This window comes from Candidatus Wallbacteria bacterium (genome assembly GCA_028687545.1).
Lineage (GTDB): Bacteria > Muiribacteriota > JAQTZZ01 > JAQTZZ01 > JAQTZZ01 > JAQTZZ01.
In genome coordinates, this window is record JAQTZZ010000004.1 from 1 (window position 1) to 115,343 (window position 115,343).

The window sequence follows — 115,343 nt, forward strand, 5'->3', positions numbered from 1 at the left end:
AAATAGGCATTCCCAAGATTGTAATAGACATCAGGGTCGCGGAGTCTATCCGCTATTCCCTGGAACGCCTTGGCTGCTTCCGGATATTTTTTGTCTCTGTAGAGGCTGACTCCGTCCTGGAATTGTTTTTCCGATTCCGATTCAAGGCAATCAGCCGTGGTGCAGAGGAGTGCGAGCAGCAGCAGGATGAATTTCATCGTCAGACCCTCATTTTACTGATTGCATTTCAAAAGCAGTTCCCTGGTTTCAGAAAGCAGCTTGAGCTGGTTCTGGTTGCGGGTTTCAGGGGCATAGGCAGACTGGCATAACTCCTCATACAGTTTCAGAGCTTTTTTTCTGGTTTCCGAGGGGATCGAGACCCCTGATAACAATTGCTCCAGCTGGTCCTTGCCTGCCCAGTTCGGGAAAGAAAATCTTTCTCTGAAGAAAGTTCCGAAAATTTCATTCAGACCTGAATAGAGTTCCTTCCGGTTGCCTGAGGAGCTTTTCTCCAGAATCGCGATTTCCTGCAGGGCTTTTTCAAGTGCCTTATGACGCGCGACCCAGTCGCGGTTCCCGTAATATCTGAAAAATATCCGATGGCAGAAGGAGGACAGAAACGGCAACAGCAGGAAAAAAACCAGGGCAACTCGTGCCAGGGAAGCATACGCAGGGACATGATTCCGGAGCTCGCTTTTTTCCCTGATCCAGGCGATGTCGTGTTCGAGCACTTTGATTTCATTCCTGGGAGCTTCAGAGGTCATCGGTACGCTTGAAACAAGAGCACTCTGGGCAATTTTGCCTGACACATTCAGATAAAGTGTTCCGGTTTTTACAGTCTCATACTTCGCCTGATAGGGGTTGAAAAAAGAGATTGAGAGGGGAGGCACTTCCTGGCTTCCGGATTTCTGGGGAATCAGGACATATTCATACTTGAGCCTGGAATAGACTTCACCGTCGATGATTTCAGTTTCAAGCTTGTTTTTTGAATCATAGGTCTGAAAATCCGGGCCGAAATCTGCAGGCAGCTTGAATCCTTTCAGATTCCCTTTTCCTTTCAGGGTCACTGACAGGTTGATCGCGTCTCCGGCTTTGACTTCTGCACGGTCCAGTTCGGCACTGATCTGAAATTCCCCTACGAGATTGGAAAAATCCGAGGGGCGGCCTTCGTCAGGAAGCGGCAGTACTTCAATGTTGACCGGGGCACTCGAGAGCCTTCTCGGCACAAGTTGAGTCCAGGGTGAGAAGAAGCTGTCGTTGAACATTTTGTCCAGGTCTTCAAAGATATCATCGAAACCCGAAGGTCCGGACTGTCTGCGCTGTGCGACCACGCTTACCTGAAGCTGAGCCGGGGTCAGTGCGAAAGTTCCGGGCGAGATCGGATAGATGATCCTGCGGCCCAGTTCGATTTCCCAGTACTCCGAATTATTGATCGAGACTCTGGCTTTGGTTCCTGTCTGTTCGAAATTCTCCGAAACGACTTTGGAAAAGTCCGGTTCGGATAGCAGCTGCGGATTCTGGAAATTCACCCTGCTGTATACCAGGTATCTGAGTATTACCGGTTGATTGGGAAAAACCTTGCTTTTCGCAGGCATGACCTGAAAATTGATGTTTTCTTCCGTTTGAGCCCCGGCAGTAGCGGAGGCTGCCTGCGCTGCAGGGGTCATGTTGCTGACTACTTCGATTTCAACCGTGGAGGTGGAATATGTGCCTGAGTCGCCATTGATCTGGAATGACGGTATGCTCATCAGTCCCTGGACTTTCGGATAGAGGTAGAAATTGTAGCTGAAGCTGTTGGAAGTCACACCGTTGACGATGGTGATGTTGGAAGAAGTGCCCAGACTGGCAAGTTCGAAATTATCTCCTTTCGGAGGAATTACAGTTCGGATGCGCTCGTTTCCCTTGATCTCCACCTGCAGCAGAACAGGTTCGCCGAGTTTGACGATTTTTTTCCCGACTTTCAGATCTACCGCCAGTTCGGCATGAGCTGCTAGGCAGAGAATCATCAGCAGAGTAAAAACACTACCAGTCTTTGTCATTATAATAACCTTCGGCTTTTTTCTGATCCATTTTATCTTTGACTTCTTTTTCCTTATTCTTCAGGCTTTCCAGAAACTGCTCCTTGATCTGTTCAGACATCTTCTGCTCACCTGATTTTTCCTGCTCGTCTTTATTCTGCTCCTTTTTGTCTTCATTTTCCTTGTTCTGAGCATCGTTCTGCTTCTGATCCTGTTTTTGATCCTGATTCTGATCCTGCTTCTGGTCCTGTTTATCCTGTTTCTGGTCTTTATCCTGATTTTTGTCGTCCTGCTTTTGTTGCTGCTGCTCTGTGATCTTCTCCAGAGCCCGCTGCAGATTATACTGGAAATCGCGATCCTGGTAATTCTTAAGGGCTTCAATATAGCATTTCTTTGCTTTTTCAAAATCTTTCTGCTGAAAAAAAACATTTCCCGTGTTGTAGAGTGAGTCTGCCTTCAACTTCTGATTAGCGCTTTCATGGGATTTTGCGAACTCTGTGGCGGCATTCTGAAAATCCCCTTTTTTATAAAAAGTGTCCCCCAGGTTAAAGTGCCATTTCCAAGAATCGCCTGGTTTGGATTCCCGCAGGTAACATTTCAGGGCTTCATCGAAATTCCCTTTCCTGTATTCCAGGTTGCCGGCCTTGACATCAGGACTTTCGAAAAGCGAGAAAGCCTGCAGCGGTAATGCAATCAACAGTGTCAGAGCCAAACAGGCTTTAAATCCAGGCATTTTTTCTTTCTCCCAGCATGAACTCAGCCAGAATCAAGAGCAGGGCTAACCAGAGAGGCCAGTAATATCGCTCCTCTTTCCTGATCTTTACAGTGTTCTTGAGTTCCCGTTTCTGCAATTGAGAAATTTCCCGCGCCAGTTCGTCCACATCTTCATCCTGAGCGGAGGACAGGAAAAATCTTCCATCAGTACTTTCAACCAGTTCCTTCATTTCTTCCCAGTCAGGTTTGGAAATGACCAGATTCCCATCCTTATCCTTCTGGTACCCGTCAATTTCACCTTGCTTCAATACCGGGACAGGAGCGCCGTCCTGGCTGGCCGTAACCAGAATAAATACCCTGATCCCTTCGTTCTTGGCCATGGAAATCTGGGTTTTCAACGATTCACTATGATCCTCGCCGTCAGTTATGATCACCAGGTTTTTATAACCTTCACCGCTGTTTTTAAACAGCACTCTCGATTTTTCGAGCACAGCGGAGAGATTGGTGCCTGGCGGACTGATTTCTCCGGAGCTGGCGCCGTCCAGGATCAGTTCGAGGGCGGAATAATCTACAGTCAGAGGACATTCGATGATTGCGGAGCCTGAAAAATCAATCAATGCGACACGGTCGGCCAGCAATCTCCCAAGCAGATTCTTGATTTTGTGCCTGGCGGTCTGGAAACGGTCGGGTTTGAGGTCTTTGCAAAGCATCGACCTGGAGCAGTCCAGCGCGAAGGCGATGTCTGTTCCCTTCTGCTTCAAGGTCACCATGATCTGTCCCCATTGCGGGCGGGCCAGAGCCAGAATCAGAAGCAGAAATGCGGTGATCCTGAAAATCCTCCTGGCAGTTCTGCGCTCAGCGGATAGATGTGAAATGAGTGGAACATCGCCTGTGAACTGCTGCAGAAGTTCTTTTTTCTTTTTTCCGCAGAGATAGATCGCAACCAGGAAAACCGGCACCAGCAGAAGGAAAAATAAAATTTCCGGCGAATCGAATCTCATGGTATTCTCAGCATGATCTCCTCGTGATAGAAAATCAGAGCCCAGATCAGCAGCATCCCCCAGATCAGCCAGGGAAAAAGCTCATTATAATTATAATAAATTTTGGTAGTGACAGTGGTTTTTTCGAGCTGGTCAATTTCCTGGTAGATCGCAGCCAGACTGCGATTGTCTGTAGCGTGGTAATATTTTCCGTCAGTGGTTTCCGCGATCTTCCTGAGCAGTTCCTCGTCCAGCTTGGTGACAGCCTGTCCCACTACTCGACCATATTGATCGGTAACCGCTATGGTAGCGCCTGCCTCACTGCCTACTCCAATCGTGTAAACTTTGATCTTATCGTCGCGTGCCCAGTCCGCGGCCATGGCAGGAGTGATTGAACCTGCGTTATTTTCCCCGTCTGTGAGAAGGATGGCGACTTTGGTTTTTCCAGGCGCTTTGCGGATGTGGCTGATCGCTGTCCCGAGCGCGTCACCGATCGCCGTGCCGTCGGCGATTTTACCTTGCACTGTGGCGTCCAGGAAATCGAGCAGGATGTCGTAGTCTATGGTCAGCGGGCAGGCAGTGTATGATTCACCTGAGAATACCACCAGACCGATCCTGTCATTTTTCCGGCCGGAGATGAATTGCTTGAGTACACTCCTGGCGGCTTCGAAACGATTCGGGGAGAAGTCCTTGGCCTGCATCGAGCCTGATACGTCAAGCAGCAGCATGATATTGATTCCTTCAGAGCTGAAGCTTTTGTTGACATCCACCAGTTGCGGCCGCATCAGCGCCAGCATGCCAAGCAGGAGCAGGAGAATTCTTGCGGATTGTGGAAATCGTCTTAAAAATTTCGAATAAGATTCCGAAATCCGGAAGAGAAGATTGAATCGCAGCCCCCGATTCTGATTGCCCCGTTTGATTTTCCAGTATACGAGGAACAGCATGGGCAGAAAAATAAAAATCAATTTCCAGTTAGACAGAATCATTTCTGTTCCTTGCTTCAACACTGGTCTGGTTCTTTTCGATCAACAGTTTTACCTGTTCGTAATCCGCTGCAGCCTGCGGTTTTTCCACCTCCGCCTTGGCATATTTGATCAAATCCCAGGAAGAGAGCGCCTGCTGCAGATCCTGCCTGATTTCGCCCGGGATATCTTCCGAGAGGGCTTCAACAGCTTCAGTGGTAGTCATTTCCATCAGATTCAGCCCGTAAGTACGGCCGAAATATCTGCGTAAAATCTCCGAGAGCTGGAAATAGAGCAGCGTATACTTCCCGAGGGTCAGCAGGTTGAAGGCCTTCTGAAGAGCCGCCCGGGCTTCGTCGTAAGGAGAGAGTCTTGAATCGCGCAGCGTTTCATAAGGATCATCCCCGCCGCGTCTGAATTTTCTTCCCAGCCAGTAAGCAGCAAATATGATCAGGAAAATCAACAGCAGGATCAGTAACATCCGCCAGATTCTTGAACTGTGAATCGGGACCTGAAGAGGAGGCTTGATGTCCATGATTTCAATGGTTTCATCAGGAGAAATCACACCTTTTACGGTGATTTCCTGGGTGGGTATGATAATCTCACGGCTCTCTGAGAATTCAAGCCTGATCGGGTAAAGTTCTAGTTTTCCCACGCCGAAAAACTGGATTGAAAACGGCCTTTTTTCCAGGACTATGTTGTTGATGGTTTGAGTTACCGGTTCCAGAGCTGTGGCAAAGACCTCCGGGGAACCCGAGATTTCAGGCGTGGCTGTCAGCACCTCGTCCCCGCTGTGCCTGATTTCGAGGATGAGTTCAAGAGGCTTACCCAGTTCTATCTCCTGGGTTGAAAAATAAAAATTGACCTCTGCGGCCATTGCGGCCAATGGAGCTGCAATCAGAAAAAAAAGAAAGTACATTTTCAATTTTTTCTAGCCTCGAAGAATTCCTGCATCCTGGAAACGATTTCTTCGTCATTCCTGATCACCAGGTGATTCTGGCCGATCTTCCTGAACTCTTCAAAAAGAGAACTTCGCTTCTGTTCGAAGGTCTGCCGCCAGAGACCATGAGCTGCAGGAAGAGACAGCTGGAAATTTTCTCCTGTTTCCAGGTCCTCGATTTCCAGGATGCCGCTGGGAGCAAGCGTCCCTTCTCTGATGTCTTCGATCACGACCGGGATCAGCTCATGGCGGCGCATCGTAGTCAGCCAGTTCTTGTCCGGGATGTAACCGAAAAAGTCCGAGATCACGAACACGATCTGCCGCCTGTGGTAAATGGATGAGATATATTCCAGACCAGGGGAGAGGTTTGTTCCGGGACTCTTGGGTTCAAAGAAAAGTGCTTCGCGGATGATCCTGAACAGATGCTGGTATCCTTTTCCGGGGGGGAGATAATACTCGACATTGTCACTGACGAGGACCAGGCCTGCTTTGTCGTTGTTGCGGACTGCCGAAAAAGCGATCACGCCCGCGATTTCGGCGGCCAGTTCCCGTTTGGAATATTTGCCTGAGCCATAGTTCTGGCTGCCGCTGATGTCGATCATGATATTGATGCACAGCTCGCGCTCTTCCATGTACTTTTTCACATAGGGGTTACCCTGGCGGGCCGTGACATTCCAGTCGATGGTCTTGATGTCGTCCCCGTAATGATAGTCCGTAACTTCTGAAAACTCGATGCCCCGGCCTTTGAAACGGCTGTGATATGTACCCAGAAACGTCTCGCTCACCAGCTTCCTGGCTTTGATGTCGATTTTACGGATTTTCTTGAAGATCTCTTCTACCTGCAGCATTTACGGCACTTCCACTTTGTCGTAGATCATTTTGATCACATTGTCAGGAGTCAGTCCTTCGGCCTCCGCTTCATAGCTGAGGATGATCCTGTGCCTGAGTACATCGACTCCGATCTGGCGGATGTCGTCAGGAGTGACGAAACCCCTGCCTCTCATGAATGCCGTGGCTTTCGCCCCGCGAGTCAGATAGATGGAAGCCCTGGGGGATGCGCCGTAACGAATCATGCCCTTGAGCTTGAGCCCGTAATCCTCGGGTTTTCTGGTTGCGAAGACCAGGTCTGTGATATAATCCACCACCTTGTCGTCGATGTAGATCCCGTCAACCACCTTGCGGATTTTAAGGATGTCATCAGGACCGCTGATTTTCTTGATTTCCGGGGGATTCCATCCCGACATGCGGGCGATGATCTCTTTTTCTTCCTTCTTGGTAGGATATCCTACCAGGACTTTAAGCATGAAACGGTCCACTTGAGCTTCGGGCAGCGGATAGGTTCCTTCCTGCTCGATTGGGTTCTGAGTCGCCATCACCAGAAAGGGTTTCGGCAGAGGGTAGGTATTGTCCCCAAGGGTCACCTGCCGTTCCTGCATGGATTCAAGCAGCGCGCTCTGCACTTTGGCTGGTGCGCGGTTGATCTCGTCAGCCAGGATCAGGTTATGGAACACCGGCCCTTTTTTAGGGATAAACTCGCCTTTCTGCTGATGGTAGATCATTGTGCCTGTGATATCTGCCGGCAGCAGATCAGGAGTGAATTGAATCCTCTGGAAAGTAAATGACAGAGCCTGTGAAAGGCTGCTGATCGCGAGAGTCTTGGCCAGCCCCGGAACGCCTTCCACCAGGAGATGGCCGTCACAGACGAGAGCGATCATCATGCGTTCCAGCAGTTCCTGCTTTCCCACGATTACCCGGCCGACTTCGCTGATTACTGAAAGCAGTGGAACCTGCTCTTTTTTTACCATTTCATTCAGATAAGAGATATCCGGTTGCATTAGATCCCTCCAATGGATTAGAGATTGATGCTGATGAATTTTGTCAGTTCATCCCTGAAGACCACGAAAACAAGGTACTTCTTGTCTTTGAAATCTGCAAGAGCCTGCGAAACATCTTCCCTGGAAGTGACTTTCCGTCCACCGATCTGAAGAATTATATCATCCGGCTTGAGAAATTGAGCGCAGGGGCTGTTTTTCAGTACCCTGGTTACCAGTACCCCTTGCTCTCTGAATTTCAGGGACGATTTTTTTTCAGGAGAGAGATTTTCGACTTCAATGCCGAGAACATCAGCGATATTACCTTCCCCCGCCGGCTTTGGGTTGTGTTTTATCGAAGCGGGCGTGTTTTCCGGTTGCGCATTGGACCGTTCTTTCAAAATCAGGGACAGGGGCAGTTCTTTTCCGTTCCTGACAACCGCAAGCTCAACTTTGTCCCCGATCTTTGCGGTCTGGACGTAACCCTGGAGCGTAGCGGCGTCGTTGACCTGTTTGTCATTGTACCTGATCACTACGTCTCCGCGCTGGATTCCGGCCAGGTCGGCTGATTCATCCTTGACCACATCCGTGATCAGTGCCCCCTGGTCTACCCCGAAATCCTGTTTCAGCTGATCATCCAGGTCCTGCAGATAAACCCCGAGCCAGGGGTAGCGGACTTTTCCATACTTGGCGATTTCTTCGTGCGTTCGACGGGCGAGATTGATCGGAATGGCAAAACCCAGCCCCTGCCCGTAAGGTATGATCGCAGTATTGATGCCGATGACTTCGCCGGACATGCTGATCAGCGGACCTCCGCTGTTGCCTGGGTTGATCGAGGCATCTGTCTGGATCAGGTCCGAGTAAATCTTATCTTTGCTCAGAGCGAGATTGCGGCCCAGAGCGCTGACGACACCTACGGTCAGTGTCCGGTCCAATCCGAATGGATTGCCGATCGCCATCACCCACTCTCCAACTTCCACTTTATCTGAGTCGCCCATTCTGATAAAGGGAAGATCTTCTCCTGCATCTATTTTCAAAATGGCCAGATCGTATCTTGGTTCTTCGTGCAGCAGTTTTGCCTTGTATTTTTTTTTGTCCGAAAGAGTCACTGTAATTTCATCCGCTTGGCTGACTACATGCGAATTTGTCAATACATATCCATGGGGATCGAAAATGAAACCTGATCCCTGTCCTTTCCTGGGTATCACATTGTTATAGTCAGGCGACTGGAAAAATTCGTCAAAGTCCTCACCGAACATGTTTCCGAAGAATTTTTCAAAAAAAGGATCAGGGGAGATGAAGCGCTGGGTTTTGACATATCGTACACTGTCAATGTAAACAACCGCCTTGCCAGTATCTTTGTATAACTCCTTGATTAGGTTCGAGCCTACGGGGTTGTCTTGAGCGAATGCTCCAGCCATAAATGCGAGCACCAGAAGCAGAGACAGAATTTTTGGCATTTTCCCTCCTGCCAGGTCATCTTTGAAATTAAATTAGCAAAAAACATGCCAGGAGAAAAGGCGCCTGGATTCAGGTTTTTAAATCAGCGGGCTGAAAAAAATTACCACTGCACCGGAAAATTTTCCTGCCTTGATCAATTGCGCTTCGATGGACAATTCCTACGAATCTGAATTAGTATGAATATCAGAAAAGGAGACAGCTTGATAAACTTCCAAAAGAACATTTTCCGTCCCTTCGGGCAGGCCATCGCTGACTATCACCTGGTTTCAGAAAACGACAGGGTCCTAATCTGCCTCTCCGGAGGAGCTGACAGTTTCACCCTGGCAGAACTTTTTCTCCGCTGGCAGGTGAGGCTGCCTTTTTCAATCCTGTTATACGCTGTGCATGTAGATCTCTGGGAGAACGCGGAGTGCAGGAAAAGCGTTGAGGATTACGCCGGAGAGAGGAATCTCTCACTGAAAATCAGTCTCGCGCCCCGCTCTGAGATCGAGCAGAAGATCGCTGATTCCCCGGGATTTTCGCCTTGCTATATCTGCGCCAGGGAACGCAGATTAAAAATTTTCAAAGCCGCAGTAGAGTTTAACTGCAATAAAATCGCCTTTGCCCATAATCTCAATGATTTTTTCGAGACCACCCTCCTGAACATGTTTTACTCGGGTTCATTCGAAGCGCTGTCTGTAAAAAAACTCTTTTGCAGAGGAAAATTTCTCGTGATCAGGCCGCTGGTTTTCATTGAATCCGCTGCCATCCGTCGTTTTATAAACGTGAAAAGGGTGACAGTGCATAAAAATTCCTGTCCATACAGTGAGAGCACCAAGAGAGAGGTAGTCAGGAGAGTCATTGCCAGGCAGATGAAAACAAATCCCTATTGTCTAGGTAGTTTCAGGAATGGATTGAAGAAGTGGCTGGGTCGGAGTTGAGATTGACATTTTAGAGATTTGCAGGTACGCTTTTTTCACTAAAAAGAAGGCCTGAGATGATATGAAAAGGTCGATTATCATATTTTGCGCAGTGAGCGTAATAATTTACGCTAATTTCAGAGTTTACAGCCCGACCGGACTCGCAAAAAAATTTTCCACGATGTTCGATCGGGACATGATCACTCTTCAGGAATTCAAGAACAGCATCAACGACAAGGAAGATGTATGGACCGGCTTCGGCGACCAATACGCCACTATGCAGAATATTTACAGAAACCCGAAAGATATGGAGGTTTCTGAAGATGTTTCTGCTCCACTCAAGGGTAGATTCATCCAGAAAGTGGCCAGTCACCCTGATTTCGTCAGCTACATCGGCAGCAAGCTGGAGACTCCCAACAACCTGCTGGGAGTTTTACGGGACTATGGAAAGATGGCGGTGATCGTAAGCACTCTCAGTTTTATCCCGCTGCTGTATATTTTCCTGAATTCCAGCCTGATGGGCGGGATCATAATTTCGATTCTGTATTCGCTGGCTTTTGCCTTGATCATACTGAATTCCCAGGGACTGCTCTCTCCGCATGCGACCCTGATCGCGATTCTGAAGGCAGTCAGGCTCGGAGAAATACCCTTGTCGGAAATCTACGCAGCTCTGCAGGCCATTCTCGTCAAAGACGGCATTTTCAAGATTGTGTTTTTGCTGGTTTCAGGACCGCTGGTCGGTCTTGTGATGGAGCGGAAAAAAGGTGTTCTGCAGAAGGAATTCGAAAGGTTGAACTTGGAATTCAAGACCTTGCAGGCCACATACAGCCGGTCTGCAAATGCCGAGAAGCAATTGAAAAAGGATGTGGAGAAAATCCAGATATTTTCTTCGAGAACGATTGCCCTTCAGTCGCTTTCCAAAGTTCTGGGAAACATGCTGGAACCGGAAGCCATCTACCGCGAAGTCATAGATAAGACTCAGAATGTTTTCAAAGCCAAACGCTGCTCGCTCTGGCTTCTGGACGATCGCAAGCAGACATTGAGGATCAAGGAGGCTTTCGGCTGGAAGAGGGAAGAAGCCATCGGCCTTGAAATCCCGCTTGGGGAAGAGATACTGGGATATGTCGCACAAAATGGGGAATCAGTTTCTTTGATTGAAATCAAGAAGGATTTCAGACTTTCCGAACTGGCTAAAAATGCCAAGGTTCCCTCAATACTCTGCGCTGCTCTGAAACTCGGCAACAAGGTCAATGGAGTAATCAACATCGAGGATATGGACCAGGAAAAATCAACAGGCGAAGACATGAGAATGTTCGACCTGCTCGCAATCCTGTCGGGTCTCGCGCTCAATAATGCCGGGCTGCATGCGAAAACAGTGGAACTTGCCAACACCGACGGATTGACAAAGCTTTACAACAACCGTTTCTTCCAGCAGTTCTTCGAACGCGAGATCGAAAAATGCAAAAAGAGCAACACCAATGTCTCGATCTTCATGACCGATATCGATCATTTCAAGCGTTTCAACGATACATATGGACATCAGGTAGGCGACTTCGTGCTCGAGGAAACGGCAAAGGTGCTGAAAACTTCAATCAGATCGCAGGATCTGGCGGCCAGATACGGTGGAGAGGAATTCGTCGCTGTCCTCCCGGGCATTGATCTCAACAGCGCAATGCAGGCTGCTGAAGTTCTGCGAAAAAATGTGGAGATCAAGAAATATTCCTATAAAGGGGAAAATCTGGGAGTGACGATCTCCATAGGTGTGGCAACTTTTCCCTTACACGGCACCAGAACCCAGGAATTGATCAGGCATGCCGACAGTGGACTTTATGTCGCCAAGGAAGGCGGGCGCAACAGAGTCTGCTGCGCTCAAACAAAGTCGGATTAATGCAGGTGTTGAATCATTACTTTTCTTTGATCACTCAACAATTAGGCGGCCAGAGCATGCTGATGTCGCTGGTGATTTTATTTGCTTTCATTTGTGTACTGATGGCTTTTCTGGTAACCATGAAATTCGTGGAAAACCGGCATCTCCAGACGAAAATTTCCAGATTCAAACTGCTGGAAGAGGATATTTACGGTATCAAGCGCGATCTCGAGAAGTCCAAGAAGATCAATGAAACCCTGAACATTCAGAATGTGAATTTTTCGTCCAGACTGCTGATGATTGAAAAATACGCCCAGAATGTCAACTCACATCTGGAAAAACGCGCTATTTTGAATTCCCTGATGGAAAGCATGAAAAAGATCATCGGTGCTAAACGGGCTGAGATTTTTTTTCTGGAGCCAGGCAACGACCAGCTGATTTTCACGGCCGGTCTGGACTGGAGCAAGGAAGACATGGAAAAGACGAAGCTTTCCAAGGAAGCAGGGATTTTCGGATATGTCATTAACAGTCCCGGGGTTCTCAGCCCGGAAGAAATCAAGTCTAATTTCCATCTGCAGGAACTGGCTACCAAGTGCCCGGTCAACACTGTCCTGGTTGGAGCGCTCTCCAGCCCGGATGAGGCCAGAGTGATGGGCGTGGTGAACATCAGCGCCCTGGAAGATCGGCGTGAGCTCGAAAAAGAGGATATCAGGGCCTTTTCAATTTTGATCAACCTGACATCGCTGGCTTTGGAAAACGCGGAACTTTTCCAGAGAACGAAAATGCTCGCCAACCTGGATGGCCTGACCAAACTGCACAACCACAGATTTTTTCAGGATTTTCTCAAAGAGGAGCTTGACCGTCACATCCGTTACAAACATTCCCTGTCCCTGGTCATCTCTGATATCGATCATTTCAAGAAATTCAACGACACATACGGGCATCAGGCTGGAGATTTTGTGCTCAAGGAAGTGGCAAAGGTCTTCAGAGCCAATGTGCGGAAAAAGATCGACCTCGCTGCCAGGTACGGCGGCGAGGAATTCGTACTGGTCTTGCCTGAAACCAATGCTTCGGGAGCGCTTCTGCTGGCAGAGCGCATCCGCAAGCGGGTTGATGAAACGGAATTTTTTTATGAAGCCGCGAATCAGAAATTCCACGTCACTGTAAGTCTGGGAGTAGCCACCTATCCCCTGCATGGCTATAATCCAGCGGAGCTGATCAAGAGGGCTGATACCTCGATGTACGAAGCCAAGGAAAGCGGAAGGAACAAAGTTTGTCTGTCGCAGTAAAGATGTTTTTTCTGATATTTTCACTACTGCTCTGCAGGGACGTTTCTGCCGAATACACAAAGGAATTTTACAACGATATAGTCGACAATAATGGCCGCGATTACCTGGTGAAAATCACTGAATCCCTGAAGGAACACCTGCAGTCTCAAACTGTTGAAGTAACTGCAGATTTCGGGAAGGTCAGCGAAACCCTGGGGGGCAAACTGAAATCTGCCCGGATTGAAATGAAGAATGGACATTTCAACCTGCTGAAAATCGAACATGCTCTGTTCGTGATGTATAATCCAGTAATTGACGTGGACAAACTCTGGAATCAGAATGACCTGATCCTGAAAAAGTGTGAACAGATAGATTTCCTGATCGAAATCAGAGAACAGGATCTCAATGAATTCCTGACAACCAGGGAAGGCAAGCTGCACGTGGAGAGACCCACTGTTAAATTGACTGACAATGAAATTCAGCTGAAAGGGTATGGAGAAGTTCTCAAGGTCAAAGTAAAATTCATGATAAATGGGAAATTTGAACTTGCTGACAGGAAAAAAATAAATTTTATCCCCTGGAAAGTCAAGTTCAACTCCATCCCTTTGCCCAAGATGATGATCTCCAAGCTGGTGTCCCGAATCAACCCTGTGCTTGATCTGAACGACTTTCCCTTCGATCTCCAGTTGGAACAGATCATCTCAAAGCCGGAAAAGCTTATTTTCAAAAATGGAGATCCAAAGTGAAAACCCGGCATGCAGTTTTGATCATTTTTATTCTTGGTTTCTTTTTCAATATTTATTACCTGCTGCAGCGCATGACTATGGAACAGAATTACAATTTCGTCGAGACCGCATATTTCGTGAATGAACTTGAGGTGAAAGCCAGCAGGCAGGGCCTGGATCTAATCGAATTTCTGAAGAATTTTTCAGAAAAGGTGCCTGTCTCAACCCTGATTTTCACACCGAGCACGCTCAGGACTCTTGAGAACAAAGAAACACTCATGGTGTTCAAGGGCAGGGAAATCTTGAAGTCATTCACCATGGAAGGATTTTTCAATCCGCTGGTCTTCGAACTTTCCAGCAAGACCAGGATTTCCGAAATCTACCAGTATGTCTATTTCAAAAAGCGCGAAGATTTTGAAAAAATCCGGGTTATCCTGCAGGAGTATTTTCCACCAGATTCGCTCAGCGATTTGTCTGAAATTCTCCGCTCTTTCAACAATTCCCAGAAATACGGGTATCTTCTGGAAGTCAAGAGCGGCAATGATCTCCTGGATTTGCCTTTATTCTTTTCAGCCGAGGACTTTCAGGTCGCCAAGAAGATGGGATTCATGACTGCCGCCTGTCTGGATTTCAGGGCTTTTTCAGATCCCCATTCCAGTGTGCTGAAGGACCTGCTGCGGCTATCTCAGGACCTGGATGAAATCTATCTTCAGCCGGAGCCTGGGGAGCTGACTCCAGACCAGTTGAAAACACTGGAAGGAATCAAGGCCGCTAAAGTCAGACTGGCAGTGGAGGAATTCAGTTACCCAAAAGTCCAGAGAATCATTTTCAAACTTTTTGAAGCGCAGTTGATCAGGGCACACGAGGCTCCGATAGAGATCTTCTGCCCGGAAAAGGCTTCTGCGTTAGTGCATCGCTATTTCAGGGCTGCCTGGGAACGGAATGTCAGGGTAATGGTTTTTCATCTTTTTCCAGATAACGGAATTGAACAGGATCAGAGCTTTGCCGTTTTATTGAAGAAGACTCTTTCAAGGACACTTCTACCCCTGACAATCAGGAAAAACGAGCCTCTAGGACCAGTTCCGGAATCACCTTCCTGGTTCAAAATTCTGGTGATTTCCGTGCTGGCGATGATGTTTTTCCTGGTGATGATCGATCCTCTGATCGAACTCTCCCTGAACGGGAAACTGGTGATCATAGTTTTATCCTCAATGCTTCTAGCCTGCGGGACATTTTTTGCCGAAAAATATTATTTTGAAAAAATCCTGGCGCAATTCATCTCGTTCTTTTTCCCGATCTTCGGTTTTTTTCATTTTCAGAAAATTTATTCTCTTTCCAAGACCCATACGACCTGGGAGTATTACAAAACAGTCCTGGGGTACCTTCTTTTTTTCACCTTGATCACTGTCTATGGGTCACTTCTGATTGCCGGTCTTTTCAACAGCAGGGTTTTCATCATGAAAATCGAAGAGTTCAGGAGCGTGAAACTGGCACTGCTCGTTCCTGTGGCCATGCTGGCTCTGTTTCTGATCCTTCAATATTCATCCAAGGAAAAGATCCGCGAATTTTTTTACAGGCCGATCAATCTGCTGAACCTGTGCTTTCTGTGTGGGGTGACGCTGATCATAGGTCTCCTGATAATCAGAAGTGGAAACATTCCCCAGGCATATATTCCGGATTATGAGATGAGGATCCGCAATTTTCTGGAAAACTGCCTGTCCATCCGTCCCAGATTCAAAGAATTCATGCTGGGATATCCTGTTTTTCTGACTGCTTTCTGCTTCAAGGGATTCTGGCGCTATTTCCTGCTGATCCTATCTACTCTCGGCCAGATTTCCGTCCTCAATACTTTCGTTCATCTTCACACCCCGCTGGCAATTTCGCTGGTGAGGGTTTTCAATGGCCTGGCAATCGGGCTTCTGATCGGGTCTGCACTGTTTTTTCTGATCAATTTTCTACAGGAAAAACAGAAGCGATGAGGCGGAATTTACCTGATTGTGTAATTTATCTACAGTTTGCCGGTTCCCCGTCTGCATAAACCCGGGTGCCTGCCAGTTGGAATTCAATTTGCTAATACTCAGTTGAGAAAATAAAGGGACACGTCCCCTATCACAGGAGGTTCCCATGAGACTGGATAAATTGACCCTGAAAATGCAGGAATCAGTCGAAAAAGCGCAGAATACAGCTGAAGGCCTGGGGCACCAGGAGATATATTCTGCGCATGTCTTGAAAGCACTGCTGTCTGATCCGGAATCTGTTCTGCACACAATTTTCAAGAAAATCGGGACTCCTGAAGCAGAAGTCGAAAAAAGGCTTGATCTGTTTCTCGGGAAACTCCCCAAAGTGGAAGGATTGGGCAGCGTCTATCTTTCAAAGGAGCTGAACGACACTCTGAAACAAGCTTTTTCCGAAGCAGAGCGCCTTAATGATGAATATGTAAGCGTGGAACATTTCCTGCTCGCCTCTGTTTCCGAAAGCCAGCTTTCCGAGCAGTTTAAAGCTCTGGGCCTGAAGGAAGACGACATCTATAAAGTGCTTACCGAGATCAGGGGCTCTCAGAGAGTGACTTCTCAGAATCCCGAGAACACATATCAGGCTTTAACCAGGTACGGCATAGATCTTGTAGACAGGGCAAAAAAAGGAAAACTGGACCCTGTGATCGGACGTGAGGAAGAAACCCGGAGGCTCCTGCAGATACTTTGCCGCCGGACTAAAAACAATCCTGTGCTGATCGGGGAACCCGGAACCGGGAAAACAGCGATCGTAGAAGGAATAGCCCACAGAATCGTACGCGGTGATGTGCCTGAGGGATTGAAGGACAAACGGATCGTGGCTCTGGATATGGGTCAGCTGATCGCAGGCACCAAGTTCCGGGGTGAGTTTGAGGAAAGACTGAAGGCTGTGATCAAGGAGGTCACTGAATCCAATGGACAGGTGATACTTTTTATCGATGAAATACATACAATGGTCGGCGCCGGGGCTGCGCAGGGAGCCATGGATGCCTCGAACATGCTTAAGCCTGCGCTGGCCAGAGGTGACCTGCATTGCATCGGAGCGACTACCATCGATGAATACAGGAAAAACATTGAAAAAGATCCTGCTCTGGAACGCCGTTTTCAACCTCTGCTGGTGGATCAGCCGTCAGTGGAGGAAGCGATTTCGATCCTCCGAGGCCTCAAGGAGCGTTATGAAGTCCACCATGGAGTGAGAATCAGAGACTCAGCCCTGATTGCAGCCGTTTCACTGTCTTCCCGTTACATCAGCGACAGATTCCTGCCTGACAAGGCGATTGATCTGATCGATGAAGCCGCATCCAGATTGAGGATGGAGATCGACTCTCTTCCGATGGAACTTGACACGCTGCAACGCAAGATTCTGCAGCTGGAAATCGAGCGGCAGGCGCTTTCCAGGGAGCCGGACCCGGCTTCGGCAGACAGGCTTCAAAAGATCGCGAAAGATCTGGCAGATCTCACGGAAAACCTGAATCAGGGTAAATTGAAATGGCAGTCTGAAAAGGACAAACTGAAAGAAATCGGGGCAATCAAGGAAGAAATCGAGAAGAACAGGTTCCTGATGGAAGAGGCAGAGAGAAAGTATGATCTTTCCAAAGCCGCTGAGCTCAAGTACGGGAAGCTGACCCTGCTTGAAAAAAAGCTCTCCACCCTGGAGCGGGAGCTGTCTTCATTGCGGGAAGGCGGAAGCTTCCTGAACGAGGAAGTTACAGAAGAGGACATTGCCCTGGTGGTTTCCGAATGGACCAAAATTCCCGTCTCCAAAATGCTGGAAGGGGAAAAACAGAAACTTTTAAAAATCGAGGAAAACATCCGTAAAAGGGTGGTCGGCCAGGATCAGGCGATAGAAGCAGTGGGCAATGCCATCCGCCGGGCCAGGGCGGAAATCTCAGATCCGGAAAAACCCCTGGGAAGTTTCATATTTTTAGGCCCCACAGGAGTCGGGAAAACCGAGCTCGCCAAAGCTCTGGCAGAATTTCTTTTTGACGATGAAAATTACCTGATCAGGATCGACATGTCTGAATACATGGAGAAACACAGCGTTTCCAAGCTGATCGGAGCTCCCCCGGGTTATGTCGGATACGAGGAAGCCGGGCAGCTGACCGAAGCCGTGAGGCGCAAGCCATACTCGGTAGTGCTGTTCGACGAGATCGAAAAGGCGCACCCGGATGTTTTCAACGTCCTGCTGCAGATGCTGGACGACGGCAGACTCACCGATTCCAAGGGGAGGGTTGTCAGTTTCAAGAATACGGTGATCATCATGACTTCCAACCTGGGTTCTCAGATGCTCGAAAATTCCGGGGAAATCGATGCAGCCATGAAAGAAAAGCTTGAACAGGTGTTGAAGCAGAGCTTCAGGCCTGAGTTCCTGAATCGGGTCGACGATATCGTCTTTTTCAACAGGCTGGGCCGCGATCATCTGGCCGAGATTGTAAGCATCCAGCTTCAGCGGGTGATCGAGCGGCTCGCTCTCCGCAAAATCACTCTGGAAGTTACTGACAAGGCCCGCAAGCTGCTCGCGGAACAGGGTTTTAATCCGCAATTCGGTGCCAGGCCTCTCAAACGGTTGATCGAGCGGCTGGTGCAGAATCCCCTGGCTTACAAGGTGATCTCAGGAGAGATCCGGGAGGGGCAGAAAGTGAGTTGTGATGCGAGCGATACAGAACTGGTTTTCCACATCAGATGAACCGAAAAAACCTCCAGCTCCTGCTCGGCACGAGTATTTGCTGCGTTTTGATGCTGGAACTCCTGCTGCGCTGCTGGCCGCTTACGCTGCTCTGGAATAACTTTCAGATCGTCGAGATGGACCAGGGAATGTTCAGCAACCCGTCAATCCCACAGAAGCAGAACAAGGTGCCGCTCGTAAAAACCGACCCTGTCCTCGGATACATGAGAAATCTGGAGCATTCCTCTTTCAATGAACTTGGGATATATGGAAAGAATATCCTTCCTGTCAGAGACGATAATTCGTTCAGAATTTTACTGCTGGGTGATTCAGTCAGCGACCCGATCGGTGGTTCATCCAACCCGCCATCCGGTTATCCTTTCCTGCTTGAAGAAATTTTGAACAGGCGCGGGGGAAAGAAAATCGTGGTGATGAACGCCTCGGTCGTTGGCTACAACACCATGCAGGAAGTGGAGTATTTTAAAAGGTACGGAATCTGGAGTGCTCCGGATCTGGTGCTGCTTGCCTATGTGAACAATGACATGTGGCCGCCTGTGAGCCAGATTGACCTGAAAAAAGGCAGGAACGAAGCCTGGCAGATGAACAGCAAGCCTGTACCGGGTCTGTATGATTTGGGTCCGGCCAATGACTTCCTGCTCGAACACCTGATCTCTTTGCGGGTTCTTTTCCTGGAGTTATGGAAATTCCAATCCCTGAAAGGAAAACTTTACCGGAACAGGATAGAATTATACTATCCCGATAAAGCAGCAAACCTGAAGTCACTGGAAGAAATTATCGGGATCTGCAGGTCGAATCGGATCAAGTTCGCCATCATCCATTTTCCAGTTCTGGCTGACTTTGCAGATTATGAAAAAATACGTCCTGAATTTGAATATCATCGAATACTCAGGAACCTCACCACAGAATTGAAGGTTCCATATTTAGATCTGCTGGACCGGATCAGGAATCTACCCGAACGGGAGCTTGTGAAACCTGAAGATTACAAGACACAGCCTGAAGCCCCGACACATCTAAGTCCGGCCGGACATGCAGTCGTAGCTGCCGAGATCTCCGATTTTCTCTGTCAGGAAAAGTTAGTCCCCTGAGGCAGGAAGGATTTTTTGCTAACCTTAGCCTGCAGGATTATAATTGATCAATGCTCAAGCCTAAAAAGATGCTCTTTATTTTTGGAACCAGGCCTGAAGCGATCAAATTCGCGCCGCTGATCAGGAAATGCCGGGCAGTGCAGGATTTCGACGTCAGGATCGCAGTGACCGCCCAGCACAGGGAAATGCTGGACCAGGTCCTGTCGTTTTTCCAGATCAGGCCTGACCATGACCTGGACCTGATGAAGCCGGGCCAGGATCTTTTTGCTCTGACTGCAGGAGCACTGACAGGCCTGAAAAAAGTCCTGATACAGGAAAAACCGGACCTGACTTTTGTCCAGGGAGATACGACCACCGTATTTTCCGCAGCGCTGGCTTCTTTTTACCTGAAAATCCCGGTCGCGCACCTGGAAGCCGGGTTGAGAAGCCATCAGCCCTATTCCCCATTCCCTGAAGAGTTGAACCGCCGCCTGACCGGCCACCTCAGCACTTATCACTTCGCACCGACAGAGGGAGCCAGGTTGAACCTTGAGCGGGAAGGGATCATCGACAATGTCCACCTGACTGGAAATACAGTGATCGACGCGCTGCTGCTTGCGCTTGAAATCCTTGAAAAAACGCAGGACCAAGCAGCGATCCTGAAATACTACGAGTCGTTTTATCCAGGCTTTGGCCGGCTGGCAGCGGATAAATCCAGAATAGTGCTGATTACAGGGCACAGGCGGGAAAGTTTTGGAGATCCTTTTGAAAGCATCTGCCGTGCGATCAGAAGAGCGGCAGAAAAGTACCGGCAAGCCCTCTTTGTTTACCCTGTGCATCTTAATCCCAATGTGCAGAAGCCGGTCCGGCAGATCCTGTCCGGTCTTCCAAATCTGATCCTTACCCCACCTTTAGAATACCCTAAGCTCGTCTGGCTGATGAAGAAATCGTATTTCGTGCTGACTGATTCCGGGGGAATCCAGGAAGAAGCGCCGGCTCTGGGTAAACCGGTGCTGGTGATGAGGGATGTGACCGAGCGCATGGAAGGCGTCGAGGCCGGTACTGCCTGTCTGGTAGGTACAACTGAACAGAAAATTTATGACGGCATCTGCTGTCTTTTTGACGATTCGGCAACTTACGATAAAATGTCGAAGGCCGTCAATCCATATGGAGACGGCCATGCCAGCGAGAAAATCGTGGAAATCCTGAAGGGGATCCGAACAGATGCCTGACGATAAAACCACTTTCGAAGAAATCAAGCAGATCATCCGCTCTTTTGTCGCGGAACGGGACTGGGATAAGTATCACAGCCCAAAAAATCTGTCCATGTCGATTGCGATTGAAGCCGCTGAACTGATGGAGCATTTCCAGTGGTCAGATACGGAAGAATCGAAGAAGATCGCTGCTGACACTGAAAAATTCCTGGAAGTTCAGGCAGAACTTTCCGACATCATCGTCTATGCCCTTGGAATGGCCAATGTGCTCGGAATCGATATTTCAGAGGCCATGAAAGATAAGATCAGAAAGAACGCTGAAAAATATCCGGCCCGCATTGTCAGGGGTTCGAGCAGGAAGTATACGGAATACAGGAAGAAAGGTAAATCATAATGTCACGCTGGGGCGTGACCGATGAGATAGAGTTATGAAGTTAGCAGGTTGGTAAGCATCTTGGAAATGAGGAAATTATGAAGAACTTCGCATTGATCGGCGCGGCTGGATACATTGCTCCCCGGCATCTGAAAGCCATCAAGGAGACAGGCAACAACCTGGTGGCAAGCACAGATCCTCATGATGCGGTGGGAGTGATGGACAGCTATTTCGAAGAAGTGGAATATTTCAGGGAATTCGAGCGTTTCGACAGGCACGCCGAGAAGCTGAAGCGTAAAGGAGGTGAACAGAGAATCCATTATGTTTCGATCTGTTCCCCGAATTATCTGCACGACGCCCATATCCGCTTTGCGCTCCGGATCGGAGCCGATGCCATCTGCGAGAAACCGATTGTGCTCAATCCCTGGAATCTCGAAGCTCTGTCGGAACTGGAGCAGGAAAGCGGCAAGAGGATCAATACCATCCTGCAGTTGAGACTGCACCCCGCGATCCGCTCGTTCAAGAGCGAAATGGAAAACTATCGCGGGAACAAGAAAGAAATTGTGCTGACTTACATTACTTCGAGAGGCAAATGGTATCTGTATTCGTGGAAAGGTGAAATGGCAAAGTCCGGAGGCCTGCCCACAAATATCGGAATTCATTTTTTTGACATGCTGATCTGGATTTTCGGCGCAGTGGAGCATTCTGAGGTGCATCTTACTGAAGAGAGAAAAGCTGCCGGTTTCCTGGAACTTGAGCGGGCCAGGGTGAAATGGTTTTTGTCAATCGACAGTAGCGATCTGCCGCATGAAGCCGCTGGAAAGCCTACTTACCGCTCGCTGACCGTGGACGGACGGGAAATCGAATTTTCAGAAGGCTTTACAAATCTGCACACTGACAGTTACAGGGAGATCCTGAACGGAAACGGTTTCGGCGTCAGGGACGTCAAAGCCTCAGTGGACCTCGCTTATTCGATCAGGAAAGCTGTGGCGACCGGCCGTAATGACTGTTCCCATCCGTTCTATCGTCCATAATCGTCTTCGATCCGCTCGATGTCGTCTTCCTTCAGATAATCGCCGACCTGCACTTCTATGATCTGCAGGTCGATTTTTCCAGGGTTCTCCATTCTGTGAAAGGATGTGGCGGGAATATAAACGCTCTCGTTAGGGGAGAGCAGGAATTCTTCCGACCCTTTTGTGACTTTCGCTGATCCGCCGACTACCACCCAATGCTCTGAGCGGTGATAATGCCGCTGCAGGGAAAGTCTCTTACCCGGATAGACCACGATCCGTTTGAGCACGAATCCAGGGTTTTCAAACAATGTGGTGGAATAGCCCCACGGCCGGTAAATCGTCCTGTGCATGATCGATTCCACATCTCCCCGGGCTTTCAGGAGCTGGCAGAGGAGCTTGACGTCCTGGCTGCGGTTTCTGGGGCAGACCAGAGTGGCGTCCTCGGAATCGACAACGATCATACCGTCAAGACCGATTCCTCCGATCAATCTCCCGGAACTAAGGAGCAGGCTGTTTTTGCAGTCGAGCTGGGCGATCTTTCCCACTGCGACATTGCCGTGTTCGTCCTTATCCGCCGACAGTTCATGGATGGCATCGAAGTCGCCGATGTCGTTCCATTTGAATTCAACCGGAATCACCACGATCAGACGGGATTTTTCCATGATCCCGTAATCGATGGAAATGTTTTCGATGGCGTTATAAGCGTCAGTGACCTCTGAAAGGTCAGCCGGATTGATGCCGCAAAGTTTTCCGTACATGTCGGGCAGGAGTTTCTGGGCTTCGGAAAGCATTGTGCTGATCTTGAAGAAAAACATGCCGGCATTCCAGTAATAATCGCCTGAGGCTAGAAATCCTTCGGCTGTTTTCAGGTCAGGTTTTTCGCAGAAGCGCTCCACAGGGAATACGCCTTCTGCAAGCTGTGTCTGCCCGCCTTTTATATAGCCAAAGCCTGTGGCAGGGGAATCAGGGATCACCCCGAAAGTCACGATTTTTCCAGCCGCTGCAGTGCGTTCGGCGCGCTCTAAAAAGGAATTGAAGGCAGCTTCATCCCCAATCACATGATCAGCCGGCATCACAGCCACCACCTCATCCGGCCCGAATTTCGCCGAGAGATACAGGGCTGAGAGCAGGATGGCCGGAGCAGTATTCTTTCCCATCGGTTCGATGATCAGGTTGGAAGCGAGAGCCTTGTCGATCATTGAAAGCTGGTTGAGTATGCCGTCCCTGTGCTGATGGCTGGTGACAACATGGATTTTCGCGGCAGGTATGGAAGGCAGCAGCCTTTTTACAGTGCGCTGGATCAGGCTCAGTTCGTCGCCGAGGCTTAGCAGCTGCTTCGGATACAATTCCCGCGACAGCGGCCAGAGACGGCTGCCTGACCCTCCGGCTAAAATCAATCCGATCATGATTCCCCCTGGTTAGCATGCAATTTCGTAGAATTATACCCCTTCCGGACTGATTATTCACTATTGACAGTAAAACCAAGTTGGTGTCCACTATTGATAGATCTCTCGAACTTTGAAAGGTAATCCCGTGACAATTCAATCTCTATTCTGTTTTTCCCGGAGCAGACATGAAAATAGGAATTGACGCCTCCAACATCCGCACAGGCGGCTGTCTGACACATCTTGTGGAATTATTGAGGGCAGCGCAGCCTGAAAAATACGGTTTTGAAAAGGTAATTGTCTGGGGCGGCAGTTCAACGCTCGCCAAACTGGAAAAACGGCCCTGGCTTGAATGTCAGTACCAGCCGGAACTCGATCGCTTTAATCTTGTAAGAAGATATTGGCAAAAATTCAAGCTGACTAAACTGCTCAACCAAGGGAAATTCGACCTTCTTTTCGCACCTGGCTGCATCTACACCGGATCTTTCAGACCATATGCGGTAATGTCCCAGAACATGCTCCCTTTCGAATGGAAGGAATCCATGAGATATGGAATGTCTAAGGGATTGCTGCGACTCGTCATTTTTTACGTGCTGCAGCGACATACGTTCAGAAATGCTGACGGATTGATTTTCCTGACCAGCTATGCCAATGATGTAGTGATGAAATCCATAAAATCAGTTAACGGGAAGACTGTGATTATTCCTCACGGCATTGCAGCCAGGTTCATGATGAAACCGCGGGTTGCAAAACCGCGTGAATGTTACTCTTTTTCCACTCCATTTCGCATCCTGTATGTTTCCACAATCGATATTTACAAGCATCAGTGGTTAGTGGTCGAAGCAGTTGCAAAATTGAGAAAAGAGGGCCTGCCGGTGGTATTGGATCTTGTCGGCCCTGCCTATAAGCCGGCTTTACCCAGACTGATGAAGGCGCTCCGGACGAATGATCCGGAAAATACGATAATCCGATATCTTGGTGCCGTGAATTATGAGAATCTAGTAGAGTGTTACAAGGGGGCCGACCTGTTTGTTTTTGCCTCCACTTGTGAGAATCTGCCGATCATTCTGATGGAAGCCATGTCTGCAGGACTGCCGATTGCCTGTTCCAATCACGGGCCTATGCCTGAAGTACTGGGGGAAGCTGGAACGTATTTTGACCCCGATAATCCCTCAAGCATCGGGACAGCCATCAAGAATATGGTGGAGTCACCGGAATTGAGGATGAAAGCAGCACAGGCGGCTTATGCCAAGGCTCAAAAATTCTCCTGGGAACGCTGTGCTGCGGAAACGTTTGAATTTCTGGCAAAAGTAGCGATAGGAGGACAGCTAGAACTTCAAGCTGAACAGCGGCGCAAAAACAAAGAGACTTCACTGGACCCTATAGACTGAAACCCGCTTTCTGGGCATCGTTATAAAACAGTTTTACCGTATCCAGTGAATAATCGTTTAAATCCTTACCGATCAGCGGTAATTTCTTTAAAATATCGTTGGTGACTGTAATGATGTGGCAGCCGATTGCATCAGCCTGGAAAATGTTAAGCAGTTCGCGCGGGCTGGCCCAGATAAGTTCTGCATTAGGCAGATCCCTTAACATCTCCACTGCCGCAGCCATCAGTGAAACCGGGTCGCGTCCGGTGTCTGCAATCCGGCCGGCAAAAATTGAGACATTGGCCGGCGCGCCACCTGAAAGACACGGCACCAGATCACGCACCTGGGATAGCGGCATCATTGCAGTGACATTCAATTTGACACCGGCGTGGCTCAGACGGCGGACCAGGTCGTAAGATGGTTCCCTGCGCGTATTAGTGATCGGGATCTTGACATAGACGTTTTTCCCCCATCCTGCTATCTCTTTCGCCTGCCTTTCCATCTCGGAAAATTCGTCGGAAAACACTTCGAAAGAAATCGGCCGGTCTGGAATTGACTTCAGTATATCGAGGGCAAAGGCGCGATAATCCTTGATTCCGGCCTTGCACATCAAAGTCGGATTCGTGGTAAAGCCCTTGATGAACGGTTTAGCGTACATTTCCAGCATGCCGGCCTTGTCAGCGCCATCGGCAAAAATCTTTACTTTCAAATCCTCAATTTTCTTCATTCGATTCTCCTTTCTGCTTGAAAATCCATTCCACTGCGCTTGTGATATTACAGGCTCTGCAATCCGGCTCAACCTGTTTCAGTTCAGTATAATGATAATCAATCAAAATCGTCCTGCAGCCGGCGTTCCGCCCGGCTTCAATGTCACGCCAGCGGTCACCGATCATGAAACTTTCTTTCAGGCTGATTCCAAATTCCTGGGCTGACTTCACCAGCGACCCTGTTCTGGGTTTGCGGCATTGGCATTGATCAGAGTCATCGTGATAGCAGACCTTGAAATCATCAATCGGCAGACTTGACCGCAATTCGGCGTTTATTTTTTCCACCATCGCACGTGTCTGCGATCCTCTCGCCACATCAGGCTGATTAGTCACAACAATCAGTTTGAACCCGGCATCGTGCAGACTCTTCAGTGCCGCCTCAACGCCGGGCAGAATCTCAAGTTCCAGAAGGTCATGCGGAGGATATGGCTTGCCGTCACGCATCAGAGCGCGGTTGATGACACCGTCGCGGTCAAGAAAAACCGCCCGCCTCATCAGCGGACTGATTCCCATTTTGTAGCGGATTTTTTCAACGCAGGGTGGGACACCATCAGATGCCAGACCGCTGCTTGAAACGCTTCAGTATGAGGAGTCACTGTTTCCGGATTAACTGTTGGAATTACGACGCAGGCATCCGCAACTTTGGCAGTGTAACCACCATCGCGTCCGACAATGCCTATCACCTGCGCACCGATCTGCCTGGCATACTGTAGTGCAGTCACAAGATTCGGGCTTACATTTTTTTCCAGATTTCCGCCCCCTACGGACAGGATGCAGATCATGTCTTCTTTATCAAGATGACTTCCCTTGAGCCATTCCACAAAGATGCTTGCCCAGCCATCATCATTGGCCCTGGCAGTCAGTTCTGAGACATTGTCAGTCGGAGCATAGGCTTCAATCGCAGTGATTTTACGGAAATCATTCACAGCGTGCGAGCAGTTGGCCGCACTGCCGCCGATTCCCAGAAAAAACAGCCGTCCTCCGCGCTCGCGCAGAGCAGCCAGCAGAGATACCATCCGTTCAATCGAACCTGCATCCAGTTTTGCTGCAATAGCTGTCAGTTCCGTCAAGTGCTGCTCTGTATAATTCATGATGTTCCATGCTCCTTTTCTGAAATATGCCGGCGAGTCTCTTCCAGGCCGGCCGGCGAACCGATCTCATAAAACCTCTCGTATACTTCAAAACCGGCCAGCTGATTCTGGGACAGGAGATCCTGGTAGACTGTAACCAGATCAAACGGCTTGCCGGCAGGATAATCCGACAGAGTTGCAGCCTGCAGAACACTTACTCCATAATCAATGTGCTTCATTTCCGGAACCCGGTTGATTTTATTATAACTCACGATCCGTCCGTTCTCAAAAACAATATTGCTATTATCCCATTGATTCATGTTCTTGAACACTGTCATCAGCCCCAGTTTTCCTTTTTCATGAAACGCTTTTTCAATTGCCTGATAATCACACTCGAGATAACAATCGCCGTACAGCATGAAAAAAGCATTTCCCAGCGAAGGCAATGCTCTCCGCAGCGCTCCGCCTGTCCCGAGAAGCTCCGGGCCGTCGAAAATACAGGTTATCCGCATGCCCAGCCGCTGGCCGTCGCCTATTTCCGCCTGAATCTGCTCTCCCAGATAGCCCAGGCAGAGAACTGCCTCAGTCAGTCCGTTCTGACGCAGAAGCTTTAATTGATGGACAATGAACGGCAGACCTGCCACTTCGATCAATGACTTGGGCATCTGCCCTGTCAGAGGCCGCAGACGTGTCGCCAGCCCTCCTGCCAGAATTGCCACAGGCAGGCTCATGTAGTCAGCACCTTGGTTCCTTCAAAATCAAATCTGAAACGCACTTCCTCGAGCCCTGCATTGATCATGGCATGGCGCAGTTTGGCGGTGTCCTTGGCGTAGAACATCAGAAATCCGCCTCCGCCTGCGCCGATCAGCTTGCCGCCGATAGCTCCGTTCTGCAGGGCCAGAGCATACCAGTCGTTTATTTTTTGATTGGACATGGCGCCTGAGCGTTTTTTCTTGAATTCCCAGTGCACATTCATCAGCTCGGCAAAGTGCATCACATTACCGGTTTCAAGTGCGGATTTGCTCTCAAATCCAAGTTTTTTTACAAAGTGCAGGTTCTCGATCATGTCAGTGCTGGATTTTTTGCTCTGGTCGTCCTGTTCTTTCAGGATGGATGAGGCTGAGCGGGAATAACCTGTGAAAAAAAGCAGAAGGTTATCTTCAAGATCATAGAGTGTTTCCTTGCTGATGCCCAGTGGATATGACTTTACCGTACCGTCTTTCTCAAACTCAAAACAGGTAATGCCTCCGTATGAGGCTATATACTGATCCTGCTTGCCGATCGGCTCCTTGAGCAGGTCTATTTCCACATGGCAGGCCTGTTCGGCCAGCTCTTTGGGGTGGATCAGGTTCCTGCGGAAAGTGTGCAGCCCTTTAAGCAGCGCGGTTGTGAAGCTGCCTGAGGAACCAAGGCCTGTACCGGCAGGTATGTCGGCCATGCTGGTCAGCTCAAAATACTCTTTTTTGAAACCAAGCAGCTTGAGCGATTCACGGATAATGGGATGCTTGATCTCGTTTACGTCTTCAGTGTGTTCCATCTGGGAGTATTTGATTATATAGCCGGGAGGGAAGATCCTGTGCAGCGTTATGTAGACATATTTATCGATCGCGCCGGCGATCAGAAAGCCGCCGTGATTTTCATAGTAAGAGCGGAGGTCTGTACCACCTCCCCCGAAAGTTATCCGAAGCGGACTGCGGGTGATAATCATTTGAGCTTACTCCTGTATATTTCGCCAACGATAGACAGAGCCCGATAAGCGTCTTCCAGATCGCCGCAAAGCGGTTTCCCGTTAACAATCGCTGCCGTAAATGAAGCGAATTCAAGCTGCCAGGATTTATCCTCACCGGGATATTCCCAGATTGTCGTTTCCGGTGGTCCCATTTCAGGCAGCATTCTGTAAAACGACAGGCGTTCCATGCCATAGCTGCCTCCGAGGCCTTCGATCTGCAGTTTACCAGTCCTGCCATATATTTCAAGGCAGAACATGTTTTTCCATTCAGTGCAGGACACATGCAGCCAGGCCATTTTTCCGCCTGCAGTGCGCAGGGCCATGAAGCCGTTGTCATCAACCGGCATCTCCCAGAAATAGGTTGGGGCAAAGCCTGTCACATTCTCAAAATCGCCAAGATACCACCGTGCCAAGTCTATCAGGTGGACACCCTGGTCCAGAAGCTCCCCCCCGCCGGAAATTGCCTGGTCTGAACGCCATTCCTTCTGGTAGCCGATTCTCCCGCCGTGGCCATAGCGGCCACGGACAAACATCAGTTCCCCCAGGACTTTGCTGTCGATTATTTCACGTGCTTTCTGCATGGCCGGATGGCAGCGCAGGTTGAAACCAACTTTCACTCTGGAGTCAGACTTTCGGGACAGTTCCAGAAATGGCTTCAATTCCAGGGCTGAACGTGCGGCAGGTTTTTCAACCAGCACATGCTTATGGTGTTCCAGCGCATACTGCCCTATCGGAGTCAGCCAGTCGTTTGTTGTAGACACAATTACAAGTTCAACTTCAGGATGTGCTGCCGCCTTTCTCCAGTCAGCATAAAAAGTAGAACATTTACCAAGCTGTGCAACTTTTTCTGCCCGTTTCAGATCAGTGTCAGCAGTGGCCACGATGCGATGTCCCATCAGAGATCGAGCCCTTTTTTCGCCGATCAGCCCGCAGCCGATTATCGCAATATTCATGTTTTCAGCTCCATTTCAGATTGCGGTCGGTAGGCACAATCCTGCGCAGTGTATAAACATCAGTGCGTTGCAGATCAGCAGCATGTTCCTGCAGTGTTTCCCACGGATCCCAGACCGCACTGATCAATTTTCCCGTAATGCCGTTACTTTCGGCTGAAGCAAGATAGGCGCACAGGCTAGCCCCTTTTTCCAGGGGAATGCCTCCTGTTTCTTTCTGTTTCAGAGCTTTTTTGTAAAAAGGCTCTCCCACAGCTTGCGGCCCGGCTTCCAAGACTTCTTCCAGCAGGCGGGTGTTCAGAGCTCCAGGCGCCACAGCATTGATGTCTATCCCGAAATCGCGGTACTCTTCAGCCAGAGTTTCAGTCAGACGCACTACTGCGGCTTTGGAGGCAGCATAAGCACTGATCCTTGGCAGGGGATTGGTCGCACCTCCGCCTGACAGATTGATGATTTTGCCGGAATTATTATTTTTCAGATGAGGAAGGAAATGTTTACAGGTGAAAAATACGCCTAAAAGGTTTATTTCAATAGCCTTAACCCATTCACCGGTATCGATCTCCTCAAGCAACCCCTTGGGTCCGTATACACCCGCATTATTCACTAAAATATCAATGCGGCCCAATTCTTTCAGGCTTTTTTCGACGATTTTTTTGACATCCAATTCAAGGGAAACGTCTGCCTGCACAGCGATCACTTTCTGGTCAGGTCCGGCAATCGCCGATAGTTCCTTGGCAGCCTGTTTGAGCTTTGACAAATCCCGGCCACAGATCACCACTGAGGCGCCTTCCTGAATGAATTCTCTGGCAACAGCCAGCCCGAATCCCTGGCTGGCGCCTGTGATTACAGCATTGCGATTAAAAAGCCTCATTTCTGCCTCCCCACCCGCACGTAATTGATGCCGCTGCAGCCAATCAGTTGTTTTTCAATGAAACCATTCGGATCGATTACAACACACCCTGAAATTTCTCTGATCGTTTCCGGATCCAGTTCGCGGAACACAGGCCACTCTGTGGCTACTATCATGCAGTCTGCTCCCAGGACCGCATTTTTGATGCTGTCAGCTATTGACAGTACACCTTTTAAACTGCCGGGTAATTCTTTGATACTTGGATCAAATGCTTTGATCACAGCGCCCTGTTGATTCAGCCAGCAGCAAAGTTCGACTGAGAATGACCTTCTCAAGGTGTCGGTGCCTGGCTTATAAGTCAAACCCAGTACAGCCATCTGCCTGCCTGACAGCCCGCCGAAAATTTCCAGGCATTTTCTCTGAACCCAGCCTTTATGAAAGTCGTTGCTTTCCTTGACCGCTTTGATCAGATGCAGTGGAAGATCAAAGCTATTGCCTGTTTCAGACAAAAACACGATGTCCCTTGCCAGAGTGCCTCCTGAAAAAGCAACGCCAGGGCTGAGGTATGCCTTGGGTCCGATCCGGTCTTCCGTTTTCAGGCCGCGCTCCACATCCTTAGCGTCAGCACCCACGCTTTCGCAGAGCACTGCAATCTCATTGGCAAAAGAGACCGAGGCAGCCAGAAATGCATTGATGGCGTGTTTAGTCATTTCCGCGGATTCAATGCTCATCCACTCCAGCCTACTGCTGATTGCTGAAAATAAAGGCGTGAACAAGGCTTTCTCGTCAGGCAGGGAACCGATTATAATCCGGTCAGGTTCCAGAAACACCTTGATTGCCTTGCCTAGCCTTAAATTTTCAGGTGAATAGGCAAAAAAAAGTTCTCTGCCAGGGTCCATTTTATTGATTGCTGCTTTTAATTTTTTAGTGAAACCGGCTGGAACCTGCGAGGAAATAATTATTTTTACTCCGCTTTTCAATTTGGGTGCTATCGACATCAGCATATTTTCAATAAAGCCGGGATCAGCCACATCATTCTCGTTAACAGGAGTATCGAAAGTAACCCACAAGGCATCTATCCCGTTTAAAGCAGCAGATGCTTCGCTGCTGAAAGATAGTCTGCCGCTTTTCAGCCCTTCTTTGATTAAATCATCAAGCCCGGGTTCAGATAAAGGTGCTTTGCCCATCCGCAGATCAGCAATATTGGCCTGATCAAAATCAAGCCCGGTCACATTGAAACCAAGTTCAGCCAGACAGGCGGCTGTAACGCATCCCAGATGCCATAATCCAAAGACGCAGACTTTCATTTTACTTTCTCCAGCAGCCACTTGTTCCGCTCCAGATAACCAAGCGTTTTGAGGACTGAATCCCTGATTGTCAGCTTAGGCTGCCATCCCAATGATCTGATTTTACCTGTGTCTAAATAAATCAGCGGGCTGTCGCCGATCCAGCCCCGCTCCCCACCGGCATATTCCAGTTCCGGTTTCAGTCCCAGGCAGCCCGTGATCCAGGCAATGGAATCATTAAGCTCGCAGAATTCATCAGTCCCCAGATTGAAAATGTTGATTTTTTCTTTTGATTTTTCAATTGCCAGCAGCATGGCTTCAATGCAATCTTCGACGTATAGGTATGATTTTTTCTGATGTCCGTTGCCAAGCACGAATAATTTGCCGGGATCGGCAAGCAGTTTTCTGTAAAAATCAAAAACGTGCCCGTGACTGTATCTCTCTCCCAGGATCGAAACAAATCTGAAGATGAAGCCTTGAAACCCGAATCCTTCGCAATAGGCCTGGATCAGCCCCTCTCCTGCCAGTTTGGAAGCGCCATAGAGCGAAGTCTGAACTGGAAAGGGCGCGTTTTCAGGGGTCGGGAACTTATCCGGCTCTCCGTAAATGGAGCCTGTAGATGAAAATGCGATCCGCCGGACGCTGTTTTTCCGCATTGCCTCAAGCACGTTGAATGTGGCGACAGTATTCTGTTCAAGGTCTTTCCGGGGATGCTCCGTGCCGAAGCGGACATCCGCATTGGCGGCAAAATGGAAAACAAAATCAGCTCCGTTCATCGCCTTGATCAGTCCCTCAGGATCAAGTAAATCACCCTTGACCAGAGTGAATTTAGAAAAAGTCCGGCTGTTTTCCAGGAATCTGATCTGGCCTGTGGAGAAATTGTCGTACACGGTCACTGTGTGTCCGTCTTTCAGCAACCGGTCCACCAGATTGCTCCCGATAAAACCAGCTCCTCCGGTCACAAAATAATTCATGGCTCACCCATCCAAATCATCGATTCTGAGCGGAAACGATGCATTCTTTCAAGATGTTTTCAGGACTGCTGCCTGAAGACAGCCAGGGCTGCCTGCGGCAGGCAATCACTGAAGGCAGGCAGCGTTTAAGCCCTCCTAAAAAATACACGAGACTTGCAAATGATAAATGGATCCCTGATTTGATCAAAACATTCCAGAGCCACAGTCCATTTAAGGCATTGATGCCTTGTTCTCCAATGCTGTCAAGCCACTTTTCGATCTCCTGCTGAGTACACTTCAATCCATTCAAGCAGGAAATGTTGAGTAGAAGGGAGGAAACGGTGTAATACAGCGCATCTCTCCCTTGAGGTCGAATCCGAGATGTATGTGAACAGTCTCTTCCATAATGAATGATACCGACCTGTTCAGGCACGCTTGCCAATTTTCCATGCAGGCCAAAACGCAGGATGAGGTCATAATCCTCGGACTTCTCCATGGCCTCGCGATACCCGCCGATCTCCTGGAAGACACTTCTGCGGAAGGTGAAAATTGAATGCCCGATCGGGGTAAGCAGGGCACGCAGAAAGAGCATCAATTCATTGTGCCTGCAGGGATAGTGAAGCTTCTTGATTTTGCGGGAGCCTGTCTGCTTCCGGGAGGGGTCCTGCAGGAAAACCATCTTGAAGCCGCCACCCACAGCCACCAGATCCGGGTTCTTCTGCAGCAATTCGGTCTGCAATTGCAGGCGATTTGGCAGTGCCAGGTCGTCAGCATCCAGAATTGCACAGAATTCCCCCTCTGCTTTTTGGATGGCTATGTTCCGCGCCCTGGCTACAGCGCAAAAATCCTCATGGATAACCCGTAAGCATGGATGCATTAGTGATTTCAGCGTTTCCCGGGAATTATCAGTGGAGCCGCAATCAATGATTATGTGCTCCCATGAATCAATTGTCTGATTCAGAACCGACTTCACACAGCCCGGAAGGTAGCCAGCGCAATTATAATTACTCGTAATCACAGAAACCAGTGGACGATTCATCTGGATCCCCCTTGAAAATGCTGGTTATGCCTGATGACCCAGTTGGAATATTGAAATGTTTCCAGATCCTGACTGTATTTCAAGATGCGTTCAGGTCCTGCCGGGAATATTTTATAGAACGAATAATCAAGTGAACTGAAAAGCTCCCAGATATCTCCAAGCTGAATTCTTGCATCCAGATAGCTTCCACCATACTCGAACTGGATCACTTTCACCTGTCCTTTTTTGAGCATTTCCCGCATTCCTTTGAATACAGCCAGTTCATGGCCTTCAACATCAATCTTCAAGAAGTCGATTTGTTTGAGATTGTGGGTGGAGCAGTAATCATCCAAAGTCAAAACAGTTATCTTCTCTGCCTTGAACTTGATGTTATCGAGCACTCCCCGTCTCTGGTAAATAGAGTTTGCGCCTGAGCCTTCACCGGCAATCTGAAGTTCCAGTTCACCTGACGTGTCACCGAGGCCGACATTGTTTAAAAAAACATTCGGCGGGAATGAATTATTCTTTAAAATATCGAATGTGGCAGAGCTTGGCTCAAAGCAATGCAGGGAAATTTTACTGTTGATTTCCAGCGCCAGTTTAGCCCAGTCTCCCACATTAGCGCCCACATCGAACACAATCCCTGTATCAACGCTTAATTCCTGCTTTAGAAAGGCCAGTTCGCCATTGGACTGCATGTCGTCATTGTTGTCATTGTTGTATCTATCCAGATATTTTTTGCTGGCCCGATATAAAAGACAGCTTCTCTGCGGCAGCAGATTGAAAAATGATCTGGCGATCCGATTTATTAACTTTTGTTTTTTTGTCATTCCAGTCACCTAGCCTCATTATACCAGAGTGAAATATTCCGGGATCAGTCCGGGAAAGCCCCAGGAAGTGATTCCAGTCAACCGAAGGTCAGGAGCTATGATAATTTTGGAGTCGTGGCCGGAAAGCCACGCTCCCCACCAGCTGAATGTGCTGTTGGCTATGATGAAATGTTTGCACTGCGACATCAGCCAGAGGTCTGCTGATGCATTTTCATCACCCAGGTTATGCGAAACAATAGTGGTCCGGTCTCTAGGCAGAGTCAGTTTCGCCAGCGCAGGCTCAGGATCGTCTGAAAACAGAAAATAGCGGGGATCTGCAAGTTTCTGATCCATCAAGCCGATCGCCCGCTGATAATAACCGGCTGAAAGGTTAAGGGAAGAAATGCAGCCCGGCGCATCAAACCAGCGGACATGGACTGCCACGGCATTGCAACCCCTGATCTGCTCTGCGGCATCCCGGTTGGTTTTATCTTCAGGCTTTTTAATCATCAGATCTTTCCTGATGAACTGTTCCACATCCTTGAAATAGCCTTCGCTTTGCCAGTATCCATCCAGATAGACTGTATCGTTCACTTTGAAATCGAGCAGTCTCTGATCAAAATCATTCTGCTCCTGCTCGAGATATCTGCGCAACTCAAATGGTTTCAGCCTGGACAGTCTGATCATCAAAGCTCTGCGTAAACGTCCGCATGGTTCCAGCCGTTCCGCGGCCGTTGCCTTTCGTGCTGAAATACTGAATTTATCCAGGCTGTATTTCCGTCCGAACTGCTTTTCGCGCACAAATCCGGTCAGATCGTCGATCACAAGTTCCGCTTTGTTTACAAGGGCCAGGCGTCTGGCAGCGGCGTAGCCGAACAGCTGATTGCCGAGTCCTCCCTGGATGATGGCAATCACTTTATTCATGTGGCACAAACCCATCCACGCGAAAGCGGATATCGATATGCTTCACGTGGAGCGCTTGGTCAGACCTAAGCGTTTTCCAGCATAAACATAACATACCGTATCGTCATATCCCTTTTGCCAATGCACTTTTTCGATACTGAAACCACAATTTGAGATTAGGTTGATTAACTCTTTATAAGTAGGATGCCAAACATGATAGTCCTTGAATCTCTTTATTCCCCCAGCGACTAATGTGTCTTTGATAATTTTTTTTACAGAAAACTTAATGTCAGGTTTGCCTTGTTTTCCGCCGTGAACGAGTAATCCCACTATCAGAGCGCCGTCAGGTCTGAGCACCCTGTATGCTTCATTGAGCGCAAGTTCCGGGGAAAGGAAGTGGTCAATTACAGATCGCATGTGAACAGTCTGAAAAAAGGCCGATTTGAATGGTAAGAACTCAGCGTCGCAACAGACGAAGTTTACAGGATCAAGCAAAAATGGATAAGCCTTGAGCAAGTTCGGCTGTTTATCCAGATTATCAAACCCATTCATAAAAGGATCGCAGGTTATATAGTCCTGGTCAGGGGAGAGGAACTGTCTGAGCCTTCCCTGGAAGCCCCCAACATCCAAACAACAACCCTCTACAGATATATCTTCATAGACCTCTCGCACTCCTTCAATTTCTGCGAAGTAATCTTGCTCTTGGTCATGAGAAGCTAAACTTGTGGAAAATCTTTCATATTCACGTTGTCCCTCTTTCCATACTCTCTGATCTGTTGTGGTTTCATTATTAAGAAGTCTAAGATCGAATAATTCACCTTTGACAGGGTACTTTCGACCATAGGATGAAACAAGGAAATTATTCTCCTCGTCCATTGACAATGGTTCTTTGCTCAAAGGGTCAACAATAATTTTTTGTACCCAGCTATCTAGCTTGATTGGTTTTACAATCATGTTTCTCCTTCTGCCTGATGGAATAAAGCAGGTTCCCCAGTATTTTTTTTCATCGCGATTTTCCCTTCAAAAAAGTAAATATGCCAAGATTATAATGCTTTTTCCCAAGCATAGCCAGATTTTCACGCGTTGGTTCCAGCTCAATCAAGCCTCTTTCTTCAGAAAAAAATGTAAATTCGCGTAAAACAAGTCGGTTCTCTCCAACAATCTTCAGAATCGTAAGCGGATCGAAGACATGGTGAGCATTGAATACAACCCGTTCGCTGCCGATCGGGACAGACAGGTAAAGCACCCCGCCATCACGAAGGATCTGAGCCATGTTATGAATCCCGGATTCATAGCCCTTAGGGTCGATCGGATCGCCATACCGGCCAAGCCCGAAGTGTTCCAGGGCATGCAGACAGGAAAGCGAATCACAGTAATTTGAGAGATTGACAGGATTCATCAAATCAACCTGTCTAAAGGTTACACCCGGCACTTTCGCAGTAATAGGCCGGATATCAAAAACCTCGATTTCCCGAAAACTTGCTACATGGGCCACAAAACCGTCTACCCTGGAGCCTATGTCAACATGCTTATCAGGGGCTGCCGCGAATATTTTCCGGGCTACATATAAATCCTGCCAGAAATAATCGTCCTCTGTAGATCCGCTTTCTTCGAACCAGTCCAGCAGACAGGGCCGGATTTCCAGAGCGCCGGTGTAGTTCGATTTAAAACGATAGTAATCACGCAAAAAGCGGGGGAAACTGCAGATCGAATTCAGCATGCGCCTGGGATCAATCCCGAACTGGGATGAGAGAACCCGGTAGATTTTTTTTAAGTTATTTTTCATTTTTCCATCACAGACTGCGATAAAGTTGTTTCAAAAGGGAAATCAGCTGCCTGTAAAAGCGGGACAGCATGTCGATCCGCAACGAGCGTTTGAACTTTGGAGAGTCGCTCAGCAGGCATCCTGCAAAACGACAGGCATCTTCAACATTATTGATGGTTCCAGCCGGCGCTCTGAGTGTCAACCAGTCTTCATCAAACCCGCTGGGCAAGCTGTTTTTCCTGCTTGCAGCCGCATTCTTTGGAACAGATCCAGGGCATTTCAGATTCAACGCAGTCGCGGTATGCACTGCCGACTGCATGATCTGGAGAGACCACTGGGATGTCCTGGCTTCTTTGACAAGGGCTTTAATGTATGTGTTCCAGTCAGGCTCAGTAAATCCGAGACCCGGATTAAATTCTCTGGCCTGAAGGTATTCGCCCATTACGGTTGTAATCACTGTCGGTGCCAGTTTCAACCTCTGGTCGAACTGGATTTTGTTTTCCTGGATGAATTTTTGGGCCGGAGAATCTTTGAGATCAAGATTCGGGTTTGTGGAAGCAGTTCCGTTGCTGTGCCTGGAAGCTCCATTAACGGAAAACGGATAGCGGGACCACAGATATCTGTCGATCACCCGGCTTAACACGATTCCGGAGTGAGCATCAGGCGCGATTGAGTTGAAAAACCGCTTGTTTTTTGAAGCTTTTTTGATTTTTTCCACACACTCCCTGCGGATAATTGCGTTGTATAAGCAGGGCAGCCTGGTATAGCCCTCTCTGAAGTTCATGACTTTGCGGAGTTTCTGGCTGCTGCGCACGTAATAAACCGCATCGACCAGGCAGACTTTCAGCAGATTTCTGAATTCCGGATTTATGTGGTCAGGCCAGCAGTATTCGACTTTGTCCCAGACCAGAGCGCTGGCTCCGGTTTTACCCAGCAATGCCATTGCCTTGCTGATTGCGCCCGGGATAAAACCATCGTCATCGCCGATGATGGTGATAAAGTCACCTGCTGCCTGACTTAAAGCAAATTCCCAGTTGTCAGACATGCTGACTCTGGCCTGGGTGTTGAAATATCTGATTTTAGGGCTCTGGAACGACTCCACCACTTCTCTGGTGTTGTCGTTGCTGAAATTATCACTGACAATTATCTCGAATTGATCATAATCCTGATCCACGCATGTCTTCAGAGTGTAGAAGAGCGTATCTGCACGTTCCCTGGTCGGGATGATGATTGACAGGACCAGCTGCTTATCCTGAACCTTTTTTTCAGACATGGATCAATCTCCTTTTCAAGACATCCAGAATCAATTTCCGCAAATCCGTGGTGGCTAGAGTCGAGACTGCGGCAGTGGTGAGGGATGCAGCAGCCAGCCAGACAAATTCCAGAGGCTTGGACAAAGCTGCAGGAGTCATGAATCTGAAAGCTGTGACAGTGCCTGCTCCGCAGGCAAGCGGTAAAATCAGGTCCCACAGATACCAGCGCCATTTTTCTCCGCACAGCAGACGGCGGTGCATGATATGAACCGGGACGATCAGATAGCCTATGTTCAGCGCAACCCATGCCCCGGCTGCGCCGATTGCACCATAGCGGGAGGTGGCCCAGAATATGGCAGGGACAAGGATAATCATGGCTGCGATGTTGTTTTTTATGCCTAGACTCAGCCAGCCGTAAGCGACCTGGAGATTATAGGGGAAATGCAGCAGGCAGTTGATCATGGTGCCCAGGGCCAGCAGGGCAACCAGTGGCGCGATATCCAGCGCCAGCTTCGGGTTGCCTGTCCAGAGCGCCACCACCTGTTCCCCGAACACGATCAGGATCATTGCCGCTGAACCGACAAGCACGCTCACCATTTGAGCCCCGCAATGATAAACCCCGATCAGGCCTTTTTCGTTACCTGTCGTGATGAGGTCAGTCAGACGGGGAAAAAAGGCCTGGTCAATCGGGGATACTATATAGGTAAGGATGGAAACTACCGTGTTCGCGAGACAGTAGCAGCCGAATGCTTCCAGGCTCAGAAGCTTTGAGAGGATCACCTTGTCCACCTGAGTGAGCAGCAATGAGAGAAAGGTGATCGCAACCATTCCGGCAGCGAAGCGCCAGATGTTCAGGAGCGCAGATTTGGAAAATCTGGCCTGTAGAGGAGATTTGGGCAAGGCTCTGTACACTGCTGCCATGAAGATTGCGACTGTGGCGATGGAAATCAGCCCCTGCCAGATAAAAAAAGCTTTAATCGTCGGGGAAACCCAGACCAGGATCCCGACAGCTCCCAGCCCCCGGACTGTAGCCATGAAACTCATTACTGCATTAAGCATCACCTGCCGCTGCAGGCCGACTATGCTGCTGCGATAGATGCCTTCCACAAACCGCAGCGCAGTAACTATCCCCATCACGGCAAAGGCCTGTGCTACGGTTTCGACAGGAAGTTTTTCCGCCCGCAGCCAGCCTGAAGCCAGCCAGCCAGAGGCAGCCCAGATGGAGAGGGCGGTCACGCCTGCGATCGTGAATGCAATGACTTCAATGCTGCGCAGAAGATCGCGGATGGATTGAGAATCATGCCCACCTCCTTTGAAGCGAGCCATTTCCCGGCTGAGAGTCGGGGTCATCCCCATGTCGAGCAGGGTCAGCCAGGCCTGCAGCATGGCAAAGATCCCGATCAGGCCATATGACTCCATGCCCAGATACTTGATGTAGAGCGGGACAAACAGCAGTCCCATCAGGGCTGTCCAGCCCTGGCCGAAATAATTGGCGATAATGTTTTTTTTAAGCAGAGTCATCTGAAATTCCGATTATTCACTCCATCTTCTCAAGATCACACCATAACTTCAAATAGCCGTCTTCAGGGAAAAAATAATGATAGTGATGGGGATTTCCCCTGGTATCAGACCTCCACAAAGGAGAAGTCCCATATAGCTTTCTGATGGATTCGGCAGCCGCTTTTTTCTCTGATTCCGTCTCTGCATTCAAACTGGCCTGGAATTCCAATCCGGATTCGCCCAGTGACTCTAAAAAGACATGTGCCGGGGATACGGTTTTTCCTGCGTATCTGCCGGTCCATTCTCTTTTGGTTTTCGGAAGGTTCAGCACCTGATTGAAAGCGTCATCCCAGCTGTCCACCATCTTTTCCAGGGAAAATCTGCGCCTGGCAGCGGCTCTTGCATTGTCGGACAGTTTTCTGCGCAAATCAGGGTTCAGGTATAATTCTTCAATCGCAGCTGCGTATGATTCTTCGCCTGCCGCGACTATCCCGGTCACATGGTCGTCAACAATGTAGCGTTCAGTCATGTTCGAAAGAACTACAGGCGGTACGCCCGCTGCCATGCTTTCGCAGAGGGACTGCTCGCAAGTGCCGTAATGATACGGCGCAAGAGGATAGCCGAACACGTCAAATTCTGACAGATACTGATTGATGCTGCCGACATAGCCTGTAAAAGTAAAGCGCTTTCCCATTTCATACTGCAGGGATTCTTCCTGAATCTTCCGTTCACTCGGTCCGCCAACGATCACAAAATGAACATCAGGTATCTTCACCAGGCTGCTCATTTTTAAAAAGCCAGGGTGCATTTTGCTGTAATCGACTGTGCCGATATAACCGATTCTGTATCCTGAATGAGGTTTCGGCATGATTGAGGCGACATGCTCGATGCCGCCGGTTGACCAGATTACCCGCAAGGCCTTCTGCCGTGCGTCAGGCAGTTTTTTTACTTCCTGAGTGTCTCTGCTGAAAGGCGATGTGAACACGAAAAGATCAGGATAGTTGAGCGCAGGCCTGCTGAACACATACGGAGCGTGAAATCCTGAGATGTGGCTCCAGAAAATGATCCGTGCGGGAGGCAGGGATTCACGCACCAGAAATGCATTTAAAAGAGGATGATTCCACCAGTGAACCAGGACAATGTCCGCTTTTTCAACCTCAGCCATAATTCCATCGTGATTGGAGGACATCTTGTCTGACAGGGAAAATCCAGAGACCTGCGCAGCAAGAATCGCTTTTTCGTTCGCATATTCGAGGCAGATGACTTTGTGGGAAAAACCGGTTCCTTTAACTTTTTCGAGGTAATTCAGAAGAACTCTCCCCACACCTCCGCCTAGATGTGGAGTTATGTGCAGGATTTTTATCTCTTTCATTTCCGCCTGCGCCCAGTCCTCATATTTTCACCCGTTTCAGATATCCGTCCGGCGAACCGGTCAGGACCAGCTTGGAATCTATTGTTTTATCGATTACAAAATCATGATTTTCGGTTAAATATTGCCTGACTGCGGTTTTTGGGTTGTTGCCTTTTTTCCAGGGCCGGTTGGCAGTCATGTATTCAGGCGCGTCTTCAATCACAGTGTCTCCCACCATGCAGTAACTGCCGAGACTTACCAGAGGCGCATATGCCCTTAGTTCGGCCAGGACATGATCATGGGTATGGTTGCTGTCCAGGCAGACCAGCACTCTTTTTTTCTTAGCTGCAAACTCTTTCACTTTCGCGATGATCTGTCCATCGCTGCTTGACCCTTCCAGCATGGTGATCATCCTGCTGAGCGGGTGGGCTTTGAGAGCGGCCTTGTTATGGGCTCGGATCTCAATATCGATCCCCAGCACCTGCCCGTTCTCGATCAGACCGCACGCTTCAAGAATCGCCAGCATCGAAGCGCTGAAAACCAGAGACCCGCCCCAGGCGATCCCGGTTTCTATGATGAGGTCAGGCTTTGCTTCCCAGATGATTTCCTGCAGGGCCTGCAGATCCTGCGGGATTTGAATTATGGGTACGCCCAGCCAGAAAAAATTGAACACATAATTGGTCTTGCCGACGCCGATCTGCTCGAAAAATGCCCGGGATGCATCCTGAAGAGGTTTGTTGTCTTGATAAGTTGCGGTTCTCTCGATCGCTTCCTCACGAAACTGCTCAATCGGATTTTTCAATTTCACTTTCCTCCATCAGCTCTCTTTTGCTCAGCAATAACAGTACAGCACAAAATCGCCAAATATCGGCGCGTGCAGCCTTAGGCTGAATTTATACTCAGGCACCAGGCTCCGCACAAACTCGGCCACTTCGATCAGATCGCTCGGGTAATGGTACACGCAGATGGCCAGTTTAGGTTTGAAGCGGCTGATCGTCGCCTGCGCCCCTTTGAGAAGCTCCATTTCCATGCCTTCAACATCGGCTTTGATGAATGTGACAGGCTTGCCTTTTAAAAATGAATCCAGAGCATAGACTTCGATGCTGTCTGAATTGTGCTTATCAAGATCTTCTGCAGTCAATCCGTGCCTGAGCGGTGAATCATCTACGAAAGAAAACATCCGGCGTCCATTCTGATCTGCAAGTCCAGCCCTGACTGCGGTTATATAATCTTCCCCTATCGCCCACTCGGATTTAAGCCTGGAAATTCTCTGCTCCATTGCCTGGAACTGCCTGCTGCCCGGTTCAAAAGCGTAGAGATGCCTGAAAGTACCTAGATTCTCCCAGAAGAAGCGCTCAACCGTATCCCCGACAAAAGCGCCTGCGTCGACAAAAATTTCATCGAAGTTACCGCTGAATTCCGGCAGAGCGAAATACATGTCTTTTTCCATCACAGAGAGACAACTGTCCAGCGAACTTGTCAGCATTGCAGTCAGAATCGCGTTGTAAGTCTCAACTGATTTTCCGTCAGTGAAGAAGTTGTCCCGCACAAAGCTGAACTTATGATAATTCCTGACAACATAGTACCCATCGAAAGAGATCAGGTTGTAATTTTGACCGGCCATGGCGCTTTGAACGCTTTTCACCGCATGCCTGGCTGCGATGAAAATCGAGGGTGTTGAGGCTGCTGCCGGGTCAGTCGGCAGTATCACAGGGATTCCATGGATTTTAGTGCCGGTTTTCTTTTGATCTCTGTCAATGAAGTGAGTTACAGTCGCTCCAATGGATTGAAGATAAGAAACCGCCCAGGTTCCCACAAACCCGGCTCCATAGATTGCGACTCCGCGGCTGAAATCTTTTTCTACTTCCAGAGCGAGAGGCGTCATCCGCTTCACCAGCAAATCAACTGAAGCTGTTTTATACAATGTTTCAGGCAGCATCTGTCTCCTCCCTGTTACTCATCTCAAGCGAATAATTGCCTCTTTGGGCCAGCCAAGCAAAAGCGCAGCCTGTTCGATTTCAGCTCCGAACAGATAAGGAGCGACTATCAATGTCCCGTTTCTGGGAACTGCCGCAGGATCTACGACAGGAGTCCCTTTGTAAGTGCATTTCTGCTTGATCCTGCTTGAATCACATAATCTGAATTGCTGTAAATTCATCAAAGGCAGCAAGCTGAAAAGCTCAGCCGAACATCCCCAGAATGTCGGGAGCGAAATCCGTGAGCAGAATTTCTGAACTTTCAGCGCCTGGGTCTTCAATTCTTCTTTTGACCGGACAGTGAATGAGGCGATCTGCCTTTTGCATTTGCCCGTGCTTTTCTTCCGGCCTCCCTTGCGTGCCAGTATGATCAGCGAAGGATAGGAAAATTCAGGGGTTGGCAGCATGTTTCTGCTGATGCTGATGGTGTTGAAGCCATTCCTGCCTAACGCATTGCAGATAGAGTCAGGCGAATAATGATAAACATGTTCTCTGATGCTCAGCCAGAAAGCAGAACCGATCGGATAGTCTTTGTATTTTTCCGCATCAGGGACCTCGATCATCAGATAACCTGTCCTCGACAACACGCGGAAAGCTTCTTCCAGCACTTTATTTAAAGCTACTATGTGTTCCAGCACGTGAAAATAAGTTAAAAGAGACTGCGATCCGTCGGCAAAGGGGAGCGAGACTGCCTGGCCCTCTAAGAAATCAATCCGTTTGCCACGTGTTCCGGCAGATTCGTCTAAACCGGGAATGCTTTTAAGGTCAATGTCGACACCCTGGCAATGGCCTTGCCAGTTGTTTTTTTTCAGCCAGATCAGAAACCCGCCCCTGCCGCAGCCGATGTCTGTGACTGGGGTATCAGACAAGCCGGAATCTGAGAGGATCTCTGTATAGCATTTGAATTTTGTGATGTTTTCCGGAGCCAGGATGTTGAAATGGGTTTTTTCAAAATACGAGCATTCATTGGCATAAAAATGAGCCAGGTCCTGATCTTTAATGTTTGAATTATAGACCAGTCCGCAATCCGGGCATTCAAACAGTCGGGCCGTGTAATTGAAGATGGAATCATTCAATCCGCTGTATTCCCAGTCCAGGAGATAGCGGGAATTTCCTTCACAGGCCGGGCATTTCAGAATCAGCTCGCAAGCGCTCATGGCCGGCATTCCTTTTCATAACCGCCGAATTTCTGCAACAGCATCTCCCTGTAGGAATCAATGTTGTCCACCTGGCAGTAATGCAGATGCCCGCAACTGCTGCAGATGGCGTTATCGCAACGCTTGCCCTCAAGATGCTGCCTCCGCAGGGCATTGAATCTTTCCGAATGCCAGATGTTTTTCAGCGATTCTGATCCGGCATCGCCCACAATCAGTTTCTGCGCCCAGTCAGGGCAGCAGGCACTGATCGTGCCGTCCGCGTTCACAGCAGCAGCATAGAAAATATAGGAACAGGTATCTTTTTTCTGCAAGGCCTGCTTATATTGCCCTTCTGCTTCGGCTATTTTAATGCCTGAATGCTCCTCAATATCAAAAAAAGGCCAGATCGGTGCAATGTCTTCAATGAAAATGCGGTCGCAGAAATTCCCGAAAGTATTGAAGAATTCCTTCTTCTGATCTTCGCTCAGATAATTTCCCGGTATCTTGATCGTCACTTCGCAGTTTCCCCGATTCGGATAGAGCCACTGGATATTCTCCACCAGTTTTTCGAAGTCGATCTCGAATCCGGCATACTTGAGATACTGCTCCCTGTTCATGCCTTCCACAGAGATGTTCAACCTGTCCAGGCCTGCTTCAATCAGCCGGCTCATGTTTTCGTGCGTAAAAAGAGATCCGTTGGTAGCGAGATCAATGTGTTCCACAGTTCCGCTCTGTTTGGCGCAACAGATCATTTCAGAAAGATTCCTGTTGAGCAGCGGTTCCCCGATTTTATTCAGGCGCAGGACTTTGACAGGCTTCTCAAATTCGGCGAGATCGTGGATCACCTTTTTGAACAGTTCAAGGCTCATCACACTTCTTGGATAGCCTGATTTGCTGATCATGTCCTTATGCCCGGACGGACAGAACAGGCAATGGAAATTGCAGGCGCTGGACGGATCCAGGTAAAGCAGGAACGGGGTCTCTAGAGGAATCACATCCTGCAGAGGGACATGTTTTTCCAGATCCAGTTTTGATTTTAGCTGCGCTTTCATCAGTTTATTTCTCCTCTGATTTGTTGCTGCGCTCGACCGGAACAGCATAAAACACAGCCCCTGTCCCGCCCCATGAATGCAATCTGAAATAATATTCATAATCCATAGTGTTGCTCATCACAAACTGCGGTGTGGCAAGCACTCCGTCTGAATTATGATAAACAGTTGCTGCCACAATCGGGCGGTACCTCCGGATTGTATCTGTTGCGCCTTTCAATGCTGCCAGCTCTCCGCCTTCCAGATGCATTTTAATCAAAGTGGCACTGAGATTCAAACTGTCCAGTCTGACTGTCTCAACCAGATCAAGGCCATTTTTACTTAATTTCGATGCAAAATCAAATCCCTGGCAGAACTTTTCTCTGCCGTTCCTGTCGCTCAGGCCGCATTTGATGAAATTGAGATTTGCAACATGATTCAAGTTAGCCTTAAGCAGCTCGAAATTAATGCCGTCAGGTTCAATTGCAGAGATCTCTCTGTATTTATTGCGGACTGTTTTTAAGAATTTTTCCGTGACAGATCCCTGATGCGCCCCGCAATCCACAAAAACCTCGTCTTCCCTCAGTACACCGGTGATTTCCCGGATGAAAAAGCGATTGTCATTGTTTATTTCCAGATTAAATAATAATTCTATCCTTAGTTTCCTCCAGGCCAGAAATTGAAGATAATGCAGCCTGGAAGCATCATCAGCAAAAGCAGAAAAAACTGTTCTGACAGACTCCCGGTCACTCTGGTTTACTTTACCCAGAAACCAGCCATTGCTGATCGGGTAACGACAGGAATACGCTTCACTGACATCGTAAAATAAAGCAATGTCTTCCCAGCCTGTGGCTTTGAGTTCATCCCGCAGAGCGATCAGCGGGATTGTTACAATACAGATTACAAGCAATGAGTTTTTCTTATCTGCCGCACTTACCTGATCCGGATGGATCACACTGGTATCCTGCCAGAATTTGTCTGTTTTACAGGCGGCTGCATTTTTATCCACTACATATGAAAACTGCAGGTTCAAATGGTTAAAAAACTTTTTAGCCATTTTGCCAAGTTTCCCTGCACCATAAAGTACAACCGGCTTATCTACCTTCCGCGGTTTAAGCTCAGGATCTGCTGTCAGGATGCTTTCCAGGAGATTTTCAGTCCGGCAAAGAGCAGGGGTTACTGCGCTGTACGGCTTTAAACGCAGCGCATTCCTGCTCATTTATCTCTCAATTTATCAAGCAGCATCTCTGCAAATTCATCGATGTCATCCGGCTGGCCGTGCGAGAGCTGGCCGCATTCACAGCACACCTGATGGCTTTTCCGTTTTTTCGAGAGAAACATTCTCTGATATTCTCTCAGCCTCTCTCCTGACCAGATGCCTGTTACTCTTTCGGTTTTCGCGTTTCCGACAATCAATTTTCTGGACCAGTCCAGAAAGCAGATACTGGCAGTGCCGTCTGAATTGATTGAGAATGAATAGAAAACATAGGGACAGACCAGCACTTCCTTTATTTTCTGGCCATAGATCCCGTATTCCTGATTGACCTCCACACCTTTAAGCTCGAATTCAGGCCAGCAGGACATGATATGCTCGATGTAAACTCCGTCAGCGATATCCCCGAATATCTCATAAAACCTGGTTTTGTCATCTTCTGACAGGATGTCGCCGTTGATTTTGACGATGATCTCACAGTTTTTTTTATGCTCGTAAAGATGTCGGATGTTCTCCACCAGCTTTTCAAAATCGACTTTGCACTTGGAAAATTCCCTGTACTGCTCAGCATTGATGCCTTCAATGGAAATATTGATCCGATCAAGGCCTGCCTCGATGATTTCAATGTTTCTGGCTGGATTCAATAAGACCGCATTGGTGGTAGTGTCGATCCTGTCTGCGCATTTCGATCTTTTCGCATAACCGACCATTTCTGCAAATCTCGGATTGAGCAAGGGTTCGCCGTCTTTATAGAGGCGCAGCACTTTGATCGGTTTTTCAAACCCGCAGATATCGTCTATGATTTTTTGATAGAGTTTAAAATCCATTGCTCCGTGGTTCCGGCCCAGGGTCTTTTTCATCAGGTCCCTGTCGCCTGTCGGGCAGAATTTGCACTGGAAATTACAGGTGTCAGCAGGGTCGACATTGATGATAAAGGGAACGCTTAAAGGGATCACAGTCTCTAATTTCGTTCTGTTTACAAGATCGATCCGGGGTTTTATCTTTGCTTTCATTTATCGCGCTCAAATCCCAGCTGTAATTACTTCCAGACCTTCCAGGGTGCCTGGTTTTTCTGCCAGAGCTCTTCCAGGTGTACTTTATCCCGCAGTGTATCCATCGGCTGCCAGAACCCTGTATGCTGATAGGCGGACAGCTGGCCGTCAGCAGCCAGCCGTTCCAGCGGGTCCCTTTCCCAGACAGACAGATCGCCTTCGATATAGCGGAAAATATCCTGGTTTAAAACAAAAAAGCCGCCATTGATCCAGCTTCCATCACCCAGGGGCTTTTCCTTGAAACTGGTTATTTTATGCTGATTGATGGAGATTGAACCGAATCTGCCTGGAGGCTGCACTGAGGTCAGCGTGGCTGCAGTGCCCTGCTGTTTATGGAATTTCACCAGCTTGTCGATCTCGATATTCGCAACACCATCGCCGTAAGTGAAGCAGAAGCAGTCTTCATTTTTCAGATACTTCTGCACCCGTTTCAACCTCCCGCCTGTGTTCGTATTTTCCCCTGTATCGACCAGCGTGACCCGCCAGTCTTCAGAGTTGTTCTGATGCACTTCCACCTGGTCGGATTTCATGTCGAATGTCACGTCAGACATGTGCAGGCGGTAGTTGGCGAAATATTCCTTGATCAGATAGCCTTTGTATCCGCAGCAGATGATGAAGTCATTGATGCCGTAAAAGCCATAGATTTTCAGGATATGCCAGAGGATCGGCCTGTCCCCGATTTCGATCATCGGCTTGGGTTTGAGATGCGATTCCTCGCTGATTCTTGTGCCCAGTCCGCCTGCCAGGATGACTGCTTTCATTTGAATAAATCTCCTAATTTTCAACTTGTCAGTAGAGTTTTTATGATATCAGGGAGTGTTGGTTCTTTCAACCCGGCGTTTCAGAGGGCCACCCCACAAGGGGCTGAGAGATCGGCCAGGAACATTTACCGAAACCATGATTCAAATTAAAGCTGAAATCGGATACAATGATGCACATGAATCAAAACCTGGCGGCAATGATCGAAAACCTGGGCACTGACTCCCTGACAGTCTTCGCCTTTGCCCTGCTTTTCAATGCTGTGCTGATCCCGTTTCTGATCCTGCTTTCCAATAAAATGGGCCTGTTCGACCAGCCTGAATTCAGGAAAATCCACAAGCATCCTATCCCGCGCATGGGCGGCCTGGGAATTTTCACCACTTTTTTCATCATCTCCCTGATGTTCCTGCCCTCGCTTTTCACCAAACACTACCTGTTCCTGACCCTGATGTTCTTTCTGATCGGTTTCAGCGATGACCTGCACACCATCAATTACAAGACCAGGCTCGGCCTGACTATTGTCAGCTCCCTTTTGTTCATAGTGATTTTCAAGGTCTGGATCAGCCATGTCGGCATCTTCCTGCCGGTCCTGATCGCAATCCCGTTCACTGTCTTTGCCATCTCAGGCTTTATCAATGCCTTCAACATGATCGACGGCCTGAATGGCCTCTCCTCAGGAGTAGCCCTGATTTCATTCGGATCACTTTTCTACCTGAGCAGCCTGACCCATGAAACCCTGTTCCAGACCATGCTCGCCATCATCGCAGGCGCCACACTGTCTTTTTTCCTGATCAATTTTTTTTTGGGCAGCATCTTTATCGGAGACGGAGGCACCTATTCGCTGGGCTTCCTGATCGTGACCTTCTCGATCTTCTTCGGTTTCTATCACCCGGAAATCTCTTCCTGGTGCTATATCCTGATCAACATCTATCCTGTCTATGAAATCCTGCTCACTATCTTCAGGCGGCGGGCCAAGGGCAGAAAGCCGTTCCTGCCCGACAAGGTGCATTTCCATCATCTTCTTTTAAAACATTTCAAGAACCAGAAGCAGACCACTGCCTGCATCCTGTTCTGGGAATTCAGCTTTGCGCTGTTCGCCTGCACTTTTTATTACAGCACAACTATCCTGTTCACAAGCTTCCTGTTTTTCTTACTAGTCTATTATTTCCTGTACAGGTTTCTGCTGCGGAAAGCCGGGAATTTCAATGGGATTTAGGAAAGTGAATAGTGAATGGCGGATGGTGAATAGTGAATGGTGATTGGAAAAGATTTTCTTTACTATTCACTAATCACCAATCACTAATCACCAGTCACTGACATTTTGAAAGAGGTTCTATGACTAAACTTCTAAAAAAGATTTCCAATAAGCAAGCTAAAATTGGCATTGTGGGCCTGGGATACGTCGGCCTGCCCCTGGCCTGCGAATTCGCTGCAGCCGGATTCCAGGTGCTGGGAGTGGACATCAGCCACGAAAAAATCGCTTCGCTGAAAAAGAAGGTCTCATATGTGCTGGATGTTCCGACTGTACGGCTGAAAAAATTGATAGATACAGGCAGGATGGAATTTTCGAGCGATTATTCCTTGCTCAGGAAAGCTGACTGCATCTCGATTGCAGTGCCTACACCTTTACGCAAAACCAAGGAACCTGATGTCTCGTATATTGTGAATTCAATGGCTGAAATCAGGAAGATCCTGCATAAAGGGATGCTGATTGTGCTGGAAAGCACCACTTATCCTGGCACTACCAGGGAGCTGGTAGCCCAGGTAATTGAAAAGTCAGGCTTCAAGGTGGGAACCGAGATCCTGGTGGCTTTTTCGCCTGAGCGGGTGGACCCGGGTAATCCGAAATATCATACAAAAAATACGCCCAAAGTGATCGGCGGCATCACAGCTGCCTGCACTGAAGCAGCCTGTCAGCTCTATTCCTCAGTGATAGACACTGTTGTGAAAGTCGATTCCGCAGAGGAAGCCGAAATGGTGAAGCTGCTGGAGAATACGTACAGGGCAGTGAACATTGCTCTGGTGAACGAGATGGCACTGATGTGCGACAGAATGGGGATCAACATCTGGAACGTGATTTCTGCGGCAGCCACCAAGCCTTTCGGATTCATGAGCTTTTATCCTGGCCCGGGCATTGGCGGCCACTGCATACCGCTTGATCCGACATATCTTTCCTGGAAAGCCAAGATGTTCGATTTTTACAACAGATTCATAGAGCTGGCCACTGATATCAACGGCAATATGCCGCGCTTTGTGCTGCAGAAACTTGCCAGAATCATGAACAGGGAAAAAATCCTTTTGAATGGTTCGAAAATACTGCTGCTTGGCGTGGCCTACAAGCCGGACATTAATGACCTGCGGGAGTCTCCTGCGCTGGAAGTTTACAGGCTGCTGAGAGATGTGCAGGCGAGTGTGGATTATTTTGATCCATATGTGAAGACAATCAGGGAAGGCGGTAAAATCATCAAGAGCATCCAGCTGACTGCGGCAGCGATCTCGAAATATGATGCAGTGATAGTGACTACCAGACACAGGGAGCTGGATTACGAGCTGGTTCTGAAGCATGCCGGCCTGATTTTCGACACCAGGGATGCCTATCACGGGATTCAGGACAAAAAAATACACAGGCTGTGAACACTATTCACTTGCCAAGGGAGTACCAATGATCCTTCTGACAGGCGCTGCAGGCTTTATCGGAAATGTTGTGGCTGATCAGATGCTGACCCAGGGCCGCGATGTGCTCGGCCTGGATAATCTGAATGACTATTATGATGTCAGGATCAAAAATTGGCGCTGCCAGCAGCTTGAAAAGCGGAAAAATTATAGATTCAAGCGCCTGGATATTGAAAACTATCAGGAGCTGGAAAAGATTTTTCAGGACAACAGATTCGAAGCTGTGATCAACCTGGCTGCCAGAGCCGGAGTGCGTTACAGCATGGAAAACCCTTTTGTCTACATGACCACGAATGCGGACGGGACGCTGAATCTCCTGGAATTATGCAGGAAATACAAGGTGCCAAAATTCGTGCTTGCTTCCACTTCCTCGCTGTATGCGGGGCAGCCGATGCCTTTCGCGGAAACGCTTCCTGTGAACACGCCGATCTCTCCTTATGCAGCTACCAAAAAAGCCGCAGAAGCCATCTGCTATTCCTACCACTATCTCTACGGCATTGACGTCTCGATCCCCAGGTATTTTACAGTCTATGGCCCTGCAGGCAGGCCAGACATGAGCATTTTCCGCTTCAGCTGGTGGGCTCTGCACGACAAAAAAATCGAAGTGTTCGGCGATGGGACACAGACCAGGGATTTCACTTATGTGACAGACATTGCCAGGGGAACTGTCGCTGCCTTGAAAAACGTGGGCTATGAAGTGATCAATCTGGGCAACAATCACCCGCAGCAGCTGAATTATCTGATTGAACTGATCGCAAAGGAAACAGGCAGAAAAATGGACAGGAACAGCGCTGATTTTCACAAGGCTGACCTGACTGCCACCTGCGCAAACATTGAGAAAGCCGGCAGATTGTTGAATTGGAAACCTGAGGTTTCACTCCAGGAAGGCGTAGCCAGGACTGTTAAATGGATGAAAGACAACTGGGACTGGGTGAAAGATTTAAAGATCTGATTCACTTCCTCTTGAGATCTGAACCCTTTTAGGTTAAGATACTTCACATTACAGAATCTTTACTGATGGAGCAGACATGAAAAAAGCGCTGATTACCGGTATTACTGGGCAGGATGGGGCATATCTGGCTGAACTGCTGCTTGACAAGGGATATGTTGTGCATGGAGTCAAGCGCAGATCATCCTCGTTCAATACCCAGAGAATCGACCATTTGTATCAGGACCCGCATGACAATAAAGTAAAATTCAAGCTGCATTACGGCGATCTGACAGACTCTACAGCCCTGATCAGGATCATCCAGGAAGTGCAACCTGATGAAATCTACAATCTGGCAGCCCAGAGCCATGTGCAGGTCTCATTCGACAATCCCGAGTATACGGCAAATGCCGATGGGATAGGAACCTTGAGACTGCTGGAAGCGATCAGGATTTTGAAGCTTGAAAAGAAAACCAGATTCTATCAGGCATCAACTAGTGAACTATACGGCAAAGTCCAGGAAACTCCGCAGACTGAAAAGACTCCGTTTTATCCCAGAAGCCCGTATGCTGCTGCCAAGATCTATGCCTACTGGATTACTGTGAATTACAGGGAAGCTTATAACATCTTTGCCAGCAACGGCATACTCTTCAATCATGAATCCCCGATCAGAGGCGAGACTTTTGTCACCAGGAAGATCACTATGGCTGCAGCCAGGATCGCGCTAGGGCTGCAGCAGAAACTGTATCTGGGCAACCTGGATTCCAAGCGCGACTGGGGCCATGCCAGGGATTTCGTGAAAGCGATGTGGCTGATCCTGCAGCAGAAGGAGCCTGACGATTTCGTGATCGCCACAGGCGAAACCAGGACTGTGCGCGAATTCGTGGAAATCGCGTTCAAAAGACTCGGGATCGAGATCAGCTGGACCGGAAAAGGCGTGCAGGAAAAGGGAATCATCAAGAAAATTTCCGAACCTGAACTTCAGGAAGTGGCTGAAACAATCCATAAGGTATGTAAACAGCTGCCTCTGAAAAAAGGGCAGACCATTGTCGAGATCGACGAGCGCTATTTCAGGCCTACAGAAGTGGATTTTCTGCTTGGAGATCCGTCAAAAGCCAAAAAGAAACTGAAATGGATACCTGAAACTACATTCGCGGATCTGGTGAATGAAATGGTATTGTCAGATCTTCTGGAAGCCTCCAAAGTATCTCATCTGAATCTGAGCGGCTTTAAGATAGGCCACAGATACGAGGTGTAATGTTGGAAAAAGCTGCGAAAATTTACATAGCCGGACATGATGGCTTAGTAGGCAGCGCCTTTGTCAGGAAATTGAAAGAACAGGGCTACGAAAATCTGATTTTCGCGCATTACACTGAAGTGGATCTCAGAAGACAGGAAGACACTGAGCGTTTTTTTGAAAAACACAAACCTGAATATGTATTCCTGGCAGCAGCCAAAGTCGGCGGGATTCTAGCCAACAACACCTATAAGGCAGAATTCATTTACGACAATCTGATGATTGCCACAAATGTGATCCACAGTTCCTATAAATTCGGAGTGAAGAAGCTTTTGAATCTGGGTTCTTCCTGCATTTACCCCAAGCTCGCGCCTCAGCCGCTCAAGGAAGAATACCTGCTCACCGGCCCGCTGGAACCGACCAATGAGCCCTATGCGATTGCCAAGATCGCTGCGATCAAGCTCTGCCGCTATTACAACGAGCAATACGGCACAAATTTCATCTCAGTGATGCCTACCAACATGTATGGCCCGCACGACAACTTCAATCTGGAAACTTCGCATGTCCTGCCAGCCATGCTGCGCAAGTTCCAGCTGGCAAAACTGCTCTCTGAAGAAAAATATGATGCTGTGATTTCAGACTTGAAAAAATACGGCAATTTCCCGGCAGATTTGTCCACCGCTCTTTCCAATCACCATTCACTAACCACCAGTCACTTATCCCGTTTCGGCATCTACCCAGACCATGTCTCACTCTGGGGTTCAGGAACGCCATACCGTGAATTCCTGCATGTGGATGACATGGTTGATGCCTGCCTGATGCTGATGGAAAAATTCAGCTGCCAGGAAATCGGAGAACTGATCAATATCGGAACAGGAGAAGACACGACCATCAAGGATCTGGCGGAATTGATCAGAGGGATTGTAGGATTTAATGGTGAAATCAGATGGGATTCATCCAAGCCTGACGGCACGCCCAAGAAACAGCAGGATGTATCCAGGCTGAACGGTCTGAAATGGAAAGCAAAAATTGACATCAAGGAAGGAATCAAAAAATACTATCAGTGGTATTTGAATAATTGCATAGGAAAGTGAATGGTGAATAGCGGATAGCGGATGGTGAATAGTGAATGGTGAATGGCGGATGTTCTGATTTTCACAAGGCTGATCTGACTGCCACTTGCGCGAATATAGATAAAGCAGGCAGGCTGCTGGGCTGGAAACCCGAGATTTCACTCCAGGAAGGCGTGGCCAGGACAGTAAAATGGATGAAAGACAACTGGGACTGGGTCAAAGCTTTGAAAATCTGATATTTACCTTGTAAATTGTCCTGAATAAGAATATAATTGCCTTGTATAATGTCCATAAAAAGGATATTAATGGGGGCAATATGTACAGAAAAGCTTTGGAATATCTGCTGGAATGGAAGAAGCGCGGGAGCAGGAAACCGCTCGTGATCAGAGGTGCCAGGCAGGTGGGGAAGACCTACCTGGTGCGCGAACTGGGGAAAAAGTTCGCCAGTATCCTGGAAATCAATTTTGACAGGAATCCGGAAAAGGCTGAACTCTTTGCATCAAGGGACGCGGCCAAGATCGTTAGGCTCCTGGAAGTGGATGCAAACGCAGAGGTCATTCCAGGTAAAACGCTGATTTTTCTCGATGAGATTCAGGCTGTGCCTGATCTGCTGCCTGTTTTACGGTACTTCCATGAGGAACTCCCTGAAATCCATCTGATAGCCGCAGGCTCATTGCTGGATTTCGTGCTGTCTGACCATGATTTCCCGATGCCTGTCGGCAGGGTGGAATACCTGCATCTGGGTCCGCTGGATTTCGAGGAATTTCTGGCTGCCGTAGGTGAAGCCAGGCTGCTGGAATTTTTGCGTAACTATTCGCCTATTGAATCGATGCCTGCCCCTTTTCACGGCAAACTGCTTCAGCTGCTGAGGGATTTTTTTATCGTGGGAGGCATGCCGTCAGGCATCAGGGCTTATCTTGATTCCGGAAAGATCACGGAAGCCAACAGGGAGCAGCAATCGATAATCCAGACCTTTGAGGATGATTTCGGAAAATACTGCAGGCGCTGCGATCCGATTCTGCTGAGAAAGACCTTCCGCATGCTGCCAGCCCTGCTCGGTTGCAAGGTCAAATATTCGCGCATCGATCCCGGAGCAAAGGCCAAAGCAGTTTCAGACTGCATTCATCTGCTGGAGCTGGCGCGGATAGTCTTCAGGGTCAGCCACAGTTCGGGAAACGGCATCCCGCTCGGCGCTGAAGCAGACAGCAGGGATTTCAAGCTGCTTTTTCTGGACATCGGCCTTGCAGTCAGCATGCTTGGCTTGAATTCCAGGGTTCTCACAGGAAGCGAAAGCATCATGCTGATCAACAGCGGCGCAATTGCTGAGCAGTTCGTCGGACAACACCTCGCTTATTCAGGGGAAGCTTATGAAACTCCAGGGCTTCATTACTGGAACCGCGAGAAAAAAAGCTCTTCCGCGGAAGTGGATTTTCTGATCCAATCCGGGAACAAAGTGGTGCCTGTGGAAGTCAAGGCCGGCAAAACAGGCTCCCTGCGGTCTCTGCAGGTTTTCCTCCATGAGAAAAAAGCGGATTTCGCGGTCCGCTTCAATACTGACTTTCCCTCTACAGGTGAGTTCCGGACTTCGATCCCAGGCGCTGAACAGAGGTGTTACCGGCTCCTGTCACTGCCTCTTTACCTGATCTGCCAGGCGCAGAGGCTGATAGAGCGCGAGAATGCCACAGCCACTACCTGACCTCATTGTACATGCTTGTTGAGATGAAAATTCTGTATAAAAATGATAAAATTCAGATATTGATGATCTTTATCGAATGCAAAAGGAGCTGTTAGTGAGACTTAGTCCTGATGAAATCAGAGCGATCAAGGAAAGCGTAGCAGAAGCAGATCCGAAAGCCGTGATCTATCTGTACGGGTCCCGCTCCGACGACGGCAAGCGGGGCGGAGATATCGACCTGATGGTGCTTTCCGATAAAATAGACAGGCGGGCCAGGCGGAAGATAAAGCTCAAGATCTATGATCGAATTGGGGAACAGAAGATTGATCTTCTGGTGACCGCAGATCCTGTTACACCGCTTGAGAAAATTGCGTTCAACCAGGGGGTGCGGCTTTGACGCAGAAGGAATACAGGGAGTATCTGCTGCATGTCTTGAAAAAACTGAACGAGTCAACCGGATGGCTGCAGAGGTCTTATGACAAATGCCTGGAGCATGATTTATCGGCAGACCTGAGCGAAGATCAGTTTGACGATTTCGAGAATCTTACCAGCAGATTCGCGAGGACCAGCGACATCCTGATGCAGAAAGCTTTCCGCGCCCTGGATGAGGCTGAATTCGAAGGCGGCGGAACCATGATCGACACCTTCAACAGAGCCCACAAGCGCGGATTGATCGATTCCGTGGAATTCATGCGCGATCTCAGGGAACTGAGAAATGAAATCAGCCATGATTATAACGTAGAGGACTTGAAGCAGCTTTTCCGCGATGTGCTGGAGCAGACGCCTCTGATTTTACAGGTGATTGAAAGAATCAGGAAATACGCGGAAAAATTCAATGAGGAATAAAATACAACCGCAACCTGCTCCCATGGGTCGAGCACCGGATAGCATGACTCACGTGGTAAAATGAGTTATAATCTATAAATAAAGCAGGAGGAATCATGCCGGTTGCCATTAAGCTCGAATTCAATCAGTTGCGGGATTTGATCATGCAGTTGAATGAAGATGAATTGGAACAATTGACTGAGCAGATACGCAAAATGCAGAAAAATATGGCGAAAAAGCGTGAAAATTCTCCCAAGTTTAAATCACTGAAAATTAAAACCGGAAATTTCAAATTCAATCGGGAAGAAGCTAATGAGAGAAAAGCTAGAGCCGAAAAAAACCATCCTGAACAGGACATGATTTCAAGATTAATCCAAAAACCACTTAAAAAACCCGGTTTTGTCCCAATGAACAGGGATGAAATTTATGGGAAATAAATTTGCGGTTGCAGCATTTTATACACTGAAGACATGCAGGATGGGCAGATTATCGAAAAAAAGCTGAAGATTGTGAATCCGTTTAAATAATGGGAGAAATCGTGCAGGAGGCTAAATGAAGAATCTGGAAAAAGTGATTCGCGGGCTGGTCAGACCCCTGGTAGTGACCGGCGCGTTCAAGGACGAAAGTTCAGCTGTGAAAGAAATGGTGATGATGTTGATAGAAAAAAAACTGGCGTCGTTTCGTGAAGTGATTGAAAAAAATACCGGGAAATACGGTGAATTCACAAAGTTCTCAGCCGACATCCAAAACCGCGCCACTATTGATGACGAAGATATCTGGATGGAATGGAAAAGCGCGATCGAGATGAATCGAGCCTGGGAAGAAGCCAGGCGTGATCTGATCAGGTGCAATGCATAATTTTTTTGATAAACTTCTTTCCATACTGGAGGGAATTAAGGTGACATTGGAGCGAACTTGACTGACTGGATTGAATTGATCAGAGATTGTTTTGCTGAAGACAGAGTATTATACAGCAGTCATGCTTTATCTGAAATGAAAAACGAGGAATTTGGCTGCATCACTGACAAGGAGATTGAAGAATCAATAGGCAATGGCAGGATCATTGAGTTGTACCCAGCGGATGAACCGTATCCAAGTTGTCTGATATATGGGAAAACAGGTTGCGACAGGCCGATTCACGCTGTATGCGCCGTTTCCGAAAAAGAGCACTTGTGCATCATAGTGACTGCTTATCAGCCGGACCCGGAGCGGTGGGAGCAGTTTGAAAGGAGAAAGCCATGAATTGTGTGGTATGCAAAAACCCGGAAATCAACATGAAAAAGGTGGATGAAGAGATCAGAACCGGCAAGGATATTGTTCTTCTTTCACTTGATGTTCTGGTTTGCGATCATTGCGGCGAAAGATATTATGATCGTGCGACTGTCAGAAAAATCGAGGAAGTCAGGAACAGACTGTCTTCAAATAAATTGAAGTGTGAAGTGGAAGGTCGGGTGCTGAGGGCTAAGGTTGCATAATTCCGCAAATAGGAACTGGTGGAAAAATTCCACCGGTTCAAAAAATTAAAACACTTCGGCAGTTTTGAAATTCAAGCACACGATCAAGAAGAAAAACAGTAAAATTGAAAGATGCTCTATGGAGACACTTGCAAAACTTGATTTCAGGTATAAAATGATTTTGCAAGCTAACCCGATGCATGAGTTTTGTTAGTGCTCCAAGAGCCCCTAACAAAACATCACCCCGGTTATAGCAACAAAAATATTTTGTAAGGGGCTCTATGTATAAACTTGGAGTGATCGGAAGCGGTTATGTCGGGCTCGTCACAGCCGCCTGCTTCGCGGATGTGGGCAATACAGTGTTCTGCGTAGACATTGACGAGAGGAAGAGCAATTTTGCGGGTTTGAAATTTAAACCCACAATCAAGAAGAAGTAAAAAAGAAACAAAAAAGAAATATGAGTGATACACTGGAAAATAAAATAATTCATTCGGGTCAGTATAATATCGGGTACATTTGCAGCCGTTTGCAGTGTGAACAGGGACTAAGAGACAAGACTGCCATGAAATGGATTTCACCATCCATGGAGATGAGAGAGATTTCTTTTGGGGAATTGGAGATCGAGAGCAACCGTTTTGCCAATGCTCTAAACTCGTTGAATGTAGTTTCGGGCGAAAGGGTATTTATTTTCTTACCCAAAGTTCCTGAATTATTTTTTTCATTCCTCGGAATTCTAAAAAAGCGTGCAGTTGCAGGAACACTGTTTCCTAATTTTGGTGAGGACGCCTTAAAGGACCGGCTCTTTGACAGCGAGGCATCGATTTTGATTACGAAAAAGAGCCAGCTTAAGAAAATTGAAAAGATCTGGAAAATGTTGCCTACTTTGAGAACAATAATCCTTGTCGATGCAAACAGCCATGTTTCGGATACTGTTTTGAGTTACAAGTTGTTGACCGGCTCGGAAAAAAATGACTTTAATATTGAGATGACTGGTCCTGATACTCCTTCAGTTATGCACTATACATCCGGTTCCACAGGTAAACCAAAAGGAGTGATTCACGTTCATAAGAGTATACTTTCTCAGCATTTTACGACAAAATCAATTTTACAGTTAGAACCCGATGATATTTTTTGGTGTACTGCAGACCAGGGCTGGGTTACAGGGACATCATATGGAATAATCGGACCATGGAGCTGCGGAATTACCCAAATCCATTATGGTGGAGCATACAGCCCTGAAATCTGGATGAAGATAATTGAACAATTCAAAGTTAGTGTATGGTATACGGCACCTACTGCTTTAAGGATGTTAAAAAGAGAACCTGACGATCTGTTTTATGGATTCAACTTTTCAGAATTGAGAAGTATCTTCAGTGTTGGAGAGCCTCTTAACCCGGAGGTTTTTCTCTGGGGAAAGCGTGTTTTTAAAAAAGATATTTATGACACCTGGTTTCAAACCGAGACAGGAAGCATCATGGTTTCTAATCGTCCGGGTTTGATTGCCAAACCTGGATCTATGGGGAAACCAGTTGAAGGTATTGATGCCAGAGTTTTATCTGATGAAGGAGTTGAATGCCTTATCGGCAGTAAAGGTAACCTTTGCATGAAGCCTGGATGGTCATCAATGTTTGCTGGATATAACAAAGCGGACGAAGTTTATCAGAACAAATTCAAGAACGGATTCTATTTTTCAGGAGACCTGGCTCATATTGATGAGGAAGGATATTTCTGGTTCAGCAGCCGCTCAGATGACGTAATCAACACTGCCGGACATCTGATCAGCCCATTTGAAGTGGAAAGTGCATTGTTGGAAATTCCTGATGTGGCAGACACCGCAGTGATCGGAGCTCCGGATGATCTGCTCTGGGAAAAAGTAGTTGCCTATCTGGTGCTGAAACCTGGAATTGAATGGAATAACGAACTGGAATTAAAGATCCGTCTGCATGTTTCCAATCGAGTTTCATCAATTGCTACGCCTCAGGACATTAAAATTATCAGCAAAATACCTAAAAATAAAAGCGGAAAAATCATGCGGAGAGTCCTTAAATCCATGTATCTTGGTAATGATCTCGGTGATCTCTCCACAATGGAGGACGAGGCATGAATGTTGCAGAAAAACTGAATGATGTTTTCAGACAAGTATTTGACAATGAAGAAATCGTAATTTCACCTGTTATGACTGCAAATGATGTGGACGGCTGGGATTCACTCTCGCATGTCAACCTTATTTTAGCTATAGAAACAGCATTCAGGATCAGTTTTACCCAGCGTGAATTATTAACTTTTAGGAATGTCGGGGATTTGATTTCTTCGATTGAGAAGAAAATCGTGAAGCAAAGCAACTAATGGCTTTTCAATCTTTTGGTTTTGCCGGATTTTTATCGATACTGGTTTTACTTTATTCCATAACATCTAAGAAGAATCGATGGTTGTTACTTCTCTCATTCAGCCTGATTTTTTATGCTTCTCTTCTATCTTTATGGTTGATGTTCTCACTGACATTTGTAACGCTGATTTCCTTTGCATTTGGAAAACTATTGCATAGATACCAAGATCATAAATATCAGACGAGTTTGCTCTGGCTCGGCATTTTTCTAGCTTTATTGCCATTGATACTGTCCCGATATTCTTTATTAATTGCTTCTTCTTGCAACCGCATTTTTAGTCTATTCAACAGCAGTATGATCTTTTCAACGACTAGTACAATCGCCTCCATTGGAATTTCTTTTTTTGTTTTTCAAGCGATCGGATACTTGATAGATGTTTATTTAGCTAAAATACTTCCTGAATACAACCTAGGAATATTCTTTTTGTTTATCTGTTTCTTTCCGAAGATTCTGCAGGGACCAATTGAACGCGCAGATAAACTTATACCACAGTTAAAGCAGTGGAGCGATTTTAATTACGATAATTTACGACTAGGTGTGATGCAATTTACTAACGGGTTATTCAAAAAAATAGTGGTTGCCGATACACTGGCTTTGCCTGTAAACATGGTCTTCGCTGATGTTGGAAAATTTACCGGACTTCCACTTCTACTTGGGATTATTATGTATGCTTGGCAAATTTACTTTGATTTTTCTGGTTATACAGATATGGCTATGGGTGTAGCGAAAATGTTCAACATTGATCTGACAAACAACTTCAACTCACCCTATGCAGCTAAAAACATTGCTGAATTCTGGAGGAGATGGCATATTTCTTTTTCGCAATGGATTCTGGATTATATTTTCAAACCTTTGCAGATGACATTTAGAAAATATGGCAACTTGGGGAATGCGCTGGCTTTAATGATCACCTTTGTAGTTTGTGGAATCTGGCACGGACCCACGTTAGGGTTCTTTATCTGGGGGTGCTTGCATGGAATTTATATGGCCACATCAGTTCTCTTTCAGCCATTGAGTAAAAAACTTAATAAACGATACAGATTTGAGAATTCACGTACAGTTAGTTTTTTTTCAATGTTATTGACTTTTTCTATGGTTTGTTTTGCCTGGATTTTTTTCCGAGCTGCCAACATTCAAGACGCGTTCTACATAGTGAAAAATATTTGTAAAATTGATCCAGGATTGTCCATAAATACGATTCTCGCAAACATGGCATGGGGTAAAAAGGCTTCAGCAGCAGCGGCGGTAACAGTTGCAGTCTATTTTCTTCCTCTGTTTAAAGATTTCACTCGCAATAAGGTTGCTTTCTTTTCTCATGGCTTTTATCGACGCTGGTTTGTTTACTATTCGATGGCAATGTGCATATTGCTTTTGGGGCGGTGGGGAGAGTCTCAGTTTATTTATTTTAGATTCTGAAAAAAATGAAAAAATTCTTTTTAAAGTTTTTTTTATTACTGCCATTGTCTGTCATCATTATTGGTACAAATTATTATACTGACCCTGCTAATCTATTTAGTAATTCCAAAATTGAAAACAAGATATCCAAACTGATCATTGCTCATAAAAATTTTTCAGGTATAGATAGTTTCGATGAAAGAATCATGCAAAAAAATATAATTAATTCATTCGAAGAATCGCCTAAAATCATCTCACTTGGTTCAAGCAGAATTATGCAAATAGAGTCGAACCTTTTTAGCGACAATACTTTTTTCAATCATTTTGTTTCAGGGGCTTCACTTGAGGATTTTATTGCAATCATGGGAATGTATTTTGATAAAGGTATAAAACCTGAGATTGTTATCATAGGGCTGGATCCATGGTTACTAAATAAAAATAATGGCCAAACAAGATGGATTTCTTTAAAAGAAGAATATAACAATGGACTTTTAAGATTGGGAGGTAAAGCCAAATTTACATTTAATTTTCCTGGATGGAACAAATGGAGCCAACTGATTTCATTAGCCTATTTTCAAGAGTCTTTTACATATTTAATTAAAAGAAAGAAGAAGATGCTGGAAACTACTGATAAGCCTAATGAGACATCTTCAGTCATTCGTTTCGATGGATCAAGAGGACTATCGAAAATTGAAAGAGAACGAACCTCAGAAGAAGTAAGCAAGATGGCTAATGAATATGCTTCTGAGGAGCCTGTATATTCGTTAGGAGATTTTAATGAGTTGGATCAAGAACTAAAAACAAATTTTAATTTATTTATCCTTTTTCTGGTTGGGCAAAATGTAAAACCAATCTTTGTACTAGCGCCATATCATCCAAAAGCTTACAAAAAAATAATTAAAAAATATGCTGTTGTGGCTGAAGCGGAGGCATTTTATAAAAAATATGCTTTTGATAATGGCATTGACTTGGTTGGTTCATATAATCCTGACATTTCAAATACCGATTGTTCCCTTTTTTATGATGGGATGCACCTTAAAGTTGATTTTTACCGAACAATTTTACCCGATTTGATCTTGAAAAATTTAAAAAAGTAGAGAGCCTCTTAAGAGCACATCATGTAAATACTTGACCGGATAATTATCAAGATATATACTCAACGCTAAGGTTTGTGTATGTAAATCAATTCCCCTCGCATGCAGCAAAAAAATGTTTGGAGGATTTCGCTGAAATTAAAGAATCTAAGAATTTTAGTTACAGGCTCTGACGGCTTTATCGGCAGCCATCTAGTGGAAGCTCTTTTGGAGAAAGGTGCCAAAGTCCGGGCATTTGTGTATTACAATTCTTTCAACTCCTGGGGATGGCTGGATACATTTTCCAGGAAAAAACTTGATCAGATAGAGATCTTTGCCGGGGACGTGAGGGACCCGAATGGAGTGAGAGAAGCCATGAAGGGCTGTGATGTTGTTTTTCATCTTGCAGCCCTGATCGGGATCCCATTTTCCTATCATTCTCCTGATTCCTATGTGGACACTAACATTAAAGGCACTCTCAATGTGCTGCAGGCTGCCCGGGATCTCAGCACTAAAAGAATCCTTGTAACTTCCACATCTGAAGTATATGGCACAGCCCAATACGTGCCGATCGATGAAAAGCATCCTTATCAAGGGCAATCCCCGTATTCAGCCAGCAAGATCGGAGCAGATCGGATGGCTGAGTCCTTTTACCGCTCCTTTGATCTGCCTGTGACTATAGTCAGGCCTTTCAACACTTATGGTCCCAGACAGTCAGCCAGGGCAGTCATACCTACGATCATTACTCAGTTACTCAATGGATATAAAAAGATTAAACTGGGTGCTTTACACCCGACCAGGGATCTGACTTTTGTCAAAGATACCTGCAGGGGATTCATCGCGATTGCAGAATCAGATAAGACTGTCGGGAAAGAGATTAATATTGCCGGCAATTCAGAAATATCTATTGGCGAACTGGCCAAGAAATTAATCAGTATGATAAACCCTAAGGCAAAAATCGTCAGTGATCAGGCAAGGTTGAGACCAGGAAAAAGCGAAGTGGAGCGATTGTGCGGAGATAATACCCTGATCAGGAAATTGACAGGCTGGAAGCCTGAGTATTCGCTGGATAAGGGGTTTTCTGAGACAATCGAATGGTTAAGGGACCCGAAAAATCTGCAGGGCTATAAAGCAGGGATTTACAATGTCTGAAAAGCAGAATTTCATTCCTCTATCAGTTCCCAGTTTTCAGGGCAATGAGCTTAAATATGTGACTGAATGCATCAAAACAGAATGGGTTTCCACTGCAGGCGCTTATGTGGAAAAGTTTGAAAAGGAGATAGCTGATTATACAGGATCAAAATATGCCATAGCTTGTGCAAATGGAACTTCGGCTCTGCATGTATCGCTGCTCGTCGCAGGAGTGATGTCGGGCATGGAAGTGATTGTGCCTACACTGACTTTCATTGCTCCTGTAAATACAGTCAATTACGTCGGAGCACGCCCGATCTTCATGGATTGTGATGACTTTCTCAATATTAATGTGGATAAAACCATAGATTTCTGCGAGAAAGAATGCAGATTTGACGGGAAAAACCTGATCAATAAATCAAGCAGTGCTGTTGTTAAGGCAATCATCCCAGTGCACATCTTCGGCCATCCGGTTGATATCGAGCCACTGATGGAACTTGCCGCCAGGTTCAACTTGACTGTAATCGAGGATGCCACTGAATCTTTAGGCAGCTATTACAAAACTGGGAAATACAAGGGCAGGAAAGCTGGAACCATCGGGGAACTGGGCTGTCTGTCGTTTAACGGCAATAAGATCATTACTACCGGAGGCGGTGGGATGATACTGACCAGTGATGAGAAACTCGCTCAGAAAGCCAAGTATCTTACTACCCAGGCCAAGGACGATGATGTCTACTATGTACACAATGAAGTTGGTTATAATTACAGGATGACAAATATACAGGCAGCTTTAGGTGTGGCTCAGCTTGAGCAGCTTCCCAAGTATGTTGAGATCAAGAGGAAGAATTATCTGGTGTATAAAGAAAAAATCAGTGAAATTCCGGGTCTGGATCTGATAGATGAGCCTGCGTATAGCTTTTCGAATTACTGGATGTATTCTCTGCTGATTGGTGAAGAGTATCGATTATCCAGGGACGAGCTGCTGAAAAAGCTCTCCAAAGCGGGCATCCAGTCCAGGCCGGTCTGGAAGCTGAATCATGAACAGAAGCCATATGTCTATGCTTTAGCGCATAAAATAGAGAAGGCTGAGAAGCTTTATCAGAGAATTTTGAGTATTCCTTGCAGTGTATCGCTGTCTTCACAAGATGTATCGAGAGTATGCAAAACCATACATGATAATAAGTAGAACTCTGAAAGGGGAGAAATCATGGAAATGAAGAAAATCGGTGTGGTTGGTGCAGGCACAATGGGGCATGGTATCGCTTTGATCTGTGCAAAGGCAAAATTTTCCGTCACACTTCTGGATATTTCATTGGAACTGGTTGAGAAAGGTTACGGCATTATTGAAAAGTTCCTACAGAAGAGTGTGGAAAAAGAAAAGATCACTGCAACCGAAAAAACGGAAATATTGAGCAGAATTGAAAAGAGTACTGCCCTTGAATCCTTGAAAGATGCGGATTTTGTGGTTGAAGCTATACTGGAAGAAGCTAAAAGCAAATTCGAAATCTTTAATAAGCTGGACGGGATTGTTAAAACGGAAGCGATTCTTGCCACAAACACCTCATCCATTTCCATTACTGCAATAGCAGCTCAAACTCAGCGTCCGGACAAGGTGATAGGCATGCATTTCATGAATCCTGTCCCGGTCATGAAGCTGGTGGAAGTCATCAGGGGCATGGTTACCAGCGATGCAACTCTTACTGAAACCATGAACCTTACTGAGCTGCTTGGGAAGACACCGGTGGTAGTCAATGATTATCCCGGGTTCATTTCTAACCGACTGCTGATGCCGATGATCAATGAAGCGGCCTATGCTTTGATGGAAGGGGTAGCCACAGAAAAGGGGATTGATAAAGTGATGATGCTTGGAATGAATCACCCTATGGGTCCACTGGCTCTTGCCGACCTGATCGGTCTGGATACCTGTCTGTACATCATGGAAGTGCTGTATGAAGGCTTCAAAGATCCGAAATACAGACCATGTCCTCTTCTAAAGAAGATGGTGGCTGCCAGGTATCTGGGGAAGAAGACAAAAAAAGGCTTTTACGAATACGAATAAGGTATGTATAAATACTGACAGGAAGAGGTGTTCTGATGAATTTTATTTTTGGAGCTGCAGGGTTTGCGCGTGAAGTTGAATGGATGGCTAGAGATATTTATTCTGATTCCAAGGACGACTATCGACCTGACTATTTTGTCTGCGATGATAAAAACACCTTGGCTGGAGAAAAAATAAAGGGAATTAGTGTGATTAATGAATCTGAGTTTTTCAAAAAACACTCTACCACAAATAATAATTGCTTCATCGCAATTGGCAGCCCCACAATTAAAAATGCGATCTACGAAAAAATTGTAGCACAAGCAGCACCACAAAATTTCCCCAATTTGATTCACCCCAGTGTGTGTTATGATCGAGATTTCGTTGCGATGGGGCATGGAAATATTATCTGTGCAAATTCGATATTAACGACTGATATTAAAGTAGGAAATTTTGTCCATTTGAATTTGGCTTGCACTGTTGGGCATGATAGCATTATTGGGGATTACACAACCACCTCACCCGGTGTTCTTATTTCGGGTAATGTTAAGATAGATAAATTGGTTTTCATCGGCTCGGGAGCTGTGATTTTCCCAAATTTGTCGATTTCAACCGAAATAATGATTGGAGCCTCTGCCTTGGTAACAAAGGATCTCTTGGAGAAAGGGACATATGTCGGCTGCCCGGTCAAAAAAGTTAAGTAAGTTTATGAAAACGGGAGACATAATGGATGCATTTAAAAGAAAACCAGTATTTATTATAGCTGAGGCTGGTGTTAATCATAACGGTGATATCCTAATAGCCAAAAAAATGGTCGAAGTGGCAAAACAATCTGGTGCCGATGCAGTAAAATTTCAAACTTTCAAGGCAGAATCATGTATCACATATCGTGCTGAGAAGGCTGAGTATCAAAAAACGAACACAGGTGTTTGTGAAACACAGCTAGAGATGATCCGCAAATTGGAACTTGACAAAGATATGCACATTGAATTAATCAATGAATGCACTAAATCCAAGATTGAATTTCTTTCTACACCGTTTGATCCGGGAAGCGTCGAGTTGCTTGCAGAATTGAAGTTGAGTACGATAAAAATCCCTTCAGGTGAGATAACACATCTCCCTTATTTAAGAATGATTGGAAGGCTTAATAAGCAGATAATTTTGTCGACAGGTATGGCTACACTTGGAGAGATTGAAAAGGCACTCGAAGTTTTGTGTGAAAACGGAACTGAAAAGGGAAAAATCACAGTACTTCAATGCAATACAGAGTATCCAACGCCTTATGAAGATGTAAATCTTAACGCTATGATTACCATTAGAGATGCTTTTAAAGTCAGAGTTGGATATTCCGACCATACGCCAGGAATTGAAGTACCTATTGCGGCAGTAGCTTTAGGAGCAGAAATTATTGAAAAGCATTTTACCTTGGATAGGAACATGGTTGGACCTGATCACAAGGCTTCGCTGGAACCAAGTGAACTGAAGGTTATGGTTGACTGCATAAGAAACATAGAAAAGGCATTGGGTAATGGGGTGAAACAGCCGTCTTCTTCTGAAACCAAGAATATATTGATTGCTCGAAAAAGCATTGTGGCAAGAAAGCTAATAAAAAAGGGAGAACATTTTTCAGAAACTAATCTTTGTGCTAAACGACCGGGAACAGGGCTAAGTCCGATGCTCTGGGATGAACTGATCGGTAAAATAGCGGGTAAAGATTTTGAAACGGATGAGGCAATCACCAGGTGAAAAGAAAAATTTGTATTATTACAGATTCCAGGGCCGAGTATGGCATATTAAAGCCGCTTGTTAAAGAAATTGCATGTGATAATGAATTGCAGTTGCAGTTAGTGGTCACAGGCGCTCATCTTTCTCCTGAATTCGGATTGACTTACAAAGCTATTGAAGAAGATGGATTTAAAATTGATGAAAAGATAGAATCAACATTGAGCTCGGACACTCCTGTGGGCATTACCAAATCCATGGCTCTGACTTTAATGGGTTGCGGCGAGGTGTTTTTCAGACTAGCCCCTGATGTCATTGTAATTCTTGGCGACAGATATGAAATGGTTACTGCAGCAATGGCGGCACAAGTATTGAGAATTCCGATCGCACATTTATACGGTGGCGAGACTACTGTTGGAGCGGTTGATGAAGCATTTAGGCATGCGATAACCAAAATGAGCTGTCTGCACTTTGTTTCCACAGATCAGTATAGGAAGCGAGTGATTCAACTCGGTGAAGATCCTGCCAGAGTTTATAATGTAGGAGCAATGGGTATCGACAACATCAAAACATTGAAACTGCTCAGCAGGGAAGAATTGCAAAATGATCTGGGTGTCAGATTTTTAAAAAAGAACATCATCGTGACATTTCACCCAGTCACACTTGAGAATAATACAACGCAGCAGCAATTTTACAATCTTGTTTCCGTATTAGAAAAGCTTGATGATACTGCCATTGTTTTTACAAAAACAAATACCGATACTCATGGACGAGTCATCAATACTATGATAGATGAATTCGTGTCCCGGCACAAAGACAGGGCGTGGAGTTTTTTATCTTTAGGGCAGTTGCGATACTTATCAATGTTAAAGCATGTTGATGCTGTAGTGGGTAACTCATCCAGTGGAATAGTTGAAGCGCCTTCGTTTAAAATCGGGACGATCAACATTGGTGACAGGCAGAAAGGGAGATTGCGGGCTGACAGTATCATTGATTGTGAGCCGACTGTATGCAGTATACAGGCATCTGTTGAGAGGCTCTACACTGATGATTTCAAGAAGAAGCTTGGTATGACTGTGAATCTACATGGTGATGGTAATGCAGCCAAGGCAATCTGCAGGATTCTGAAAGAAGCTAAACTTGATGGAATAATTAAAAAGCACTTCTTTGACGTTGAATTCAAATGCTCTGGAGATGCTAAATGAATCTGGGTAAAGTAATAATTACTGCTGACGTCACGATCAGGGAAACTCTTAAGAAAATCGATCAAAGCGCTGAAAAGGTTTTGATTGTTGTTGATGAGCAGAAAAGGCTTGTTGGTACCATTACTGACGGTGATATCAGGCGCGCCATTTTAAAGGGTAAAAATATCAACTCCAAGATTAATGATATTTATAATCCTCACCCGTTTTTCTTAAGAGAGCAGGAATATTCAAAGGAACAGGCCAGAAGCATCATGTTGGCCAAGCGAATAGAATTAATTCCAGTAGTGGACAATATAGATCACTTAGTTAACTATGTAACATGGGATCAGATTCTTTCAGACCAAGAACCCCAAGCACCTCACTTCGAAAAAATTGATTTACCCGTTGTTATTATGGCGGGTGGAAAAGGTACAAGGCTCGAACCATTCACAAGGCTTTTTCCTAAGGCACTCGTTCCGATCAGTGAAACGACAGTTCTGGAAGCTATCATAAACCAGTTCCGAAAGTTTGGAATAGAAAAATATTTCATCACTTTGAATTTCAAAGGCGAAATGATCGAATCTTATCTTAAAAGCGTGGAAAAATCCTATTCGGTTGACTATGTATGGGAAAAAGACTTTCTTGGAACAGCCGGAAGTCTTAAACTTTTGGAAAAATTGATTAAGGGAAATTTCATTGTTTCCAACTGCGACATTCTTATCAGGGCGGATTTTGAAGATGCGGTTAAATTCCATGAAAAAGAACAGGCGGCTCTTACGATCATATCATCAATACGGCATTATAAAATTCCATATGGAGTAATCAAATTCAAAAAAGGCGGTAAAGTCATAAATATTGTGGAAAAACCAGAGTATACCTTTCCTGTAAATGCCGGGGTTTATATTGTGAATAGTAATGTATTGAAGTATATTCCTGAAGCCCAACCGTTTGATATGAATCAATTTATCAGCATTCTTCTAAAAAATGATGAAAGGGTTTTTACTTATCCAGTCAACGAAAATGACTATCTTGATTTAGGTGAATGGGAAGAGTATAAAAGAGCCACAGAAAAGCTTAATTTATTGAAATAGAGTATTGCAAATCAATGAAAAATGAAAATCGAATACTGGCCGTGATTCCGGCTCGCGGCGGTAGCATAGGACTCCCAGGGAAAAATATCAGGTTACTCTCAGGGAAGCCCCTGATAGTATGGACAATAGAGGCAGCTCTGGCAAGTAAAGTGATTACTAAACTGGTGGTGTCCACTGACGACAAAAAAATAGCTGATATCGGTAAGAAATATGGTGCAGAAATTCCTTTTTTGAGGCCAGCAAATTTAGCGACCGATGAAGCAACTACTGCTGATGTACTGATTCATGCCTATAAATATTTCAGCAACTGCGGAGAGAAGTACACCCACATTATGCTTTTACAGCCCACATCACCACTCCGTGCTTATGAAGATATTGTAGGTTCAGTTAACTGGCTGAACAAGAAAAATGCACAAGCTGTAGTTTCAGTTTGCGAAGCAGAGCACCACCCTTACTGGTCAAATACATTGCCCTCTGATTGGTCGATGATCAATTTTATAAAGCCAGAATGCCACAATCGAAATCGGCAGCAATTACCACCATGCTATAGAATTAATGGTGCTGTGTATATTGCAGAGTGGAATTATTTTTATGCGAACAGAGGCTTCTTTGGGGACAGCACTTTTGCCTATCTTATGCCTCGCGAAAGATCAGTTGATATTGACTCCTTAATAGATTTTCTGCTTGCAGAAACCATTCTGTCGAATAGTCCTCAAACGTATTAGAAGTAAATAGTTGAGTTATCTAGGTGGAAGTATTTATAAAAATGAGAAAAAAAGTAATTGATTATTTGCTGGGGAATTTAGGCACAAAAATATTTTCTTTTTTAGCTGTCATACTGGTTGGCGGGTTCCTGGCAAAAAAAGATATCGGTATTTTGACGCTGATATATTTCATCGCGGAAATTATTGCAATAATTGTCACATGCGGCTTGGATGCTTCACTGATAAAATTCTATCGCGATTATAAAATCGAGATAGTACTGAGCAATACTTTTTTTGTTGTATCTCTAAATTTATTGCTGTCGGTCCCTTTTTATTTAACAACGGCATATTTTCTCAATGATGATAAATATGGCTTTATGGCGAAGGATGTAGGAGTTATTTATTTACTTATATTTTCTATAGTGATCACAAATCTGGCCACAAATCATTTTGTGTCCCTAGGTGAATCGGGCAAAGTGAAAAAGTATTCGATCATAAGCTCCCTAGTTAATTTAACGTCTATAGTAATTTTCATTAAGTTTGGCCATCTTAACGAAATAACCATGACAGTAGCACGTATTTTCAGCATGGTTATTTTTATATTGGCATTCATTAGAATATTTGATGTGAGCTTCGACAAATTGCTTATAAGCAAAAGTAAAATTCTAGAAATATTAAAATATTCTCTTCCAATAGTCCTGTCCTCAATTATCGGAATGGTTAATCTTTATTATTCAAGGATTATTTTATCAAAGTATGTCAGTGTGGAAGATTTAGGAATTTACTCGTATTTTCTGATGATTATAACTAGTGCGAGTTTCCTGTTGCATTCTTTTAATCAAGCTTGGTCTCCGACATTGTTCGATAGGTACAAGGAGCAAGGCACTAAAACACTTGTTTTTGTTAATTCAGTATTTTTTAAGGCGTGCTTAGGCACTATCATCATGCTGATATTGACAGCGCTACTTGTTGTAGTCAGTAATTATTTTTCTTTCGACTTGAAGGGTTATTACATACACAGAGGAATATTTTTCATTTTACTGGACTCTTTTTTTATTGGCATATTGTACACACTGATCAATCCAATTATTTTTTTAAGTGCAAAGACAATTTATATTACTTATGTAAATTTATTTATGTTATCTTTTAATCTAATAGTAACCAGTATTTTAGTTAAATATTTTGAGTTGCAGGGTGCCTCTATCTCGACTTCTGTTGGATCCATTTTAATATTTTATCTTTATTTGTTCTTCTCTTCTAAAGCGATGAATAATAAATTGATTTTAACAAAGACTAATTTTATATTATCCTTGGTATTAACCATAGGAATGTTAATGAAGGATTTTGTTTTGTGGCAATGAATAGTGAACATCCAAACTGACTATGAAGAGATGATTTAATCATTGCAAGATAAAGGTAAGGATAGCTAATAATACGATTGACAGTTTGACTGACAAGACTAGGACTAATATTGTTATGAAGGTTAATCTTTTTTTTACGAATGGTGTAATGACAACACTCTGTGCATCCTTGTTGTGTGAAGCTTTATTTTTCGATGAAAAGGAATTTAAAAACATCATATGTCTCGAACAATTTGATGAACATGATGAATTCTATAATATAGTAATTAACGAGATTATATCAATTTCGGGAATTTGGGAAAATAAGTATTCAGTACAATCAAATTATCACAATTTTTCTCGGAAGAATCTGATACATTCAATGCAATTAACTGGGTATTATAAGTTTATTGCAGCTGCTCTCAAAAAGAAATTAAATAAAGACAAATATGATCACTTCGAAAATATTATATTTTCTTCTACCGCTAGGCTATGGCCATATTTTCGCACAAGCTCAAACAAAAAAATACTAATAGAACATGGATCTGGAGAATACATTTATGTAAAAAATCGATATAGAAAAAAAAGCAGCTATCTAAAACTATGGCTTACTAAAATTTGGAATATGATTTTTCAATATGAATGTTTATCAAATTATTCAAACTTAGATACTATCTATCTTTGCTCAGAATTAGTCAAATTTAATGAAGAGCTATCATTGGTTTGTCATGTTGATACTCAAAAGGCATTTTGTAAATTGGCTGACAATTTCTGGGAGAATTACAAAAAGAAATTTCCAGATGAGTATTCCGAACTGAACGTGATTAGAGAAGAACTCGGTAAAAACAAAGATAATTTTTACTATTTAGTTAGTAATGAAGTTGATCCGATGAAATATCCTGATTTTATTCAATATCAAAAAGAAAAAGCAGCTTTACCGGAAAAAGGGTATTACATTATCAAGAGTCATCCTTCTAATGATGAAAACTCCTATAATGAAATTTATTCTTGTTTAGGTACATCAGTAACAGTAAAACAAATAATTAACAAGTATATTCCGGCAGAATTTTTAATTTATTTTTTTGATAAAGTGACGGTAATTGGTTCTAATTCTTCAACTTTGTTATATGTGAAGACATGGATGCCACATATTCCAGTCATTAGAACTAAAATTCCAGATAAAATTATGATTTCAAAGGGCTTTGAAAATTTGCAGGATCAGATAGATATAATTTTTGATGGGATAAATTTCATTGAAATTTAAGCTGTTAGAGAATTGATATGATAATATAAGAGAGTATTATTCATGAGTTAATTACAGTGAGGGATAATTATGAAGGTAATTAATCAAATTCATAGCTTTATAAGAGCAATTAAGAAGATGATTTTTCAAGAGCACAGTTCAGAAGCACAAATGTTATTGTTGGGTAAGTTGTTATCAGAAAATGTGAAGTCTCGAAAGCATGTAAAGTCGATAAGTGAAGTTGAATTTAAAGTATTTTCCCAATTTGGGGATGATGGAATAATTCAGTGGTTAATTAGTAATCTGGAATTTTCTCATAATACTTTTATCGAGTTTGGAGTTGAAGATTACCGAGAATCCAACACACGTTTTTTGATGATGAATGATAATTGGTCTGGCTTTGTTTTGGATGGTTCTAAACAGAACGTGGTAAATATAGCTAACTCAGAGTATTTTTGGAGGTATGAGCTATTTGTTAAAGCTGCATTCATCGATTGCTCAAATATAAATGAACTTCTATCCACCTGCCCATTTGATAAAGAGGTAGGAATTCTACATATTGATTTAGATGGTAATGATTATTGGATCTGGAAAGAAATCTGCGTCATTTCCCCCATATTAGTTATCCTAGAATATAATAGTGTGTTTGGGTTAGACAGGGCCATTACAGTTCCTTATGATAAGAATTTTAATAGAACTAAGGCTCATTATAGCAACTTGTATGAAGGTGCATCACTCCGAGCTTTGCATCAATTGTCAGCAAAAAAAGGGTATTCTTTTATTGGCTGTAACACTGCGGGGAATAACGCGTATTTTGTGAGAAATGATAAACTCAATAGTGTAATTAGACCGATACCTATTGAAGAAGGATATGTGGTTTCTAAATTCAGAGAAAGCAGAGGCAGAAATGGGAAACTCACATACGTTGCAGGAGATAAGCGTAGTGGAATTATAAGTGGTATGCCTGTTTACAACACAATTACTGGCAAGGTTGAGAGATTTTAATCCGATAAAGTAGCAAGTGATCGAAGGATTGATATAATTTATAGTGTTTTGAGGTGGTTGACATGATGAATGTTATTAAGATAACTAAGGATGATTGTATTTTAGCGATTATCATTACTAATGATTTTTCTAGTGATGGGATCAGTTTTTTTACTCCGGATGAATTCTCTCAGCAACTAGCCTATATGAAAAGACCAGATGGTTATATTATACCTCCGCATGTACACAACCCAGTTCCTCGAGAAGTCAGTTTTACTAAAGAAGTCCTGTTTATCAAGAGTGGAAAGGTTAGAGTGGATTTTTATGATGATAACAAGGTATATATAGAGAGCAAAATTTTACACAAAGGAGATGTAATATTACTTGCCTTTGGTGGACATGGTTTTACCATGCTTGAAGAAAGTGAAATTATTGAAGTAAAGCAAGGTCCTTATGTTGGGGATAGAGATAAAACACGTTTTGAACCTGCAGCTCCAAATGAGATAGTTATCAAGGAGTTAATATGATTCCTGTTAATACCCCATTGTTAAATGGTAATGAAAAAAAATACTTAATTGAATGTATCGATACTGGTTGGATTTCATCGGAAGGGCCATTCATAAAGAAATTCGAGGAGCTCTTCGCAAAGAGAGTCGGGCGAAAATATGGCGTTGCTGTCTGTAATGGCTCTGCAGCACTTGAGGCGGCAGTTGTAGCATTGGGGATTGATAAAGGAGATGAAGTTATCATGCCGGCCTTTACCATCATTTCCTGTGCTGCCGCTATAGTGAAGGTTGGGGGTATTCCTGTACTCATTGATTGTGAGCCTGATACATGGAACATGAAGGTGGATCAGATAGAAGACAAAATCACTCAAAAGACTAAGGCGATTATGGTCGTTCATATTTATGGACTTCCTGTTGATATGGATCCCGTTATGAAAATCGCTGAAAAATATGGTTTGAAAATCATTGAAGATGCTGCTGAAATGCATGGGCAGACATACAAAGGACGACCTTGCGGAAGCTTTGGGGACATCAGCATTTTCAGTTTTTACCCCAATAAGCACGTGACAACCGGAGAAGGCGGGATGATTGTAACTGACGATGAAAAACTTGATGAAGAATCGCGATCTCTTCGCAATCTATGCTTCTTACCTAGAAAAAGATTTATACATGAAAAACTCGGCTGGAATTTAAGAATGACAAACCTTCAAGCAGCACTTGGCCTTGCTCAGTTGGAAAGACTCGATGAATTCGTGAAGATCAAGCGTAGTATTGGAGAAAAATATACTGAGTTACTAAAATCAATCAAGGGGTTACAACTTCCTGTTTTAAAAACTATTTATGCTGATAATATATATTGGGTCTACGGTATTGTTTTAAATGATGAAATTCCATTTGATGCAGAAGAAGCCATGAAAAAACTTGGAAATCGCAATATTGGAACTCGCCCCTTTTTTTGGCCGATGCACGAGCAGCCTGTGTTTCGAAAAATGGGGTTATTCAATGGCGAATCCTACCCTGTTGCTGAGAAAATTGCCAGACGGGGTTTTTATGTACCAAGTGGTCTTGGATTAAAGAGTGAGCAGATTGATGAAGTAGCGGCGGTTTTACAGGAGGTTTTCCGATGAGGGTGTTTGGAGACTATTCAAAATATTATGATTTACTTTATAAAGATAAAAATTACTCCGCTGAAACAGATTATATTTCCAAACTGTTAAAGAGACATTTTAATAATGCCACAGATTTGCTGGAGCTTGGTTGTGGTACAGGCAAACACGCAATATTATTGGCTAAGAAAGGATACAATGTCTCTGGGTTAGATTTCAGTAGTGAAATGCTTGAAAAAGCTGAGAAAAACAAGAAGTACTTACCTTCTAAAATCTCTTCAAAGCTTAATTTTTCTCATGGTGATATCCGAAATTTTAATATTTTAAAGAAGTATGATGCAGTAATTTCTTTGTTTCATGTGATCAGTTATCAAACCTCCAACGACTCTCTGATACAGACTTTCAAATGTGCCAAGAAACATTTGAAAAAAGAGGGTGTTTTAATTTTTGATTGCTGGTACGGGCCAGCAGTTCTCACAGACCGCCCAACTGTCAGGGTCAAACGCCTGGAAGACGATAAAACATCCATCTTAAGAATTGCTGAACCAGTCATGTTTCCAAATGATAATATAGTGATTGTAAATTATACGATAAACATCACAGATAAAAAAACCAAAAAAACAACAATTCTCAAGGAATCTCATCCAATGCGGTATCTTTTCAAAACCGAGATTGAGATGATCATGGAACAAACTGGATTAGAACTCCAAGAATGTGAAGAATGGCTTACCGGGAAGCCACCAGGTTGTGACACTTGGGGTGTTTGCTTTATCGCCAAGTTATGAAAAAACTCCGCGTTGGAGTTTATCTCAATGCTGTTCCCCATTCTGGTGGAGCATTTCAATACAATCTTTCAATTCTGGAAGCCGTATCCGGTCTATCAGAAGACCTTTATTCTAAAGTCGCTTGTTTTTCCAACCCCCAGTGGATGGAAGTAATTAAAAAATACAATGTTGAATGTAAATATGCCGGTAATTTCAATCTTGGTAACTTGGCTTACAAAGTTGTTAGAAAACTTGTCCCAATAACTGAATTTCAGCGCGCAATATCTCCTTTGCTGTTTCCAGTGGCGAGAACAGTGATGAAAGAAAATTGTGATATTTGGATATTCCCAACTGAAGACGAGCTTAGTTATCAAATCCCGGTGCCAGCTTTGACAACGATTTATGATTTGATGCACCGTTATGAACCACGCTTTCCAGAAGTTTCGGGGAAAAGAATTTACCATGAAAGAGAAATGCGTTATCAAAATATCTGTCGTTACTGCAAGGGAATTCTGGTGGATTCTGAAATAGGAAAAAATCAAGTTATTGAAACATATGGAATAAAAACGGAAAAAGTATTTTCTCTCCCCTTTATTGCGCCTGATTACATTTATTCAAGTGTCACTAACGAAGATTTTGATCGTAGACACCAATTGCCGAAGAAGTTTCTTTTTTATCCGGCCCAATTCTGGGAACACAAAAACCATAAAAATTTACTCAAAGCAATTGCTAAATTAACTAAAGATCTACCTGACTTGAAAATAGTATTTGTAGGATCGAAAAAGAATGTTTATGGATCTATAAAGAGATTAACAATGGAGTTGGACCTGTTGAAGCAAGTTGTTTTCCTGGGGTATGTATCAAATTCAGACTTGGCTGCACTCTATCGACGAGCTAGGGCACTCATAATGCCTACTTATTTTGGCCCAACCAATATACCACCGTTAGAGGCTTTTGTATCAGGCTGTCCAGCCGCGGTCTCTAAAATTTACGGAATGCCTGAGCAGGTTGGTGATGCAGCCTTGCTATTCAATCCGGATTCTATTGATGAAATATCAAAATGTATTGAGATGTTATGGAAGGACGATGACCTGTGTGCTAAATTGATAAGTTCCGGTCGTGAGAAAGGCAAGAAATGGGGACCATCCCAGTTCCGTGAAAGATTAAAAGAAATTATTGAAAAAGTATGCACTGCAACCACCTAAAATTTTATAGCGTTTGTAGCAGCAAATTATGATTAAGCTTTTGAAAATCTATTTTCCCACCTTTTTGTTAGGCTGGTATCCCATATTGATTCTGTATTCAAATAATGCCTCCCAACTTAAAATTTCCATGTTGGCATTGCCAATTATTATCTCCCTTATACTCATTGTCGGTATTAATTCCATTGCTTTCCGATTTTGCCAAAACCATCAAAAGGTAATTATTTTAACTTTGTTTGTAATCGTATGGAATTACTCCTATGGTCAATTTATCTCATTGATTCATAATCGGATTGTATTCAATGTTCTAATTTTCAAAAACAGATACATGTTACTGGCATACCTGATACTTACTTTAATATTGTTCTATCCACTAACCAGGATCAGAAAAATACCGCTATGGGTAAGCGATTTCATAAATATTTTTTCAATTGTTTTGTTTTCTTTTCCGTTAATTATTACTGTAATCAGTAAGTGTAGGTCGGCAGGCCCAACAAATTCAGGCAGCCCAACTGAGTTGTTTCCTATAACACCTAAAATTAACCAAGAAAACTTACCTGATATCTATCACATTATTCTGGACGGCTATGCAAATGCTAATACTCTTGTACAGATTTACAATTTTGATAATCATGAATTCATCGATTATTTAAAGTCAAAAGGTTTTTTCATTCTCGAACACAGTAAATCCAATTACACTTTCACACAGCTTTCAATTCCTTCCACAATGATGATGGATTATGCAAAAATTGAAGAATCAGATGAAAAGCCAAAACAGGCTCAAATTAATACGTTGAATAAACTTGAAAATAAAGTTAAAGCATATGTGATGAGCCGGGGATATAAATATGATGATTTAAATGTTAGTACTGGATCAAGTGTATTAAACGAAGCCAGTGAAGAATTTTATTTTATGGTATTAAACCTTACCATTGCTAAAGCTTTTTTAACAAGATTGTCATTGTTTCCAAATATTATTCGCAATACTGTTTTAAACCGATTTGAAGCCTTGAAAAAGTCCACTGAACTTCCTGGGCCTAAATTTGTTTTTGCAAGTATCCGTTCCCCTCACCCCCCGTTTGTTTTTACCCAAAACGGGGACCACTATAATCAATTTCTCCATAGTACAGCTGCTAATATTTGGAAAAGCGGATGGGACGATTATGAAGGTTATTTAAATCAATTAATCTATATTTCAAAATTAACTCAAGAATCAGTTGAGTACATACTTACGCATTCCAAAAAAGCTCCTGTTATACTAATTCACTCGGATCATGGTCCTCATTTTACCGTGCCTCTGAATGAAGCCATGGAGAATGCACAATCAAATTTTGCTGCGATTTATTCTCCAGATGGACAAAGACTTTTTTATGAAGGAATCACGCCTGTTAATTATTTCAAAGTCATATTTAACCATTACTTTAATGCAGGCTTAACTTTATCAAAGGATGAGAGTTTTTACTCGAAAGAGGACAACCCTTTTTCTATTAAAAAATGGGTCCCTAACCCATGACGATGATTAATAAAAGTAATCTTCTGGTCTTTCTATTTATCTTGATATATTGCGGCTGGAAAGCTACATACTGTGATGATTATTTTTACTATTGGAATTTATCAGAATCATTGAAAAATCATGGCCAATTATCAGTGGATGTTGAACCAGGAAATTTTCAACAGGTTATATCTCCGCAAGTTGGTATTTCCTATTTAATCTATTTATTGCGCATCATGTTTGGAAGTGAATGGGAAGTAATAATGCGTTTGATTATCGCAATTACTTACTTTTTCACTTACTACTTTCTTGTCAATCTCTTTAGCAAATTACAGCTAAGCAATCCTCGTTTGGTTTCATTGTTAATAATATTCAACCCTTATTTCATTAATAACCTAATACTAATTTATAATGATAACTTTTCTACATTATTTTGTTTTTGCTTTATTTTGTTTTACATCGAGTCAGAAATAGAGTTTTCACGTAAGGACTTTTTAGTCTTATTCATTATTACCTTGGCAGCTGCGTTTTTCAGGGTAAATATTTATTTATTAGTATTCTCTTCGTGCCTTTTTGAGTTGATTAATAGAAATTGGCGAAATTTGCTGAGGCTTATCTCTATTTTAGGCATTTGTTTTTTGTTTAATCATTGGTTTATTTCTGCCAACAATCAGGAAAACATTAAGAAAACAATAGATAATCAGTTTGTTGCTGGTGCAGCCCCTTTTTTCTTGAGTTTAGAAAAGAACGTATTTTTTCTTACAGATGGAATATTGCCTGTCAAAGAAGCAAAGCGGTTATCCAGAAGTTTCAGTGTGTTTTTAACGAATGCATATTATTGCCTTATTACAATTCTAATTCTGATAGGTGGGTATGTTTTTATTGCTTCAAAACAAAGCAGCAAGGCAAAGTGGTTTGTTGTTTTATCCATATTCAGCCATTTGATTTTCTTTTCTCTTTTTTATCATCACATGAACATTCCAAGATACTATTTCAGCATTTTACCATTAGTTTATTTTCTCATTTTATATCAATTTAATTGTTTTACCAGAAAAAACACTATCCTCATTTTACTTTTAGTCAGTTTTGTTTCTGCAGATTTATTTAAGAATTCATCCTTTGTATACCCTGGTGCCTATTACGCATTCACCTTGCCTGTTATTGATAAATTCTGGGATAATGTCAAATTAAGCCAGTTGAGAACTGACCAGACTATATTCATGTCGAATCAACAGTTTAAACTTTATTACTACTGTAACGTTAAAAGTTTTCCTGTTTCGAAATTAACGGAGGGAAATTTTGTAAAAGAACATCCCTTATTCTGTTGGGTTGGCACTATGCCTTTTAAAGCAATTGCAGCAGGTAATTTCAATGAAAAAATTGTGTTCCATAGCGCCCAGCAGTATTATTTTTCTGAAATCAGGTGCATGTCCTCTGAAGTGTTTCTAATTGAAAGGAAGCAGAACTAACTGGAATTTTCAGCGGAGAAGTTCTGCAGTCATGGAAAAAAACATTAAATCCAAGCCTATCCAGCTGCCTATGATTAGTGTGGTAACAGTAGTTTTTAATTCTGCATCAACTATTGAAAAGACAATAATAAGTATTATAAATCAGACCTATAAAAATTTCGAATACATTGTAATCGATGGTGGATCTAGCGATGGGACAATTAATGTAATAAATAAATATCGGGATAAAATTAATTGCATCATCAGTGAAAAAGACGAAGGTATAAGCGATGCATTTAACAAAGGGGTCAGAAACTCCTCTGGGGATTGGATAATTTTCATCAACTCAGGTGACACATTCATTGCTGATTCCATTTTAGATAAAGTTCATTCTCATCTATTGCAAACTGATTTTGATGTTATTTACGGGAAAATTAATTTAGTTAATACCTATAATTGCACACAGCTCATATGCGGAAAACCATTTGACAGGAAGACTTTTTTGAAAAGAATGAACATTCCGCATCAAGCCACATTTCATAATAAAAACCTGTATTTGAAATATGGATTTTATAGCACTGATTACCGCATAGCAATGGATTATGATTTACTTTTAAGAGTCAAAGACTTGAAAGTTTTGTTTATTAATGAAGTCATCTCCAACATGTCTGCAGGCGGGGTCAGTCAAATCTATCCGATTAAGACTTTCAGGGAGTTCACAAAAGCCAAGCTTACTAATTTAAAGAATAAATCCCATCTTATGATAAAATACGAGTATTGTTTTATGGTAATGAAGCAAGGTTTGAAACAAGTAATGGTTTGTTTAAAACTGATTAAAGGCTGACTATGAAAATTTCCATTCGAAAATTTATTTTCTGGTTAATACTATTTGGAATTGCTTTAACTCCATTTTTATCTATAGCTGAAGTTTATGCACTTTTACAAGGTCTGATGTCGGATACATCAAAAGCTCTTACACCTGTGTATTTAAAAGCAATGAAAGACATATTGTTTTTATTTATTTTATCTTTAGGAATAATTGTTTTTCTGAAGGAAACAAAAATTCATTATTTTGATAAATATTTCTTGGTGTTAATATTATTATCTATCGCATCGATGCTAATTTCATTTCCTATGACTACTCTTATGGCATGTGCATCTGGAATACGCTGGTTACTGCCATTACTGCTCATACCGGTAATTTATCGATCAGTTGATACGAATTTACAAAATAAAATTAACACTATTATGGTATTTATTTTAATAACCAGCTGCATACTTCAAGTGTTTCAGGCTATATACTTCCCATCGTTTTTCGGAAGAACATTTTTCGGTTTAAACAAAAGAAATCCTGGTATCTTTCTGATACCTACTAGTATGGCGGCATTTACAATGGTATCTATGTTCTATTGTTTCCATTTCAGTCCAAATGGATTAATAAAAAAAACAGTACTATATCTTATAGGACCTTTAAGCATATTTCTAACCGGTTCTGGAACTGGTGTTTTAATTCTGATGGCTTTTTATTTGTGCTTACTGTATTCCAAAATACTGCAAAAAGGGTTATTTGTAACTTTAACTCCTTTAATGTTGATTGTTATGATTGTAATAATGCCAATTCTAGTTGGAAGAAGCCATATTTATGTTTCATTATTAGCGCGAGTAAATATCTTTCTATCGAATGTATTAGATCCCAAAAATGCACTGATATCGATGAGATTTGGAGAAGCTACAAATACGATGGTTCTTGTAAATACCTCAAGTCTTTCTTTCAATGCAATGGGGCACAAAGGATTTATAGCAGACTCAACACTTACTTCAATTGCCTGCAATGTTGGCTTTGTTGCCTTAGTTGTCTTTGCTTTACTGATGATTAAATTTGTTAGACAAGAATTAATATTCATGCATTTTTTAGTAATTTTCGTTGGTTTTATGGTTTCTACAATTATATTTGAGATGTTTCCCATCAATTTATTGTTTGCGGTTAATCTGGCTTACCTAAGGAAAATTCAAAATGAAAATCAAGCCTATATTACTTAATACAAACGACTTTTCGGGCGGAGCTGCCAGAGCTGTGCAGAGATTGCATGCTGGTCTACAAAAAGTAGGTATAGATTCGACATTATTGGTTCAAAAAAAAAGCAGTGCTGTAAGCAATACTTATGGCCCGAGGCCTGGCATTGAAAGATTTATCAGCATACTCCGTCCATATATTGATATTTTACCCTTGGCATTTTATCCATCATCTTTAAAATATGTGTGGGATATTGGATGGCTTCCGTCATTACAATTTAAAAGAATTAAAAGCTTCAGACCCAATATTGTGAATCTACATTGGATTACCCGTGGATTTATTGCCATTAATGACTTGACGAGATTTAAACTTCCCATAGTATGGACATTGCATGATTCCTGGCCTTTTACTGGAGGATGCCATGTGCCAGGGGAATGCACAAATTACAGAGAATCCTGCGGACACTGCTTTCAACTTAATTCAAAGAAAGGCAGCGATCTGAGCAGGTTGATCTGGGAGCATAAAAATAGAGCCTGGAACAATTTGAAAATCTCTGTTGTTACACCCAGCAGATGGCTGGCGAATTGCGCGAAGGAAAGTTCACTGTTTCGAAACAGACAAATTGAAGTAATTGCAAACAGCCTTGATCTGGAAGTGTTTTATCCTGAGGACAGATTACTTTCCAGGTCTAAATTGAAACTTCCTGCTGATAAGACCATTTTGTTGTTTGGAGCTGTAAAGAGTCTTACGGATAAAAATAAAGGGTTCGACATATTTATAAAGGTAATTAACAGATTAGTTCATTCTGAACTGAAAGACAGCTTTGAAGTGGCAATTTTTGGGTCTAAACCAAACAGGACCATCAATGAGATAAAAGTTCCAGTACATGACTTCGGGTTAATTTCCAGTGATGAAACCTTGAGAATTCTTTATTCTGCTGCAGATGTGATGTGCATACCGTCAAGGCAGGAATCTTTTGGACAGACAGCTACTGAATCCATGGCTTGCGGTACACCAGTCGCATGCTTTGGCGGCACTGGTCTGCTGGATATAGTGGATCACCAGCAGAGCGGCTATCTTGCTGATCCTTATTCTGATGATAGCTTTTGCACTGGAATTAAATGGTTGTTAAGAGCAGAACGTAAGAAAATAGCCTTTAATGCAATTGAAAAGGTCAGAAAGGAATTTGAAGTAAAGGTAATCGCCAATAAATACAGAGGATTGTATGAAAAAATTCTGCTTTCAAGTAAAATAAGGCCAGAATGAAGATATCCATTATTACAGCCTGTTTTAACAGCCACGACTATATTCAACAGTGTTTGACCAGTGTTCAGAGTCAAAACCATCAGAATATTGAGCATATTATCATTGATGGTGGATCGACTGATGGGACTCTGAGAATAATTGAACAGAACAGGAGCAGAGACAGTATCGTAGTCTCGGAGAGGGATGATGGAATTTATCATGCACTGAACAAGGGAATTTCACTGGCAACTGGAGACATCATTGGTTTTCTGCATTCCGACGACCTGTACAATGATCAGAATGTAATAACTGATGTGTGTGATGAATTTGTTAAATCTGATCCAGACAGTTTATTTGGCGATCTGATTTATGTGTCGCGTCAGAATCATAATAAAGTGCTCAGATACTGGAAATCCGGTGAATTCAGGAAAGGTAGTTTTAAATGGGGCTGGATGCCGCCGCACCCGACCTTTTTTGTTAAAAAAGAAGTCTATAATAAATATGGCGATTTTGATACAAGACTGAGAATCGCTGCAGATTATGAGATTATGCTCAGATTCCTTGAAAAAATTAAGATTTCTACTTCCTATATCCCCAAGACATTAGTTAAAATGAGAATTGGCGGGGAAAGCAACAGAAATTTGAAAAATATTTTCTTAAAAAGCAGAGAAGATTTTCGAGCCTGGCGTATTAATGGACTTAGATGCAATTTTTATACGATATTTTTGAAAAATATATTAAAATTGGAGCAATTTATCCATTTTGGAGGGAACAATTATGAATCAGAATGATCAGCATGACATGATAGATTTAAAAATATTGTATAAGGTAGTAATTAATAAGAAAAAGATATTATTTACCACAGTTTTATTGTTTACAATAGTTGGTTTGATTTATATTTTTAACACAAAAAAAGTTTTTCAGGCAAGTGCTTCAATTTTGTTACCATCTAAACCTAAAGTTATGAATTCATTGGCTGCTAATGACAATTTTCTTTCTATTTTTAATAACACGAATGACTCGGGCAGCAGTAATTTCAAGGCTTTTTTATTATCGAGACCAGTTCTTGATAAGTTGGTTGAAGTTGTAGTGGAAGAGACGAAATCAAAGATGAAATGGCCTTTAGGTCCCTCTTTCAGATATAAAATCAAGGAATTTTTTGGCTGGCCAGAATATGATGTTGAAATGTTTCGAAGTAAAGTAAGAGAAAACCTGAAACTTTCACTAAATGTCGAAGAACGACAAGATGTCTCAAATGTGTTGGAGATTTCCTTTAACGACAATGATGGTGCAAGAGCGGAGAATTTTTTACAATTATTATTATCTGCTTCTTTTTCGAGGATGGAATTACTAAGATTAGGAAAAACACAGGGTAAAATTGATTTTATTGGTAAAAGGATCGAGGAATGGTATGAAAATCTTTTAAAGGCGGAAGAAAACTATCGAAAGTTTCAAGATAATTATGGTTATTTTATCCTGGATCGTGAAAGTAGTGGCCTTATCTCTACAATAGCTAAATATACAACTGAAATCCAGAGCTTAAAACTGAGTATTGAGCTGAATAATCTTAAAATAAAAGAGTACAAAGAGTCTTTACCAAAAATGGAGAAGGAAAGAATTTCCTCCCGAGAAGATGTAAAAAATCCGAGTATAGACACTTTAAGACAGCAACTTACAGACTCTCAATTAAACCTGAGTTCAATGTTAAATTCTGATTTCAAAGAAAATAATCCTAGGGTTACTGATTTGAAAGAGAAAATTAACCTACTGAAAGCACAGATGAAAAAGGAAGTGGAAAAAATCTATTCGAGCACAACAGTTGTGAATAATCCCATTTCACAAGGATTATTTGATGGCGTCATACAAGCTGAGTTGGACAACAGATTGTCTGAAGCTACGATTGGGGTATATCAGCGGATTCTGAATGAAACAGAAGAAAAAAATAAATCCTTACCTATGAGAAACCAGGAATTTTTTAGAATTTCCAGGGATCGCAAGACTGCGGAAGACCTTTACATGATGTTCAAGAAAAGTCTGGAAGAAGCAAAGATTGATCAACAAAACGACCTGAAAATCGAACAGGTGCTGGAAGAACCGTATTTAAATCCCAGTCCAATTAAACCAAATTTTACAAAGTACTTATTTGCTTTCACTGCTGTTGGTTGTCTATTTGGGTATATCATAGTATTTCTGCTTTATTTTTTTGAAGGTCATGTTTCTGAAGTAAATTTAAGATCTATACTCCCTAAGGCCAGATTTTTACAATCTACAGATTTCACAAAACTGTTTGGCAGTATCATGTGTGGTAGCAATGAAGGTCAACGGACTCTGATACTTCTATCGAACGATGAAATATCTCTAGACAAACTTAAATGCGGATTTAATGACAAATTTACAATAATATCTGATTCCTCAAAACCTGAAGATCTATCCAACAATTGTTTCATTGTAAGGAATGCTGTTGAGAATGTAAACTGGTATCCATTGATTAACGGATCAAACAAAATCGTCATTCCTTTCTCTGAGGATAAATCGAAGTTTAAAGATGCTGAGTTTCTTTCTCAAATTCTTGGGGAACTTGAAAATGTAACTGTGATACTTGAAACAATCTGATGTGCTTTAAAGTAAGTTAATGTATTTTCTTCCAGTATTACTATTATCGTAAGTACATGTTATAAATCAAGCACATTATCACTATTTCCATAGAAACAGCTTGAGTGCGGCTCTGGCCTTTTTCCAGAGTTCTCTGGCATTTTTGAGACGCAGCAGGCGACTTAGAATGTATGAGGGACGGAAATAGAATTTTTTATAGCCTTCGAGCACCAATTCTTTCAGTCGGCTTTCCCGGATTTCTGCATCCCAGAATCTGGGTGTGAATGAATCTCGGGGATCAGCTGCAAAAGCTTGGTAAAAGTCAGGGAATAGTCCTCTTTCAATCCCCATCCTGTAAATTTCTGTACCTGGGAACGGTGTGAGTATTGTCAGATGCATAAAATCCGGGGCCAGTTGGCGTGCGAAGCGGAAAGTGGCGCGGATGTCTTGCTCGGTTTCTGACGGGGCTCCGATCATGAAATAGGCCAGAGTCTCAATTCCCAGCTGTTTCGAAGTTCTGAACGCTTTAAGCGCTTGCTCCTTAGTAATGTCCTTGTTGAGTACATGCAGTATCTTGCTGGTACCGGCTTCAACTCCGAAATGAATGTGTTGACAGTTGGCTCTTTTCAGAAAGGAAAGCATCTCACAATCTACAGTGTTCACCCTGGACCTGATACTCCAGACAATGGTAAGGCCGCGTTCCAGATAGCCCATGCAGACATCGATCACTCGTTTTCTGTCGATCGTGAAAGTATCATCGTAGACAAGAATTTCTTTGATTCCGAGGCGTTCACAGGCTTCCATTTCCGAAATCACGTATCCAGCGCTGTGAGCTCTAAAGCGCTTGCCCAGATGCGGTCTGTCACAGAAGCTGCACCGATAGGGACAGCCGCGGGAGGTGAACATGGTGGTCACAGGATTGTTGATCGACAGGAGGGAGGAATATTTGCGGAAAGGGGTAAGGGTGCGGTCCGGGATTGGAATGCTGTCCAGGTCTTCGATGAATTCAGGATCTGCCCCAAAGCGGATGTCGCTACCCTCTCGATAGACCAGACCGGGTATTCGGGGTAATTCTTTAAAGTTGTCGAGATTCTCGAGAAGCATGGGAAACGAGAATTCGCCCTCTCCCATTATTGCATAATCCGCACCTGTAGTATACATTGCCTCCCGCGGATAGATATAGACATGCGGCCCACCCAGCACGAGCCTGCTGGAAGGAGCTTCTTTTTTCACGAGTCTGCAGGTATCCAGTACGTCAAGCAGCGTGAATGTCATCACTATTATCCCTGTGACATCGGGTTTGTATTCTCTGATGAATTTCCCGATCTCTTGGTAGGTGAGTTTTTCGACCTGGGCATCAAGCACAGAAACTAAATAGCCCCGATTCTTCAGGATGGTGCCCAGATATAGCAGACCCAGTGGAGGGAAGCAACCCACTTCTTCTTTGACGATCCTGGGATTATTGCAGAGGATTTCCCGGCCTGAGGGTGGATTGATCAGTAGTACTTTCATTTAAACATGCCTTTGCATACAACCACATCAGAGATTGGACTAAGTGCCAGTAGTTGAATTCTCGAAAGGCACGAAAGTAGTGTGACTGTTTTCATGATCCTATGTCGACTTCTAACAAAATGAAACAGATTTCTCTCGCTAGAAACATCATATTCTAAATTATCTCCATTTTCTCATTGTAGCCAGCATATCCGCAATCAATCCAAAGAAAAAGAAGATGAAGCCTGCCAGCGACATCACAGTGAAACTGCCGGAAATGTGGAACAAACCCTTGAGGTGAATTTCATACAGAAGTTCCCATGCAGAGAGGGTAAAGCATATCAAGCTGAACGGCAGGAAAACCTTGAGTGGATTGAAGAAGGCAGCCATCTTGAGCACCATATAGAAAGTACGCAGTGCGTCGGACGCAAGCACTTCCGACCTTCCTCCCTGGCGAGGGATCACATCCACAGGCACATATTTCACCCTGTATCCATCAGTGAAAGCAGCCAGCGTGATCGTGGTAGTGAAGGAGAAACCGTCCGGAAGTATCGGCAGATATTTGACTATGAAATCCCTCTTGAAAATCCTGAACCCGCTGTTCAGGTCAGGGATCTTTCTACCGGTCAGAAAATCTGCGAATTGGGCGAGTAGGAATTTTCCGGGTTTTCGAAGCAATACCGATCCTGTCCGCCGCGCCCCTACTACCATGTCGAAATCTCTGCAATGTTCCAGAAGCTTGGAAATCTCCGTTGACTGGTGCTGGCCGTCACTATCCATGATTGCCACAAATTCACTCGTTGCCGCTCTGATCCCAGTCTTGAGTGCTGCCCCGTAGCCATAATTCTCCGGGTGAGTAATCACCATGTAACCCGACGATTTAAGAATAGTAGCGCTTGAATCAGTGCTACCATCGTCTACGATAATCACTTCCCAATTTTGTGGAATAGATTTGAGGCCGTCTAGCAGCCCGGGTAGGTTTTTTTCCTCATTGTAAACTGGTATCACTATGGTGAGCATTGAACAAATTTTACTTAGTAAAGAAGTAATTGTCCATACTTGAGAATTTAAACACACGAAACGGAACTAAATCCTCTCTAGCCAATATAAACTTCTCTTCGTCTCGAAAATTCCCCATTTCTTGACTATGCGAAAAAACACAGAAAATTCCTTTTCAAAGGCATCTTGGTTGTAAGAGATAAAAATATCCTTCCTCATGGAAAGCATTTCCACAATCTGGGAATCTGTCTTTGGGATGAATTCGATCAGCAAGTTTTTGGAAAAAGAGGCGAAGAGCCTGGCGATTTTGTCCATTGGCATGTTGTTGGTAATTGCCAGGTGATGGATCAGGGCAAGGGCCAGGGTAAGGTCTGCCGGAGCGCGTGAGAGCAGTGAACTCCGCTCCTGATTCAGGCAGCCGATGGCTGGTGTGGGGTTGGACAGGTCGGCGTTTATTGGGAGCAGGTTTTTGTCTTTGCGGGTTTGAGCATCAAGGTAGTTCAGTTCTACTGTTTCATGGTCGCTGTCGATTGAGATGGTGTAGGCACCTGATTCGGAAGCAATACGGCTGAATCTGCCGGTATTGGCGCCTGCGTCGCAGACTGTGGCAGGCTTGATCTGAGCTATGGTTTCGCGGACTATCCGCTCTTTTTCGGACATGGCTTTTGTGTTGTAATTGGTGTTTTCGTAATATTCGCTCCAGAGAGTTTTGTTTTTGGGTAGATTGAGTTTCTGGACTGCCGTGATCAGGCTGTCTATGATCCCTTTCAGGGAGTTGAGAGTGATCTGGCTTTGGTTTCCTGTATTAGTAGCGGGCTGGCAATTCTTTTCACTGGAGGCGTGCATGTGCAGGTGCACTAAAAGGTGCCAGTTGAATCTGCTGGAAAAAGGAAGGGTTGCAGATGCTACATCTAACGGGATTCCATCCAGGAAGCTGAGGCTTAGTTTGTTCAGTTCAGGGGATTGGTAGCTCATCAGAGCCAGTGGTGCCAGAAAATGCCGGCAGAACTGGCGGTAGGCTATCCAGGGAGAGCCTGGCTGATATTTCTCGAAGGACAGGGTGTCGATGAAGATCGGCTTGTAGCCTGTGAATTGGATGTTGTAGGCGCTGGCATCCTTTAAGGTCAGACCGTGTTCAAGTGCCCTGGCCTGGATCTGCAAAGTGAGCAGAGCAGCTGCTTTCAACTGGCTGAAACACCATTCATAGGGATAGGAAATGAATGGAATTTCCTGAGGCTTGATGATTTTATACAGAGTTTCCGGTTGAGGGGAGTTTATTATGCAGTCTTGATGCGGAATCAGCAATTCCTCGGAAACCAGGTGATCGTAAAGGCCGGATTTGATTAACAGGTCATAATCATTCTGATAGCAGCGGTTGATCTGCCGATATAATTTACCGTCCTGCTGAAAGACAAAACCTGAGGGATCTCTGAAAGAAGAAGGAAGTATTTCAGCAGCCATATAGAGATGTCACTTATCTGATTTCCGCTTGAATTTCTTATTAAACCAGGCTTTGAGATTCTGCCAGTAAAGCTTGATCGCGTATAAGCCGCCAAGCAAGGCTGCGATAGTCACCTGGAACAGATAGCTGCCTGAACCCGGATCAATATAGGCCATGGCCGGGGTCTGGAACAGCAAGGCCAAAGAAAGGATAAGATATATCAGCATAATGGGTATTATAGTGAAGCAGGGAAAAGAAATGCAAGGAAAAAAATACTCACTGTTCTTGAGGGACGATATCGATCACCGTTACTTCTGGGCGGCAGAGGAATCTTGCTCCATGCCAGCCGCCTTTTTCTACTCCAAGCCCTCTGTTCACATAAAGCAGGGCATCATTTTTTGAGTATTCGCCGCTGATGTATCCGTATTTTGAATGGGAAAAAAGAGATCCTGTCAGGAGCAGACTGACCTGTCCGCCATGCGTGTGGCCTGCCAGAAAAAGATCGATCCCGCAATCGAGAGTGTTGAAGAGATCCGGAGAATGCAGTAAAAGAATATTATAGGAGCTGGGCTTCAGATCGTGAAGAATCGGGTATTGTTGAAAAACATTGGTCTCTGTCACGTGAGGATAGAAGCTTTGCAGACCAGTGATGATGAAAGAAGTCCCGCCTTTTTCAAATGCCACTTTATCGCCGTTGAGTACCTTGAACCCTGTATTCTCAAAAATTCTGTTTTTGAGGGAGTTGAGCGCATCTGTATTCCCCAGCACCGCAAACTTGCCTATGCCGGCTTCCAGGGAACTCATGGCCCGGCAGAAGACAGGTATACCTGCTTTGGAAATCACAGCATCGCCTGTAAACACGAGCAGGTCAGGCTTCAGAGGATTGATGATTCCAGGCAGCTTTCCTTCGTTTCTGACTCCATCACTGCTGTGAAAATCGCTTAAATGGACGATTCTCAGGCTGCCATTTTTCAGTTTCGGGCTTCTGATCGTGATATGAGTGACTTCGATCCAGTATGGCTCGATGAAGTAGCCATACAGGATGCAGAGGATTGAGATGAAGAAAAGCCAGTGCATCACCTTGATATATTTCCGGTTCAGCGGGATTTTTTTGTGCTTGAATTTCAAAAGGCTGAAATAAATGCAGAAATAGAGTTCGCTGCAGCAGATCAGGATTAAAACAGTAATCAGTAAAATCAGATTCATTAGCAAGTCCGATGTATCAGCAACAGGCTTATTATATAAAGGGGATGGGAGGGAATACAAGAAAATCAAAAAAAATCAGGAACGGATGGATCCCTGCTTCCGCAGGGATGACGAAACGGGCGGTGGGAATTGACAAGACTGTAAGCCAAATGTAAGATATTGAAGATATTGTAAACTTAAAGGATCAAGAAATTATGAATATTGAAAGCAAAATCAGAATACTGCCGAACGAATTGCGCAGGGAAGTCCTTGATTTTATCGATTTTCTTCTTGCCAAAAGGGAAAATCACAAAGGGAGAAAGCCAAGCCTTGAATGGATCGGCGGGCTTTCCGAATTCCAGGGAAAATTTACCGCAATGGAACTCCAGAAAAAATCTCTTGATTGGCGTGACTGATGTATCTTCTTGACACTAATGTTTTTATTGAAGGATTGCTCGGGCAGGAAAAAGCTGAAGAGGTTAGAAGCCTCTTCCTGAAAGTCAGGCTTGACGAACTTTTCATCACTGATCTTTCCATCCATTCGATTGGAATAATCCTTTTCCGGCTCAAAAAAATTGAACTGTTCCACACCTTTTTAAGTGATCTTCTTATCGATGGAATCAATATTGTGACCTTGAATCCTGAAGAAATGAAAGATCTTGAAAAGGTTGCCGGGGAATATCACTTGGATTTTGATGATTCATATCAACTCTGGGCTTCTGTCAAGAACGGATTGAAGCTGGTAAGCTATGATTCTGATTTTGATAAGCCTGGAATCAATGCCGTCAAACCAGTTGAAATCAACTGAATCTTCTCTTGCGGATAATATCGACCACTGTAATTTCATGGTAAATCAGAAAGAATTTCGGATGCAGCGGGATTTTTTTGTGTTTGAATTTCAAAAGAACGAAGTAAATGCAGAAATAGAGTTCGCTGCAGCAGGTGCGGAAATCTGGTAGAATTAATGGGGAACAGGGAAAGAAAATTTTGAATGATGGTGGGGACTGTTATGAGTGAAGACAAGCTCAGCCTTGAAGAGCGGAAACTGCTCGGCTGCCTTTTCTGGGATGTGGCAGTGGAGTCCATTGTAACCGGAAAGCACGATTTTTTTATTGTGGAAAGAATCATTACTCTCGGCAATCCCGAACAGGTGAACTGGATGCTGAAAAAATTTCCAGTTGAGCTGCTGATTGAAGTGCTCAGAAAATCCAGGAATCTTGATAAAAAAGGTGCCAATTTCTGGGCTGTCCATTTTGGTGTTCCTCTGGATGAGGTTTTATGTTTGAAAAATCAATCGATCCTGAACTGATTGGAATTATTGACAAGATTTCACTGAAGAGAGATTTTGCAGAGTCGTTTTATCTTGCCGGCGGAACGGCTCTGGCTCTGCATCTGGGCCATCGGAAAAGCGTTGACCTGGATTTCTTTTCCGAAAAAAAGTTCAATACCGACTATTTCTGCCGCTGTATTACCGGACTTGGTGGTACGATCGCTGCGGAAGATCAGGAAACAATCCAGGCTTTCATAAACAATGTAAAAATATCCCTGTTTTATTATCCTTATCGAGTTCTGCAGAATTTTTCCGGTTTCAGGGGCATCCAGGTTGCCGGGATTCCTGATATAGCCTGCATGAAGGTGATTGCGGTTTCTCAGCGCGCGGAAAAAAAGGATTTTTATGATCTTTTTGAGATTTTGAGAAAGACATCCCCACCTGATCTGAAGCAGGCGATCCTGGATAAATACGGCCCAGGCAGGATCAACTGTTACCATGTCCTGAAAGCTCTGTTTTATTTTGCGGATGCGGAAAAATCTCCTGATCCGATCAGCCTGAACAATACCGCCTGGAACGATGTAAAGCGATTTTTTCTTGATAATGAACGGAAAATCAAGGAATCGCTCTGCCCCGAAGAGTAGACAGAAAACATCATCCAGCAAACAACAAATAAATGCAGAAATTGAGTTCGCTGAGGCAGATCAGGAGTAAAACAGTAATCAGTAAGATCAGATTCATTGGGATGACAGGTTTATCAATTTTAAGATTAATTTTGCATTCAGGAACAGCATTGAGTAAAATTACTCAATGCACTGAGCAAAAATAAAAAAGAGGCTTTGAATGTTTAAAAGACCGGTGTTCTCGGAGTTTCTGAAAAGATGCAGGGCAAAGCGGAACTTTATCCAGGTACTTTCAGGCCCCAGGCAAACAGGAAAGACTACCCTGGTCAGGCAGATGATGCAGGAGATTTCGGTTCCAGTTCATTATGCCTCAGCGGATGAACCGCTGCTAAAGGACCGGGCTTGGCTGACGCAGCAATGGGAGACTGCAAGGGCGCTGTGCAGGAATCGTGAAGGATTGGTTGTTCTGGACGAAATCCAGAAAATTCAGGACTGGTCCGAGACAGTCAAGCGGCTCTGGGACGAGGACACAGCTTCCGGAAGCGGGTTGAGAGCAGTAATTCTCGGCTCATCCCCGCTGTTGGTCCGTAAAGGCTTATCAGACAGCCTAGCCGGCAGATTCGAAACAATTCCTGTCACGCATTGGTCGTTTCCAGAAATGAAGGCTGCTTTCGGCTGGGATCTGCTGAAATACATATATTATGGAGGCTATCCGGGGAGCGCCGCGCTGATCGAGGATCACGAACGATGGAGGCATTATATCCTGGATTCATTGATCGAAACCACGGTTTCCAGAGACATTCTGCTTATGAACCGGGTGGAAAAACCTGTTCTGCTGCGCAGGCTGTTTGAGCTTGGCTGCACATATTCCGGTCAGGTGCTGTCTTATCAGAAAATGCTCGGGCAATTGCAGGACGCCGGCAATACGACCACTCTGGCCCATTACCTGGAATTGCTTGATTCCGCAGGGCTGCTCACAGGGCTCCAGAAATTTTACGGTGATGCTGCAAGAACGAGGTCTTCCAGCCCCAAGTTCATGGTCTACAACACCGCCCTTTTAAGTGCACTCTCGTCCCATTCATATGAAGCTGCAGTCGGACAGCCTGAAATCTTTGGACGGCTGGTGGAATCTGCGGTTGGCGCGACGCTGTTAAACGGGGCAAAGGGAAAGAGGCTGGAAGTTTATTACTGGGCAGGCGGAAACCGGGAAGTGGATTTTGTGCTTCGATCCGGAAAAACAGTGACTGCGATTGAAGTGAAAAGCGGTAGAAAAAAAACCTCACTTCAGGGCCTGGAACAATTCAACGGGAAATTCAGGGTTGATCATACTTTGCTGGTCGGCACAGGAGGCATTCCATTGGAAACATTTTTAGCAAGCCCGGTTGAAGAATGGGTGACTTCGATCCAGTAAGGCTCGATGAAATAGCCGTTTGAGATGCAGAGGGATTTTTTTGTGCCTGAATTTCTTTGATCAGCTCTGCTCTTTTTTCAGCGACAGTATAATTATCCCTGTCATGATCAGGGCCATGCCTGAGAGTTTCGGGATCGGCAGGGATTCTCCCAGAATCAGCACAGACATCAGAGTGGTGAGAGCAGGCTCCAGGGAGAGGAAGATGCCAAGCAGGTAGTTCTCTACTTTGCCTGACACATAGGAGAGCAAAGTGAAGAAAGCTACTGTGCCGATCAGGACCAGGCCCAGGAAATGCAGGGCTACTTCGGGTCTGAGCGGGATCAGGCCTGAGAAATGATAAGGGTCGATGCCTGAGCGGATCACCAGCGCATCCAGGATTACTGCAGCCAGGGCTCCCACCATGAACACATAGAAGTTCACCACTGCTGTGGAGAGATTTCTCAGCTTGTACCAGCGGTGGCAGATTACGCCTGTGCCGAACAGATTGCCTGAGACTATCGCTGTGACGATCCCGATCAGCGAGGCGTCCGCCTTGTCCCAGAGGAGCAGGGCCAGGCCTGTCAGCACTATGGCGAGCGAGATGTAAGCCCGGCCGCTGGGCTTTTCAGAGAGGATCAGATACCCATACAACATGTTGGAGACTGGATAGAGGAAAAAGAGGAAAGTGGCGAAACCTGCCGGAGTGCCGATGCAGATGCTGTAGAAGAACATCAGCATTGCGGCGAAAGTGGGCACCAGGCCATGGTAAATTAAAACAAGCCAGGGGAGCGGCGCTGCGGCCCGGATTTGCTGGCGGTTTTCGTTGACTGAGGATTGCCTGGCGTCAGTTTCCACGAAAGTGAACCAGCGGCGCTTATACAGGAAATAGAAGAAGATGGCGGCAAAGAACAGGCGCCATTTCAGGAGCGAGAGCGGGTAGGCTATGCCTGCCCTGGAAAGGCCTGAGACGAAGATCGCGATGGTCGATCCGCAGAAAGAAGTCAGGAAGCAGAGGAGCAGGGTGCGAGTTTTCACGGTGTTATCATATCACAGGAACTGACTATTGGTAACCTGATACCCTGCTATGCTAAAATAATGGCCTGGAAGATTTTGATAAATCAATAAATTGCCGGAGGTACCATGAAGAAGAACGGAACTGAAATGGAGCGGGAAACAGGGAAGGGAAAAGCCAGAGCCTCCAGCAGGCCTGAGACAGCTTACCTGCCGCTCAACCTCAAGCTGACTCACAAAGTCGCTGACATGACGCTCGCAGAACTGGGCAGGAAAGAGATGCAGCTTGCAGAGCGCGAGATGCCGGGGCTGATGGCTGTGCGCGAAAAGTACGGCCCCAAGAAACCGTTGAAAGGGCTGAAACTGACCGGCAGCCTGCATATGACGATCCAGACGGCCATGCTGATCGAGACACTCAAGGTGCTGGGAGCGGACATCCGCTGGGCTTCCTGCAATATCTTCTCAACCCAGGACGAGGCTGCGGCAGCGATCGTCAGAGCCGGAACAGCCGCAGTCTTCGCCTGGAAGGGCGAGACACTGGAAGAATACTGGTGGTGCACTGAGCAGGCCCTGACCTGGCCTGACGGCTCAGGCCCAGACCTGATCGTGGACGACGGCGGTGACGCCACGCTGCTCGTGCATTACGGCGTGAAAGCCGAGCGCAAGCCTGCCATCCTGGACGGGAAAGCGGACAACAAGGAATTCGCGATCGTGATGGACAGGGTCAGAGAGTCAATCGACAGGAATCCCAAGCACTGGACCAGGATCGCTTCCAAAATCAGGGGCGTGTCCGAAGAGACCACGACAGGCGTGCACAGGCTGTATCAGATGAAGGAAAAGAACGAGCTGCTCTTCCCTGCGATCAATGTGAACGATTCTGTCACAAAATCCAAGTTCGACAATTTATACGGCTGCCGCGAATCCCTGGCTGACGGCATCAAGCGCGCCACAGATATCATGGTGGCAGGCAAAACTGTGGTGATCTGCGGATATGGCGATGTGGGCAAGGGCTGCTCCCAGTCCATGCGCGGCTTCGGAGCCAGAGTGGTAGTGACTGAGATCGACCCGATCTGCGCCCTGCAGGCGGCCATGGCAGGATTCGAAGTCACGACTCTGGAAGAAGTGGTTTCCCAGGGCGACATTTTTGTCACCACCACAGGAAACTGCAGGGTGATCGCAGGATCGCACATGGAGAAGATGAAGGACGAGGCGATTGTCTGCAACATCGGGCATTTCGACAGCGAGATCGACATGCATTACCTGGAAACCACCAAAGGCTGCAGAAAGTTGAACATCAAGCCCCAGGTGGACCGCTGGACCCTTAAATCCGGCCGTTCCATCTTAATACTGGCCGAAGGCAGGCTGGTGAATCTCGGCTGCGCCAAGGGACACCCGAGCTTCGTGATGAGCACCAGTTTCACAAACCAGTGCCTGGCTCAGATCGAACTGGCCACCAAAAAGCACGACCTGAATGTGTTCACAATCAGCAAGAAGCTGGACGAGGAAGTCGCCAGGCTGCATCTGGGCCGGCTCGGCGTGAAACTGACCAAGCTGAGCAAGGAGCAGGCGGACTACTTGAGTGTGCCGGTAGAAGGGCCGTACAAGGCAGAGAACTACAGATATTAATGTTGAATGCTGAATTACAGATATTGCTAATGCTGTTTTCTTCCCATTCAACATTTATAATTTAAAATTAAAAATTATTGTTCTAAAAAAACAGACTGTGGCCCAGTCTGTTTTTTTCTTGTAGACCTCACGACCGTGTGATAAAATCCATTAAAATCTGTTATCAAACCCTCGAATGAAGAGGGTTTGAAACGGCTTTTAAAATCAGGAATAATACGGGTCGTGAAAAAACTTTTTAACGCACACCTGTCTTTCCCCAAACCTGTCAAAACCATCCCTGCTGATATCGTGATTATCGGATCCGGACTCGCCGGTCTGATGGCGGCAGTCGCCTGCGCCGAATCAGGCCTGAATCCAGTGATCCTGACCAGGGAGAAAAAGCTCTCCAGTTCGTCGTCGCTCGCCCAGGGAGGCATCGCCTGCGTCTGGGACGATCCGGACAGCCTGCAGGATCATTACCAGGACACCCTGAAGGCCGGTTATTACTACAACAACCGGGAAGCCGTGAAAATCCTGGTGGAAGAGGGGCAGCAGGTGGTCACTTCTTTGGTCCGGCTGGGCATGAAATTCGATGACAAGAATCGGATCATAGAACTCGGGCAGGAAGGGGCGCATTCATTCAGGCGGATTCTGCATGCCGGAGGGGACGCCACAGGCTGGAATCTGGTGCAGTTTTTGATGGGCATGGTGCACAACCAGGGACGGACCAGGATCGTGGAAGAGGCTTTCGTCTACGATCTGGCGATCGAAGACTGCGAATGCAGGGGGGTTTTTTCCACTTCTGAAGAGGGGCCGGTTTTCTGGAACAGTAAAGCTGTGATCGTGGCTTCAGGCGGCTTCGGCCAGATCTACAGATACACCACCCAGGCAGAGACGAATTACGGCGAAATTTTAGCTGAAACATTCCTGCATGGTGCCACTATTTCGGACATGGAATTTGTCCAGTTCCACCCCACTGCGTTTGTAGGCGAGGATGGCACGACATTTCTGATCACTGAAGCCTTGCGCGGCGAAGGCGCGTATCTGCTCAATGAAAAAGGCGAGCGCTTCATGAACGGTGTGCACGAACTGATGGAGCTCGCGCCCCGCGATATAGTATCCAGAGCCATAGTGGCGCAGAAAAAAGCTTTCATCGATGCCAGGCATCTCCCCGGGAAATTTCTGACCGAGCGTTTCCCCACGATTTTCAACAACTGCCTCAGGAAGGGATATGACCTGAGAACCCAGCTCCTGCCGATCCGGCCGGTGGCACATTACACAATCGGCGGGCTGAAGACCGACCTCTGCGGAGGATCCGATATCGCCGGACTTTACGCCTGTGGAGAGGCCGCAAATGTAGGGTGCCACGGGGCCAACCGGCTGGCCAGCAATTCCCTGCTCGAAGCACTGGTGTTCGGGCGCAGAGCCGGATTCGCGGCCGGAAAGTTCAGCCGCCATGGCCATCTCTCGGACAGGATCGGATCCACCGGGCGCGGCAGGAAGTTCAGCTGTCGGGACAGTGAAAAATTCAGAAATCTGATGACAGAGATCACCGGAGTGATCAGGGAAGGGACTAAACTACAGGAACTGGTGGATGGGATTGAGCGGAAATTAGGCGAATTTTCGGAAACCGGAGTCAGTTTTGGCGGACTGCCTGGATATTACAGGCTGATCAATTCATACCTGGTGGCAAAGAGTGCCCTGCTGAGGGCAGAAAGCCGGGGAGTGCATTTTCGGAAAGATTTTCCGCAGACAGACCCCAGATGGAGCAAAAGGATGAATTTCAATATTGAAAAGGGGATTACCTATGAAAAAGTTGATTGCGGACCGGAATCAGGTCGGTCGTCTGATCGCTGAATGTGCGAAACGGGTGGCCGGACTGACCGGAGCAGAAAAAGTCGTTTTCTTAGGCATCCAGACCAGGGGAGTGATTCTGGCTCAGCGGCTGATTGAGCAGTTGAAAAAACTGAAGAAGGGAAAATTTCCTCTGGGTACCCTGGACATCACCCTTTACCGTGACGACTTCACCCAGCTGGGAAAGCATCCGGTGGTGAAGGAGACCAGGATTGATTTCGACATCGAGGATAAGACCGTGATCCTGGTGGATGACGTATTATACACCGGCCGGACGATCAGGGCGGCCCTGGACGAGATCATCGATTTCGGCAGGCCTTCCCGCATAATGCTGCTGGTGCTGGTCGACAGGGGAGGCAGGGAACTGCCGATCCAGCCGGATATCTTCGGAGAATTAGTGGAAGCAGGGGACAACACAGACATCAGACTGATGCTTTCTGAAACCGACGGCGAGGATGCGATTTACATTGTAGAAGAGGAGGGTAGATGATGGAGAAAGGCCTGCATGACATCGAGAATCTCACCCGGGAGGACCTGGAGCTGGTGCTTCAGACCAGCGACACTTTCCTGGAGATCTGCACCAGGAAAGTGAAGAAGATCCCGACTCTGAGGGGAAAAACCATTTGCCTGTTCTTTATCGAACCGTCCACCAGGACCAGGATTTCTTTTGAGATAGCTGCCAAGCGGATGAGCGCGGATGTGATCAATTTCACGGCTTCCACCAGCAGCCTGCAGAAGGGAGAGTCGCTCACAGACACTGTCAAGACGATCATGGCAATGGGAGTCGACCTTTTCGTGCTCAGGCATTCAGCGCCAGGTTCTTCCCGCAAGGTGGAGCAGGTGGCTGGAGTGCCTGTGATCAACGGCGGAGACGGCCCGCATGCCCACCCCACACAAGCCATGCTTGACCTTTATACGATTTACAGGCACAAGAAAAAGTTCCAGGATCTGAAGGTTGCCATCATCGGAGACATCTTCCATTCCAGGGTGGCGCGCTCCAATATTTTTTCCCTGACCAAGATGGGAGTGGACGTTACGCTCTGCGGCCCGCCGACACTGATCCCCAAGGAAATTGAAAAGCTCGGCGTCAGGGTCACCTACTCGGTCGAGGACGCCTGCAGGAACGCTGACGTGATCATGTGCCTCAGGATGCAGCTTGAGCGTCAGCAGAGCGGACTTTTCCCTTCGATGAGGGAATACATCCAGCTCTTCCGCATCGACGACCGGCGCTTCGCTCTTGCCAAGGACGACGCCATCATCATGCACCCGGGTCCGATGAACCGGGGGATCGAGATCACTCCTGAGATCGCTTATCATCCCCGCTCAGTGATCGAGGAACAGGTCACGAACGGGGTAGCGGTACGGATGGCTCTGTTTTATCTGCTGCTGGGGAGGGGAAATGAAGAAATTACTGATTAAAAACGCCAGAGTGCTGAGCCCTGAGGACGGGATCGACGAAATTCTGGACATAGTGATCAGGGACCGGAAAATCGAGAAGATCGGAAAACGGCTGACCGGGGACGAAACCATGGACATGGCGGGACTGGTGGTCTGCCCTGGATTCATAGACATGCACGTTCATCTGCGGGAGCCTGGTTACGAGGAAAAGGAAACCGTCTATACAGGCACCAAGGCCGGACTGAGGGGCGGATTCATTGCTCTGGCCTGCATGGCCAACACCAAACCTGTGGCAGACAACAGAGCCACGCTCGAATTCATCCTCAACCAGAATCAGAAGGCCGGATTCCTGAAATTGTACCCGATCGGAGCTGTGACCAAGGGGCAGAAGGGCGAGGAACTGGCCGAGATCGCCGATATTTACGCTGCCGGCGCAGTCGCGATTTCCGATGACGGTAAAGGGATCAATTCCTGCGCCATCATGAGGAGAGCCCTGGAATACAACAAAATGTTCCATGGCCCGCTGATCGTGCATGCAGAGGAGCAGACCCTGGCCAAAGACGGCATGATGAACGAGGGGCTCGTTGCCTCGCTGCTCGGTTTCCACGGCATACCCAGGGAAGCCGAAGACGTGATCGTAGCCAGGGACCTGGAACTGATCGCTTCCACAGATTCGAGCGTGCATTTCGCCCACGTTTCCACGCTCCGCTCCACAGCCCTGATCAGGGAGGCCAAGAAAAAAGGTCTGCCTGTCAGCGCTGAAGTCACCCCGCATCATCTGCTGCTCACAGATACGGCTGTCAAGAGCTTTGACACAAACACCAAGGTCAATCCCCCCCTGCGCACTCTGAACGACATCGAAGCGCTCTGCGAAGGCCTGCGCGACGGCACGATCGATGCCATCGCCTCAGACCATGCGCCGCACACTTTCGAGGACAAGGACTGTGAATACAGTTTCGCTCCCTTCGGCATCTCAGGGGTTGAGACAAGCGTACCCCTGATGCTTACATATATCGTGAAAAAAGGTGTGCTCACACTGGGCGACTTTGTGCGGAAGGTCTCAGTGAACCCGGCGAAGATCCTGCACCTGCCCTTAGGGACGATCAGGGAAGGCACAGAAGCCAACCTGACAGTGCTGGATCTGGAGGCTTCCGGTGAAGTCGATCCCGAGATCTTCCTGTCCAAAGGCAGGAACACTCCATTCAAGGGCTGGAAATACACAGGCAGGGCTGTATATGCGATCGTGGATGGCAGGGTCAATAAGATAGGTTAGTAAGTTTATAAGTTTGTAAGATTCGGAAAAGCATTTTAACTTGTAAACTTACCCTCTTACCAACTTACAAACCACTAGGTGATAAGATGTTAGCTAGTGTAATCGATAAAATCCTGATCTCCCCCCAGATCCTTGAACTGATCGTGGAATTTCCTGAACCTGTCGACGCGAAACCCGGGCAATACGGAATGTTCGACCTGGGGCCTGAATTCACTTTAGCCAGGGCTTTTTCCATTGGAAGCAAACTTTCGGACCGCAGGTACGGTTTTTTTATCCGGCAGAAGGGCCGGGGTACTGAAAAGCTTTTCCGGGAAAGCCTTGATTCCATTGAAGTTTTTTTTCCCCTTGGGAACGGATTTGAACTGGTATCAGGGTTGAAAATTCAACTGATCGCCGGTGGTTCCGGAATCTTTCCACTGGTTTATCTTGCTTCTCTACTGAAAAAGAGCAATCAGGTCACACTTTTGTTCGGCGCAAAGACGGATCAGGAGATAGTGCTGCTCGACCGTTTTGGCGTGAAAACGATCATCTGCACAGAAGAAGGATTGAAATACCAGAAGGGCCTGATCACTGATTACTGCGAGTCCGGTTTTGACCGCTGGTATGTCTGCGGCCCCAAAGGCATGTGCGCAGCCCTTTTTAAAAAACTTCCGAAAGACAAGACCTTTTATTCCATGGAAGAAAAATTCGCCTGCGGGTACGGGGTCTGCCTGGGTTGCAGCATCCGAACTGCCGGCGGGATGAGAAGGGTCTGCAAGGATGGCCCTGTTTTTTCAGGAAAGGAGCTCTGCGATGACTCTTTCCGCTAAAACAGTGTTCGGGCTCAAATTTAAAAACCCTGTTCTGAATGCCTCGGGTTGCCTGGGCTTCGGGCTGGAGTTCGCGGAATATTGTTCCCCGGAAATACTGGGGGGATTAGTCACCAAGGCGGTCACCATTACACCCAGGGACGGTAACTTACAGCCCAGGATCGCTGAATTCAAGGGCGGAATGATCAATTCCATCGGACTTGAAAATCCCGGAGTGGAAAGCTTCTGCAGGGATTATTATGATCAGATGACCTGGGACACCAACCTGATTGTAAATCTGGCTGGAAAATCTCCGGACGAGTATTGCGATCTGCTGAGAAAGTTGAAACATTGCGGGAGGATCGCTGCATTCGAGATCAATGTTTCCTGCCCGAATGCCATAGGCGGGATCGAAATCGGAACTTCTCCAGAACTGCTGAGGGGACTTTTAAAGAAAATCCGGAAACTGACTGAAAAACCTCTGATCATCAAGCTTTCACCTCTGGTGACAGACATCGCTGCCCTGGCCCTGATCTGCCAGGAGGAAGGCGCGGACGGGCTGACCCTGATCAATACCCTGAAGGGTGTCGCTTTTGACGCGGCAACCGGAAAACCGGTGCTCGGGAACGTGGTAGGTGGAATCTCGGGACCCTGCCTCAAGCCGCTTGCCGTCTACTGCGTCTATAAAGTCAGGGAAAAGGTCAGTCTTCCGATCATCGGCTGCGGCGGTATCGATTGCGCTCTGGATGTGCGGGAATTTCTGATCGCAGGCGCAGACCTTGTAGAGATCGGGACTGCGGCTTTCCAGTCTCCCTGGAAACTCAAGCAGATAATTGATGATTTGAATTGATGCCACACTTGTGTTCACGGTTTTTTTAGGGCATGATGGATATTTATGGAAAAACAGCAGAATCCGGTAAGCGGTAACAGGTACAGAATCACGACCGAAAACAGGGAAATCAAGACCATCCCTGTCTCAATCCTCAAACGGGGGATGGTGCTGGCAGACGACGTGAAGACCGGGAAGCGCATTCTGGCTGATTCAGGAAGTCTCCTCTCAGGTCTGATGATCGCGACATTCAGGAAAATGGGTGTTTCAAAGGTCAAGATCTATTCGGACCCTAAGCCTGAAAATCCCCTCCCGCCACTCGAATCCCCGGATATCAGCAATCAGATCGAGAAAGTCACCCATGCCGTGATGCTCTACGATGAAGAGACCGATGATCTGATGAAGATCAGGCGCCTGATCAAGAGCCTGACTCTCTCCCGGGACCCTGCGATCATCGAAGCCTGTGACTTTGTGCTGAATTATTACGAGGACATGCGTTCCAGGGCTCTGGCGATCGAAGCCCTGGACGGCATCAATGATGTCCAGGCTGTCGGCACGATCCTCACTGCCCTGCGGGATGACAGCCAGAGCGTTCGCCTGATCGCCCAGAAAGCGATCGGACCCTATCTGAACGAATCCGGCATCAGGGAACTGCTGCAGGTGATAGATTCCTGCCTGGACGAGGAAATCAAGGTCGAATTGTACGAGATTTTCAAAAAATACAGGAAAGCCGTCACACCTCTGGTCGAAAAGCTGGCAGATGAAATGGAAGTCACTGACAGGCTCAAGGTCCACCTCCTGCTGATCCAGGATCAAATCATCAAAGATAAGTAAGAGCGCCATGATTTCCCTTGCCCGGACCGGGTTATCCGGGTAAAATTGAAGGACGGGAAGGGGGCTTCATGACAAAATTGTTGATTTGCGCGGCATTGATTCTGACATTCACTCTCGAGGCAGCCAGACCAGTGATAGTGATCAAAGACTGGAAGACAGCCAGGATACTGCCTTCAGAATATTTCGACATCACAAGCGTGAACAGGAAAGCCGGTTATCTCACCGCAATCACAGGCGACAGGGGTCTGGAATGGCTCAAAGGCAAGAGAATTCCTTACGAATATCTGTATCGCGATGTGGAAGAACTTTACGCCAAGTACCGCTTCCGGGCTACCCCGGGCAACCGTTACCACACTTATGAGAAAGTCGTGCAGGAACTCAATGATTACGCCAAAAATTACCCTCAGATCGCACGCCTGGAAGTGATCGGTCAGAGCGTGGAAAAGCGCGATATTCTGGCGATCAGGATCGGCGGCAGCCGCGGTCTGGAGGAGACCAAACCGGCCGTGCTTTTCATGGGTGCCCATCACGCCAGGGAATGGATCTCAGTGGAAGTGCCGATGGCGATCATTGACAGACTCCTGACCTTGTATGGAAAAGATGCTGAAATCACGAAACTGGTCGATTCGCGCAAAGTCTGGGTCGTGCCGATGCAGAATCCGGACGGTGTGACTCACTGCCAGACCAAGGAAGACTGGCGCAAAAACAGGCGGGACAACAAGGACGGCAGTTTCGGTGTGGATACCAACCGTAATTATCCTGTGGAATGGGGTAACGGTGCCTCCACCTCCCCCTGGAGCGACACCTACCAGGGACCTGAGATATTCTCTGAACCTGAAAATCAGACCATCCGCGATTTCGTAAAGCGCGAGAAGTTCGTGACTTCAATTTCCTTCCACAGCCACGGCGAGGAAATCCTTTATCCCTGGAGCTACACTTCCGACATTAAAGCTCCTGACTTTGAGCTGCTTTCCGACCTGGCCCAGGGCATGGCTGCCATCAACGGTTATTCCCCGATCCAGAGCGCTGACCTGTACCCTTGCGGCGGCGAGTCGGACGACTGGCTCTACCGCGACAATAAATGCCTGTCCTTCACCATCGAACTGGCCTCTGATTTCATCCCAGCTGAATCCGAAGTGGACTCCATCTGCCTGAAAAACACGGATGCAGCCCTGTATCTTCTGAAGCGGGCTGGAAATCTCTGGCCTGTACTAAAGCATCAGCCCTGCGGTTCGACCACTGATAATGTCGGACCGTACATTGTGAAAGCCACGCTGGACCTGCAGCACAATCCGAATTTCAGTGTGCAGAGTTTCGTGCTGTCCTACAAAGCCGGCAACGAGATGTCTTTTTCCGAAACCAGTTTTACCGATACCGGCAGCGGAGCCTATGAAGCGAGGATTCCAGGCCAGGAATTCGGGAAGACAGTCGAATATTTCATCACGCTCAACAGTTCAACGCGCCTGCCTGAGAGCGGCACATACAATTTCAAGATTGAGCGGACCAACCGCCTGGTGGTGGACGACGACGACGGCAAGAACTACGAAAAATATGTGGCTGAAACCCTCGCTGCCGAAGGGCTCAGCTATACGCTTTACGACTTGAAGATGCAGGGCTCACCCGGCGGGGAATTCTTACGTGGATTCACTGAAGTGATCTGGCTCTGCGGCGACGATTCCGGCAAAACCCTGACCGAGGAGGACCAGCGGGCTCTCGGCGGCTATCTGGACCAGGGCGGCAGCCTGTTCCTCACGGGCCAGGACATCGGCTACAACATCAAGAGCAGCGATTTTTACAAGAAGTACCTTCATGCTTCGTACATAGACGACAATGCCAAGCTCTCCCATGTGAGCGGAGATTTCGCGGGGGTCATGCAGCTGTCAATGGATATCAGCGGCGGGGACGGAGCGGGAAATCAGCGCTATCCGGACGTGGTGGACGCTGTAGATGGAGGGGTCGTTTTCCTTCACTACGACGGGCAACCCACTGCCAAGTTCACGGCAGCAGATTACGGCGGCTCCAAATTCAGCGAGATCGCTCAGAATGATCGCCGTGGAAGAGCCGGGGAGAGCAAGGGCGCAGCAGTGCTGTTTGAAGGCAAATACAAAGTGATCTACCTGGGTTTCGGTTTTGAGGGGATCGGGAGTGTTGAACAGCGCAGATCGTTCCTGAAAGCCTCGCTGGAATGGCTGCTGCCTGCCACGCATCAGAAAATCCGCTCATTATTAAGCCTTTATGACAGCAAGCCGAATCCCAGAAAGGACCTGATCGAATACCGCCGCCTGACCGGCGCTGCCAGAGGCCTGGAAGACCTGATCATCACAGACCTGGAATCCGACCGGTCTCTGATCCCAGTTGCGCTGAAGACCCTCTCGAATTCCAGAAACCGGGTTGCCAAGGGGCTGGCCGGCCGGATCAGGGAACTGCAGAAAAACAAATAAGGAAACTGCATCCATAAAAAAAGAGCGGCCCATCCGGCCGCTCTTTTTGTTGTAATCAGTAGGGCTAGGCTGCATCCTTGGCAGGGATCCTCATTCCATAGAACGATCTCCAGACAAAGAACAACGCTACCAGGAAGAAGAGAAATCCGACCTTGGGGGCTATTGGCACGAAGCTTGGCACAATGGCTATTTCCATGGCCAGCAGGCCGAAGAGAGTGGTGAACTTGATGATCGGGTTCAATGCCACTGAAGTGGTGTCCTTGAACGGGTCGCCCACTGTGTCGCCGATCACAGTCGCTTCGTGCAGCGGAGTGCCTTTTTCCTTCAGGTCTACTTCCACGAGCTTCTTGGCATTGTCCCAGCAGCCGCCCGCATTGGCCATATAGATGGCAGAGAAGAGCCCGAACACCGCGATCGAGATCAGATAGCTGATGAAGAAGGCGGCGGGCATCGGATTCGCATTGTCAGCGGCGGAAAAGAAGGCAAACGCCAGGGTGAAGCAGAAGATGGCCAGGAAGATGTTGAACATGCCGGCCTGTGCATACTGGGTGCAGATCTTCACCACTTCTTTGCTCTTTTCAATATCTGCCCCGGCCTGCTCCTCAAGCTTGATATTCTTCTTGATATACTCCACTGCGCGGTAAGCGCCGGTGGTCACAGCCTGCATCGAAGCTCCGGAAAACCAGTAGATCACCATTCCACCGGCGATCGTGCCCAGGATGGAATAGGGATTGAGCAGGTTGAGGACTTTTTCCGGTTCAACGCCCAGGGTATTCTTCAACACAAGTATCAGAGAAAAGATCATTGTGGTTGCGCCGACGACAGCTGTACCGATCAGCACAGGCTTGGCCGTGGCTTTGAAAGTATTGCCTGCTCCGTCGTTGGCTTCCAGGTAATGCTTGCTCTTTTCAAAATCCGGCTTGAACTTGAATTCTTTCTCAATTTCGGCTGCCACATTCGGAACGCTTTCGATCATGGAAAGTTCATAAATGGACTGGGCGTTGTCTGTGACAGGACCGTAAGAGTCGACCGCGATCGTGACCGGACCCATGCCCAGGAATCCGAAAGCCACCAGGCCGAAGGCGAAGATGGAGGGATAGAGCATGAAAGCGGCAAGCCCGTAACTGGAGGTCACATATGCTGCGAACATCAGCACCATGATGATCAGGCCGATCCAGAAGGCGCTGAAATTTCCAGCCACTATGCCGGAGAGGATGGTGAGCGAGGCTCCGCCTTCGCGGCTTGCAGTCACCACTTCCTTGACGTGAGCGGATTTGGTGGAGGTGAAAATTTTGGTGAATTCCGGGATCAGGGCTGCGGCCAGAGTGCCGCAGGAGATAATCACAGAAAGCTTCAGCCACAGGTTGTCCGGCATTCCAGAGAGCTGCCAGTAGGAAACTCCGAAAGTCATGCAGATGGACAGCAGCGAGGTGATCCAGACCAGCATGGTCAGCTGATGCTCGAAATCCAGATCATCATTTCCCTGATTGGCTGAAGTGGTATAAGCTTTAGTGATCCAGAAGGACACCAGAGAAGTTACGATCATCAAAATACGCATGACGAAGATCCAGGTCAGAAGCTCGGTCTGATCCTCCACCTTAGTCACAGCGAGTACAATGAAGCTGATCAGGGCCACGCCGGTCACACCGTATGTTTCAAAACCATCGGCTGTGGGGCCAACTGAATCGCCTGCATTGTCGCCTGTGCAGTCGGCGATCACGCCCGGGTTGCGGGGGTCGTCTTCCTTGATGTTGAAAACTATCTTCATCAAGTCAGAGCCGATGTCGGCAATCTTGGTGAAAATTCCGCCGCAGATCCTGAGTGCGCTCGCACCCAGCGATTCACCGATCGCGAAGCCTACGAAACAGTTTCCAGCCCATTCCCTGGGCACGAAAAGCAGGATGATCAGCATCATCACCAGTTCCACAGAGACAAGCAGCACGCCGATGCTCATGCCTGCGTCCAGCGGAATGTTGAAAAGCTTGATCGGATTCTTCTCGAGCGAGGCAAAGGCCATCCGGCCGTTGGCCACCGTATTCATGCGGATGCCGAACCAGGCCACTCCGTATGAGCCCAGAATGCCGATCACAGACCAGAGCAGGATCAGAAGCACTCCGGATGCCGCGTTTTCCTGGAGATATCCGAAATAGAAGATTATGCAGAGCGCGATGAATGTTTCCAGCACTATCAACAGTTTTCCCTGCTGGATCAGATAGGTTTTGCAGGTCTCGTAAATCAGGTTTGACGTATCTGCCATGGCTTTGTGAATCGGCAGGGCTTTGACTCGCTGGTACTGGAAAAAGCCGAAAAAACAGCCCAGTACACAGATTATGAGCCCTATGTACAAAAACTGGGTCTGTCCGTAAGAAAGATCCGGAATTTTAATGTTGGATTCGCTGGCCCAGAGCGGCAGGCTGGTAAGCATTACGAGCAGCGCTAGAAACCTCATTGTACCTCCAGTGATGATAGATTCTCTGATCATGTAAGAACATTATAACCAATCTGATTTTCTATTTCATCTTGTGCGATTGACGCATACCTAAAAATCATAGATCTCTCTTTGTACTGGCGCTGCATGCTGCGCACCTACGGACAAACCCCGCACTGGCTGCATTTTTCTCCGCAGGACGGGCTTTCCTGGAATTGATAAGCCAGATTGCGCTCTGACAGAAGAAATTCTCGTGTCACTCCTGTCTCAACCTTTTCCCAGGGCAGGATTTCATCAAGGTTTCTCTCTCTGAGATACCATGCAGGATCCACGCCGCATTTATCAAAAGCTTCGCGCCAGATATCGGACCGGAAGTGATCGCCCCAGGAGTCGAGCCTGGCGCCTGCGAGGGCTGCTGCGATGATCACCTGCGACAGCCTGCGGTCGCCGCGGGACAGGATAGCTTCCAGCCAGGATGACTCGAAATCGTGATAACTCAGCTTGATGCATTTGTGATGCAGGCGGCTGGACAAAAGGGAGATTTTGGCTCTCAGCGAATCCAGGTTCGCGAAAGCTTCCCATTGGAAGGGAGTGTGAGGCTTGGGAACGAAATGAGAGACTGCCACGTTCAATTTGAATCTGTTTCCATGCTTTCTGACCCCCATTTCGAGGATCTTTCTGCAGAATTCCGCTGTAGCCAGCACGTCCTCGTCGGTTTCCGGGGAAAATCCCAGCATGAAATAGAGCTTGATCGTCTGCCAGCCCTCATTTATCAGGAGTTGTGCTGTGGAGAAAAGCTCCTCGTCGCTGACTTTTTTATTGATGAAACGCCTGAGCAGTGCTGATCCGGTTTCAGGGACAAGTGTGATTCCCGTTTTTTTCAGGCGGCTGATTTTTTTAAACAGCGGCAGGCTCTGGCTGTTGATCCGCAGGGAAGGAAGACTCAGAGTGATCTGCAGAGAGGAAAGAACAGGTACCAGTGCGTCAACGATCTCTGTGATCCTGCTGTGGCAGAAGCTGCTGAGCGAAGACAGGGACAGTTCTTCCCAGCCTGTGGCTTGCAGCATCTCTTTGGCTGCGCTGATCAGGGTAGCCGGATCTCTTTCCCTGCGCGGCCGGTAGATATACCCGGCCAGGCAGAAGCGGCAGCCGAAATCACAACCCCTCTGAATTTCCAGGATCGCCCTGTCATGCACGATGGAAACATAAGGAACCAGATCGCGGAGATTGAGCGGGGCTTTGTCCAGATCGGTGATCAGCACCCGTTTCGCACCGGTTTCAGATGAAACTTTGCAGATCAGCGGACCCTGGAATTCGAAATTGTATCTGCCGGGAAGATAAACACCATCCAGATTGCCGGCTTTTTGAAGAAATGCGGCCTTTTCTCTGCAGTTTTTGTAAAGCTCGATCATTTCCGGCAGAAACTGTTCAGCTTCGCCGATGAAAAAAAGATCAAAAATATCAGCCAGGGGTTCAGGGTTTACAGTGGAAGGGCCGCCTCCGATTATCAGCGGGAACTTATCCCCCCTGTCCTTACGCAGAGGTGGAATACCGGACAGATTGAGGATATGGATAATATTGGAATAAGTCAGTTCATGCTGGAGCGTGAATCCCAGAAAATCGAATTCAGCCAGAGGTTTCTGCGACCCCAGTGCAAAAAGAGGTTTTTTTTCAGCAGTCAGCAGGAGGCAGAGATCAAGGTCAGGCATGAAACAGCGGTCTGCGAAGACTTCCGGCAGAGAGCAGAGAATCGGGTATAGGATGCGGAGGCTTAAATTGGAAGCGCCTAATTCATAAAGATCGGGGAAAATCAGGCAGAAACGGATCGCATTCTCAAACGGTTTCCGGGAGATGTTCCATTCTCCTCCCGTATATCGACCGGGGTGGTTGACACGGCGCAGAAGGTCCTGCTGGTCATTCCCTGTCATGGATTTGATTCTTTGACGGTCTTCAACTGCTCCAGTTTTTTCTGGACATACTGGTTGCTGCTGTCGAGTGCCAGTGCCGCCTTGTAGTAGTATTTTGCCTTTTCCGCTTTGTTGTCGTTGGCATAGAGGTCAGCCAGGTTGAGATAAGCATCCTTGAGTCTGGGGTCTTTTTCGATTGCTTTCAGGTAAAGTTCTTCGGCCTTGGCATTGATGTTCTGATACTGGTAGATTGAACCAAGCCGGAAGTATGCTTCAGCATAGTCGGGAGCATATTGCAGGGCAAGTTTGATCCTGTCTATGGCTTGTGAAATGGCATTTTTTTCGTAATAAATCCAGCCCAGTGAGAGGAGGGCTTGAGGATTATCAGGTTCTTCCTTAAGGGAAGCCTCGTAATATTTTTGAGCCAGTTCCTTCTGGCCTGTCCGGTTGTATTGAGAGGCCAGTGCAAACAGGGCGGCTGGGTAATGAGGGTCCAGCTCAACGGTTCTCTGCAGTTCGGAAAGACCCCGCTCAGCGTTTCCAAGATGAAGCATGCAGATTCCCAGGTTGTAATGGGCATCCGGATATTCATCGCTGATTTTGATGGCCTTGAGAAAATAAGCGGCTGCCTCCTGCATTTTATCTTTCCTGGCCTCGATCAAGCCGAGTGCGTTGTAAGCTTTGAAATAATTCGGGTCGAGTTCCAGGGATCTCTTCAGGTAAGGCAGGGCTTCCTCATATTTTTCGTTGGAGGCGAGGGTGGCTCCGACATTGTAATTGGCCTCAGCACTGTTCCTGTATTCAGGGAGCAGGGCGAGTTTGTGGCGGGATTCACGCCGGCCGCAGCCGGAAACACACAGGCCTAAAATTATGATTACTGATAACAAGCGTTTCATTGGATGGCCTCCAGAATATTTTTCAGTTCAGTCCAGTCGGAGTCGAGGTCGGGCGGCATGGAGCTCAGCCGCTCAGTCTTTAAAATCCTGAGTGCCTGAGAATAATCTCCCAACTGAACATAGCAGTTGGCAAGATAAAAAGCAAGCTGTGGATTGTCCCTGGCGATTTTCCGGCAGGCTTCGAATTGTGTGCAGGCTTCTTTGAATTTATGGGATTTATAAACCGACAAAGCTGTGGAAAGCGGCTTTTCAATCGTGGCTGAAATGAGGGAGAGATCATTGTCCTGGCTTAGAAAATAGATCATGCCGGCTGAGATGGAAAAGGAGAGGATTTCCATTGTTTCAGAAATAAACAGGGGCTGGAATTTGCCGGAGACCGTGTCCAGGGCGAGGAGTGAGCCGGATTCCTTGATCCAGAGAAGGTTGTTCTGGTCGAATCCGGCGCTGGAGGGGGCGGTCAGGTTTCTGCCGAATGAAATTTTCCTCTGGAAGTCTCCCTGATTGTTGAATTGGAGCAAAGCTTCCGGATCCAGCACGAAAAGCTGGGACAAATTGTCGATTGCTATACTGAAGGCATTTCTGAAGAAACGCTCTCGCGGCTCCACATTGTCTGACAGGTTCCCCAGCTGGAAACCGAGGCTGCCCTGATCGCTGTATTTCAGGACCATCTGTTTTTCTTTGTTGAAAAGATACAGTGACTCGTCCGGCCCGATCAGCAGCTGATCGAGCTTTGAGAAAGGAAGCCGTGTGCTCTGGCCTGAAGGAGTGAACTGTTGATTCAGATACTTGGGTGTGATTTTCTCGATATTGCCGTTGTAGCGATTCACGAAGTACAGGTTGCCTTCAAGGTCGAAAGTCAGGTTGGAATCCTTGGCAAAGGAGGCCGAGTTGTCGAGGATACTCTGGACTATGTTCAGGGTGGCTTCGCTGATCACCTTAAGCAGCTGGGTATGGAGGTCGGCCATCAGGTAATTGCCTTCCGCATCCTTGAACAGCAGCAGGTCGTAATACTGGCTGATCAACTCGTAGTTTTTGATTTTCCGCCCCTCGCGGGAGTAAAGTTTCAGGCTGTTCCTGCCCTGGATCAGGAAATGGTTGTCATAAGTGGGAATGAAGTCGACGATTTCCTCACCGGGATTGATTGCCAGACTTTCGATCTGGCCGTTTTCCAGCAGATGAAAGATTTTGCCGCCGCTTTCGTAATAGAGGGAGGGGACTTTGGCCCGCTTGAGTCTGCTGATCTTAGCGTTGCGGGTGAGGAATTTCTTGCTCAGTTTGAGTTTCTGGTCGTAGCAAAGCAGGTTCCCTTCGCTCAGGAGGTAGATACCGGTTCCAGGGTCCACCAGGTATTTCTGATAAGAGGTTTCAATCTTGTTTGCCAGCTTGCCGTCGTTCTGAAAGAGCAGAATCTTGCCTGGATAGAAAAGGAGAATCCCTCCGTTTTCGAAGGTTTCAATGCCTGACAAACCATAGGTGGAACTTTCGAAGGACGAGATTTTTTTCCCGTTGAAATTGTAGTAAGTGATTTCCGGGAAATCATAATTATACTGGAAAATTCCTTGTTCGGTCAGGGACAGGCAGTGTCCGTTGTGATACTTGTCTTCGTTGAGCTGGCCGAGGAAATTCTTGCTGTGTTCGAGATCGAAGGACAATTTGACTATCTTGTTCTTGTTGGCATCGTTGAAATAGATGGAATCCCTGCCGATGGCGAAGTTGTTGATGGAAAGTTCCTGGTCTGAATAGGTGGAGAGCTTGCCTGTTTCGAGATTGTAGGATTTGATGTTCGAATGCAATCTGGAAAAAAAATAGGCGATCGGAGCATCCACGTAAAACGGAGAATCTTCCACATCGCCGCTCTTGATCGGAAGGGTGTGGCGGTCTGAAACTTTGATCTCAATGAACTCTTCCTGAAAGGGGTAGTTTTTATCCGCAAACTTGATCAGGTCGACAGCCTGCTTTTCCTTGCCGCAGCCAGTCAGAATCAGCAGCAGAAAAATTGCGGAAAAGATTCTCATCCTGGAGCCTTGGCTTCCGGGCTGAGCTTGATGGATGCGAAACCAGGCAGCAGATACAGCAGATGGCCCTGTGAATTGTCGGTGACTACCAGAAAATCGCCGTTCTGGATGATGCCGAAGAGTTCCCCGCAGTCCGGAATCGGGAATTCTCCGATCAGGTGAAGACATTTATCGAAAACTGCAATTCTGTCCCGCACAGTCAGCAGAATCAGGGATTCGAAAATGGAAACACCCCGACCTGTGCCGAAATTGTCGGGGAATTGACCCTGTGCCTGAAATCCGCCATTTTCGTCGAATTTCTGCAACCTGTGGTTACCGGAGTCGATCACAAAAAGGCTTTGATCGGCGGCGGCGATTGAGCAGGGGCGGATGAACTGCCCTGGAGCCTGTCCATAGTTCCCGATCTTCAGAAGCAGGTATCCGTTGGAGTCATACTTTTTCAGGCGGTGGTTTTCTGAGTCTACTACATAGAGGTTTTTCTGATCGTCAAGGGCGAGGTCCAGCGGGGTATCAAATTCGTTGCGGCCATTGCCGTATTTTCCGAAAAATCTCAGCATGTTGCCGAATCTGTCGAATTTGACGATCCTGTGGTTTTCCCGGTCAGCGATGAAAATTTCGGTGGCTACCGCGATCCCTTCAGGATGGTTGAATCTGGCCAGACTCCCTGAGTTGAAGATCTCATTCTCACTGCTTGCGATATCCGTGGCTACCCCGAAGCTGCCGAACTGGGAGACAAAGCTGCCGGACTGGTCGAAGACCTGAACTCTGTCGTTGCCTGTATCGGAAACATAGATCCGGCCGAGCTTATCCCGGGTCAGGTAAGTGGGATTGAGAAAGCAGCCGTTCTGAATCCCCCTTCCACCTACACTGTGGATCACTCTGCCTGGAGAGAAGATTGAAAACCGGGCCGGCAGGCTGGTTTTGATTTCCCGGGTGCCGGAGATGATAAAGCTCTCCACAGTCCCGGTTTCAAGTTGAACCGCATAGGGCTGGTCGGCATGGAACACCACTTCTGCCGATCCATTGCCTG

Annotated in this window: 109 protein-coding genes and 1 pseudogene (1 of these 110 running past the window's edge); 65 read left to right on the forward strand and 45 right to left on the reverse strand. The window is 46.1% G+C overall.

The window, feature by feature from the left end; translation table 11 throughout:
* From PHW04_02520 to PHW04_02560, 9 genes are all read right to left on the reverse strand, one after another.
* A partial coding sequence (locus PHW04_02520; protein MDD2714749.1) for a hypothetical protein occupies positions 1 to 197 on the reverse strand: 197 nt, incomplete at its 3' end.
* A 15-nt stretch (positions 198 to 212) separates the two neighbouring features.
* On the reverse strand, positions 213 to 2,018 hold the full coding sequence (locus PHW04_02525; protein ID MDD2714750.1) for a BatD family protein: 1,806 nt from the start codon (positions 2,016 to 2,018) through the stop codon (positions 213 to 215).
* On the reverse strand, positions 2,002 to 2,730 hold the full coding sequence (locus PHW04_02530) for a tetratricopeptide repeat protein (protein MDD2714751.1): 729 nt from the start codon (positions 2,728 to 2,730) through the stop codon (positions 2,002 to 2,004). Before PHW04_02530 ends, PHW04_02525 begins: the two co-directional genes overlap by 17 nt.
* The gene (locus PHW04_02535; protein ID MDD2714752.1) at positions 2,717 to 3,712 is read right to left on the reverse strand and encodes a VWA domain-containing protein; all 996 of its coding nucleotides are present in this window, start codon (positions 3,710 to 3,712) and stop codon (positions 2,717 to 2,719) included. Before PHW04_02535 ends, PHW04_02530 begins: the two co-directional genes overlap by 14 nt.
* The gene (locus PHW04_02540) at positions 3,709 to 4,677 is read right to left on the reverse strand and encodes a VWA domain-containing protein (GenBank protein MDD2714753.1); all 969 of its coding nucleotides are present in this window, start codon (positions 4,675 to 4,677) and stop codon (positions 3,709 to 3,711) included. Before PHW04_02540 ends, PHW04_02535 begins: the two co-directional genes overlap by 4 nt.
* The gene (locus tag PHW04_02545) at positions 4,664 to 5,572 is read right to left on the reverse strand and encodes a hypothetical protein (GenBank protein ID MDD2714754.1); all 909 of its coding nucleotides are present in this window, start codon (positions 5,570 to 5,572) and stop codon (positions 4,664 to 4,666) included. The genes PHW04_02540 and PHW04_02545 overlap by 14 nt, the downstream gene beginning before the upstream one ends.
* Positions 5,573 to 5,574: 2 nt before the next feature.
* Positions 5,575 to 6,441, reverse strand: a complete 867-nt coding sequence (locus tag PHW04_02550; GenBank protein MDD2714755.1) for a DUF58 domain-containing protein — start codon at positions 6,439 to 6,441, stop codon at positions 5,575 to 5,577.
* Entirely contained in the window at positions 6,442 to 7,428 is a 987-nt protein-coding gene (locus tag PHW04_02555; protein ID MDD2714756.1) for a MoxR family ATPase, read from the reverse strand.
* Positions 7,429 to 7,445: 17 nt separating this feature from the next.
* Positions 7,446 to 8,864: a Do family serine endopeptidase gene (locus PHW04_02560; protein MDD2714757.1), complete on the reverse strand. Its 1,419-nt coding sequence runs from the start codon at positions 8,862 to 8,864 to the stop codon at positions 7,446 to 7,448.
* 201 nt (positions 8,865 to 9,065) lie between these two features.
* Here PHW04_02560 and PHW04_02565 point away from each other — a divergent pair, with 201 nt between their 5' ends.
* From PHW04_02565 to PHW04_02610, 10 genes are all read left to right on the forward strand, one after another.
* Positions 9,066 to 9,785 carry an ATP-binding protein gene (locus PHW04_02565; GenBank protein ID MDD2714758.1) on the forward strand — a complete coding sequence of 240 codons (720 nt, stop codon included), beginning with the start codon at positions 9,066 to 9,068 and terminating at the stop codon, positions 9,783 to 9,785.
* 61 nt (positions 9,786 to 9,846) lie between these two features.
* Positions 9,847 to 11,652 (forward strand): GGDEF domain-containing protein, encoded by a 1,806-nt coding sequence (locus tag PHW04_02570; GenBank protein ID MDD2714759.1) that lies wholly within the window; start codon positions 9,847 to 9,849, stop codon positions 11,650 to 11,652.
* A gap of 101 nt (positions 11,653 to 11,753) precedes the next feature.
* Entirely contained in the window at positions 11,754 to 12,920 is a 1,167-nt protein-coding gene (locus tag PHW04_02575) for a sensor domain-containing diguanylate cyclase (GenBank protein MDD2714760.1), read from the forward strand.
* 2 nt (positions 12,921 to 12,922) lie between these two features.
* Positions 12,923 to 13,645 (forward strand): LmeA family phospholipid-binding protein, encoded by a 723-nt coding sequence (locus PHW04_02580; GenBank protein ID MDD2714761.1) that lies wholly within the window; start codon positions 12,923 to 12,925, stop codon positions 13,643 to 13,645.
* Positions 13,642 to 15,603, forward strand: a complete 1,962-nt coding sequence (locus PHW04_02585; protein ID MDD2714762.1) for a DUF5693 family protein — start codon at positions 13,642 to 13,644, stop codon at positions 15,601 to 15,603. The genes PHW04_02580 and PHW04_02585 overlap by 4 nt, the downstream gene beginning before the upstream one ends.
* 145 nt (positions 15,604 to 15,748) lie before the next feature.
* A complete protein-coding gene (gene clpB, locus PHW04_02590) occupies positions 15,749 to 18,322 on the forward strand; it encodes an ATP-dependent chaperone ClpB (protein ID MDD2714763.1) in 2,574 nt (857 codons plus the stop codon).
* Positions 18,319 to 19,407, forward strand: coding sequence for an SGNH/GDSL hydrolase family protein (locus PHW04_02595; protein MDD2714764.1), 1,089 nt, complete (start codon positions 18,319 to 18,321; stop codon positions 19,405 to 19,407). Before clpB ends, PHW04_02595 begins: the two co-directional genes overlap by 4 nt.
* A 50-nt stretch (positions 19,408 to 19,457) precedes the next feature.
* Positions 19,458 to 20,618, forward strand: coding sequence for a UDP-N-acetylglucosamine 2-epimerase (non-hydrolyzing) (gene wecB / locus PHW04_02600; GenBank protein ID MDD2714765.1), 1,161 nt, complete (start codon positions 19,458 to 19,460; stop codon positions 20,616 to 20,618).
* Complete coding sequence (locus PHW04_02605; protein MDD2714766.1) at positions 20,611 to 20,994, forward strand: nucleotide pyrophosphohydrolase; 384 nt, start codon at positions 20,611 to 20,613, stop codon at positions 20,992 to 20,994. Before wecB ends, PHW04_02605 begins: the two co-directional genes overlap by 8 nt.
* A 77-nt stretch (positions 20,995 to 21,071) precedes the next feature.
* On the forward strand, positions 21,072 to 22,007 hold the full coding sequence (locus PHW04_02610; protein MDD2714767.1) for a Gfo/Idh/MocA family oxidoreductase: 936 nt from the start codon (positions 21,072 to 21,074) through the stop codon (positions 22,005 to 22,007).
* Here the strand turns inward: PHW04_02610 and PHW04_02615 are convergent.
* Positions 21,995 to 23,392, reverse strand: coding sequence for a mannose-1-phosphate guanylyltransferase/mannose-6-phosphate isomerase (locus PHW04_02615; protein ID MDD2714768.1), 1,398 nt, complete (start codon positions 23,390 to 23,392; stop codon positions 21,995 to 21,997). The two genes, PHW04_02610 and PHW04_02615, sit on opposite strands and share 13 nt — an antisense overlap.
* Positions 23,393 to 23,559: 167 nt before the next feature.
* Between PHW04_02615 and PHW04_02620 the strand changes: the two genes are divergently transcribed.
* The gene (locus tag PHW04_02620) at positions 23,560 to 24,762 is read left to right on the forward strand and encodes a glycosyltransferase family 1 protein (GenBank protein ID MDD2714769.1); all 1,203 of its coding nucleotides are present in this window, start codon (positions 23,560 to 23,562) and stop codon (positions 24,760 to 24,762) included.
* Here the strand turns inward: PHW04_02620 and PHW04_02625 are convergent.
* The 24 genes from PHW04_02625 to rfbF form a co-directional block, all read right to left on the reverse strand.
* Complete coding sequence (locus tag PHW04_02625) at positions 24,752 to 25,468, reverse strand: transaldolase (protein ID MDD2714770.1); 717 nt, start codon at positions 25,466 to 25,468, stop codon at positions 24,752 to 24,754. The genes PHW04_02620 and PHW04_02625 overlap by 11 nt on opposite strands.
* Positions 25,455 to 26,021, reverse strand: a complete 567-nt coding sequence (locus PHW04_02630; protein MDD2714771.1) for an HAD family hydrolase — start codon at positions 26,019 to 26,021, stop codon at positions 25,455 to 25,457. Before PHW04_02630 ends, PHW04_02625 begins: the two co-directional genes overlap by 14 nt.
* Positions 26,003 to 26,599, reverse strand: coding sequence for an SIS domain-containing protein (locus PHW04_02635; GenBank protein MDD2714772.1), 597 nt, complete (start codon positions 26,597 to 26,599; stop codon positions 26,003 to 26,005). Before PHW04_02635 ends, PHW04_02630 begins: the two co-directional genes overlap by 19 nt.
* Positions 26,596 to 27,309: a nucleotidyltransferase family protein gene (locus PHW04_02640; GenBank protein ID MDD2714773.1), complete on the reverse strand. Its 714-nt coding sequence runs from the start codon at positions 27,307 to 27,309 to the stop codon at positions 26,596 to 26,598. The genes PHW04_02635 and PHW04_02640 overlap by 4 nt, the downstream gene beginning before the upstream one ends.
* Positions 27,306 to 28,286: a galactokinase gene (locus PHW04_02645; protein ID MDD2714774.1), complete on the reverse strand. Its 981-nt coding sequence runs from the start codon at positions 28,284 to 28,286 to the stop codon at positions 27,306 to 27,308. Before PHW04_02645 ends, PHW04_02640 begins: the two co-directional genes overlap by 4 nt.
* Positions 28,283 to 29,260 carry a Gfo/Idh/MocA family oxidoreductase gene (locus tag PHW04_02650; GenBank protein ID MDD2714775.1) on the reverse strand — a complete coding sequence of 326 codons (978 nt, stop codon included), beginning with the start codon at positions 29,258 to 29,260 and terminating at the stop codon, positions 28,283 to 28,285. Before PHW04_02650 ends, PHW04_02645 begins: the two co-directional genes overlap by 4 nt.
* Before the next feature lie 4 nt (positions 29,261 to 29,264).
* On the reverse strand, positions 29,265 to 30,128 hold the full coding sequence (locus tag PHW04_02655) for an SDR family NAD(P)-dependent oxidoreductase (GenBank protein MDD2714776.1): 864 nt from the start codon (positions 30,126 to 30,128) through the stop codon (positions 29,265 to 29,267).
* Positions 30,125 to 31,414, reverse strand: a complete 1,290-nt coding sequence (locus tag PHW04_02660) for a nucleotide sugar dehydrogenase (GenBank protein ID MDD2714777.1) — start codon at positions 31,412 to 31,414, stop codon at positions 30,125 to 30,127. Before PHW04_02660 ends, PHW04_02655 begins: the two co-directional genes overlap by 4 nt.
* Positions 31,411 to 32,367 carry an NAD-dependent epimerase/dehydratase family protein gene (locus PHW04_02665; protein ID MDD2714778.1) on the reverse strand — a complete coding sequence of 319 codons (957 nt, stop codon included), beginning with the start codon at positions 32,365 to 32,367 and terminating at the stop codon, positions 31,411 to 31,413. The genes PHW04_02660 and PHW04_02665 overlap by 4 nt, the downstream gene beginning before the upstream one ends.
* Before the next feature lie 16 nt (positions 32,368 to 32,383).
* Positions 32,384 to 33,385 (reverse strand): glycosyltransferase, encoded by a 1,002-nt coding sequence (locus PHW04_02670; protein ID MDD2714779.1) that lies wholly within the window; start codon positions 33,383 to 33,385, stop codon positions 32,384 to 32,386.
* Positions 33,382 to 34,194 (reverse strand): FkbM family methyltransferase, encoded by an 813-nt coding sequence (locus PHW04_02675; GenBank protein MDD2714780.1) that lies wholly within the window; start codon positions 34,192 to 34,194, stop codon positions 33,382 to 33,384. The genes PHW04_02670 and PHW04_02675 overlap by 4 nt, the downstream gene beginning before the upstream one ends.
* An 18-nt stretch (positions 34,195 to 34,212) precedes the next feature.
* Positions 34,213 to 35,097 carry an alpha-1,2-fucosyltransferase gene (locus tag PHW04_02680; protein ID MDD2714781.1) on the reverse strand — a complete coding sequence of 295 codons (885 nt, stop codon included), beginning with the start codon at positions 35,095 to 35,097 and terminating at the stop codon, positions 34,213 to 34,215.
* 42 nt (positions 35,098 to 35,139) lie between these two features.
* Positions 35,140 to 36,030, reverse strand: a complete 891-nt coding sequence (locus PHW04_02685) for a methyltransferase domain-containing protein (protein ID MDD2714782.1) — start codon at positions 36,028 to 36,030, stop codon at positions 35,140 to 35,142.
* A 49-nt stretch (positions 36,031 to 36,079) separates the two neighbouring features.
* Complete coding sequence (locus PHW04_02690) at positions 36,080 to 36,862, reverse strand: DUF268 domain-containing protein (GenBank protein ID MDD2714783.1); 783 nt, start codon at positions 36,860 to 36,862, stop codon at positions 36,080 to 36,082.
* A 7-nt stretch (positions 36,863 to 36,869) separates the two neighbouring features.
* A complete protein-coding gene (locus tag PHW04_02695; protein MDD2714784.1) occupies positions 36,870 to 38,114 on the reverse strand; it encodes a glycosyltransferase family 2 protein in 1,245 nt (414 codons plus the stop codon).
* Positions 38,107 to 39,615: an oligosaccharide flippase family protein gene (locus PHW04_02700; GenBank protein ID MDD2714785.1), complete on the reverse strand. Its 1,509-nt coding sequence runs from the start codon at positions 39,613 to 39,615 to the stop codon at positions 38,107 to 38,109. The genes PHW04_02695 and PHW04_02700 overlap by 8 nt, the downstream gene beginning before the upstream one ends.
* A gap of 16 nt (positions 39,616 to 39,631) precedes the next feature.
* Positions 39,632 to 40,966, reverse strand: coding sequence for a glycosyltransferase family 4 protein (locus PHW04_02705; protein MDD2714786.1), 1,335 nt, complete (start codon positions 40,964 to 40,966; stop codon positions 39,632 to 39,634).
* 19 nt (positions 40,967 to 40,985) lie between these two features.
* Positions 40,986 to 41,642, reverse strand: coding sequence for a cephalosporin hydroxylase family protein (locus tag PHW04_02710; GenBank protein ID MDD2714787.1), 657 nt, complete (start codon positions 41,640 to 41,642; stop codon positions 40,986 to 40,988).
* Between the two features lie 135 nt (positions 41,643 to 41,777).
* Entirely contained in the window at positions 41,778 to 42,884 is a 1,107-nt protein-coding gene (locus PHW04_02715) for an FkbM family methyltransferase (protein ID MDD2714788.1), read from the reverse strand.
* Between the two features lie 18 nt (positions 42,885 to 42,902).
* Entirely contained in the window at positions 42,903 to 44,078 is a 1,176-nt protein-coding gene (locus PHW04_02720) for a class I SAM-dependent methyltransferase (protein MDD2714789.1), read from the reverse strand.
* Positions 44,075 to 45,109 (reverse strand): radical SAM/SPASM domain-containing protein, encoded by a 1,035-nt coding sequence (locus PHW04_02725; GenBank protein ID MDD2714790.1) that lies wholly within the window; start codon positions 45,107 to 45,109, stop codon positions 44,075 to 44,077. The genes PHW04_02720 and PHW04_02725 overlap by 4 nt, the downstream gene beginning before the upstream one ends.
* A 4-nt stretch (positions 45,110 to 45,113) precedes the next feature.
* Entirely contained in the window at positions 45,114 to 46,304 is a 1,191-nt protein-coding gene (locus PHW04_02730; protein ID MDD2714791.1) for an FkbM family methyltransferase, read from the reverse strand.
* Positions 46,301 to 47,311, reverse strand: a complete 1,011-nt coding sequence (locus tag PHW04_02735; protein ID MDD2714792.1) for a radical SAM/SPASM domain-containing protein — start codon at positions 47,309 to 47,311, stop codon at positions 46,301 to 46,303. The genes PHW04_02730 and PHW04_02735 overlap by 4 nt, the downstream gene beginning before the upstream one ends.
* Before the next feature lie 26 nt (positions 47,312 to 47,337).
* Positions 47,338 to 48,111, reverse strand: a complete 774-nt coding sequence (gene rfbF / locus PHW04_02740; GenBank protein ID MDD2714793.1) for a glucose-1-phosphate cytidylyltransferase — start codon at positions 48,109 to 48,111, stop codon at positions 47,338 to 47,340.
* Between the two features lie 176 nt (positions 48,112 to 48,287).
* On the opposite strand from rfbF, the gene PHW04_02745 reads away from it, so the two are divergent.
* The 40 genes and pseudogenes from PHW04_02745 to PHW04_02940 all read left to right on the forward strand — a co-directional run bounded on the left by PHW04_02745 (position 48,288) and on the right by PHW04_02940 (position 86,656).
* Positions 48,288 to 49,325: an MraY family glycosyltransferase gene (locus tag PHW04_02745; protein ID MDD2714794.1), complete on the forward strand. Its 1,038-nt coding sequence runs from the start codon at positions 48,288 to 48,290 to the stop codon at positions 49,323 to 49,325.
* Between the two features lie 119 nt (positions 49,326 to 49,444).
* Positions 49,445 to 50,743, forward strand: coding sequence for a nucleotide sugar dehydrogenase (locus PHW04_02750; GenBank protein ID MDD2714795.1), 1,299 nt, complete (start codon positions 49,445 to 49,447; stop codon positions 50,741 to 50,743).
* Between the two features lie 28 nt (positions 50,744 to 50,771).
* Positions 50,772 to 51,734 carry a GDP-mannose 4,6-dehydratase gene (locus PHW04_02755; protein ID MDD2714796.1) on the forward strand — a complete coding sequence of 321 codons (963 nt, stop codon included), beginning with the start codon at positions 50,772 to 50,774 and terminating at the stop codon, positions 51,732 to 51,734.
* A gap of 76 nt (positions 51,735 to 51,810) precedes the next feature.
* Positions 51,811 to 52,968 carry a GDP-mannose 4,6-dehydratase gene (gmd, locus tag PHW04_02760; protein ID MDD2714797.1) on the forward strand — a complete coding sequence of 386 codons (1,158 nt, stop codon included), beginning with the start codon at positions 51,811 to 51,813 and terminating at the stop codon, positions 52,966 to 52,968.
* A gap of 2 nt (positions 52,969 to 52,970) precedes the next feature.
* On the forward strand, positions 52,971 to 54,041 hold the full coding sequence (locus tag PHW04_02765; protein ID MDD2714798.1) for a GDP-L-fucose synthase: 1,071 nt from the start codon (positions 52,971 to 52,973) through the stop codon (positions 54,039 to 54,041).
* 35 nt (positions 54,042 to 54,076) lie between these two features.
* Positions 54,077 to 54,256, forward strand: a complete 180-nt coding sequence (locus PHW04_02770; GenBank protein ID MDD2714799.1) for a hypothetical protein — start codon at positions 54,077 to 54,079, stop codon at positions 54,254 to 54,256.
* Between the two features lie 80 nt (positions 54,257 to 54,336).
* The gene (locus PHW04_02775) at positions 54,337 to 55,716 is read left to right on the forward strand and encodes an AAA family ATPase (GenBank protein MDD2714800.1); all 1,380 of its coding nucleotides are present in this window, start codon (positions 54,337 to 54,339) and stop codon (positions 55,714 to 55,716) included.
* A 94-nt stretch (positions 55,717 to 55,810) separates the two neighbouring features.
* Positions 55,811 to 56,092, forward strand: a complete 282-nt coding sequence (locus PHW04_02780) for a nucleotidyltransferase domain-containing protein (protein MDD2714801.1) — start codon at positions 55,811 to 55,813, stop codon at positions 56,090 to 56,092.
* Positions 56,089 to 56,541: a hypothetical protein gene (locus PHW04_02785; GenBank protein MDD2714802.1), complete on the forward strand. Its 453-nt coding sequence runs from the start codon at positions 56,089 to 56,091 to the stop codon at positions 56,539 to 56,541. Before PHW04_02780 ends, PHW04_02785 begins: the two co-directional genes overlap by 4 nt.
* 143 nt (positions 56,542 to 56,684) lie before the next feature.
* Positions 56,685 to 56,957, forward strand: coding sequence for a hypothetical protein (locus tag PHW04_02790; protein MDD2714803.1), 273 nt, complete (start codon positions 56,685 to 56,687; stop codon positions 56,955 to 56,957).
* A 115-nt stretch (positions 56,958 to 57,072) separates the two neighbouring features.
* On the forward strand, positions 57,073 to 57,378 hold the full coding sequence (locus PHW04_02795; protein ID MDD2714804.1) for a hypothetical protein: 306 nt from the start codon (positions 57,073 to 57,075) through the stop codon (positions 57,376 to 57,378).
* A gap of 57 nt (positions 57,379 to 57,435) precedes the next feature.
* On the forward strand, positions 57,436 to 57,762 hold the full coding sequence (locus PHW04_02800) for a DUF4258 domain-containing protein (protein MDD2714805.1): 327 nt from the start codon (positions 57,436 to 57,438) through the stop codon (positions 57,760 to 57,762).
* Entirely contained in the window at positions 57,759 to 57,995 is a 237-nt protein-coding gene (locus PHW04_02805; GenBank protein ID MDD2714806.1) for a YgiT-type zinc finger protein, read from the forward strand. Before PHW04_02800 ends, PHW04_02805 begins: the two co-directional genes overlap by 4 nt.
* 260 nt (positions 57,996 to 58,255) lie before the next feature.
* Positions 58,256 to 58,363 (forward strand): annotated as a pseudogene (locus PHW04_02810) (hypothetical protein).
* 68 nt (positions 58,364 to 58,431) lie between these two features.
* Complete coding sequence (locus PHW04_02815; protein ID MDD2714807.1) at positions 58,432 to 60,078, forward strand: AMP-binding protein; 1,647 nt, start codon at positions 58,432 to 58,434, stop codon at positions 60,076 to 60,078.
* Positions 60,075 to 60,320, forward strand: a complete 246-nt coding sequence (locus PHW04_02820) for an acyl carrier protein (protein ID MDD2714808.1) — start codon at positions 60,075 to 60,077, stop codon at positions 60,318 to 60,320. The genes PHW04_02815 and PHW04_02820 overlap by 4 nt, the downstream gene beginning before the upstream one ends.
* Entirely contained in the window at positions 60,320 to 61,777 is a 1,458-nt protein-coding gene (locus PHW04_02825; GenBank protein ID MDD2714809.1) for a hypothetical protein, read from the forward strand. The genes PHW04_02820 and PHW04_02825 overlap by 1 nt, the downstream gene beginning before the upstream one ends.
* Positions 61,778 to 61,782: 5 nt before the next feature.
* Positions 61,783 to 62,853 carry a DUF1574 family protein gene (locus tag PHW04_02830; protein ID MDD2714810.1) on the forward strand — a complete coding sequence of 357 codons (1,071 nt, stop codon included), beginning with the start codon at positions 61,783 to 61,785 and terminating at the stop codon, positions 62,851 to 62,853.
* Positions 62,854 to 62,952: 99 nt separating this feature from the next.
* Positions 62,953 to 63,981, forward strand: a complete 1,029-nt coding sequence (locus PHW04_02835; protein MDD2714811.1) for an NAD-dependent 4,6-dehydratase LegB — start codon at positions 62,953 to 62,955, stop codon at positions 63,979 to 63,981.
* Positions 63,974 to 65,146, forward strand: coding sequence for a LegC family aminotransferase (locus PHW04_02840; GenBank protein MDD2714812.1), 1,173 nt, complete (start codon positions 63,974 to 63,976; stop codon positions 65,144 to 65,146). The genes PHW04_02835 and PHW04_02840 overlap by 8 nt, the downstream gene beginning before the upstream one ends.
* Before the next feature lie 21 nt (positions 65,147 to 65,167).
* The gene (locus PHW04_02845) at positions 65,168 to 66,019 is read left to right on the forward strand and encodes a 3-hydroxybutyryl-CoA dehydrogenase (protein ID MDD2714813.1); all 852 of its coding nucleotides are present in this window, start codon (positions 65,168 to 65,170) and stop codon (positions 66,017 to 66,019) included.
* 35 nt (positions 66,020 to 66,054) lie between these two features.
* Positions 66,055 to 66,702: a NeuD/PglB/VioB family sugar acetyltransferase gene (locus tag PHW04_02850; protein ID MDD2714814.1), complete on the forward strand. Its 648-nt coding sequence runs from the start codon at positions 66,055 to 66,057 to the stop codon at positions 66,700 to 66,702.
* A gap of 22 nt (positions 66,703 to 66,724) precedes the next feature.
* Complete coding sequence (gene neuB / locus PHW04_02855) at positions 66,725 to 67,744, forward strand: N-acetylneuraminate synthase (GenBank protein ID MDD2714815.1); 1,020 nt, start codon at positions 66,725 to 66,727, stop codon at positions 67,742 to 67,744.
* Positions 67,741 to 68,925: a UDP-N-acetylglucosamine 2-epimerase gene (gene neuC / locus PHW04_02860; protein MDD2714816.1), complete on the forward strand. Its 1,185-nt coding sequence runs from the start codon at positions 67,741 to 67,743 to the stop codon at positions 68,923 to 68,925. Before neuB ends, neuC begins: the two co-directional genes overlap by 4 nt.
* A complete protein-coding gene (locus PHW04_02865) occupies positions 68,922 to 69,995 on the forward strand; it encodes a sugar phosphate nucleotidyltransferase (protein MDD2714817.1) in 1,074 nt (357 codons plus the stop codon). Before neuC ends, PHW04_02865 begins: the two co-directional genes overlap by 4 nt.
* Positions 69,996 to 70,009: 14 nt before the next feature.
* Positions 70,010 to 70,720, forward strand: a complete 711-nt coding sequence (locus tag PHW04_02870; GenBank protein MDD2714818.1) for an acylneuraminate cytidylyltransferase family protein — start codon at positions 70,010 to 70,012, stop codon at positions 70,718 to 70,720.
* Positions 70,721 to 70,761: 41 nt separating this feature from the next.
* Positions 70,762 to 72,060, forward strand: a complete 1,299-nt coding sequence (locus PHW04_02875; protein ID MDD2714819.1) for an oligosaccharide flippase family protein — start codon at positions 70,762 to 70,764, stop codon at positions 72,058 to 72,060.
* Between the two features lie 115 nt (positions 72,061 to 72,175).
* Complete coding sequence (locus PHW04_02880; protein MDD2714820.1) at positions 72,176 to 73,303, forward strand: hypothetical protein; 1,128 nt, start codon at positions 72,176 to 72,178, stop codon at positions 73,301 to 73,303.
* A 69-nt stretch (positions 73,304 to 73,372) separates the two neighbouring features.
* Positions 73,373 to 74,287, forward strand: a complete 915-nt coding sequence (locus PHW04_02885; GenBank protein MDD2714821.1) for a hypothetical protein — start codon at positions 73,373 to 73,375, stop codon at positions 74,285 to 74,287.
* A gap of 62 nt (positions 74,288 to 74,349) precedes the next feature.
* The gene (locus tag PHW04_02890; GenBank protein MDD2714822.1) at positions 74,350 to 74,793 is read left to right on the forward strand and encodes a hypothetical protein; all 444 of its coding nucleotides are present in this window, start codon (positions 74,350 to 74,352) and stop codon (positions 74,791 to 74,793) included.
* The gene (locus tag PHW04_02895) at positions 74,790 to 75,899 is read left to right on the forward strand and encodes a DegT/DnrJ/EryC1/StrS family aminotransferase (GenBank protein MDD2714823.1); all 1,110 of its coding nucleotides are present in this window, start codon (positions 74,790 to 74,792) and stop codon (positions 75,897 to 75,899) included. Before PHW04_02890 ends, PHW04_02895 begins: the two co-directional genes overlap by 4 nt.
* Positions 75,896 to 76,663, forward strand: coding sequence for a class I SAM-dependent methyltransferase (locus tag PHW04_02900; GenBank protein MDD2714824.1), 768 nt, complete (start codon positions 75,896 to 75,898; stop codon positions 76,661 to 76,663). Before PHW04_02895 ends, PHW04_02900 begins: the two co-directional genes overlap by 4 nt.
* Positions 76,660 to 77,847 carry a glycosyltransferase family 1 protein gene (locus PHW04_02905; protein MDD2714825.1) on the forward strand — a complete coding sequence of 396 codons (1,188 nt, stop codon included), beginning with the start codon at positions 76,660 to 76,662 and terminating at the stop codon, positions 77,845 to 77,847. Before PHW04_02900 ends, PHW04_02905 begins: the two co-directional genes overlap by 4 nt.
* A 358-nt stretch (positions 77,848 to 78,205) precedes the next feature.
* A complete protein-coding gene (locus PHW04_02910) occupies positions 78,206 to 79,357 on the forward strand; it encodes a hypothetical protein (GenBank protein ID MDD2714826.1) in 1,152 nt (383 codons plus the stop codon).
* A 2-nt stretch (positions 79,358 to 79,359) separates the two neighbouring features.
* A complete protein-coding gene (locus PHW04_02915; GenBank protein ID MDD2714827.1) occupies positions 79,360 to 80,805 on the forward strand; it encodes a hypothetical protein in 1,446 nt (481 codons plus the stop codon).
* Between the two features lie 31 nt (positions 80,806 to 80,836).
* Entirely contained in the window at positions 80,837 to 81,628 is a 792-nt protein-coding gene (locus PHW04_02920) for a glycosyltransferase family 2 protein (protein MDD2714828.1), read from the forward strand.
* 2 nt (positions 81,629 to 81,630) lie between these two features.
* Entirely contained in the window at positions 81,631 to 82,824 is a 1,194-nt protein-coding gene (locus tag PHW04_02925; GenBank protein MDD2714829.1) for a hypothetical protein, read from the forward strand.
* Complete coding sequence (locus PHW04_02930) at positions 82,799 to 84,064, forward strand: glycosyltransferase (protein ID MDD2714830.1); 1,266 nt, start codon at positions 82,799 to 82,801, stop codon at positions 84,062 to 84,064. The genes PHW04_02925 and PHW04_02930 overlap by 26 nt, the downstream gene beginning before the upstream one ends.
* Entirely contained in the window at positions 84,061 to 84,834 is a 774-nt protein-coding gene (locus PHW04_02935; GenBank protein ID MDD2714831.1) for a glycosyltransferase family 2 protein, read from the forward strand. The genes PHW04_02930 and PHW04_02935 overlap by 4 nt, the downstream gene beginning before the upstream one ends.
* Positions 84,821 to 86,656, forward strand: a complete 1,836-nt coding sequence (locus PHW04_02940) for a Wzz/FepE/Etk N-terminal domain-containing protein (GenBank protein ID MDD2714832.1) — start codon at positions 84,821 to 84,823, stop codon at positions 86,654 to 86,656. The genes PHW04_02935 and PHW04_02940 overlap by 14 nt, the downstream gene beginning before the upstream one ends.
* 81 nt (positions 86,657 to 86,737) lie before the next feature.
* Here PHW04_02940 and PHW04_02945 read toward each other — a convergent pair whose 3' ends face one another.
* The 5 genes from PHW04_02945 to PHW04_02965 all read right to left on the reverse strand — a co-directional run bounded on the left by PHW04_02945 (position 86,738) and on the right by PHW04_02965 (position 91,772).
* Entirely contained in the window at positions 86,738 to 88,147 is a 1,410-nt protein-coding gene (locus PHW04_02945; protein ID MDD2714833.1) for a radical SAM protein, read from the reverse strand.
* 159 nt (positions 88,148 to 88,306) lie between these two features.
* A complete protein-coding gene (locus tag PHW04_02950; GenBank protein MDD2714834.1) occupies positions 88,307 to 89,146 on the reverse strand; it encodes a glycosyltransferase family 2 protein in 840 nt (279 codons plus the stop codon).
* Between the two features lie 66 nt (positions 89,147 to 89,212).
* Positions 89,213 to 90,586, reverse strand: coding sequence for an SAM-dependent methyltransferase (locus PHW04_02955; protein ID MDD2714835.1), 1,374 nt, complete (start codon positions 90,584 to 90,586; stop codon positions 89,213 to 89,215).
* A gap of 9 nt (positions 90,587 to 90,595) precedes the next feature.
* The gene (locus tag PHW04_02960) at positions 90,596 to 90,793 is read right to left on the reverse strand and encodes a hypothetical protein (GenBank protein ID MDD2714836.1); all 198 of its coding nucleotides are present in this window, start codon (positions 90,791 to 90,793) and stop codon (positions 90,596 to 90,598) included.
* 49 nt (positions 90,794 to 90,842) lie between these two features.
* Positions 90,843 to 91,772 carry a metallophosphoesterase gene (locus tag PHW04_02965; protein MDD2714837.1) on the reverse strand — a complete coding sequence of 310 codons (930 nt, stop codon included), beginning with the start codon at positions 91,770 to 91,772 and terminating at the stop codon, positions 90,843 to 90,845.
* Positions 91,773 to 91,966: 194 nt separating this feature from the next.
* Here PHW04_02965 and PHW04_02970 point away from each other — a divergent pair, with 194 nt between their 5' ends.
* The 5 genes from PHW04_02970 to PHW04_02990 all read left to right on the forward strand — a co-directional run bounded on the left by PHW04_02970 (position 91,967) and on the right by PHW04_02990 (position 95,055).
* On the forward strand, positions 91,967 to 92,167 hold the full coding sequence (locus tag PHW04_02970) for a DUF2281 domain-containing protein (GenBank protein MDD2714838.1): 201 nt from the start codon (positions 91,967 to 91,969) through the stop codon (positions 92,165 to 92,167).
* Positions 92,167 to 92,559: a PIN domain-containing protein gene (locus PHW04_02975; GenBank protein MDD2714839.1), complete on the forward strand. Its 393-nt coding sequence runs from the start codon at positions 92,167 to 92,169 to the stop codon at positions 92,557 to 92,559. Before PHW04_02970 ends, PHW04_02975 begins: the two co-directional genes overlap by 1 nt.
* A 201-nt stretch (positions 92,560 to 92,760) precedes the next feature.
* Positions 92,761 to 93,060: a hypothetical protein gene (locus tag PHW04_02980; GenBank protein ID MDD2714840.1), complete on the forward strand. Its 300-nt coding sequence runs from the start codon at positions 92,761 to 92,763 to the stop codon at positions 93,058 to 93,060.
* Positions 93,030 to 93,665: a nucleotidyl transferase AbiEii/AbiGii toxin family protein gene (locus tag PHW04_02985; protein ID MDD2714841.1), complete on the forward strand. Its 636-nt coding sequence runs from the start codon at positions 93,030 to 93,032 to the stop codon at positions 93,663 to 93,665. Before PHW04_02980 ends, PHW04_02985 begins: the two co-directional genes overlap by 31 nt.
* A gap of 199 nt (positions 93,666 to 93,864) precedes the next feature.
* Positions 93,865 to 95,055 carry an ATP-binding protein gene (locus tag PHW04_02990; protein ID MDD2714842.1) on the forward strand — a complete coding sequence of 397 codons (1,191 nt, stop codon included), beginning with the start codon at positions 93,865 to 93,867 and terminating at the stop codon, positions 95,053 to 95,055.
* A 60-nt stretch (positions 95,056 to 95,115) separates the two neighbouring features.
* On the opposite strand, the gene PHW04_02995 is transcribed toward PHW04_02990, so the two are convergent.
* Entirely contained in the window at positions 95,116 to 96,069 is a 954-nt protein-coding gene (locus PHW04_02995; protein ID MDD2714843.1) for a DMT family transporter, read from the reverse strand.
* 105 nt (positions 96,070 to 96,174) lie between these two features.
* Here PHW04_02995 and ahcY point away from each other — a divergent pair, with 105 nt between their 5' ends.
* From ahcY to PHW04_03040, 9 genes are all read left to right on the forward strand, one after another.
* Positions 96,175 to 97,671 carry an adenosylhomocysteinase gene (gene ahcY / locus PHW04_03000; protein MDD2714844.1) on the forward strand — a complete coding sequence of 499 codons (1,497 nt, stop codon included), beginning with the start codon at positions 96,175 to 96,177 and terminating at the stop codon, positions 97,669 to 97,671.
* A gap of 222 nt (positions 97,672 to 97,893) precedes the next feature.
* On the forward strand, positions 97,894 to 99,507 hold the full coding sequence (gene nadB / locus PHW04_03005; GenBank protein ID MDD2714845.1) for an L-aspartate oxidase: 1,614 nt from the start codon (positions 97,894 to 97,896) through the stop codon (positions 99,505 to 99,507).
* A complete protein-coding gene (gene pyrR, locus PHW04_03010) occupies positions 99,458 to 99,994 on the forward strand; it encodes a bifunctional pyr operon transcriptional regulator/uracil phosphoribosyltransferase PyrR (protein ID MDD2714846.1) in 537 nt (178 codons plus the stop codon). Before nadB ends, pyrR begins: the two co-directional genes overlap by 50 nt.
* Complete coding sequence (locus PHW04_03015; GenBank protein MDD2714847.1) at positions 99,991 to 100,923, forward strand: aspartate carbamoyltransferase catalytic subunit; 933 nt, start codon at positions 99,991 to 99,993, stop codon at positions 100,921 to 100,923. The genes pyrR and PHW04_03015 overlap by 4 nt, the downstream gene beginning before the upstream one ends.
* On the forward strand, positions 100,904 to 102,175 hold the full coding sequence (locus PHW04_03020; GenBank protein MDD2714848.1) for a dihydroorotase: 1,272 nt from the start codon (positions 100,904 to 100,906) through the stop codon (positions 102,173 to 102,175). The genes PHW04_03015 and PHW04_03020 overlap by 20 nt, the downstream gene beginning before the upstream one ends.
* A gap of 86 nt (positions 102,176 to 102,261) precedes the next feature.
* A complete protein-coding gene (locus PHW04_03025; protein ID MDD2714849.1) occupies positions 102,262 to 102,984 on the forward strand; it encodes a hypothetical protein in 723 nt (240 codons plus the stop codon).
* Positions 102,968 to 103,813 (forward strand): dihydroorotate dehydrogenase, encoded by an 846-nt coding sequence (locus PHW04_03030; GenBank protein MDD2714850.1) that lies wholly within the window; start codon positions 102,968 to 102,970, stop codon positions 103,811 to 103,813. The genes PHW04_03025 and PHW04_03030 overlap by 17 nt, the downstream gene beginning before the upstream one ends.
* A gap of 45 nt (positions 103,814 to 103,858) precedes the next feature.
* Positions 103,859 to 104,626 carry a hypothetical protein gene (locus PHW04_03035; protein ID MDD2714851.1) on the forward strand — a complete coding sequence of 256 codons (768 nt, stop codon included), beginning with the start codon at positions 103,859 to 103,861 and terminating at the stop codon, positions 104,624 to 104,626.
* Between the two features lie 68 nt (positions 104,627 to 104,694).
* Positions 104,695 to 107,067 (forward strand): M14 family metallopeptidase, encoded by a 2,373-nt coding sequence (locus PHW04_03040; GenBank protein MDD2714852.1) that lies wholly within the window; start codon positions 104,695 to 104,697, stop codon positions 107,065 to 107,067.
* Positions 107,068 to 107,131: 64 nt separating this feature from the next.
* Here the strand turns inward: PHW04_03040 and PHW04_03045 are convergent, their stop codons facing one another.
* The 5 genes from PHW04_03045 to PHW04_03065 all read right to left on the reverse strand — a co-directional run.
* Positions 107,132 to 109,516, reverse strand: a complete 2,385-nt coding sequence (locus PHW04_03045) for a sodium-translocating pyrophosphatase (GenBank protein MDD2714853.1) — start codon at positions 109,514 to 109,516, stop codon at positions 107,132 to 107,134.
* Between the two features lie 137 nt (positions 109,517 to 109,653).
* Positions 109,654 to 111,423 (reverse strand): TIGR03960 family B12-binding radical SAM protein, encoded by a 1,770-nt coding sequence (locus tag PHW04_03050; protein MDD2714854.1) that lies wholly within the window; start codon positions 111,421 to 111,423, stop codon positions 109,654 to 109,656.
* Complete coding sequence (locus PHW04_03055; GenBank protein ID MDD2714855.1) at positions 111,420 to 112,298, reverse strand: tetratricopeptide repeat protein; 879 nt, start codon at positions 112,296 to 112,298, stop codon at positions 111,420 to 111,422. Before PHW04_03055 ends, PHW04_03050 begins: the two co-directional genes overlap by 4 nt.
* Positions 112,295 to 114,313 carry a tetratricopeptide repeat protein gene (locus tag PHW04_03060; GenBank protein MDD2714856.1) on the reverse strand — a complete coding sequence of 673 codons (2,019 nt, stop codon included), beginning with the start codon at positions 114,311 to 114,313 and terminating at the stop codon, positions 112,295 to 112,297. Before PHW04_03060 ends, PHW04_03055 begins: the two co-directional genes overlap by 4 nt.
* On the reverse strand, positions 114,310 to 115,343 hold the 3' portion of the coding sequence (locus tag PHW04_03065; protein ID MDD2714857.1) for an NHL repeat-containing protein. The gene runs 163 nt beyond the window's last position; only the last 1,034 of its 1,197 coding nucleotides appear in the window; the start codon falls outside the window, past its right edge; it ends in the stop codon at positions 114,310 to 114,312. The genes PHW04_03060 and PHW04_03065 overlap by 4 nt, the downstream gene beginning before the upstream one ends.

What these genes read in the sequence shown, in the direction of transcription:
- PHW04_02670 (MDD2714779.1), bottom strand. Translation starts at nt 33,385, where the DNA reads ATGAATCGTCCACTGGTTTCTGTGATTACGAGTAATTATAATTGCGCT.
- PHW04_02945 (MDD2714833.1), bottom strand. Translation starts at nt 88,147, where the DNA reads ATGAAAGTACTACTGATCAATCCACCCTCAGGCCGGGAAATCCTCTGC.
- PHW04_02980 (MDD2714840.1), top strand. Translation starts at nt 92,761, where the DNA reads ATGAGTGAAGACAAGCTCAGCCTTGAAGAGCGGAAACTGCTCGGCTGC.
- PHW04_02890 (MDD2714822.1), top strand. Translation starts at nt 74,350, where the DNA reads ATGATGAATGTTATTAAGATAACTAAGGATGATTGTATTTTAGCGATT.
- PHW04_02835 (MDD2714811.1), top strand. Translation starts at nt 62,953, where the DNA reads ATGCAGCAAAAAAATGTTTGGAGGATTTCGCTGAAATTAAAGAATCTA.
- PHW04_02545 (MDD2714754.1), bottom strand. Translation starts at nt 5,572, where the DNA reads ATGTACTTTCTTTTTTTTCTGATTGCAGCTCCATTGGCCGCAATGGCC.
- PHW04_02950 (MDD2714834.1), bottom strand. Translation starts at nt 89,146, where the DNA reads ATGCTCACCATAGTGATACCAGTTTACAATGAGGAAAAAAACCTACCC.
- PHW04_02595 (MDD2714764.1), top strand. Translation starts at nt 18,319, where the DNA reads ATGAACCGAAAAAACCTCCAGCTCCTGCTCGGCACGAGTATTTGCTGC.
- PHW04_02645 (MDD2714774.1), bottom strand. Translation starts at nt 28,286, where the DNA reads ATGATTATCACCCGCAGTCCGCTTCGGATAACTTTCGGGGGAGGTGGT.
- PHW04_03015 (MDD2714847.1), top strand. Translation starts at nt 99,991, where the DNA reads ATGATGGAGAAAGGCCTGCATGACATCGAGAATCTCACCCGGGAGGAC.
- PHW04_02635 (MDD2714772.1), bottom strand. Translation starts at nt 26,599, where the DNA reads ATGAATTATACAGAGCAGCACTTGACGGAACTGACAGCTATTGCAGCA.
- PHW04_03050 (MDD2714854.1), bottom strand. Translation starts at nt 111,423, where the DNA reads ATGACAGGGAATGACCAGCAGGACCTTCTGCGCCGTGTCAACCACCCC.
- PHW04_02675 (MDD2714780.1), bottom strand. Translation starts at nt 34,194, where the DNA reads ATGACAAAAAAACAAAAGTTAATAAATCGGATCGCCAGATCATTTTTC.
- PHW04_03030 (MDD2714850.1), top strand. Translation starts at nt 102,968, where the DNA reads ATGACTCTTTCCGCTAAAACAGTGTTCGGGCTCAAATTTAAAAACCCT.
- PHW04_03020 (MDD2714848.1), top strand. Translation starts at nt 100,904, where the DNA reads ATGAAGAAATTACTGATTAAAAACGCCAGAGTGCTGAGCCCTGAGGAC.
- PHW04_03045 (MDD2714853.1), bottom strand. Translation starts at nt 109,516, where the DNA reads ATGAGGTTTCTAGCGCTGCTCGTAATGCTTACCAGCCTGCCGCTCTGG.
- PHW04_02715 (MDD2714788.1), bottom strand. Translation starts at nt 42,884, where the DNA reads ATGCTGCCTGAAACATTGTATAAAACAGCTTCAGTTGATTTGCTGGTG.
- PHW04_02850 (MDD2714814.1), top strand. Translation starts at nt 66,055, where the DNA reads ATGAATTTTATTTTTGGAGCTGCAGGGTTTGCGCGTGAAGTTGAATGG.
- PHW04_02750 (MDD2714795.1), top strand. Translation starts at nt 49,445, where the DNA reads ATGACTAAACTTCTAAAAAAGATTTCCAATAAGCAAGCTAAAATTGGC.
- PHW04_02830 (MDD2714810.1), top strand. Translation starts at nt 61,783, where the DNA reads ATGAAAAAATTCTTTTTAAAGTTTTTTTTATTACTGCCATTGTCTGTC.
- PHW04_02580 (MDD2714761.1), top strand. Translation starts at nt 12,923, where the DNA reads ATGTTTTTTCTGATATTTTCACTACTGCTCTGCAGGGACGTTTCTGCC.
- PHW04_02960 (MDD2714836.1), bottom strand. Translation starts at nt 90,793, where the DNA reads ATGCTGATATATCTTATCCTTTCTTTGGCCTTGCTGTTCCAGACCCCG.
- PHW04_02755 (MDD2714796.1), top strand. Translation starts at nt 50,772, where the DNA reads ATGATCCTTCTGACAGGCGCTGCAGGCTTTATCGGAAATGTTGTGGCT.
- PHW04_02840 (MDD2714812.1), top strand. Translation starts at nt 63,974, where the DNA reads ATGTCTGAAAAGCAGAATTTCATTCCTCTATCAGTTCCCAGTTTTCAG.
- PHW04_02555 (MDD2714756.1), bottom strand. Translation starts at nt 7,428, where the DNA reads ATGCAACCGGATATCTCTTATCTGAATGAAATGGTAAAAAAAGAGCAG.
- PHW04_02825 (MDD2714809.1), top strand. Translation starts at nt 60,320, where the DNA reads ATGGCTTTTCAATCTTTTGGTTTTGCCGGATTTTTATCGATACTGGTT.
- PHW04_02915 (MDD2714827.1), top strand. Translation starts at nt 79,360, where the DNA reads ATGATTAATAAAAGTAATCTTCTGGTCTTTCTATTTATCTTGATATAT.
- PHW04_02935 (MDD2714831.1), top strand. Translation starts at nt 84,061, where the DNA reads ATGAAGATATCCATTATTACAGCCTGTTTTAACAGCCACGACTATATT.
- PHW04_02965 (MDD2714837.1), bottom strand. Translation starts at nt 91,772, where the DNA reads ATGAATCTGATTTTACTGATTACTGTTTTAATCCTGATCTGCTGCAGC.
- PHW04_02560 (MDD2714757.1), bottom strand. Translation starts at nt 8,864, where the DNA reads ATGCCAAAAATTCTGTCTCTGCTTCTGGTGCTCGCATTTATGGCTGGA.
- PHW04_02630 (MDD2714771.1), bottom strand. Translation starts at nt 26,021, where the DNA reads ATGGGAATCAGTCCGCTGATGAGGCGGGCGGTTTTTCTTGACCGCGAC.
- PHW04_02895 (MDD2714823.1), top strand. Translation starts at nt 74,790, where the DNA reads ATGATTCCTGTTAATACCCCATTGTTAAATGGTAATGAAAAAAAATAC.
- PHW04_02900 (MDD2714824.1), top strand. Translation starts at nt 75,896, where the DNA reads ATGAGGGTGTTTGGAGACTATTCAAAATATTATGATTTACTTTATAAA.
- PHW04_02905 (MDD2714825.1), top strand. Translation starts at nt 76,660, where the DNA reads ATGAAAAAACTCCGCGTTGGAGTTTATCTCAATGCTGTTCCCCATTCT.
- PHW04_02690 (MDD2714783.1), bottom strand. Translation starts at nt 36,862, where the DNA reads ATGAAAAATAACTTAAAAAAAATCTACCGGGTTCTCTCATCCCAGTTC.
- PHW04_02525 (MDD2714750.1), bottom strand. Translation starts at nt 2,018, where the DNA reads ATGACAAAGACTGGTAGTGTTTTTACTCTGCTGATGATTCTCTGCCTA.
- PHW04_02940 (MDD2714832.1), top strand. Translation starts at nt 84,821, where the DNA reads ATGAATCAGAATGATCAGCATGACATGATAGATTTAAAAATATTGTAT.
- PHW04_02985 (MDD2714841.1), top strand. Translation starts at nt 93,030, where the DNA reads ATGTTTGAAAAATCAATCGATCCTGAACTGATTGGAATTATTGACAAG.
- PHW04_02570 (MDD2714759.1), top strand. Translation starts at nt 9,847, where the DNA reads ATGAAAAGGTCGATTATCATATTTTGCGCAGTGAGCGTAATAATTTAC.
- PHW04_02530 (MDD2714751.1), bottom strand. Translation starts at nt 2,730, where the DNA reads ATGCCTGGATTTAAAGCCTGTTTGGCTCTGACACTGTTGATTGCATTA.
- PHW04_02925 (MDD2714829.1), top strand. Translation starts at nt 81,631, where the DNA reads ATGAAAATTTCCATTCGAAAATTTATTTTCTGGTTAATACTATTTGGA.
- PHW04_02990 (MDD2714842.1), top strand. Translation starts at nt 93,865, where the DNA reads ATGTTTAAAAGACCGGTGTTCTCGGAGTTTCTGAAAAGATGCAGGGCA.
- PHW04_02745 (MDD2714794.1), top strand. Translation starts at nt 48,288, where the DNA reads ATGAATCAAAACCTGGCGGCAATGATCGAAAACCTGGGCACTGACTCC.
- PHW04_02845 (MDD2714813.1), top strand. Translation starts at nt 65,168, where the DNA reads ATGGAAATGAAGAAAATCGGTGTGGTTGGTGCAGGCACAATGGGGCAT.
- ahcY (MDD2714844.1), top strand. Translation starts at nt 96,175, where the DNA reads ATGAAGAAGAACGGAACTGAAATGGAGCGGGAAACAGGGAAGGGAAAA.
- PHW04_02930 (MDD2714830.1), top strand. Translation starts at nt 82,799, where the DNA reads ATGAAAATCAAGCCTATATTACTTAATACAAACGACTTTTCGGGCGGA.
- PHW04_02770 (MDD2714799.1), top strand. Translation starts at nt 54,077, where the DNA reads ATGGTGAATGGCGGATGTTCTGATTTTCACAAGGCTGATCTGACTGCC.
- PHW04_02775 (MDD2714800.1), top strand. Translation starts at nt 54,337, where the DNA reads ATGTACAGAAAAGCTTTGGAATATCTGCTGGAATGGAAGAAGCGCGGG.
- PHW04_02620 (MDD2714769.1), top strand. Translation starts at nt 23,560, where the DNA reads ATGAAAATAGGAATTGACGCCTCCAACATCCGCACAGGCGGCTGTCTG.
- PHW04_02870 (MDD2714818.1), top strand. Translation starts at nt 70,010, where the DNA reads ATGAAAAATGAAAATCGAATACTGGCCGTGATTCCGGCTCGCGGCGGT.
- PHW04_02920 (MDD2714828.1), top strand. Translation starts at nt 80,837, where the DNA reads ATGGAAAAAAACATTAAATCCAAGCCTATCCAGCTGCCTATGATTAGT.
- PHW04_02685 (MDD2714782.1), bottom strand. Translation starts at nt 36,030, where the DNA reads ATGATTGTAAAACCAATCAAGCTAGATAGCTGGGTACAAAAAATTATT.
- PHW04_02820 (MDD2714808.1), top strand. Translation starts at nt 60,075, where the DNA reads ATGAATGTTGCAGAAAAACTGAATGATGTTTTCAGACAAGTATTTGAC.
- PHW04_02625 (MDD2714770.1), bottom strand. Translation starts at nt 25,468, where the DNA reads ATGAAGAAAATTGAGGATTTGAAAGTAAAGATTTTTGCCGATGGCGCT.
- PHW04_02885 (MDD2714821.1), top strand. Translation starts at nt 73,373, where the DNA reads ATGAAGGTAATTAATCAAATTCATAGCTTTATAAGAGCAATTAAGAAG.
- gmd (MDD2714797.1), top strand. Translation starts at nt 51,811, where the DNA reads ATGAAAAAAGCGCTGATTACCGGTATTACTGGGCAGGATGGGGCATAT.
- PHW04_02575 (MDD2714760.1), top strand. Translation starts at nt 11,754, where the DNA reads ATGGCTTTTCTGGTAACCATGAAATTCGTGGAAAACCGGCATCTCCAG.
- PHW04_02815 (MDD2714807.1), top strand. Translation starts at nt 58,432, where the DNA reads ATGAGTGATACACTGGAAAATAAAATAATTCATTCGGGTCAGTATAAT.
- neuB (MDD2714815.1), top strand. Translation starts at nt 66,725, where the DNA reads ATGGATGCATTTAAAAGAAAACCAGTATTTATTATAGCTGAGGCTGGT.
- PHW04_02865 (MDD2714817.1), top strand. Translation starts at nt 68,922, where the DNA reads ATGAATCTGGGTAAAGTAATAATTACTGCTGACGTCACGATCAGGGAA.
- PHW04_02735 (MDD2714792.1), bottom strand. Translation starts at nt 47,311, where the DNA reads ATGAAAGCAAAGATAAAACCCCGGATCGATCTTGTAAACAGAACGAAA.
- PHW04_02795 (MDD2714804.1), top strand. Translation starts at nt 57,073, where the DNA reads ATGAAGAATCTGGAAAAAGTGATTCGCGGGCTGGTCAGACCCCTGGTA.
- PHW04_02700 (MDD2714785.1), bottom strand. Translation starts at nt 39,615, where the DNA reads ATGACTCTGCTTAAAAAAAACATTATCGCCAATTATTTCGGCCAGGGC.
- rfbF (MDD2714793.1), bottom strand. Translation starts at nt 48,111, where the DNA reads ATGAAAGCAGTCATCCTGGCAGGCGGACTGGGCACAAGAATCAGCGAG.
- PHW04_02720 (MDD2714789.1), bottom strand. Translation starts at nt 44,078, where the DNA reads ATGAGCGCTTGCGAGCTGATTCTGAAATGCCCGGCCTGTGAAGGAAAT.
- PHW04_03035 (MDD2714851.1), top strand. Translation starts at nt 103,859, where the DNA reads ATGGAAAAACAGCAGAATCCGGTAAGCGGTAACAGGTACAGAATCACG.
- PHW04_02680 (MDD2714781.1), bottom strand. Translation starts at nt 35,097, where the DNA reads ATGAATAAAGTGATTGCCATCATCCAGGGAGGACTCGGCAATCAGCTG.
- PHW04_02880 (MDD2714820.1), top strand. Translation starts at nt 72,176, where the DNA reads ATGAAGGTTAATCTTTTTTTTACGAATGGTGTAATGACAACACTCTGT.
- PHW04_02705 (MDD2714786.1), bottom strand. Translation starts at nt 40,966, where the DNA reads ATGAAAGAGATAAAAATCCTGCACATAACTCCACATCTAGGCGGAGGT.
- wecB (MDD2714765.1), top strand. Translation starts at nt 19,458, where the DNA reads ATGCTCAAGCCTAAAAAGATGCTCTTTATTTTTGGAACCAGGCCTGAA.
- PHW04_02550 (MDD2714755.1), bottom strand. Translation starts at nt 6,441, where the DNA reads ATGCTGCAGGTAGAAGAGATCTTCAAGAAAATCCGTAAAATCGACATC.
- PHW04_02605 (MDD2714766.1), top strand. Translation starts at nt 20,611, where the DNA reads ATGCCTGACGATAAAACCACTTTCGAAGAAATCAAGCAGATCATCCGC.
- PHW04_02650 (MDD2714775.1), bottom strand. Translation starts at nt 29,260, where the DNA reads ATGAATATTGCGATAATCGGCTGCGGGCTGATCGGCGAAAAAAGGGCT.
- PHW04_02655 (MDD2714776.1), bottom strand. Translation starts at nt 30,128, where the DNA reads ATGAGGCTTTTTAATCGCAATGCTGTAATCACAGGCGCCAGCCAGGGA.
- PHW04_02540 (MDD2714753.1), bottom strand. Translation starts at nt 4,677, where the DNA reads ATGATTCTGTCTAACTGGAAATTGATTTTTATTTTTCTGCCCATGCTG.
- PHW04_02790 (MDD2714803.1), top strand. Translation starts at nt 56,685, where the DNA reads ATGCAGTTGAATGAAGATGAATTGGAACAATTGACTGAGCAGATACGC.
- PHW04_02805 (MDD2714806.1), top strand. Translation starts at nt 57,759, where the DNA reads ATGAATTGTGTGGTATGCAAAAACCCGGAAATCAACATGAAAAAGGTG.
- PHW04_02975 (MDD2714839.1), top strand. Translation starts at nt 92,167, where the DNA reads ATGTATCTTCTTGACACTAATGTTTTTATTGAAGGATTGCTCGGGCAG.
- PHW04_02725 (MDD2714790.1), bottom strand. Translation starts at nt 45,109, where the DNA reads ATGAAAGCGCAGCTAAAATCAAAACTGGATCTGGAAAAACATGTCCCT.
- clpB (MDD2714763.1), top strand. Translation starts at nt 15,749, where the DNA reads ATGAGACTGGATAAATTGACCCTGAAAATGCAGGAATCAGTCGAAAAA.
- PHW04_03055 (MDD2714855.1), bottom strand. Translation starts at nt 112,298, where the DNA reads ATGAAACGCTTGTTATCAGTAATCATAATTTTAGGCCTGTGTGTTTCC.
- PHW04_02535 (MDD2714752.1), bottom strand. Translation starts at nt 3,712, where the DNA reads ATGAGATTCGATTCGCCGGAAATTTTATTTTTCCTTCTGCTGGTGCCG.
- pyrR (MDD2714846.1), top strand. Translation starts at nt 99,458, where the DNA reads ATGAAAAAGTTGATTGCGGACCGGAATCAGGTCGGTCGTCTGATCGCT.
- PHW04_02610 (MDD2714767.1), top strand. Translation starts at nt 21,072, where the DNA reads ATGAAGAACTTCGCATTGATCGGCGCGGCTGGATACATTGCTCCCCGG.
- PHW04_02640 (MDD2714773.1), bottom strand. Translation starts at nt 27,309, where the DNA reads ATGAGCCTGCCTGTGGCAATTCTGGCAGGAGGGCTGGCGACACGTCTG.
- PHW04_02730 (MDD2714791.1), bottom strand. Translation starts at nt 46,304, where the DNA reads ATGAGCAGGAATGCGCTGCGTTTAAAGCCGTACAGCGCAGTAACCCCT.
- PHW04_02875 (MDD2714819.1), top strand. Translation starts at nt 70,762, where the DNA reads ATGAGAAAAAAAGTAATTGATTATTTGCTGGGGAATTTAGGCACAAAA.
- PHW04_02695 (MDD2714784.1), bottom strand. Translation starts at nt 38,114, where the DNA reads ATGTCTGAAAAAAAGGTTCAGGATAAGCAGCTGGTCCTGTCAATCATC.
- PHW04_02665 (MDD2714778.1), bottom strand. Translation starts at nt 32,367, where the DNA reads ATGAATTATTTTGTGACCGGAGGAGCTGGTTTTATCGGGAGCAATCTG.
- PHW04_02955 (MDD2714835.1), bottom strand. Translation starts at nt 90,586, where the DNA reads ATGGCTGCTGAAATACTTCCTTCTTCTTTCAGAGATCCCTCAGGTTTT.
- PHW04_03025 (MDD2714849.1), top strand. Translation starts at nt 102,262, where the DNA reads ATGTTAGCTAGTGTAATCGATAAAATCCTGATCTCCCCCCAGATCCTT.
- PHW04_03060 (MDD2714856.1), bottom strand. Translation starts at nt 114,313, where the DNA reads ATGAGAATCTTTTCCGCAATTTTTCTGCTGCTGATTCTGACTGGCTGC.
- PHW04_02970 (MDD2714838.1), top strand. Translation starts at nt 91,967, where the DNA reads ATGAATATTGAAAGCAAAATCAGAATACTGCCGAACGAATTGCGCAGG.
- PHW04_02660 (MDD2714777.1), bottom strand. Translation starts at nt 31,414, where the DNA reads ATGAAAGTCTGCGTCTTTGGATTATGGCATCTGGGATGCGTTACAGCC.
- PHW04_03040 (MDD2714852.1), top strand. Translation starts at nt 104,695, where the DNA reads ATGACAAAATTGTTGATTTGCGCGGCATTGATTCTGACATTCACTCTC.
- PHW04_02615 (MDD2714768.1), bottom strand. Translation starts at nt 23,392, where the DNA reads ATGATCGGATTGATTTTAGCCGGAGGGTCAGGCAGCCGTCTCTGGCCG.